Genomic DNA, 109533 nt, shown 5'->3' with positions numbered 1-109533 from the left:
CCACCCGGCCACGGCCGTCTTGCTCAGCCCGGTGAGGGCACCGTAATGCCGCTCGTTGAGGCGCCACGACCGGTCCACCGGCACCCAGCCGCACCCCAGCGCGTCGGTGACGATTTCGGCGGTGACGATCGACCGGCGTAGCAACGACGTGTGCACGCTCGTCGGTCGCACGCCGCACGCGCGCAGGGTCGCGGCGGCGTCCCGGGCCTGCGCGACGCCGAGCGGGCTGAGGCCGGCGTCATGCCAGCCGGTGAAGACGTCGGCCGCGTTGGCCGAGCTCTGCCCGTGCCGCAGCAGAATCAGGGCCCCGCCGGCCAGGGCGGCCATCACGTCGGCGGTGCTGTAGGCCATGTCAGGCCCCCTCCGTCGTCCGGCCGCCCGCCCGCAGTCTGGGGGTCACAAGTGGTGCGCGCCAGGGTCCTTCGGCCCGAGTGCCGCCGGGCGGATGCCGTCAGCATGGAAGGCATGGACCGAACGGTTCCGCCGGGATATCCGCGTGAGTACGAGCGGGATCTGCGCCTGCCGGACGGGCGCACGGTCCGGCTGCGCCCGATCGTTCCCGAGGATGCCGCCCAGCTGGCCGAGGCCATCCGCCGGGCCGACCCGGACACCCTGTACCGCCGGTTCGTGGGCTCGCCGCCTCCGCTGACCGCGGCGCTGCTGACGCGTCTGTGCACCGTGGATTACCGCGGCCGTTTCGCGTTGGTGGCGCTGGACCCCGCGTCCGGGCAAGGCGTCGCCATCGCCCGCTACGAGGCGACGACCGCTGGAGCGGCCGAGGTCGCCGTCGCTGTCGATCCCGGCTGGCGCGGTGCCGGGCTGGCCACGGCGCTGATCGAGCTGCTGGCCGAGGCGGCGCTGGATCGGGGCATCACGACCTTCAGCGCCTACTACCTCGCCGGGAACCGGCCGGTGGCCGCCCTGGTCGACCGGCTCGGCGGCGGACGGCAATTGATCAAGGAGGGTCTGGCCGAGGCGGCGGTCGGGCTCGACCGGCTGCGGGTGGAGGCGGCGCTGCACGAGCTCGGGGCGTGACCGGGGAACCTGCCCGGCCGGGACCAATGGCCGTACCGGGAAAGGTTGTGGCGGCGGACGGTCGGAGGGAGATCGAACGAGGAGGACGACATGGACCAGGACTTCGCGGGCAGAGTGGCGATCGTGACCGGAGGCGGCTCGGGCATCGGGGAAGCGACGGCTCTGCTGCTGGCCGAGCGCGGCGCGCAGGTGTTCGTCGCCGACTGGGACGCCGAGGCGGCCTACCGGGTCGCCAAGCAGATCGGCGAGGCGGCGCAGGCCTACCCGGTCGACGTCTCCGACCCGCAGGGCTGCGACGCGATGGTGCAGGCGGCGGTCGCGGCGTTCGGCCGGCTCGACATCGCCGTGAACAACGCGGGCATCGGCGGGCCCCAGGCGCCCACCGGCGAATACCCGCTGGACGGCTGGGAACGGGTGATCGGGGTCAACCTGAGCGGCGTGTTCTACAGCATGCGGGCCGAGATCCCGGCCATGCTCGCGACCGGCGGCGGGGCGATCGTCAACATGGCGTCGATCCTGGGCTCGGTCGGCTTCGGCATGGCGGTCGCCTACGTCGCGGCCAAGCACGGCGTGGTCGGGATGACCAAGTCGGCGGCGATCGAGTACGCCGAGCAGGGCATCCGGATCAACAGCGTGGGGCCCGGCTTCATCGACACGCCTCTGCTGGCCACGGCCGACCAGGAGGTCATCGCCGGGGTGAGCGCGCTGCACCCGCTCGGCCGGCTGGGCCGGTCCGCGGAGGTCGCCGAGCTCGTCGCGTTCCTGGCCTCGGACCGGGCGTCGAACACCACCGGCTCCTACTTCCTGACCGACGGCGGCTACACCGCCCGGTAGGCAGGTCCCGGCCGGGCAGGACCTTCGGCCCTGATGCCGTGAATCCGCCCGGCCGTACGGTCGGGGCAGGCAACGGACGAAGGAGGAGCGCGGTGAAGAGCTGGAGCGTCGACGATGTGATGACCAAGGCGGTCCGGTCCGTGGACGCGGCCGCCTCCTACCGCGATGTGGTCGATCTGCTGATCGAGAACAGGCTGAGCGCGGCGCCGGTGATCGACGCCTTCCAGCATGTCGTCGGCGTGGTCTCCGAGGCCGACCTGCTTCGCAAGATCGAATACGCGGGCGACGAGGAGCCCCGGCTCTTCGAGAGCCGTAAACGCCGCGGTGAGCGGCGCAAGTCCCGCGCCCTGACCGTCGAAGACCTGATGAGCGCGCCCGCCGTGGTGGCGCTCAGCGGCTCGTCGATCGCCGCCGCCGCGCGGCAGATGGACCAGGAGAACGTCAAACGCCTGCCCGTCGTCGACGACCTCGGCCGGCTGATCGGGATCGTCTCCCGCGCCGACCTGCTGAAGGCGCACCTGCGGCCGGACGACGAGATTCTGGCCGACATCGAGTCGGGTGTCCTGCGCCCGTACGTCGACGACGAGAACACCAACGTGACGGCGGCCGTGACCGATGGCGTGGTCACCCTGTCCGGCCGGGTCGACCGGTGGTCGTCGGCCGACATCGCCGAGCGCATGACCCGGCAGGTGGCGGGGGTCGTCGACGTACGGTCCTCGATCGCCTGGGGATACGACGACCGGCAGATGCGCGGCGTCCACATGGGTACGGGCATCGCCTGAACGGCGATAACAGAGCCGTGGCCCGGGTTCCGGCCCGGGCCACGACTCGTCACTGCCCTCAACGGTGACCCAGCCGGTCCATCTCGGCCCGGATCGCCTCCTCCGACGGGTTCGAGCCGACGTAGACGTCCCAGACGTGGAAGGCGAGTCCGATGCCCCAGCCGAGCAGAGGGAACATCGGCCAATAGAAGCCGCCCGGGGTGGTCAGCAGCCAGATCCCGTTGAGGAACAGGTTGACCAGTACGAACGCCAGCAGGTGGGCCTGCAGGTCGCGCTTCTTGCGCAGCCGGATGACGGCCGCCTCGCGCAGGTCAGTCGGTAGCCGAGTGTCGGTCATGGCCGGCCTCCTTTCTTCTTACGACCCCACGGACACCGGGGGTGTCTGTTGCGGTGCCGGCCCGGTCGGACCGGCGGCCGGCGGCGGTGGGCTGTGCCGGCGGCCGATGCCGGCCCCGCCCAGCACGATCAGGCCGATGGCGAGCAGGCCCAAGACGATTCCGGTCGCGAGCAGGCCGGCGCCGAGGCCGGTCAGGTCGGGGATCTGTACGGCTCCCCGCACATCGGCGGCCACGCCGAGCGTCCCGTCCAGGTTGGCGACGACGACGGCATAGTCCCCGTCGGTCACCTCCCATTGCAGGGTGGCCCCGGAACCGCGGCCGGTGGCGAGCCAGAACGACTGTGCGGCCGGGTCGGCGAGCGTGCGGGTGGCGCCGGAGGCCCGGTCGTACCGGCCCGCGCCGGAGGTGAAACCGGCCAGCTGGTCGTGTGCGGTGCCGGCCAGCCAGGCGTCGACGGCTCGCTGCGGGGCGATGCCGATGAACAGTGGCTTGCCGCTCTGTGAGTCCACGGTCACCCGCAGACCGCCGACGTCGGCGAGGTTGCGGGTCCAGAGTCCGGTGTCAGTGATGCTGAGGTTCTCCGCGGTCACCGCGGCGGTGGCCGTGCTCAACTGCAGCGTCGGCGAGTCGACGTAACCGGCGCGGTCGCGGGCCGAGTCGAGGCCCAGCAGCACGCCGCCGCCGGCCCCGAGCCCGATGGCCGGGAACAGCAGCAGCACGCCGGCCACCAGAGCGACGACCGGTCCGGCGACGGAGCCCTGGTGGGCCGCGGCCGGGGGGCGTACGGCATCGGCCGGGTCGTCCGGCTGCGGGTCCGGTTCCGTCTCGCCCTGGTCCAGCCGGAAGGGCGGGTAGCGGGGAGTGAGCAGGGTCAGATACCCGATCACTCGCAGGTTCCAGCGGGCGATGCCGACCAGCAGATCGTGCAGGCCTTGCGGATAGCGGCCGGTGAACAGCAGCGCCAGGCCGGCGATGAGCACCGCGGCCCCGAGCACGCTGATGCGGGTGTTGTCGTCGCGGGTCCCGGCCGCGGTGAGCGCACCCAGGATGACCAGGTGCGGGATCGCGAACAGCCAGGCCACCAACGGCAGCCAGCGCGGCGGCGGCTCACTGGGTTCGAGGTGCACCCGGGCCGGATGGTCCGGGACGTCGGCGAAGGTGAACGGCGGGTAGGTGTCGGTGCCGAGCGCCTGGTACCCGTAGTACCCGACGCGCCAGCTCCAGCGCAGCACACCGAGGTTGTAGGCGCGCAACGAGGCCGGATAGCGGCCGGTGAACAGGACCGCCAGGTAGGCCACCAGGGTGACCACCACCACGCCGGTCCACAGCACCGCCAGGACGATGTAGTGCGGGACGAGTAGCAACCATTTGACGAGCCACAGCCAGCGGCTCAGCGTCGCGTCGCGGTGTGCCTCGACCCGCAGGGGATAGCGGTTCATGTCACCTCCCAGGAAGGCTTTCCTCTCAGCAGACCGCCGCCCAGCCGCCCGGGGCAGGGCCGGAAGTCGTTGCGTGCCGGGCAGGTCGGGCCCTAAGACTCTGACCACCGGGCCGGGCCCGGCCTACCGTCGAGGCGGAGAGGAGCCGGTCATGGCCACCGTGGACAGGAAAGCTCTGACCCGCTGGATCGAGATGGCGACGCTGGCGCCGTCACTGCACAACAGCCAGCCGTGGCGATTCCGCGTCGACGGCGACACCGTCGAGGTGTACGCCGATCCGGCCCGCCGCCTGGAGGTGCTCGACCCGGAAGGGCGAGAAATGATCATCAGTGTCGGGGCGGCTCTGTTCACGCTGCGCGCGGCGATCCGGGCTGCGGGCCGGATCCCGGCCGTGGCGGCCTTTCCCGATCCCGGCGTGCCGGACCTGGTCGCCCGGGTCCGGCCGGGGCGGATCGCCGAGCCCGGCCCGGACGCACTGGAGCTCGCGGCCGCGATCGACCGGCGGCATACCAGCCGGCGGCCGTTCACCGCGGCCGTCGTCCCGGCCGACGCGGTCGACAAGCTGAAGGAGGCGGCCATTCATGAGGGTGCACGCCTGGCCGTGGCCGGCGGGGCCAGCCGGACGGTGATCGTCAGCCTGGGCCGGGCCGCGGCCGACCGGTTGCGCCGCCGGGGCGGATACTTCGCGGAGCTCAACCGCTGGACGCGTCCGGTGCCGGGGCGCCTGGACGGGATCCCAGCCCACGCCATCGGACCGTGGGACGCACTCGAACGCATCCCGATGCGCGACTTCGGCGTGGTCGACTCCCAGCCGTCGCGGCGGGGCGAGGAGTTCGAGGCGTTCCCCACCATCACGGTGCTGACCACGGTCGGGGACGCGCCCGCCCAGTGGTTGCAGGCGGGTCAGGCATTGCAGCGGATCCTGCTGGTCGCCACCCGTCTGCACCTGGCGACCACGCCCATCAGCCAGCCCGTGGAGATTCCCGCGATCCGCGATGTGCTGTCGGATCCGCGGACCGGCCGGTGGGCGCAGATGGTCATCCGGCTCGGCTACGGGCCACCGGCCGCCGCGACGCCGCGCCGGCCGGTCACCGAGGTGCTGCTCGCCCCGGCTTCTGAGGTTTAGTCCACCGTGCGGACCGGCACCGCGGCGCCGTTGTTCCAGCCCATCGGTTCGCTGATGAGCACGCTACGGCCGTTCAGGGCGGCGACCTCGATCTCGAGCGGGCGCGCCGTGCCGTCGGCGGCCCGGCGGAAGGTGCAGGTGAGGGTCGACGCGCCGCGCAGAGGCGGCGCATCGACCGTCACGCTGTACCAGCGGCCGGTCGGCGACAGGGTGATCGGCGGCCATGAGATGCCGGCCGGGTCCAGCCCGGCATCGCGGGAGAACCCGATTCTGATCCCGGAACCGGAGACGGCCCCAAGACCCTTGGACGTTGTCCGCCGGCCACGACGGGATGAGCAGGGTCGCGTTCCGCAGGACGGACAGAGCGATGTGGCCGTCCGGTATAACCGGTACCGGCCGGGATGTGGTGGCCGGAGGTTCAGACGGCTCGGTACTGACTGTAGGTGTGTGTGATGCCGGGCCGGGGGTCATGGGCGTGGTGCCGTCGTGCACCAGCAGATAGATGGCGACAGGCAGAGCAAGGATGACGGCGACCAGCGTGGCGACAAGAACAACGTGCCGGCCGGCACGGCGCCGACTGGGCGGCCGGAGCGGTGGGAACGGGACAGTCGGTTGATCGGACATGGCACACCTCCGCCGGACCTTGTTCGTGCCGGCCGTACGCTCAGCGTTTCAGACGTAGGTGATGTAGTCGGTGGTCCGCAGGCGGGGAGTCGCGGGCGGGGCGTCGTCGCACGTGCCGGAGGACAGACGGAGAACCAGGTGCGGGTAGCCGTTCCAGCCGAGCAGCCGTCGGATCGTGGCGCGGCTGGCCGTCACCTCTGTGACGATGCTGAGCGGAAGCACGGACACGCACAATGCAGTGGCGGTGAGCCAGCCGGCGGAGAGCCCTTCACCAGCGGCCAGCCAGCCGGACCGGTCGTCCCGGGCGCTGGAGAGAACCGTGAAGGTGGCTGAGTGGTGATGGGTCTCGGCGATGAGCTCGGCGCCGGCCCGCCGCAGGGCCTGGGCCGGCGCGGTCAACAGGAACGGGTCGTCGGGCAGGGCAGCCGGCGGGATCCCGGCCCCCTCGCGGCGTTGCCGGCCCACCCAGTCGGCGACCTCCACCTGCCAGCTTGGATCCTCAGCTTCGACGCCGCGGGCCTTCTCGGCGGCGTCGGCCAGAGCGAACACCTGCCGGGGCACAAGCACGGCCAGATCGGCGCCCTGGCCGTGCACCGCCTGCTGGATGGAGCGCACCAGATGGAGATCCAACGGCGGGCCGGGCGGAGTACGCCGGTCCGTGCGCCGGCGGGAAACCTGCCGGTCGAGCCGGGCCCCGTCGTGGTCGGCCGGCGCCTCCGGACCCAGGGTGATGCGGGCGAGAAGGTCCGGATCGTCATCGTCCGGTAGCCGGCGGATCTCCGTCTGCCAGCCGGTCGCAGCGAGGTGCACCAACGCGTGATGCAGGGCCGCTCCGCAGCTCAGGACGGCCAGGCGGGCGTTCGGATCACTGATGCGCAGGACCCGGCGCGGCTCGAGCCGGAGTTCCAATGTCCGGCCGGCATGGATCCACCGCCAGGGCTGGCTGTTGTGCAGGGACGGTGCCTGCCCGGAGACGACCGCGGCCCGGGCCAGCGGATCGGTTGTCATGGTCGTCTCCCCTCAGGCGACCGGGGCTCGCCCGGCGTATCAGAAGTAGCCGCCCGGATCCTGGAGGGCGAGGTCGCCGGTGAGATACCAGCCGTCGGCGAAGCAGGCCGCGGTGCGCCCGGGATGACACCGGGGTCGGCCGGAACCTTCGGGGAGCCGGAGCGGGTGTCGATCAGCGAGGTGGCCCCGGCCGTCAGAGTTGCGATCACGCTGTACGCGGTGTGGGTCAGTCGTCCCGCGGGGACCGACATCTGCACGGTGTCGTCGTCATGCAGGTCCAGGGCGTACACCGCGGAGGCCAGGTGACCGACGACCGCCTCGTGGGGATGGACGACGCCGGACACCGTGCCCTGAGAGCCTGTCATCGGCAGGGTGGTCAGGACGGCCCCGAAACGCAGGACGGCCAGCCCGGCCACATACGCCTGCGGAACCGCGTCGAGCAGAACGAAGACGCGTTCACCGCGCCGCACCCCGCACCTTTCCAGCAGGTTCGCGAACTGGCTGGTGGCCCGGGCCAGCTCGGTGTAGGTGACTTTGAGCGGCCCGGCGCGTGACCCGGTGAACCGGAGCGCCACACGGTCACGGCGGCTCGACCGTGCATGCCGGTCCACCGTCTCGTACCCGATGTTCAGTCCATCACCGGGCCGGCCGCTGAACCAGGAGCGGGCCTGGTCCCAGGTGAAGTCGTGCCGTGTCCAGACGTGGTTGGTCAGGTTGGCCCGGGCCCGGGTCTCGTCGTCCTTTCGGATGACCGCGCCGTTGTGCATGGCACACCTCCGGTCAGCCCGGCCGGCGGGCAATCTGGACGGGGCAGGCGGCGTGATGCAGCAGCTGGAGCCCGGTTGACCCGATCAGACCGCCGGTGATCAGGCCGTGGCCGTGGCTGCCGATGACGACCAGGCGTGCGTCCCGGGAGGCCTGCACAAGCGCGGCCGCGGCGCTTTCGTGACTGATGACCTCCCGGACGGAGAGCTCCGGGTATTTCGCCCGCCAGGGCGCGAGCCGTGCCTCCAGTCGCGAGCGCTCGGCGTCGTCCTGCGCCGGAATGTCCACGCGGCGGGGAACCGCGGGTGACAGCGACAGCGGGATCATCGGTTCGTAGGCGCGGACGACGACGATCGGACAGCCCTGGTCACTCGCGGCCGCGAACGCCGGCTGCAGGACCAGGTCGGCGTCGGGGGAGTGGTCCACCCCGGCCACGATCGGGCCGCCGGCGGCAGTACGGCGACCCCGGACGACGACAACCGGGCACAGCGCCTGGGTGGCGACACGCCGGCTCACCGAACCGAGGAGCAGGCCGGCGAATCCGCCGCGGCCGCGGTTGCCGACCACCAGCAGCTCCGCGCCCCGGGAGACCTCGAGCAGGCGCGGCACGGCCGGCCCGGTCACGGTGTCGGTCTCGATGGAGATGTCCGGTGCGACCTCGCGGGCCCGGTCGAACGCGTTCGCGGCGACTACTTCGGCGATCTGGCGGCCCGCATCGTCCGATCCGGCCGTCGCGCCGGACGGAAGGTCACCCCATTGCGGGTGGAAAGCATGCACGATCCGCAGGGGCACTCGACGGCGCTGTGCCTCGTGGGCGGACCAGTCGACCGCGGCGGCGCTCGTGCCCGCCCCGTCGGTGCCGACGACTATCTGCCTGTTCACCATCGCCGTCCCCCTCCTCGTCCGCCCATCGTCGGGCCCGGGCACGGCGGCACGACAGGGCGGCACGACCTCTGTGGCCGGGCCGGAAGTCCGCTGCGACGGCGTCAGGTCACGACGGTGACGATGTCGCGCAGCTCACGGCGGGGCGACGGCGGAGCGGGATCGGGGCCGGCCGGGTAGAAGTCGCGGATCGGGACTGTCCGCGGGCCCGGCCCGACCGCCGTCGCGGAAGTGATGCCGTCACCCTGGGAACCGGGCCGGTGAGTCCAGATACGTAGCTCCGAGCGGTAGTCCGGATTGTTCAGCTCGGCTCGGGCCGCGGCGCCGGTGGCGAACGCGAGAGCGGCAACCTGATCACGCCGTACGGTGTGCAGATACGCGCCTTCCGCCTCGACGAGCCGCCGCAGTCTGGTCATCTCGGTGTCGCTGACCATCCGATCGCCGAACGGGCGCCGGTCGGTGTGCCGGTACGGGATGACGCGGGCCATGCGCGCGGCCTCAGAATCCGGGAGCGCCGGTTCGCCCAGCGTCAACCGGGCCAGAAGGCCGGGCCGGTCGGGGTCGGGCCGCCGTTCGACCGACGCCGGCCAGCCGTTCCCGCTCAGCCAGACACGGGCGTGGTGCAAAGCCGCGCCGCAGCTGAGCAACATCAGGCGGCTGTCCCGGTCGACGCCGGTCACCCGGCGACGCGGGTCGTCGTACAGTTCCATGGCCGTGGCGTCCACCCGCCAGAGCCAGGGCTGGGTGTTGAAGATGGACGGCGCGTGCCGGGCGGCTTCGGCGGCCCGTTCGAGCGGTGTCATGGCGCGAACCCCTCTGGTGTGTCCACCAATACCGGGCTCAGCGGGTGCGCGGAAGCACCGCCGGCGTCCGGCCGGGGCGGACGCGACCACGATGCGGACAAGGCAGTGCGAGAGACAACGACGGAGCCGCATCGCGGCCGCTGAGTCCGCCGGCCGGGCCCTCCTCGGGTCCATGGTGGGCTCGTCTCCACCACCCTGGATTGTCACCCAATGTGCCGGCGAACTCCCCTTCATCGTCACGCGTGACGCTTGCCGGGGCCAGGGCCGACCGGCCCGAGAACGGTGAGGGCTCAAGCCACGCCGGTGCGGGGCTGAGGACCCTCAACCATTGCCACCAGCGTCGGCGCGATCGACTCGACCGGGACGACGCAGTCCACGATGTCATCCCGGGCCAGCGTCGCGGCCGGCATCACAAAGACCTTGGAGCTGGTCTGGTCGCTGACGATGACGCGGCCGCCGAGGCGGTGGACCGCGGTGGCGCCGGTCGCGCCGTCGTTGCCGTAACCGGAGAGCACGACGGCGACCGCCCGGGGCCCGGCGGCGAGGGCCATGCTCACAAACAGCAGATCGGCCGACGGCCGGTACGGTGGACGGTCGCCGGACTCGATGAGGATGATGTGCCGGTCCGGGGTTATCAGGGTGTGTTGTCCGCGCGGCGCGATGATCACAGTGCCCGGGACCACCGGCCGGTTGTCGTGGGCGACCGCGCAGGGCAGGGCGCTGCGACGCGACAGCAGCGGAAGCAGCAGATCGCCGCCCGGGTGGGGGCGCTGATGCCGCAGCACGATGACGGTGGCCGGAAAGCCCGCCGGCAGATCGGACACGATTCGGGTCAGCGCGTCGAACCCGCCGGCGGAGCAGGCGAGTCCCACCACGTACGGCATCGGAGTCGCTGAACGCTCCATCACGCCTCCCGCCGGCCGTCATCGGGATCCCCGGTCCCAGGCTTCCGCCGCCCGGGGCCCGGTGTCAGGGTCATCAGCCCCGCCGGCGCCGCGATCGGACATGTCCCGGGCCGCGGCGCCAGACCGCGTAGCGGTGCGCGTGCGCGAGCGCCCGGACGGCCCGGTCCTGCTGCCGGTAGACGGGAATCTCGCGGATGCCCGTCCGGTGGATGTCATCGGCGCTGCCGGCGAGCACGACGGCGGCGGTCAGGTCGGGCCGCTGGTCCAGCACATCGGCGAGAGCATTCATGATCGCAGTGGGACAGTTGGTGTGGGTACCCACGACGACCGCCAGAACGATGTCCACCTCACTGTTCCCGGCCACGGCGTCGACGGCCTCCGCGATCGCGGCCGGTCCGGCTTGCGGGCCGAGATCCACCGGAGCCGGCCCGGCGCCCGGCGGTTCCGTCAGCCCGTAGGCCCGGGCGGTCTCCACGGCGATGGTCATCAGGGCGCCGGCGTTGCCGACCACGGCCAGGCGGTTTCCAGCCGGCAGGGGACGGCCGACCAGAATCCGGGCGGCGTCGACCATCTCGTCCAGACCGGTCGTGAGGATGACGCCCGCGTCGGCCAGGCGCGCGCCGGCGACGACCGAGTCCGCGCTTCCGCCGCCGACCATGAGGATCGGCGTGTGCAGCGACAGCGCACGGGCCTGCTCCGCGAACTGTCCGAGATCGTCGGGCCGGTCGGGGAACAGCGCCACGGCGCGGGTCCGCGGGTCGTGGCGCCAGTAGTCGGCCAGACCGGGGAAGTCGAGGTCCCGGCCCTCTCCGGCCGAGACGAAGCTGGCCACGCCGCAGCCGTTGCGGGAGACGTGCTCGAGCAGCGCCACCCCGACCGCGCCCGACTGCGAGGCCAGAGCCAGACCGCCGCGCGACGGCCGAGTGCGGGCCAGGGTGGCGTTGAGCCGCACCTGCGGATCGGTGTTGAGCAGTCCGATGCTGCCGGGACCGATCAGGTAGACGCCGGATTGCCGCGCGGCCATGACCACCTCCCGGCCCGCGCCGGACAGCACCACAGCACCCCCGACGCCCCGGCGCCCGGCCGCCCGGATCGCCCGCACCGCGTCGTCACCGCCGGCCGCGACGACAAGCAGGTCGGCGGGTGCGGGAAGGTCCGCGATCGTGCGGTAGCCGGGAACGCCGCAGACCGGGCGGCCCGAGTCGTGCACCGGGTACAACCGCCCGCGGAACCGGTAGTCACGCAACGCCCGCACCAGCTCGTGGCCGGCGTTGCCCAGCCGCCGCATCGCTCCCGTCACCGCCACCGACCGCGGGGCCAGCAACGGCCTCAAGCCGCGAGCAGGAGTGTCGAGGCCCGGACCGGGGCGGGCCGTCGAGAGCATCGTGGTCGCCATGGCTGTCACCCGGCTTCTCCGTCGGTGTCAGCCTTCAGACTGCTTACCCCGGACCGGTGCGGACAGGGCCGAAAGTCCCGACGGCGATGGCGGCTCAGGCCGACTGCGGGGATTCACGGGCGTCGAGGACGTCGTCGACCCCGCGACGGGACGCCGGCCCGACCGGTTCACCGAAGCCGATGCGGAGGGTCATCTGCGGGAACCCGGAGCGGCCCAGCGAGCGGCGCAGCTGATCGCGGGCGGCCACGACCTCGACCGGCTGGGACATCATCGAGGCCGAGAGCCCGGCCGATGTGGCCGTGAGCAGCAGCTTCTGCAGGGCCTGACCGGCCGTGAGGTGGTCGATCGGCAGGTCACCGGCGACGCCCAGGATGCCCACGAGCGGTTCGGGTTCGTAGTCCACCCCGGCGGGCCGGGGCCGGTCTCCGAAGATCCGTTGGGGGAGCAGATCGTACGGCTGGGGCAGCGGCGCTCCGGCTTCGGCCGGCACACCGTCGGGTGCGCCGTCGGCATGGGTCCAGGCGGCGAGTTCGGCCTGGTAGCCGGCGTCACGCCGCAGCACCCGTTCCGCGCTGGTGGCGATCTGCGCGAAACCGGTCAGGGCGGTCATGCCGACCAGGAGATCCAGCCAGGCTCCCTCGTCCCGGGCCGCCTCGATCAGCTGTTTCCGGGCCGCGGGCGGCACCGGATCGGGCCGGAAGGGCGACCGGTTGCTGTGCCGATGGGGAATGGCGGCGAACAGCTCACGCTCGGCGGACGCCGGCGGCCGGTCGGGACCGGGGTCGAGCCGGGCCAGGGTCTCCGGCTTGGCTGTGTGCGGCAGCAGGGACACCTCGGCCGGGCGGCCGCGGACGGCCAGCGCGAGACGGGCGTTGAAGGTGGCGGCGCCGCACGCCATCCGGACCGCCCAGCCGCTCCGGTCCGCCGTCCGCAGCCGGCGAGCCGGGTCGGCCAGGATCTCGATGGCCCCGTCCCGCATCCGGAACCGCCACGGTTGGCTGTTGTGCATCGACGGGGCACGTATTCCTGCCTCGGCGGCCGCACGCAGATCAGCGTCGTCGTAGCCGTTCACGTGGGGGAACCTCCGTCGCGGGTCAGTGCCCACGAGGGTGCCCCACCCGCCCGCCGACCGTTAAGGGCCGAAGGTCCTGTTTCATGCGCCGAGTGGAACTCGCCAGGTCAGGACGGTGCCGCCATCGGGCCCGGAAACGACCTCGAAACTGCCGCCGAGGTCGTGGGCGCGCTCGCCCATGTTGACGAGGCCGCCCCGGGCCCGGGACAGGTCGAGGCCGATCCCGTCGTCCTCTACGCAGAGCACGACCTCGCCGGCCGCGACGCGGGCGGAGACCCGTACGGCGGTGGCCTGGGCATGCCGGATGATGTTGGACAGCGCCTCCCGCAGCACCGCCAGCAGCTCCGGTTTCACGTCGTCGGGGATGGCGCTGTCGACCGGACCGGAAGTGTCCAGGACAGGCGGGAAGCCCAGCGCCTCGGCCGCCGCGTCCAGGGCCTCGCGCAGGTCGGTGCGCAGAGACGGGCCGGTGGGTGCCCGCAGCTCGAAGATGGACCGCCGGATGTCACGGATCGTGGCGTCGAGGTCGTCGACGGCGGTGTTGATGCGCTCGGCCACGTCGCGCCGGCCCGCCTGCAGCACGGCCCCCTGCAGATGCATGCCGGTCGCGAACAGCCGTTGGATGACCACGTCGTGCAGGTCGCGGGCGATGCGTTCGCGGTCCTCGAGTACGGCCAGCTGCTGGCGCTCCTCCTGGGCCCGGGCCCGTTCCAGGGCGAGCGCGGCCTGACCGGCGAAGGTCGACAGCTGCACGGCGTCCTCGTCGCTGGGCAGCTCGCCGTCGGGCTGGGTCACGATCAGGACGCCGTGCAGCGTGTCCGCCCCGGCGAGCGGCGCGGCCATCGCCGGGGTCTCGGGCACCGGGCCGGGCCATTCGGTGGCGGCGCGGAGGTTTTCCAGCGCACGGAACTTCTCGCGACCGAACTCGGCCGCCGCTTCGGGATCGACCGCGACGACCTTGCCGGCGAGAGCCGCGTACGACGGATCGGCCCCGTCGGCGACCTCGATCGTGTATCGCGAGTTCTCCTCCTCGTACAACATGACCAGGACCAGTTCCGCGCCGGCCACCTCGCGGGCGCGCCGGGCGATCAGCCGCAGGGCCTCCGTGCGCCGGACGTTACCCAGCAGGACACCGGTGATCTCGGCCGTGGCGGACAGCCAGCGCTCCCGGCGCCTGGTCAGGGCGTACAGTCGGGCGTTGTCGATCGCGACACCGGCCGCAGCCGCGAGGGCGACCACGATCTCCTCGTCGTCTTCGCTGAACTGCGCGGCTCCGTGTTTCTCGGCGAGGTACAGGTTGCCGAAGATCTGGTCGCGGGTGCGCACCGGCACCCCGAGGAAGCTGTGCATCGGCGGGTGGTGGGCCGGGAACCCGTACGAGTCGGGGTGCCGGGTGATGTCGGGCAGCCGCACCGGCCTGGGGTCGGTGATGAGCACGCCCAGCACCCCGCGCCCGCGTGGTAGGTCACCGATCCGGGCGTGGGTCTCGGGATCGATGCCGTGGGTGATGAAGTCGACCAGTTCCGTACGGTCGTTGCCGATCACACCGAGAGCCCCGTAGCGGGCCCCCGCCAGCGCACACGCCGCCTCCACGATGCGGCCGAGAGTGCTGCGCAGGTCGAGGTCGGTGCTGATGCCGACGACGGCGTCGAGCAGCGCCCGCAGCCGTTCCCGGCTCGCCATCACGTCACCGACCCGGTCGAGCATCTCCTGCAGCAGTTCGTCGAGCCGGAGCCGGGACAGCGGACTGAGGCCGAGAGACGGCGGGTCGATGCGATCGTCGGATGGAGGGTTCTCACCCATGGCGTCAGGCTAGCCCTCAGCGCGGATGAGCGGAACCGCTGGATGCGGACCGAGATTCGGGTCGGTGGCCTCACGCCGGCGCCGCATCGCGACGGCCGACGGCCAGCAGATCCAACAGCAGTGCGGACAGGGCCACGACGGCGAGCAGCACCAGGCCGAGTGTGTACGAGTGGTAGCTGCCGTAGACCGCTCCCATGATCAGCGGTGGGACGAAACCGCCCAGGCCACCCGCCGCACCGACCACGCCGGTGACCGATCCGACCTGGCTGGCCGGTGCCTTCTGGGCCACCAGGGCGAAGGTGGCGCCGCTGCCCGTGCCGAGAGCGGCGGCCATGCCGAGGAAGGCGATGGTGCCGATCGGGGACAGACCCGGTGTGAAGGACTGGGCCAGCGCGCCGAGCACGACGACGCCGAGGCTGGCCGCGAGCACGCGGGTGGGCGGCACGCGGTCGGAGAGCCAGCCGCCGACGGGGCGCATGAGCACGGCCAGCAGCACGAAGCCGGCCATCCGGTTGGCGGCGTCGGCCTGGGTCAGCCCGTACGCGTTCCTGAGGTACGCCGGCAGGTAGACGGAGAAGGCGACGTAGCCGCCGAAGGCGACCGCGTACAGGGCGGCGGCCTGCCAGGTGATGCGCAGCTGGACGGTGGAGCGCAGCCGGCTGGTGAACGGCGTGGTCGGCACGACCCGGTCCGGCGCGTCGCGCAGCACCGCCCAGGCGACGACGGCGTAGAGGGCGAGCACGGTGGCGGTGATCAGAAACGGGGTCCGCATGCTGCCGGCGTCGACGAGCTTGACGGTGGTCAGGGCGCTGATCGCGGTGCCGCCCATACCCATGCCGAAGACACCGACGGCGAAGCCGCGCCGCGCCGGCGGGAACCACGCGTTGACGAAGGGCACACCGACCGCGAAGGCGGTTCCGCCGATGCCGAGGAAGAATCCGCCGACCAGGATCGCGGCCAAGGAGTCATGGCCGAACAGACCCAGATAGAGCACCGGGAACACAGTGGACAGCGACACCAGTGGGAACATGATCCGGCCGCCGAACCGGTCGGTGAGAGCGCCGATCGGGATGCGGCCGAGCGAGCCGACGACGACGGGGACCGCAACCAGCAGCGATTGCCGGAACGAGTCGAGATGCAGGATCGCGGTGAACTTCGTGGCCAGCGGGCTGAGCAGGGCCCATGCCCAGAAGTTGACCGCGAATCCGATGGTCGCCAGTGCGAGCATCACGCCGGGGCTGCCGGTTCTGGTCCTGCGAAGCTGGGACGTGCTCATGGCTCCTCCACGGGTCGGTGGGCCGGCCCGCTCGGGCCTCGACGTCAGCGTTGCGTGGTGTCCTGGTCAGGAGTAGGGACCTTCGTCCCGCCCCGGTGGGACCAAAGCGATCAACTCGCTTCGACGACCGCGGTCGGCGTCCCGCACTGCCGCGGGCGCCGGCCGGGGTGCCGGGGCCGGCCCGCGGCGGGCGCGGTAGACGACATACGGGCGCCACAGGTAGGCCAACGGTGCGGACCAGACGTGCACGAGACGGGTGAACGGCCAGATCGCCAGGAAGAGGAAGCCGCCGAGGGCGTGCAACTGATAGACCAGCGGCGCGCCGGTCATCAGCTCGGTGTGGGGCTGGAACCAGAAGATTCCGCGGAACCAGACCGCGATGGTCTCCCGGTAGTCGTAGCCGCCGCCGAGCATGTTCCGGCCGACCGTGGCGGTCATGCCGAGCACGACCATGGCGGTCAGGAAGGCGTACAGGACCTTGTCCATCGTCGTGGTGACGCGCCGGATCCGCCCGTTGACGAAACGGCGGGCGATCAGCAGGGCCAGGCCGGCCACGAGCATGACGCCGGTGACCGAGCCCGCCGACACCGAGACCAGGTGGTAGGCGTGCTCGGACACGCCCAGTCTCCGGGTGAGCGACGCGGGGATGAGCAGACCCAGGGCGTGCCCGCCGATGACGCCGAAGGCGCCGAGGTGGAACAGCGGGGAGCCGAGCCGCAGCAGCTGGTTCTCGAGCAGCTGGCTGGTGTGGGTGGTCCAGCCGAACTGGTCGCGCCGCCAGCGCCAGACGTGCCCGGCGAGGAAGACGGCGAGGCAGGCGTAGGGCAGGACGACCCACAGGACCGTCGTCATCGGGGGGCCTCCACGGGGGTGCAGGTCGGATAGGTGGACAGGCTGGGGCCGGCGCCGATGGTCTCCAGGCCGACGGCCTCGACCGGTGGCCCGTCGACGGCCAGGGCGGCGATGGCGGCCCGGTCGTCGTCGGTGAGTTCGGGCAGCACGGCACCGACGGCGTCGATCAGGTGCCGGTACGGCGTACCCGACTCGGTCAGGGCGGCCCGGAGCAGTTCGAGACCCTGCCGGTGCTGGCGCAGCGGGGCCTCGCCGTCGCCGGGACCCGCCACGGCGGCGAACTCGAGCACGACCGGCAACAGGTCGGGCAGCTCGCCGTCGGTCAGGCGCAGGCCGTGGGCGCGGTAGCGCTGCTTGAGCACGAGCAGCGCCATCCCCCGCTTGCGCGTGTCGCCGTGCAGGTAGTACGTCAGGTACAGCCCGGACCGGCGGCGCAGGTCGAAGGTCTGCACATACTCGCGCTGGGCCTCGATCGGGGCCACGCCGAGCAGCCAGTCGAGAAAGGCGACGACCTTTTCCCGTACGGGGTCAGGCTCGACCGACGCCGCGGCGGCCCGCAGGTCGGCACCGGCGCGCAGCAACTCGTCGTCCGGATAGGTGAGCAGCAGCGACGCCAGCTCGAAGAGGCGTGCTCTCATGACCGCACCCGCAGACTGTCGGCCGGAAAGAACGGGCCGGCGCCGTCAGGGTCGCCGACCGGGCAGTCCCCGTGCGCGGCGGCCTGGGCTTCGAGCACGGCGGCATCCCGGGCGTGCGCGGCCGGAATGACGTACCGCTCGTCGTACTTGGCGATGGCGAGCAGCCGGTACATCGCCTCGACCTGCTCGCCGGTCATGTCGATGCCGTCCAGCAGTTCCTGGGCGACGGTGCCGTCCAGGGTGCGGGCCCGCATGTAGGAACGCATGGCGGCCAGCTTCATCAGCACGCCGCCGGCTGCTTCGGCGTCGCCGGCGGTGAACAGCTCGGCCAGATACTCGACCGGGATGCGCAGGTCGCGGATGGTGTGGAAGATGTCGTCGGCGTCGGTGTCGTCGCGCCCAGCGGCGCCGGCCGCGTCGAGCACGGGTGACAACGGCGGCACGTACCAGACCATCGGCAATGTGCGATATTCCGGGTGCAGCGGCAACGCGATGCGGTACTCACTGATCAGCTTCCAGACCGGCGAGGCCTGCGCCGCCCCGATCCACTCCTCGGGGTGCCCGGCGTCGCGGGCGGCCTGCTGCACGGCCTCGTCGAACGGGTCCAGGAAGACGGCGCGCTGCGCGTCGAGGAGCTCGTCGTCGGGCACCGAGGCGGCGGCGAGCACGGCGTCCTCGTCGTACCAGAGAATGCCCAGATAACGCAGCCGGCCGACACACGTCTCGGAGCAGACGGTGGGCTGGCCGGCCTCGATGCGCGGGAAGCAGAAGGTGCACTTCTCGGCCTTGCCGGTGGCGTGGTTGACGTAGACCTTCTTGTACGGGCAGGCCGACACGCACATCCGCCAGCCCCGGCACCGGTCCTGGTCGACCAGGACGATGCCGTCCTCCTCGCGCTTGTACATGGCGCCCGACGGGCAGGCCGAGACGCAGGCCGGGTTGAGGCAGTGCTCGCAGATGCGCGGCAGGTGGAACATGAACGTCTTCTCGAACTCGAACGTGACCTTGGCCGCCATCCGGGCCAGGTTCGGGTCCTCCCGCCCGGACGCTCCGCCCAGCGAGTCCTCCCAGTTGGCGCCCCACGTGACGGCCATCGGTTCGCCGGTCAGCGCCGAGTACGGCCGCTTGACCGGGGTGTCCGTCCGGCCCGCGGGAGCGTTGACGAGGATGTCCTTGTCGAACGTGGCCGGCTCGTAGTAGTCGTCGATCGAGGGCAGGTCGGGGTTGGCGAAGATCCGGCTGAGCCGCTTGACCCGCCCGCCCGAGCGCAGCACGAGCCGGCCCTTGGCGTCGAGCTTCCAGCCGCCCTTCCAGCGGTCCTGGTCCTCGTAGTGCTTCGGGTAGCCGATGCCCGGCTTGGTCTCGACGTTGTTGAACCAGACGTACTCGGTGCCTTCCCGGTTGGTCCAGGTCTGCTTGCACGTCACCGAGCACGTGTGGCAGCCGATGCACTTGTCGAGGTTCATCACCATGGCGACCTGCGCACGGATCCGCATCAGTACTCCACCTCCTGGGTGCGGCGGCGGATCACGGTGATCTCGTCGCGCTGGCTGCCGATCGGGCCGTAGTAGTTGAAGGCGTACGTGAACTGGGCGTGCCCGCCGGCCAGGTGTGTGGGTTTGATGAGCAGCCGGGTCATCGAGTTGTGGTAGCCGCCCCGGCGCTTGGACTTCTCGGCCTTGGGGACGTTCACGGTGCGTTCGGGTGAGTGGTATTGAAAGACCGTGCCCTCGGGCATGCGGTGACTGACCACGGCGCGCGCGACCACCACGCCGTTGCGGTTATGGGCCTCGATCCAGTCGTTGTCCCGCACACCGATCTTCGCCGCGTCCCGGTCGCTCATCCAGATGACCGGGCCGCCGCGGGACAGGGCCAGCATCAGCTCGTTGTCGTGGTACATCGAGTGGATCGACCACTTCGCGTGCGGGGTCAGGAACCGTACGGTCACACCACCGTCGACGGCGTCACCGGGCCGGCCGAAGTGGCGGGCCATGTTGAGCGGTGGACGGAACGCCGGAAGCTGCTCGCCCAGTTCGGCCACCCAGTCGTGCTCGACGAAGAAGTGCTGCCGGCCGGTGATGGTGTGCCAGGGCTTGGACCGTTCGACGTTGAGGGTGAACGGCGAGTAGCGGCGGCCGCCCTTCTCCGAACCCGACCACTCCGGGCTGGTGAACACGGGCTGCGGCGCGGCCTGGGTCTCGGCGTACGTGATCCGGTCGTTCTCATGCCCTTCGATCAGGTCCCGGAACGGTTGACCGGTGCGCTTCTCGAGCTCGGCGAACCCGGCCGCCGCCACCCGGCCATTGGTGGTGCCGGAGAGCGTCAGGATCGCCTCGCACATCCGGTCGGCGGTCTCGAGAGACGGGCGGCCGTCGATGACGCCGTTCTGGTGCTTGAGGTATTCGATCTCCGGCGTGACGTCGACCGTGACCGCCTTGGTGGTGGTGCCGAGCTTGTCGAGCAGCGGGCCGACGGTGCGCATCTTCCTGCCGATCAGCGTGTAGTCCCGTTCGATCTCGATGAGCTTCGGCATCGTCCGGCCGGGCACCGGCTCGCATTCGCCGGACTTCCAGTCCCGCACCCGGCCGCTGGGCATGGCCAGCTCGTCCGGGGTGTCGTGCTGCAACGGCGCCGCCAGCACGTCGTGCCGCACCCCGAGGTGGCCGACGGCGAGCTCACCGACCTTGTCGGCCAGGGCCAGGAACGCGTCGTAGTCGGTGTGGGCGTCGCCGGGCGGCTCGACGGCCGGGCTGAAGGCGTGCACGAACGGGTGCATGTCGGTGGTGGAGATGTCGTTCTTCTCGTACCAGGTCGCGGCGGGCAGCACCACGTCGGCGTGCAGGCCGGTGTTGGTCATCCGGAAGTCGATCGCGGTGAGCAGGTCGAGCTTGCCGATCGGGGCGTCGTCGCGCCAGGCGAGGTCGCGCGGTCGCCGGCCGGGTTCGCACTCGGCGGCGCTCGCCGAGCCCTCGACGCCGAGGAGGTGGCGCATGAAGTACTCGTTGCCCTTGCCGGACGAGCCGAGCAGATTGCACCGCCACAGCGTCAGGCAGCGGGGGAAGTTGGCCGGGTCGTCCGGGTCCTCGGCGACTGTCCGCAACGAGCCGTCCTTCAGCGACGCGACCACATAGTCCTGGACGCTGAGGCCGGCCTCGGCGGCGGCGGAGGCCAGGTCGAGGGGGTTGCGGTTGAAGAACGGGTGGCCCGGGCTCCAGCCCATCCGCTGGGCGGCGGCGACGGTGTCGGCGAAGGCCATGCCGGCGAACCGGCCGGTGCCCAGCGGCGAGGCCAGCTCGTCGGCCGGGATCCGCTCGTAGCGCCACTGGTCGGTGTGCAGATACCAGAACGGTGTGCTGGCCTGGTGGCGCATCGGGCGCTGCCAGTCGAACGCGAACGACATGTGCTGCTGCCCGGTGACCGGGCGGGCCTTCTCCTGGCCGACGTAGTGGGCCCAGCCGCCGCCGTTGACACCCTGGCAGCCGGTCAGGGTGACCAGCGAGATGAACGCGCGGTAGGTCATGTCGGAGTGGAACCACTGGTTGGCGCCGGCCCCGAGCACGATCATCGAGCGGCCCCGGCTGCGCTCGGCGTTGCGGGCGAACTCGCGTCCGATCCGCGCGGCGACGGCGGCCGGCACGCCGGTGATCCTCTCCTGCCAGGCCGGGGTGTTGGGGGAGTCGGCGTCGTCGTAGCCGGTCGGCCAGTCGCCGGGCAGGTCGCCCCGGCGGACCCCGTACTGGGCCATCAGCAGGTCGAAGACGGTCGTGACCAGGTGGTCACCGATCCTGGTCACCGGGACGCCGCGCCGCACGATCGTGCCGCCCTCGGTGTCGCCGACGTCGAAGCGGGCCAGATCGACGGTGACGGCCTCGCCGCCGCTGATGCCCAGGGCCGGGACCACGTCGCCGAGGTCGAGGTTCCAGCGCCCCTCACCGTCCTCGGCGTAGCGGAAGCCCAGCGAGCCGTTCGGCACGACCGGTCGGCCGGTGCGCTCGTCGATGAGAACCGTCTTGTGCTCCCCACCGGTCTGACCCAGGTCGGCCGCGGTCAGGAAGCGGTCCGCCCGGCCGTCGACGATCGTGACCAGGAACGGCAGGTCGGTGTATTTGCGGGCGTAGTCCCGGAAGTAGGGGACCTCCCGGTCGCGGAAGAACTCGGTGAGCACGACGTGGCCCATCGCCATCGCCAGCGCGCCGTCGGTGCCCGGGTGCGGGGCCAGCCAGTCGTCGGCGAACTTGACGTTGTCGGCGTAGTCGGGGCTGACCGCGACCACCTTCGTGCCCTTGTACCGTGCCTCGGCCAGGAAGTGCGCGTCCGGCGTCCGCGTGACCGGGATGTTGGAGCCCCACATCATCAGGTAGGTGGCGTTCCACCAGTCGCCCGCCTCGGGCACGTCGGTCTGGTCGCCCCAGATCTGCGGCGAGGCGATCGGCAGGTCGGCGTACCAGTCGTAGAAGCTGAGCAGGGTGCCGCCGAGCAGCGCGTGATAGCGGGTGCCGGCCGCGAACGACGCCATCGACATCGCCGGGATCGGCGAGAAACCCACAACCCGGTCCGGCCCGTACGTCTTGGTGGTCCAGACGTGGGCGGCGGCCGTCATCTCGATCGCCTCGTCCCAGCTGGCCCGCACGAAGCCGCCGCGCCCCCGCTGCGCCTTGTAGGCCTGGGCCTTCAGCGGTGTCTCGACGATCTCGGCCCACGCCAGCACCGGGTCGTTCAGCCGCTGCCGGGCCTCTCGGTACATCTCGGCCAGAACCCCGCGCACGTACGGGTGCCGCACGCGCGACGGCGAGTACTCGTACCAGGAGAACGACGCCCCGCGAGGGCAGCCCCGCGGTTCGTAGTCCGGCGCGTCCGGCCCGGTCGTCGGGTAGTCGGTGGCCTGGTGCTCCCAGGTGATCAGCCCGTCCTTGACGAAGACGTTCCACGAGCAGGACCCGGTGCAGTTGACGCCGTGGGTCGACCGCACCACCTTGTCGTAACGCCACCGGTCCCGGTAGAAGGCGTCCCAGGCGCTGTCGTCGAGCTGGTGCAGCGTACGACCGTGGTCGCCGACCGTCTCGCGCTTGAGGAAGCGACGGGCCGCGAGCAGCGGAGCCGTGCCGGGAACGGCATCGGTCGCGGGTTCTGATGACACGGGGCCACTTCCTTCGGCGATGACCGGCGACGGCGGGCGGCCGTCGGCGCCCGCGGGAGCGGGACCTCCTCAGACTCGTCCGAGGTGGTCCGCGGATCAGGGGGACCTGGTCCCGATTCCGGCAGGACCAAAGTCCCGGATCCGGCTACCCGGCACCGCTCACGTTGATCCGGTCGTTCAGCCGGCGGCGGATCGCCACGCCGGTGACGGCGGAGGTCACGGCCGCCATCAGCAGACCACCGGTGACCCCGATGGCCACGGTCAGGGCCAAAGGCTGCCCCGGGTGCCACAGCGGTGTGGCGAAGCCGAGGAAGACGGCCAGACCGGCCAGCCAGGCCAGCGCCGTCGTGACGATCCAGCTCGCCGACCGGTCCATGATGGTTCGCAGGATCAGCCACTGGGCCGTTCCGATCGAGGCGAGCAGGGCGGCGCCCAGCACCGGCGCGGCGACGATCAGCAGCCAGGGCGGCGCGGCCGTGACGGTTGAGGGCAGCATGCCGATTGCGTACGCCGCCATGGCCGCACTTGCGGTTGCCAGCGCCCACCGCCGTACGGGGAAATGGGCCAGGACCCGCCGGAGCACGACGCCCTGTGCCAGCCCGAGCAGGGATCCCTCGACCGCGCCGGCCGCGAGAATTGCCGGGAGCGCGACCGACGGGGACGTGTCCGCGGTCAGGGCGCCGGTGATCGCGGGGAAGCAGAAGCCGGCGCCCTGACCGCGGTCACCGTCAGCATCCATCGGACGAACAGGCCCGGCCCGCTGTCGACCCCGGCGACAACGTCGTGCCGGCTCACAGCGGGGCCTCCTCCCGCTGGTCGACCGGCACCAGCACGACCGGGCAGGCCGCGTCCAGAGCCACCGTCAGCGGCACGTCCCCGGTTCGGAGCCGGCCCATCACACCGCGGCGCTTGTCGCCCAGGACGAGCAGACGGGCGGTGCGCCCGGCGCTGATCAGGCCGTCGGCCACCTCGCCGGCCCGGGGGATGTGGACCGTGCCCAGGGGCAGGTGATGTTCGTCGGCGTAGGCGTACGCGAACTCCAGGGCCATCTCGCCCGCCTCGCTGCCGTCGATGCCGGCCAGCACCTGCTCGGCGGAGGGATCGCCGGCCCGGGCGACGACGACCGGGCAGTGCGCGTTGCGCAGCACCCGCCGCGCGGTCCGGCCGCCCTCGCCGGCGCCGACGACGAGGAGCCGGACCCCGGCCGAGGCGCCGACCAGGACGGCTGACGGCTCACCGGTCCGGATCCGCAGATCGGCGCGGCGGGCCCCGAGCCGCTTCCGGGCGCTGGTCAACGCCCGGGCCAAGGCTCGATCGACGATCTCGACCGCCGCCGGCGCCGGTTCGCCGGTCAGCCTCGCCAGGGGCGAGCCGGGCACGCAGACGTGCAGCAGAACGAGCCGGTCGCCGGACCGTTCGGCCTCGTCCAGCGCCCATGCGAAGGCCTGCCAGCACCCGGCACCGCCGACGCCGACGGCAATTGATCCATGCATGACCCACCACCAGCAAAGAAAAGGACTCGAGGCCTCCACCGTCGGTCCGATGCGGGCGTCGAAGGCAGTGCCGAAAGACCTCCGGATCTTGCCGAACGGCGGAAACAGTGCCGAACGACCCTGGTGACGGGCCGGTCCGACGTTGATCGTTCTGGGTACACCCCGGCGAGATGGCGGGGGAACGATCAGGGAGGCGTCATGACTCGTACCGAACAAGTCATCAGCCCTCAGGTGCACATCCACGGCGAGGTCGCGCAGGAGGCCGCCGCGTATGCCGTGGCCAAGCTCGAGGCCGCGTTGCACCACGCCCCCGGGCCGGTGCTCCGCTCGTCGCTGACGCTCGACTCCGCCGCCCCCGGCGACCGCGTCGACGCCCATGTCGACGTGAACGGGACCGGCCTGCACGTCCACGCCATGGGTGAGACCCTGCAGGAGGCGACCGATCTGATGCAGGAGCGTCTGCGCTCGCGGTTGCGCCGCATCCGGCGTCGCCCGCAGCAGGGACCGCCCGCGCCGCAATGACCGTCCCCCACCGTCACGGCGCCGCGGCTTGCCGGCCGCGGCGCCGTTTCGCTGCGTCATCGCCCAGCCTCGGTGCGCAGCGTGCGCGCGTACAGGGCCGGTCGCATCGCCGGATTCGGGACCATCGGCCCGCCCAGACCGGTCCGTGGGCTGTGTCACCCCCGCCCGGCCGCACCTAGCCTGCGGTTATGGACACCGACGCAGGCATGTACGAGGACCGCCCGGTGGTGGTCGGCGTGGACGGCTCGCGGGCCGCTCCGGCGGTCGTCGACCTGGCGGCGGCCGAGGCGACCCGGCGGCGATCACCGTTGGTGATTGTGCACGTGTGGCCCGGCCGCTACACGGGGTCCTTCCGCGGACGGGGTTCCATCCCGGCACGCGCCGACGCTCAGCGGCTGCTCGACTTGTCCGAGGCCCGGGTCCGGCGCGATCAACCGTGGCTCGAGGTCCGCACACAGCTGCTCGACGGTGGACCCGCCAACCTGCTCGCCGAGACGTCCCGGCACAGCCGTCTGCTCGTGGTCGGGCACCGCGACGCGCTCAAGGCCCGTACGGGGTGGGGGCCGACCACCGCCTACCTGGCGCATCACAGCGCCTGCCCGGTGCTCGTGCACCGGGGGAGGGACCCGGGTCCGGGCCCGGTCGTGGTGGCGACGTCCGCGCGGGCCGGGGCCGGCCCGACTCTCGAGTACGCCTTCGCGTTGGCGTCGGGTCAGGCCGCCCGGCTGGTCGCCCTGCACATGTGGACCCGGCCCGGCGCCGCCGAGGGCGTTCCGCCCGTGGTGGCCGCGGGTGCCTACTCCGCGGAGAGCGCCACGGCCGGACAGGAGCTCGACGGCGCCCTGGCCGAGTGGATCGCACGGTATCCGAGGGTGCGGGTCGAGCGTCTGCTCGTCAACGAGCTCGACATGCCGTACACCGTCGAAGGCGCCATGCGGCGGGGCCGGGTGCTGGTGGCCGGGATCGGCCGCAGTGGCAGCTTCGCCGAGCTGTTGTACGAGTCGTGGCGTCCGGCGGCCCGGCAGCGCGCCGGCTGCCCCGTCGTGCTCGTCCCGCCCGGTTGGCACGAGCCGACCGTCGCGGCGGACGCGTCCGCCGCCGGCTCGGGCTGAGCCGGCTCGGGCTGAGCCGGCTCGGGACCGGGGCCGTTCGCCTCTGCCGCAAGGCCGCGGCCCGGCACAACGTGGATTCGATGCGCCGGCGACCAGAGGCGGCGCCGAACTCCAGGGAGCGTGCACCATGTCGGCCTCGACCGCGAACACAGATGTCCTCGACGTCCTGCGGGAGGCGGTGGCCGGAACCGGCGCGGACCGGGTCTTCGGCGCCCCCGTGACCGGGAACGGCACGGTGATGCTGCCGGTAGCCAAGGTCAGCGGCGGCGCCGGTGGCGGCGGCGGTAACGGCCCGGCCGGCGAGGGGCAGCCCGAAGGAACCGGCGGCGGCTTCGGTACGACGGCGCGCGGCCTCGGGGTGTTCGTGCTCCGGGACGGCAAGGTCACCTGGCATCCGGCGATCGACGTCAACCGGGTCGTGCTCGGCGGCCAGCTCGTGGCGATCATGGCGCTGTTGGTGGCGCGCGAATTGCTGCGGGGGCGGCGTCCCGCCCGTGACAAGACGGTGGGCCGGGCGGCGGCCGCGCCCAGGAACCGCGCCGGCGGGCGGGCGTGCCGTCGTTGACGCGCGAAGCATGGTGATGCGGGAGGCCCGGCGGCCTCCCGCATCGATGTCAGCGCGCCGATCCGCTCAGCTGTATGCCGGGCACTGAGGCCGGTGCGGCGACCGCGGCACCATCGGAGCCGGTCTTGGTGACCTTGTCGAAGTAGCGCAGCAGTTCGACCGGGAAGGGCATCACCAGAGTGCTGTTCTTCTCGGCGGCGACGTCGACGACCGTCTGCAGCAGACGCAACTGCAGCGCGCCCGGTGTCGCTGCCATCGCGTGTGCGGCCTCGGCCAGACGCTTGGAGGCCTGGAACTCGCCGTCGGCCGCGATGACCCGGGCCCGGCGTTCCCGCTCCGCCTCGGCCTGGCGCGACATGGAGCGCTTCATCGTGTCCGGCAGCGCGACGTCCTTGACCTCCACCCGCTCGATCAGCACGCCCCACGGCTTCTCGGTCGGCGCGTCGATCGCGGTCTTCAACTCCGTGTTGATCTTCTCGCGGTCGCTGAGCAGGATGTCCAGGTCGGCCCGGCCGATCACCGACCGCAGCGACGTCTGGGCGACCTGCAGCACGGCGTGCGGGTAGTCACGGACGTTGACCAGCGCCCGCACCGGCTCGATGACCCGGTAGTAGACCACGGCGTCCACCGTGAGGGTGACGTTGTCCCGGGTGATCGCGCCCTGGGCGGGCACCGGCATCACCACGGTCTGCATGGTCACCTTCGCCATCCGGTCCACGAACGGAATGATGAAGCGCAGCCCGGGATCCCGGACCCCGTCCAGCACCCGCCCGAAGCGGAAGACGACTCCTCGCTGGTACTGCTGCACCAGCCGCATGCTGAATCCCAGCAGGATCACTACGCCGAGAGCGGCGACTCCGGCGATCTGCCAAGTCCCCATGGCTCCTCGATTCCTCGCAACGATGGGTACCCGTTCACCGTGCGCCCCGGACGACGCCTCCAGCAGGGTCGATCGGCCCTGGAAGCCGGGCGTTCGGCGCGACCACAGTGGGGAGCGACGGATCGGAGGCCCGGGATGGAGCACCATGTCGATCTGCCGGTCACGAGCCGGGTGACCAACGCCGACCTGGCTTTTCTGGCCATGGACTCGGGAGCGGTCCCCGAGCAGTTCGCCGTCGTCCTCGTGCTCGACGCCGGCTTCGACGTCGCCCGGGGCGCCCGCGTGCTCGGGGAACGGACCGGCCACATCCCGCGCCTTCGCCAACGGCTCGTACGCGGGCCCGGCCGGGGCGCCTGGGAGCCCGACCCGGGCTTCGACGCGGCGCGGCATGTGGTCCAGCTGCGCTCCCACCGGCCCGGCGACGAACGAGCGTTGCTGGAGGCGGTGATGCCGGAGGTGACGCGCAGGCTGCGCCGGGACCGGCCGTTGTGGCGTGCGGTCCTCGTGACCGGTCTCGAGCACGATCGGGCCGCGTTGGTCCTGATCGTTCATCACGCCCTGGTCGACGGGCTCGGTGGTCTGGAGATTCTGCGGGAACTCTGCGACGACGCCGAGCCGGGCGGGGAAGGCAGGTCCGGCGAGGGCGGCTCCGGCCACGGCCGGTGGCGCAGTCTGCGCGACGCCATGTCGGCCGGCGGCGGGTTCTTCCCAGGACGCCTCGCTCCCAGTTCACTGCTGCGACCCACGGGGCGGCGGCGCCGCGCGATCGCCATCCATGCCGACCTCGCCGCGGTGCGCGAGACCGCACACCGCTCGGGCGCGACTGTCAACGCCGCGGTGCTGGTCGCCGTCACCGGGGCGCTGCAGCGCCTGCTCGAGCAGCGGGGCGAGAGGCCGGGCCCGATCCGCGTCAGCGTTCCGGTGGCTGGGCGCCGGACGGGCGGGGGCAACGCCGTCAGCCCGCTGTTGCTGAGCGTGCCGGGGAACGGGTCCAGGGACCACCGGATGGCGCAGGTGGCCGCTGATACGCGGGCGCGGCGGAGCGGGGCGACCGGGCCGGCGCCGATCGCCCTGCTGGGCGGCCTGTTCCGGCTGCTCGCGGCGGCCGGCGGGTACCGCTGGTACATGAACCATCAGCGGCGACTGCACATCGTGGTCAGTTACCTGAGGGGCCCGGCCGGGCCGGTGCACTTCGCCGGAGCGCCGGTGCGCACGATGATCCCGATTGTGCCCGGCGGCGATTCGAACCTCACGCTCTCCTGCCAGGCATTGTCCTATGGGGGCGATCTGACCGTGACGGCCGTCGCCGACCCGGACCGCTGCCCCGACCTCGACATCTTCGCCCGGCAGCTGAAACTCGAACTCGACGCTGTCGCCGGGCCGAACGGGTCCTAGCCAGCTAGTCGGCGGCCAGCAGGATGCCGGCGGCGGACAGCAGGAGCACTACCGCCGCCGCCGGCACCGCGGCGCGGGCCGCCAGAGTTCGCGTGCTGGCCTCACCAGCCTGTCCCAGCCGGCCACGGGCGACCGCCACCGCTGCGCCCACCAGCACGACGCCCACCGTCAGGGTGGCGAGCGCGGCGGTGACCGAGCCCGGGAAATAGGCGTTGGTGACGGCCGGGACCACGAACAAGGTGCCGGCTGCCGCCACTACCAGTACGGCCAGATCGCGCAGCAGCACGGCCACCACCACGAGGGCGGTGATCGTGGCGGCGGCCAGCAGTGCCTCCCAACCTGCGCCGGCCAGCGTGAGCAGCAGCCCCGACCCGCCGATGACGATCAGGCGTCCCGCCGTGCCCAGGTCGGTCCAGTAATGACTACTGAGCACGATCAGGCCGACGGCGACGAGGCCGGCTCCGACATAGCCGATTCCTTCGGCCATCAGTGACCGGTGTCGTCCCTCGGCGGGAAGGCCGGCTCGCATGCGGTCGGCCTGCTCAGCCGTGATCAGTCCGGATTGGGCCCAGCGGTCGATCTCGCGGGTCAGGTCGGCCGTTCTCATCGTGCCCTCCCGGGTGACCGGGCCGGCGTGGCGCGAGGGTCCTCCCCGGCCAGTGCGGCGATGAACTCACCCGGTGAGGCCGCGTGCGTGAGGGCCGTACGTTGACGGTCGGCTCCGGTGCCGAGCTCACGCAGACGGATCAGCAGCTTCTCGGCCCGCTGGTCGTCGCCGCTGGAGCGCAGGGCCGCACCGGCGTGGTCGAGAAGGCGCTCGGTCATCTGCCACGGTGACGTGGTCCGGCCGTTGAACGGATCGATCGCCGGACCGGCCATGCCGTGCCGGGCGGCCGCGTCGAGCGCCGCATCGACGGCCGCTGACGACGGATGCGGCGCCGGTATGCCGATGCGGGCCCGGACACCGGCCGTCATGACCAGAGCGCGGCTGAGGATCGCGACGAGCAGGGCCGTTTCCACGTCCGGACACACGTCGGCGACGCGGATCTCGACCGTGGGCAGGCTCGGCGACAACCGGGCCAGCAGGTAGATGCCTCGCTCGTCCACGGCCCCACCGCGGGCGATCATGGTGCGGACGACGTAGTCGTACTCGTCCGGCCCGGTCAGCAGGCCCGGAGCCCGCGCGGTGGGCCAGCGGGAGATCATCGCGAACCGGCGGCTCGCCCAGCCGCTGTCGCCCCCGTCCTGCACCGGCGAATTCGCGCTGATCGCGAGGAGGGTGGCCAGCCAGGGCCGCAACTCGGCCAGAGCCCGGACGCGGAGCGCACGCGAGGGCACGCCGACGTGCACGTGACAGCCGCAGGTCCCGGAGACCGCCGTGAGAGCGGGAAAGCGACGCGCCATCTCCCGGTATCGCGGATGGTCGGTGAGGAACGCCAGTGTAGGCCGGCCGTACGGCTGAACCCCGCTGGCCACCAGCCGGCACCCACCGGCCCGGGCCGCGTCGGCGCCGAGCCGCCGCTGCCCGGCGAGCTCATGTTCCAGCTCGTCAGCGGTGGTGCACACGCCGGTGGCCAGCTCGAACTGGAAACGCATCAGTTCCGCACGCGGCTCGGGCCGGCCCCGCAGCAGTCCCAGCAGAGTTCCCGCCTGCGGCACGGGGTAGCCGTTGGCCGGATCGAGGAGCAGGAACTCCTCTTCGACACCGAAAGTCAGCGCACGCAACGGAATCCCTCCCGGAGACGAGTCCTTCGTCCACCGTCACGCGGCGGGGCCGGGCTCACCAGGGTCGAACGGCCCAGGCGGACGGCGTGCACCCCGGCGTGAGGCTTTCGGCCCTGCCCCGGCGATGATCCGGCGGGTACGAGTGGGACGAGGAAGGGAGCTGCCATGTCGACCCCGAGCCGAGCCACCGCGCGTCCCGCCCCGCCGAGCGCCGAGGACATCTGGCGCGTGCTGCGCCGCGCGTCGTTCGCCGTCATCAGCCACGTCACGCCCGCCGGGGCGCCCCGTTCGAGCGGAGTCGTGTACGCCGAGGACGGGCATCGTCTGTTCGTGGCCGTCGGCAAGGACAGCTGGAAGGCACGCCACATGGCCGTCGACGGCATCGTCGCGGTGACCGTGCCGATCCGCCGCGGCGGCCTGCTGTCCCTGCTGTTTCCCATCCCACCCGCGACGGTGAGCTTCCCGGCGGTGGCCGTGGTGCATTCCGGCGATCACCTGGCCGGCATGCCCCGGCTGGCCCGGCTCGTCCCGCCGTCGCGCCGGGCCGACTGCGCGATTCTCGAGATCCGTCCGACCGGCCGGTTCGTCACCTACGGCGTCGGTGTGCCCCTGCGGGTCATGCGCGACCCGTCCCGGGCCCGGGCCCGCGTCGCGGTCGGCTGAGCAGAAGGGACGGCCACGGTGCGCAATCGCTACCTGGACCTGCTGCGCGCCGCCGCGATCGCCCGGGTGATCGTCTACCACCTGTACGGCTGGCCGTGGCTGACCGTCCTGCTGCCGGCCATGGGCATCATGTTCGCCCTGGCCGGATCGCTGACGGCGGCCTCGCTGTCCAAGCGGGCGGCACACAAGGTGGTCACTTCACGGCTGCGGCGCCTGCTTCCCCCGCTGTGGCTGCTCGGCCTGATCGCGGTGCCGGTCATGCTGGCCGCGGGCTGGGCCCGGGAGACTGACGGTGAGCACCCGTTCAACCCGTTCACCCTGGTCTACTGGATCCTTCCGATCGGCGATCCGCCCGGCAGCGACCTGGGCGTCGACGTCTGGGAACCGCTCTGGTATCTGCGGGCGTACCTCTGGTTCGTCCTGCTGTCGCCGCTGCTGTTCGCGCTGTGGCGCCGGGCCGGCCTGGCCGTGCTCGGCCTGCCGCTGCTGATCATGGCGGTGCTCGAGGTCACCGGTCTCACGCTGCCGGAGACCGCCGACGCGGCCGTGTGGGACTTCGTCACCTACGGCGGCTGCTGGATCGCCGGGTTCGCTCACCACGACGGTCGCCTGGCCCGGGTCCGCCCGTGGCTGGCCTGTCCGGCCGCGCTGGTCATGGGCGCGGCCGCGATCTGGTGGGCGGCCGCGTCGGGCAGCTGGGACCTCAACGAGTTCCCGGAGGCGCAGGCGCTGTGGTCGCTCGGCTTCGTGCTGGTGGTCCTGCGTTGGCAGCCGCCGATGGGCTGGCTGGCCCGGATCTCCCCGCTGGACAAGACGGTCACGCTGATCAACGGGCGGGCGGTGACGATCTATCTGTGGCACAACATCGCCATCGCCGCGGTCTGGCCACTGCTGACTGTGCTGGCCTGGGACGACCTGGACGAGCGGTTGATCTCGGTGCTCGCTCTCGTGGTCGCCCTGGCGCTGACGGCGGTCGCGGTCCTCGCGTTCGGCTGGGCCGAGGACCTGGCGGCGCGGCGGCGGCCCCGGCTGTGGCCCGGCACGACTGTCCCGGCCGCGGCGCCGGAGACTCGACCGGCGGTGGCGACCGGGACAGCCCCCTACCGGGTCATCGCGCGGGTTCTGATGTCTCGTCCGGGTGCCGATTCTCGATCCGCGCCTCCGCCCCCGGGAAGATGAGGCTGGTCCGTCCGGTGTCGAGCCAGCGCACCTCGTACGGCGGTGTGCCGTCGGCGTGGGCCACCGCGACGACGATGCCGATGCGCCGGGCGTCGCCCAGATGAGTGCCCTCGAGCACGAGCCGGTCGCCGATCTGAGCAATCATGACGGTTCCTCTCGGTCGGAGAACCCATCGGATGCGCCGCGGGTGCGGCCGGCGCGACCGTCTTGGCGACGGTGGGTCTTGCGGCTCGTCGGCCGCCTCTGTCCGGCCCGGCCGTCCCGTCCGGCGTATCCGGTGGGTTCACTGCCAGCATCGTCCCGGGGCGTCGCCGCCGTCAGGGCCGAAGGTCCCGAGAGCCGACCGTCCGGACAACCGGCCGGCCGGCCTCGACGGGACCTTCGGCCCTGGGATCCGGTCTCGGGCCGGCGGTACAAAGGACACATGATCCGCGTCTATCTGCTCGACGACCACGAAGTCGTCCGGCGCGGCCTCGCCGACCTGCTGCAGGCGGGCGGCGACATCGAGGTGGTCGGCGAGTCCGGCTCGGCCGCCGAGGCCGCCCGCCGGATCCCCGCCCTGCGCCCGCATGTGGCGATCCTCGACGCCCGGCTGCCCGACGGCAACGGGATCGACGTGTGCCGCGACGTGCGCGCCGTCGATTCGACCATCAGGGGCCTCATCCTGACCTCGTACGATGATGACGAGGCACTGTTCGCCGCGATCATGGCCGGCGCCTCCGGCTATGTGCTGAAGCAGATCCGCGGCACGGATCTGGTGGATGCGGTGCGCCGCGTGGCTGAGGGCCAGTCGCTGCTCGACCCGGCGGTCACGCAACGGGTGCTCGAGCGCATCCGGCACGGGGTGGAGCAGCCGCGCGAGCTGGCCGCGCTGACCGAGCAGGAACGCCGGATCCTCGAATTCGTGGCCGAGGGGCTGACCAACCGGGAGATCGCCGGGCGGATGTTCCTGGCCGAGAAGACGGTGAAGAACTACGTGTCCAGCGTTCTGTCGAAGCTCGGCCTCGAACGGCGCACCCAGGCGGCCGTCCTGGCCACCCGCATCCTCGGTGAGCACTCCACCTCTGAGGGCCACTGACCGGTCACATCGGCAGGCACATCGTCACGGTCACGCCCGCACCTTCGGGCGAATCGATGGTGACCGTCCCGCCGTGGGCGGTCATCAGCTCCCGTACGACGGCCAGGCCGATACCGGTGCCACTGATCCGGCCCGCGTCCGGGCCACGCCACAGCCGCTCGAAGGCGTGCGGCAGGTCGCCGGGGGCGATCCCGGGACCGGTGTCGGCGACCCGCAGCACGGCGCAGCCGTCGACGACCCGGACGTCGACGTGGACCCGGTCACCGGGGCGGCAGTAACGAGCCGCGTTGGCGAGCAGGTTCGTCACGGCCTGATGCAGCCGATCGGGGTCGCCGCGCACCGGCGCGGGGGAGTCCAGGCCCGCGGTCACGACGAGACCGGCCGCGTCCAGCCGGGGCCGCTGGGCGGCCAGCGCGGCGGTGGCGATCGCGGCCAGGTCGGTGTCGGCGAGGCGCAGGGACAGCGCCGCGGATTCGGCCGCGGACAGGTCGGCCAGATCCTGCACGGTGCGGCCCAGCCGCAACGTCTGATCGTGCAGGGCGGCCAGGCGCTCCGGATCGGCCGGTTGCAGGCCGTCGCGCAACTCCTCGAGGCCGGCCTGCAATCCGGCGAGCGGGGTCCGCAGCTCGTGGGCGATGTCGGCGGCCAGGCGGCGCCGGACAGTGTCGGCCCGGACCACCTCGTCGGCCATGGTGTCGAGGGCGTGGGCGACCTCGCCGAGCTCGCCCGGCGCCCGCAGGCCGGTCCGTGCGGTGCGCTCGCCGGATGCGAAACGGCGAGCCGTCGCCGCCAGCGCGGTCAGCGGGCCGGCCAGGCGCCGCGAGACGTAGACGCTGACCATCAAGGCGGAGAGCAGAGCCGCCCCGGCCGCCCCGAGAACCCACGACCAGGCCACCGCCCGGCCGCTGGTGGAGCCGGCCGGGAAAGTCAGCCGGGCGCCGCCGACCCGCTGTCCGTCCACTGTGACCGCGGACTCGACGACTGGCCCGGCGCCGGTCGCGCCGTGCATGCCGCCCGCGCCGGTCCCCATGCCGTGCCCGGGCCACACCATGGCGCCGGAGCTGTCGGTGATGACCAGCCGGGCGTCGGCCCCGGCGGCGAGCGCCGACGCGGCCGACAAGTCGGCGCCGGGCCAGCCGCCGGAGCGGACGTACGCCGCACCAGCGGCGGCGGCGACCCGGGTGCTGACCCGATCCCGTTGCTGCTGGGCGGCCCCGGCCAGGCCCCGGTCGGTGGCCACCAGCGCGGCCGCGGTGAGGACGGCCACCGAGGAGAACGCGACGAGCAGGAAGGCGGCCAGCAGCCGGCGCCCGAGCGGTCCGGTCAGGGCCGGACGGTCAGCGGTCACGGGACCACCCCAGGCGGTAGCCGACGCCGAGCACGGTCTCCACGATCTCCGCGGACGCGGGTCCGAGCTTGTGCCGCAGGTTCTTCACGTGCGAATCGACGGTGCGCTCATATCCGGGGAACTCGTAGCCCCGGACCTGGTTGATGAGCTCGTAGCGCGAGTAGACCCGGCCCGGTGTGGCGGCCAGGGCGGTCAGCAGGCCCCATTCGGTCGGGGTCAGCTCCAGCCGGCTGTCGTCGAGCCGGGCCTCGTGCCGGGACTCGTCCAGCCGCAGCCGCCCGCCGCCGAAGGTCACGACCAGGGACGGGGTGCCACCTCCGCGCGTCCGGTGCAGCACGGCCTCGACACGCAAGGTGAGCTCGGTCGGCGAGAACGGTTTGGTCACGTAGTCGTCGGCTCCCCGGCGCAGCCCGTCGATCCGGTCGTCCACGCCGCTGCGGGCGGTCAGCACTACCACCGGGACCTCATGCTCCTTCCGGGCCTCGGCCAGCACCTCGAGACCGTCTATGTCGGGCAGGCCCAGGTCGAGCACGACCAGGTCGACCCCGCCCCCGGCGAGCCAGCCGAGGGCCTCGGCCCCGGAGCCGGTCGTCCGCACCCGGTGGCCGGCCCGCTCGAGATAGCGGCGGACCAGATCGCGCAGCTCACGATCGTCCTCGACGACCAGGACGGCACCCGGCACACCTGCGTGGTGCGCACCCCGGCCCACGACCGGGCGGTCAGGCGCCATCGGACCGGCGCCCGCTCGTCCAGCCGGACAGCAGCAGATGCACGACGCGCAGTGCCACCCCGGGGATGGTCGCCACGACGGCGCAGACCGCCAGCTCGGCCCCGGTCAGTGGCTCGGTGCCCAGCAGGGTCTGCAACGGCGGCAGGAGCACCCCGGCGACCTGGAGCAGTCCGGACGTCGCCACCGCGGCGAGCAACGACCAGTTCCGCCGTACGCCCGGGGCTGCTTTGGCCCTGACCGCGAGGGCCACACCCAGCTGGGCCAGACCCAGCGTGACAAACATGATCGACTGCCAGGGTCGGTCCCACCGGGCGGCGACGACCCCGGCGGCCAGCGTCACCGTGGCCAGGCAGAGCCCTCCGGCCAGGACGCTGGCCAGCAGGCCGTCGCCCAGCACGGACTCCTGCGGGGAGCGTGGCCGGCGGTGCAGCACACCAGCTTCGGCCGGCTCGGCGCCCAGGGCCACCCCGGGGATCCCGTGGGTGAGCAGGTTGATCCAGAGCAGCTGGCCCGGCAGCAGGGCGACGGGCATGCCGAGCAGCGGGCCGGTCAGCATCACCAGCAGCTCCGCGATCCCACCGGACAGCGCGTACCGCAGGAACCGGCGGATGTTGTCGTAGATGCGCCGGCCCTCGCCGATCGCCTCCGCCATCGTCTGCAGGTTGTCGTCGACCAGCACCAGTTCGGACGCCTGCCGGGCCACCTCGGTGCCACTGCCCATCGCGACGCCGATGTCGGCGCGGCGCAGCGCGGGCGCGTCGTTGACCCCGTCGCCGGTCATGGCGACCACCTCGCCGCGCTGCTGCAGGCCGGCGATGATGTCGAGCTTCTGATCGGGTTGCGTGCGCGCGTAGATCTGCGACTCCGGCAGGCCGAGCCGGCGTCCGATGGCGGCGGCGGTCGCCGGGTGGTCGCCGGTGATCAGCATCAGCCGTACGCCGGAGGATTGGATCGCCGTCGCCGTGTCGCGGGCCGTCGGCCGCAGAGGATCCCCGATGCCGACCAGGCCCGCGGTCCGCAGTTCCGGCGGGCAGGCCGGGTCCGGTCGCGTGCCCGTGACGGCGGCCGCGACCGCCAGAACCCGCAGCCCGTCGGCGGCCAGCGAGGCGGCCGCTTCGATCAGCGCCGGATCCGACTCCGCGTCCAGCACGGTCTCCGGAGCGCCCTTGGTGACGGTCAAGAAGCGCCCCGGGCCGATCTGGTGCACGGTTGTCATGCGGCGTGTGGCCTGGTCGAACGGACGTTCGTCGACGCGCGGGGCGGCCGTGCGTTCGGCGCCCGGGTCGAGGCCGCAGCGGGCGGCGAAGGCGAGCAGCGCGGCCTCCATCGGATCACCCGCCGCGGCCCAGTGGGGGTGGTCGCCGCCCGGCGGGATCAGATCGGCGTCGTTGCAGAGCAGCCCGTCCACAGCGAGCTGGCGCAGCGCTTCCGAGACATCGGGGGCGACCGTGCCGTCGGGGGCGTACCCGTCGCCGGTGACGATGTGACGAGTGCCGTCCGGGGTCACCGCCAGCTGCACCGACATCCGGTTCTGGGTCAGGGTGCCGGTCTTGTCGGAGGCGATGACGGTGACCGACCCCAGGGTCTCGACCGCGTGCAGCCGCCGCGGGATGGCGCGGGTCCGGGCCATCCGCCGCGCCCCCAGGGCCAGGGCCAGCGTCACCACGGCGGGCAGGCTTTCCGGGACGGCCGCGACGACCAGGCTGACCGCGGTGATGGCCATCCGGGCGATCGGCTGGCCGGCCAGGGCGCCCAGCGCGAAGACGACGGCGGAGACGACGACGGCGGTGACGCCGAGGGCCCGGCCGAGCCCGGCGATGCGCCGTTGCAGGGGAGTGAGGCCCGGCCTGGTGCGCGCGACCAGGGCGGTGATGCGGCCCAGCGCGCTGTCGGGGCCGGTACGCACCACGGTCCCGTCGGCGCGTCCACTGGTCAGCACCGTGCCCGAGGCGGCCTCGTCGCCGGCCACGCGGTGCACAGGCACGGATTCGCCGGTGAGCGCGGACTCGTCGAAGCTCGCCCGCTGGAGGTCGAACAGGATCAGGTCGGCCGGAACGACGTCGCCGGCCTCCAGCCGCACGAGATCCCCGCAGACGAGCTCCGCGGCCGGCACTATGCGGTCCTGCCCGTCCCGGACGACCCGGGCGGTGGGGGCCGCGAGGCGGTCCAGCGCCGCGATGGCCGCGTCCGCGCGTACCTCCTGGACGACGCCGATCACCGTGTTGACGACGACGACCAGCAGGATGACGGCGGTGTCCGGCAGGTCACCGAGCAGGCTGGTGACCACCGAGGCGGCCAGCAGCAGGGCGACCAGGGGATCGGCGAGCTGGTGCCCGATCCGCCCGGCCAGCCGGCGCGGCCGGGGCGCGGCGACGGTGTTCGGGCCGTCCTGAGCCAGCCGCCTCTGCGCCTCGGCGGTGGTCAGACCGTCCTGCATCCGCACTGCGGTGGTGCCCACGTTGACCCCTCCCGTCGATGTCCCCGTCCAGCATCGCGGCCGGTGTCCTCCCGTGATCAGGGCCGAAAGACCCGCGAGGTCGTGCCGTTGAGGTCGGCGCCCGGCTCACGGAAGCAGCACGGCGACGCCGTCGACCCGGTCGGCGGCCAGATCGGTCAGGGCATCGGCCGCGCGGGCCATCGCGCCGGCACACAGCAGCGGCGCCGGCTCGGCGTCGGAGTAACCCTCCGGCAGGGGGTACACGAAGTCGGCCCGTACGGTGGTGCGTCCGCGTAGCCCATGGCCGTCCGGCGCAGTGCCCGGTGGATGTCGGCTCCCGGCTCGACCACCTGCCAGCCGTACATGGCTCGCTCCTCTGCTCCGATCAGCTCGGCATGGTGCGGAACGCCACCCGGACCACGGTGGCCCTGGTGACGGATCCGTTGACGGCGGAGCGCTCGCAGGCGATGACCCAGCCGAGGTCGGTGCTGGGCCGGCGGAAGGTCACCGGCCCGCTGAACGGCCGCATCACGTCGCCGCCGCCGATGACCGTGCCCGTGCCGAGTTGCCGGACGGTGCCGCCGTTCGCCTGGAGCACCCGGACCGCGATGTGGCCCTCGAACGCCAGCGCCGAACCGGAGACCGTCGCCGGCGACGTGATGACCGCCAGGTCGCTGGGGGTGATGGCCGCGGCCGGCTGATCGACCCGGATGGTGGGCGTGGTCGCACCGAGAACGGTGAACGACGTCCGGCTCCGGCCCAGCGTCACGGTGGTGATCGGGCCGTCGGCCGGGTTCACTCCGCGGATGCGGGAGCGGAAGTCGGCGGTGGCGATGAAGTCGCTGCGCCAGCGGGTGGCCACGGACACCGGATCGGGCATGGCGACGACGTCCCGCAGGAAGTCGCGGGCCACGCGGCGTGCCTCGGACAGCGCGGGCAGGCCGGCCTCCGGCGGCTCGAGCTGCAGCCACTCGTAGAATGCGGCGACGTCACCGTCGAGGGAGTAGACGGTCGTGCGCACACTGCGGAACTGTTCGAGGGTGGCGTCCAGTTCGGCCAGCAGCGCCGTGCTGCCGCTGCTCGAGCTCGCGTTCGGGATGACCGTACGCAGGTCGCGGAAATCGGCCCGGCCGACGCCGTCACTGATGCGCAGCGAGCGCAGCATCCCGGCGGTGCGGCGGGAGAACGGCGACCAGTATCCGGCACGGCGCTCATCCCTGGTCGGCCCGGCCAGCAACTGCCGGAGCGAGGCCGTGCCGACCTTGGTCGTCTTCGGCACAGACCGGCGCACCGCGGCCACGCGGCTGGGGTCGGTGTTCCGGCCGCGGTGGAAGAACACGGTGACGGTCGTCGTCGCCGGTTTCGGGGTCGCGGTGGTGCCCGGTTCGGCCGGGGTTCCGGTATCGCTCGAGGCGGGTGGTGCTCCGGAGGGGACCGTCGCGTCGGTTCCGCCCCGGTCACGGGTCACCAGCCAGACTCCGCCCAGGGCCAGCAGGATCGCCAGGAACGCTGCGGCGACGACGGCGTAGCGGCGGTTGCTCGTCCGATACAGCATGGGACGCCTCCTCTCGGTCAGGAGGGTCAGACACCTTCCTCCGTACGACGCTAGGGCCGCGCGCGGCCGGGTGACAGCGACGTCCGGCCCGCGCGCACGGGCCGAACGCCACGGGAAAGGTCACCCGTAGTAGGCGTCGCGCATCAGACGCTGCAGGTCGTCCAGCATCGGCATCCGCGGGTTGGCCGGGGCGCACTGATCCTCGTACGCGTTGAGCGCCTGCTGGGGCAGGGCGGCCAGGAACTCGTCCTCGTCGACGCCCAGCTTGGCGAAGGACGCCTCGATACCCACGGCGTCGCGCAGCCGTTCCACGGCCTCGGCCAGGGAGGCCACGCCTTCGGCCGGGGTCGTGGCCGGCAGCCCGAGCATCTTCGCGATCTCGGCGAAGCGGTCCGGGGCGCGGTAGCACTCGTACTTGGGCCAGCTCGACAGTTTGGCCGGCACGGTGCCGTTGTACCGGATCACGTGTGGCAGCAGCACGGCGTTGGTCCGTCCGTGGGCGATGTGGAAGGTGGCCCCGAGGGTGTGCGACATCGCGTGCACGACGCCGAGAAACGCACTGCCGAAGGCCATGCCCGCGATCGTGCCCGCGTTGTGCATCCGCTCCCGGGCCTGCGGATCGCCGGCCAGGACCGACTGCTGGAGGTTGGCGAAGATCAGCCGGATGGCGTGCAGCGCCAGGCCGTCGGTGAAGTCGTTCGCGTAGACCGACACGTACGTCTCGATGGCGTGGGTCAGAGCGTCGAAGCCACTGTCGGCGGCGATGACGCGCGGCAGGCTGGCGGTCAGCTCCGGATCGACGATGGCCACCGTCGGCGTCAGCGCGTAGTCGGCGAGCGGATACTTCTTGCCGGTCCGGTGGTCGGTGATGACCGCGAACGGCGTCACCTCGGCGCCCGTGCCCGAGGTGGTGGGGACGCACACCAGCCGGGCCAGCTCGCCCAGAGGCGGGAACGCGAAGGCCCGCTTGCGGATGTCGAAGAACTTCTCCCGCATGTCCTCGAAGTCGATCTCGGGGTGCTCGTACTTCAGCCACATCACCTTGGCCGCGTCCATGGCCGATCCGCCGCCGAGCGCGATGATGGTGTCCGGCCGGAACGACCGCATCAGGGCGGCCCCGCGTTCGACCGTGGTGATCTCCGGCTCGGGTTCGACGTCGTCGATGATCTGCAGCGCGATCTGCTCCGGCCGGGTCTGCAGCACCCGGTTGACCCGGTCGACGAAGCCCAGCCTGGTCATGGTCTCGTCGGTCACCACGGTCACCCGTCGCACGCCCGGCATGTCGGCGAGATAGCGGATGGCGTGGGGCTCGAAGAAGATCTTCGACGGCACCTTGAACCACTGCAGATTGTTCGTACGCCGCCCGATCCGCTTGACGTTGATCAGGTTGACGGCCGAGACGTTGTCCGACACCGAGTTGCGCCCGTAGCTGCCGCATCCCAGGGTGAGCGACGGCAGGAACGCGTTGTACATGTCGCCGATGCCGCCCTGCGACGCCGGCGAGTTCCAGATGATCCGGACCGCCTTCATCCGGCGGCCGAACTCCTTGACCAGATCGGGGTCCTCGGTGTGGATGACGGCGCTGTGACCGAGCCCGTGGAACTCCACCATCCGGGCCGCGAGCTCCAGGCCTTCATCGTGTCCGTGGGCGCGCAGCACGGCCAGCACGGGTGCCAGCTTCTCGCGGGTCAGCGGCTCGGCCGGGCCGACCTCGGACACCTCGGCGAGGATCACCGAGGTGTCCGCGGGCACCTCGAAGCCGGCCCGCTCGGCGATCCAGGCCGCCGGCCGTCCGACGATGTCCGGGTTGAGGTGGCCCTCGGCGTCGAACACCAGCTGGTCGAGCTGGGTCTTCTCCGCGGGCGTCGTCCGATACGCATGGAGCCGGGCGAACTCGGCCAGCGCCACCTCGTAGATCGCGTCGTCGAGGATGACGGCCTGCTCGGAGGCGCAGATCATGCCGTTGTCGAACGACTTGGACAGCACGATGTCGTGGACCGCGCGCTGGATCTTCGCGCCGGCTTCCACGTACGCGGGGACGTTGCCCGCGCCGACGCCGAGCGCCGGCTTCCCGGCCGAGTAGGCCGCCCGCACCATGCTGTTGCCGCCGGTGGCCAGGATCGTGGCGATCCCGTCGTGGTGCATGAGCTCCGTGGTCGTCTCCACCGACGGCTGCTCGATCCACTGGATGCAGTGGCGCGGAGCCCCGGCCTTGACGGCGGCGTCACGAACCACGCGGGCCGCCTCGGCACTGCACCGCTGGGCGGCGGGGTGGAAGGCGAAGACGATCGGGTTGCGGGTCTTGAGGGCCAGCAGGGCCTTGAAGATCGTGGTCGAGGTGGGGTTGGTGACCGGCGTGATGCCGGCGACCACGCCCACCGGGTCGGCGATCTCGACGATGCCGCTGATCTCGTCCTCGCTGATGACGCCGACCGTGCGCAGCTTCGCCATGCCGTGCGTCACGTGCTCACAGGCGAAGATGTTCTTGACGGCCTTGTCCTCGAAGACGCCGCGGCCGGTCTCCTCGACGGCGAGGCCGGCCAGCCGGGCGTGCTGGTCGAGGGCCGCGACCGACGCCTTCTTGACGATGCGGTCGATGCGTTCCTGGTCGTAGGCGGCGTATTCGGCGAGCGCGTCCAGTCCGTTGGTGACCAGAAGGTCGACGGTGGAGGTCGGGGTCATCTCTGCTCCTCACATCGTGTTCGATCGCAGCGGCGACGGGCCGAGCGGACTGGCCGAAAGGCAGCCGGGCCCGGGACCTGAGTTACCGGCGACGGTAGGTGCGGCGCCCGGTCGGCAGCAGCACGTCGGTCAGCGGGCGCCGTGGTGTCCGGCCGACGGTCCGGCCGTACCCGATGCGCAGCAGCATCTGCACGGTCAGCCCGGACGCCGGATCGATGAGCAGCCGGCGCACCGACGGCACCTCGATCGGCTGGCTGATCGGCATCGTGGCCAGGCCGTGCCAGGTCGCGGTGAGCAGGACCCGTTGCAGGGCCTGCCCGGCGCGCACCCAGTCGCTGCGCTGGTCGGCGCCGGTGGCCAGGATCAGGATGGTCGGGTTCGGCTCGAAATGGTCGCTCGGAGCCGTCCACATGGCTTCCGATTCGCGGAAGTCCCGGATCGGCAGGGTCTCCCACGCGTCGGCCGGACCGGTCGCGCCCCTCGGCACACCGTCCGGACGGGGGCCGGGCGGGCTCCACCGGGTGCGTTCCTCGCGGTAGCCCGGCCGCTCCTGCACCTGCCGGTCGGCCTGGCGGGCCAGCCGCAACAGCGCGTCGCGGCCGGCCGGAGCTGTGCCGGCCAGCCGGGCACCCTCCCGTCCGGCCGCCTCGCGCAGGCGGTCGAGCACCGCGGCCGGAACCTCGGACCGGGCGAAGGGATAACGGTTGGTGTGGCGGTGCGGAACAGCTGCCGCCAATGCCTCGATCGCCGGAGTCACCGGGGACGGGCAGGTCGCGATCACCCGGGCCACGAGGTCCGGCCGGTCGGGGTCCGGAAAGAGCTCGAAGTCGGAGCGGTGACCGGCCCGCCGGATCGCCAGGCGCAGCGTGAACAGGGCCGCGCCGACGCTGATCAGCTGTTCGCGGCCGTCCGGGTCGAGCACGGGCAGACGGCGGGCCGGGTCGGCGTAGACCTCGAGCCGGGGACCGCGGATCCGGAACTGCCACGGCTGGCTGTTGTGCAGGGAAGGCGCCGCGGTGGCGGTTCGTACGCAGTCGGAAAGGACCTCGCGGGTGGGTGGGCTGATCACGGTGGTCATCGGTCCTCCTCGTCGGTCCTCCCCTTCAGCGTCGCGTCGCCGGTCCCGGCCCTCCAGGGTCCTTCGGCCCGACCTGCGGGACCAGCACCGTGGGACAGGTCGCCGGCGTGCCCAGGTGAGGATCGCGGGCGTTGCAGAGGAGTTCCGCGAAGCTGCCGCCGCGGCCGGTGCCGGCCACCATGAGGCGCCCGCGGCGCAGGGACTGCTCGATCGTGCGGGGCATCTCGCTCGCGCTGACGACCAGAGGCTCGACCGGCACGGCCGGGAACCGGGCGGCGGCGTCCCGCAGCGCTTCCCCCAGTGACTGCTCGGCATCGGCCCGACTGGTCGTCCACATGTGCACCACACTCAACGGGCAGCCCACCAGGGCGGCTCTCTCGAAGGCGAACGCCAGGGTCTCGTCACCGGTTCTCCGCAGCGACACCGCGACCACGACCGGGCCGGCGTCCCGGGCGGGTCCACGGCGGATCAAGAGCGGGCACGCACTGCGGTACGCCAGATAGGCCGTGGTCGAGCCCCAGGCCGAACGGGCGTCGGGCTGGTCCCGGTGTCCCACGATCAGCAGGCGTGCCCCGGCTGAGGCTTCTTCCAGCAGCGCGCCCGCACCGCCGTCGAGAAGCCGGTTCCGGACCCGGAGCCCGGGAACGGCCAGGCAGGCCCGCGCCGCCGCCAGGGAGAGCAGCCGCTGGGCATCCGCCGGTGACGGCATCGCACTGCGACCGCGGAAAGCGCCGGTGTATCGGCCGGGCCACACGTGCACCAGCGTCAGCGGAGCGTCGTAACGGGCGGCCTCGACCGCGGCGAAGTCGACCAGCGCGGTCGCCGTGTCCGAGCCGTTCACACCGGCCAGCACCGGTCGTTCGGCGACGGGCGGCGGGTCGGTCGGCATGACGGGAGGGTAGGAGCCCGATCCGCTCGACCGGTATGGCCGGTGGACACCCGCGAGCCGGGTCCTTGGTCCCGGATGCCGCCGCGTTCCCTGAGGACCCGGGGTCTTCCGGCCCGTCCGGACGGGACCTCGCACCCTGCCCCGGCCGCGACGGCCGCCCGACGATCGACGTGGATCGAAAGGAGAACGGACATGAGGAACCCGAGCGTCGTGGTCGGCACGGACGGAACAGCCTGCGGCACCGCCGCCGTCGAGTGGGCAGCTGGTGAAGCGCGACGGCGCCGGGCCCCGCTCCGCATCGTGCACGCCTACGAATGGGACTGGCACGAGGTCCGCTACGAGATCGGCAACGAATACATCGATGTGGCGCAGGCGATAGCGGAGGCCACCGTCTCCACCGCCCGCGACCGCGCCCGAGCCGTCGCACCCGGCATCGAGATCGAGACGGCCACGATCATCGGGCACGCCGCACCCGGTCTGATCCAGTTCGCCCGTGAGGCGGCTCTGCTGGTGGTCGGCAACCGCGGCCGCGGAGGGTTCGCCGGGCTGCTGCTCGGTTCGGTGAGCCAGCGGACCGCTCTGCACGCCGCCTGTCCCGTCGTGGTCGTGCGGGGCCGGGCCAACCCGAGCGGCCCCGTGGTGGCCGGCCTCGACGAATCGCCGGCGGCCGAGCGGGTGCTCGCGGCGGCCTTCGAGTGCGCCGCCGCCCGGGAGACCTCGTTGACCGTCGTCCGGGCCTACCTGCCGGTGATCCCGCTCTGGCTGGCCAATGTCCGACCGGCCGAGGTGGACACCCCGGCCGAGGACGCGACCCAGCGCACCGCGGTCGACGACTTGCTCGGGCCGTGGACCGAGAAATTCCCTCAGGTTCCCGTACGCGTCGTGGTCACCCATGACAGCGCCGCCGCCGCACTGGTCAGCGCCTCGGCCGAGGGGCAGCTGGTGGTCGTGGGAAGTCACGGGCACGGCGTCGTCAGCGGCGCGCTGCTCGGCTCGGCCGGCCAGCAGCTGCTGCATCACGCCGAGTGCCCTGTGCTGATCGTCCGGCCGCCCGCCACGCCGGCGTCCTGACCGGCGTCGTCGCGGAGGACCGGCCATGTCCGTTCGCATGATCGTTGTCGGCGTCGACGCGTCGCCGAGGGCCCGGGCCGCTGTGCGGTGGGCCCTCGACGAGGCCGCCCGGACCGGCGCGGCGGTCGACTTCGTTCATGCAGCCGACCGGCTGGCCCCCGCGACCGTGCCCGCTCCGGGCACCGGGCCGTCGGAGGCGACCGACCGGGCCGTCCAAGCCCTGATGGACGACGTGGCCGCCGGTGCGCGGACCACCCATCCCGATGTCCGCACGCGGACGTCGATCGTCCACGCCGGCGCGGCGCCGACCCTGATCGAGCGCTCCGCCGAGGCCGGTCTGATCGTGGTCGGCGGCCGTGGCACGAGCGGCATCGCCGGGCTGATCGGCTCGGTGAGTGTCGCGGTCACCGCCCACGCACACTGCCCGGTGGTGGTCGCGCGGGCCGGCACACGGACGGACGGTCCGGTGGTCGTCGGTGTGGACGACTCCGCGTCGTCGTATGCCGCGCTGGCTTTCGCGGTGGACCAGGCCGTCTCGCGGGGGACCAGCCTGCGTGTCGTCCGGGCCTGGCCGCCGGTCACCGGGCTGTGGGAGGACGCCGACCTGTTTCCGAGGGTCGTGCCGGACGACGAGCGTGTGGTCTTCGAGGAGCTGATCGCCGTGTGGCGGGGCAAGCATCCCGGCTTGACGATCATCTCCGAGGCCGTCGTGAGCCAGCCGGAGGCGGTTCTGTCCCAGGCCGGCCTGACCGCCCAGCTGCTGGTGGTGGGCACCCGTGGGCGAGGACCGGTCCGGGGGCTGCTGCTCGGCTCGGTGAGCCGGCACGTGCTGCGCCGGTCGGGCTGCCCGGTGGCGGTCGTGCACGAGGGCGACGTCGTCTGAGACGACCCGGCCGGTCGGGACCAACGGCACTGCCGTACGGATGCCCGGACTCGGAGGCTGACGCCATGGCCACCATCGCGGTTCATGAGCTGACCCGGGCCTACGGTCCCGTCCTGGCGGTCGACCGGGTGAGCTTCACGGTCGGCGACGGCGAGATCTTCGCCCTGCTCGGCCCGAACGGGGCCGGGAAGACCACCATCGTGGAGATCCTCGAGGGTTACCGGACGCGGGACTCGGGTGTCGTCGAGGTGCTGGGCTGCGACCCGGCGTCCGGCGGCTCCGCATACCGCGCGCGGATCGGCGTGGTGCTGCAGTCCGCCGGGTTCGAGGAGGAGTTCACCGTCCGCGAGCTGGTTCGTCTGCAGTGCGCTCTGTACCCGCGCCGGCATGACGCCGACGAGCTCATCGATCTCGTGGGGCTCGCCGACAAGCGCACGACGCGGGTCAAGGGGCTCTCCGGCGGGCAACGTCGCCGTCTCGACCTCGCGCTGGGCCTGGCTGGTGCGCCGGAACTGCTGTTCCTGGACGAACCGACCACCGGCTTCGACCCGGCCGCAAGGCGCCACGCCTGGGAACTGGTGGCGCGGCTGCGGGGCCTGGGTACAACCATTCTGCTGACGACGCACTACCTCGAGGAAGCGCAGCACCTCGCCGACCGGGTGGGAGTGCTGCGGTCGGGCCGGCTGCTGACTGTCGGCACGCCCGACGAGCTGCGGGCCGGTAGCCGTCTGCCCACCGTCATCAGCTTTTCGGTGCCGTCCGCTCGGGACCTGGCCGGGCTGCCGCCGCTGAGCGCGCCGCCGCAGATCGACGGGGATCACGTACGCCTCGTCTCGCACGATCCGTTGCCGGACACCCGCCGCCTCACCCAGTGGGCGTCGCGATGCGGCACCGACCTGCCGGATTTCGCGGTGTCGCCGCCGACGTTGGAGGACGCCTACCTCGCCCTGACCGAGGAGGCGGCCGATGTCCGTTGACCGCCAGGAACGTCTGCGACCCGCAGGTGCGCACCACGCGGTCGTGCTGCCCAGGCTGACCGGGCACGCGATCCACGCCTTCCTGCGGAACCCGCTCGCCGCCTTCTTCACCCTGGCGTTCCCGCTCGCCTTCCTCGTCATCGTGTCGACGATCATCGGGGATCAGACGACCGGGGACGGCGTTGCCGTCACCCAGTTCCTGGTCGCGCCGTTCGCCGTGTTCGGCGTGGCCCAGGCGTCGTTCACCCTGGTCGCCACGGATACCGCGGTCTTGCGGGAGCGTGGCGTCCTGCTGCGCCTGCGGGCGACGCCGGTGAGCCCGCGGACCGTGCTCGCGGCCCGGATCGGCGCCTCCGCCGTGGTCGCGGGCCTCGGCGTCGTGGTCCTGACGGCCGTCGGCGTCGCGGCCTACGACGTCGATCTGGTCGGGAACAAGGTGCCCGCCGCCCTGGTGACACTGCTGTTCGGCATCGCCTGCGGCACCGCCCTGGGACTTGCCCTGGCCGCGTCGATCAGAACCGTGACGGCCACCCAGGCGCTGGCCCAGGGGCTGCTGATCCCGCTGGCGTTCATCTCCGACGTCTTCATCGTGGGTGCGGACCTGCCGCGCCCGCTGGCCTGGCTCGGTTCCGCCCTGCCGCTCAAGCACCTGGCCCAGGCCATGGAGGCGACCTTCGAGCCGGGCCCCGGCGCCGGCTTCTCGCCCGGGCACCTCGCGATACTGGCGGCGTGGACGGTGGCCGGTGCGCTCATCGCGCGGAGGCGCTTCGGATGGGAACCCCGGGAGCGGGCAGCCACCCGGCCCGCTGCGGTGACGGTTACCCGACCCGTACGGGAAAGTCTCTCCCCGCCCCGGCCTGCCGGCCGTGCCTCATCGCTCGGCATGCTGCGCGGACAGATCTCGTACGCGCTGCTGGGCCTGCGCCGCGACCCGCTGTCGGTGTTCTTCGCGATCGTGTTTCCCGCGCTGCTGCTGGCGTTGTTCCCGAGCGTGTTCGGTGACGCCCGGGTGCACGGTCTGACGATGGCCCAGTACCTGTTCGCCGGTCTGGCCGCCTACACGGTCGCGGTCACCGCCTTCGTCGACATGACCGAGGGCGTGGTGGGGGCCCGCTCGGCCGGGGTGCTCAAGCGGCTGCTCGGCACGCCGCTGCCCTTCCGGTGGTACGTCGCCGGACGGGTGTGCGCCGCTCTCGTGGTGGGAGCGCTCGGTGTCGCTGTGCTCGCCGGCTTGGGTACGGGTTTCCTCGGCGTACGGTTCAGTCCCGGGCGGCTGCCGGCTCTGATCGTCGCCGTCCTCCTGGGCTCCCTGTGCTTCTCGGCTCTCGGGCTGGCCGTGGCCGCTCTCGTGCCGGGCGCACGCTCCCTGGTCGCGGTGACGCTCGGCACGCTGCTGCCGCTGTGCTTCCTCTCGGAGATCTTCGTCGTCGGTGACCGGCCCCTGCCCGGAACGATCACCACCGTCGCCGACGTGTTCCCGCTGTGGCATCTGTTGCAGGCACTGCTCGAGGCGACCCGGCCGGGCGCGGGCGGGGCCGGCTTCGCGTGGGCTCATCTCGCGGTGGTGACCGCGTGGGCGGCGCTCGGGCTGACGGTGGCGCGATGGCGCCGGGCCCGGCTGACGTGATCCGGAGGCGACCATGGAAGCGCTGGTTCTGCTGGCCGTCGCGCTGGTTCTGCGCGTGGTCGGCGCGGTCGTCACCGTCCTGGTCAGACGTCTGGCGCACCGCACGGCTCAGCCGCCGCGAGTTCCTGATCCCTGCCTGGCGTCCCTGTGGGGGCTGCCGCCGACAGCGTCGCCCGACCCCGAGCGGGCGCTGCTCGACCACCTGCTGTCCGGCCGATTGGACCGCGAGCAGTACCGGGCCGCGATGGCGGAGCTGGCCCGCCGCGACGAAAGCGCCCACCCACTGCGTGAGTAGGAGCTCATCGCGACTGCCTCCTGGGCGCTGTCGTTCGCCTGACCCGCCACCGGGGACGGCTCGCCGGCGATGGTGTGCTGGGTCGCCGTCGCGCTCTGGCGGTATGCCTGCGCGGGCAGTTCCTCACGCGGCCCGCGGTGACGGCAGGGACATCTCTCCGGTGCGGCGCAGCTTCTGCCACCGCAACCGCTTGCCGGACAGGGCGGTCAGTGCCGAATGCAGCAACACCAGATACATGAGCTGGCGGTAGAAGATCTGCTGCAACGGCAGCGACCACAGGGGGCGCAGCGGCTCGTGGTCCAGGCGGAAGGCGACCGCCGACGTCACGGCCTGGATGACCATCATCGACAGCCACCCGATCATCGCCGCCCAGCGGTCGAGGAAGACCAGCCCGTACACCGCCATGATGTCGAGCAGCGGCGCCAGCAGCGGCAGCAGCACGCTGAACAGTGTGACCAGCAGCAGCCCGCGCCGGCCGAACCGGCCCGACGGTCCCCGGTCGACCAAGGCCCGGCGGTGCTTCCAGAGCGCCTGCATGGTGCCGAAGCTCCACCGGTACCGCTGACGCCACAGCTGCCGCAGCCCGGTCGGGGCCTCGGTCCAGGCCCGCGCCGATTCCTCGAACACCACCCGCCAGCCGGCCCGGTGCACGGCGATGGTGAGGTCGGTGTCTTCGGCGAGCGTGTCGACCCGCAGGCCACCCGCGTCGGTGACGGCCCGGCGGCGGAAGGCTCCGAGCGCGCCGGGGATGGTGGGGATGCAGCCCAGCGTGTCGTACAGCCGGCGGTCGAGGTTGAAACCGACGACGTACTCGATGTGCTGCCAGACTCCCAGCAGGCCGCGCCGGTTGCCGACCTTGACGTTGCCCGACACCGCCCCGATCCGGGGGTCGGCGAGCGGCTGCACAAGGCGGTGCACGGCATCCGGCTCGACAACGGTGTCGGCGTCCACCATCACGATCAGGTCGTGGCGGGCGAAGGCCACGCCGGTGTTGAGGGCCCCGGCCTTGCCGCCGGACGGGGTGCGGATCACCCGCACGTTCGGCAGTCGCAGGCTGTCGACCACGGCTCCGGTGCCGTCCGTCGACGCGTCGTCCACGACGATCACCTCGACGCCCGGATGCTGCGACCCGGCCAGCGACCGGACGGCCGGCGCGATGGTCGTGGCCTCGTTGAACGCCGGAACGACGATGCTGACCGGGTCGGACACCGGAGGTCCCCAGCTCCACCCGGGTGAGCGTCGCCGGCGGGCGTGACGCAGAGCGGCGGCCACGACCAGGACGGTGCGACCGAGGAACAGCAGACCGGCGGCGAACAGCAGCAGCCAGAGGGCTTCGAGCGTGAAGTCGGCCGTGCGGACCATCCACACCAGGGCCCACCCACGCGACCGCTGGGTGAAGCCGGCCGGTGGGTTGGCCGACGGGATGCGCCCGGACAGCGCGGCGGAGACGGTGGTGAACCGGTAGCCGCGCGCCTGCAGACGAGGGATGAGCCGATCCAGCGAGGCCACGGTCTGCGAGCGGTCGCCGCCGGCGTCGTGCAGCAGAACGATCGCACCCGCGGTACCGACCGGCGTGGCGTTACGGACGATCGCCTCGACGCCGGGCCGTTGCCAGTCCTCGCCGTCGAGGTCGTTGAGGACCGTGCGGTAGCCCTGCCGTGAGGTCTCGCGCAACGTCGGCATGTCGCTGTTGTCGAGGGCGTCGACGGCCGACGAGTACGGCGGGCGGTACAGCGTGCTGCCCCGCCCGGTGGTGTAGGCGATGGCCCCCCGGGTTGCCGCGTGCTCGAGCCCGCGCAGCCAGGGGGACAGCGCCGAGACCCGGGGATGGGTGAAGGTGTGTACGCCGATGTCGTGGCCCTCGGCGACGATGCGCCGGGCGATGTCAGGGTGCCGGACGACCAGTGAGCCGAGCACGAAGAAGGTGCCCTGGGCCCGATGCCGGTGCAGCACGTCGAGTATCTGTGGAGTCCAGCGGGGGTCTGGTCCGTCGTCGAACGTCAGGGCGATGGTGCGGGGCGGCATCCGGTAGGTGTGCGGCTGAGCGCCGGAGACGTCGATGACCGGACCTCCGGTCGTGACGGCCGCCGGCACGGCATCGGCCGGCTGCCCTTCGCCGGGTTCGCTGTCGGGCGCGAAGTCATTGCGGAGGTAGGCCTCCACGAGCAACATGTTCGTGAGCAGGGCGAGCAGCGCGAGCGCCAGCAACGCGAGCAGGTGCGGCCCGCGCCGGCCCGGCCGCCCGACAGAGCCCGTGGCCGGTTGCGTTCTGGCGGGTCGCCTGCCCTCATAGACGCTCATCGCAGGGCACCGGTGAGCTGGCTGATCCAGAAGGCGATCAGCACGGTCAGCAGTAGCGCGCCGACCGCGTAGGTGACCCTCCGCAGGCGGCGGTGCCGAATGCCGGACGTGTCCGCGAAAACCGGCTTCGGCAGTTCCTCGAAATGCGCAATCTCGGTGTGGGCCTGCTCGATCGGCGGCACGCGGCCGACGACCGGACCGAGGTGTACCCGTCCCGTGACGCGTCCCACCGCGCGCGGTGGCCTGTTCTCCGAACGTCGTCTTTGCCGCATGATTCGACGCTATGCGGCGTCCGGGTGGCCACACATGTATCGGAAGTCCCGAATGGTTGTGGCAAAGGATGTCAATGACGGCGCTGTCGTGCGGCCGGCCGGCCCGTACCGGGTGTGTCCTACGGCCCTGATGTGTCGCTGCGGCCGGTGGCACCGTGAGGTGCGAACCGCCCGTCCGGGGCGGGCACCCCGGACGGGCGGGAGAGGCGGTGGATGACAATGCCGAGGCTAGTCCGACTGACCGAGCTTGATCAGAGGACGCTCCTCGGTGGAGCCGGCCGGTTCCTCCTTCAGGATGCCGAGATCCGGCTCTTCGACCTTGACGATCGGACCTTCGATGGAGCCGAGCATGTCGTAGTTCACCGCGCTGCTGATCTTGGCGTCGAGGAACACGGTCACCACGATCTTGTAGACACCCGACTCGGCCTGGCCGTTCGAGTAGGCCGAGTGCAGCTGGAAGGCCGGGACGGTGATCGTCGCCTCGTACGGCTCGTCCAGCGTGAACTTCGGTCCACCAACCGGCACCTCGGTCTTGGCCAGCACTTTCTCGGCCCCGGGCCCCTGCGACTCGACGAAGGCGGTGACCATCCACCTCTTCGTCTCCTTCGACAGCGCGGTCAGCCACAGCGGCACCAAGTTGCCGAACACGTGCCACTTGACCGTGATGTCGAACGGCTTCGTCCGGTCGATGACAAGGTTGCCCTTGCCCAGCTGATCCCTATCGTATGTACGGTGCGTTTCGGCAAGCATGACGGTCATTGCGTGACGTTCCGAAAGTGTCTTTTCAGGGTGTTAGGGCGACGGTGAACCGGCGACCCGGAGCCGCAAGACGGCACCAGCCGACTCGGTCTCCTCGATCCAGGCCGGCGCGCCGGTCAGAGCGTCCCGCAGGCGGGGATTCGGCGATGTTCGAGCGCTCGCAGCCTGCGCCGGGTGAGGTCGGTTCCCGGCCGCTGCGGCGTGGTTTGCAGCCTCGCCCACGGCCCGCACCGGCCAGCACCGGGCCGCCGCGTGCTGGGCGTGACGAAAGGTCGCCGACGGCCCGTTCCGGATAGCGCAGGTGATTACAGGAGGTCCTTCTTGAGCACCTTGCCGGTGCCGGTCAGGGGGAGCGTGTCGCGGAACTCGACCAGTCGGGGGTACTTGTAGGCGGCGACCCGCTCGCGGCAGTACTCCACGAGCTCCGCCACCGTGAGGGTGTGGCCCGGCCGGGGCACGACGATGGCCTTCACCTCCTGGCCCAGCCGCTCGTCGGGCACTCCGATGACGGCGGCCTCCCGCACACCCGGGTGGTGGTAGAGCACCTCTTCCACCTCGCGGGGGTAGACGTTGTAGCCGCCCCGGATGATCAGCTCCTTCTTGCGGTCGACGAGGAACAGGAAACCGTCGGAGTCGGCGTAACCGAGGTCGCCGGTGTGGAACCAGCCGCTCGCGAAGGCCTCGGCGGTTGCTTCCGGGTGCCCGTGGTAGCCGCGCATCGTCTGGTAGCCGCGGGTGACCAGTTCCCCCACGTGGGAGCGGCCGGGCGGCATCCGCCGGCCGTCCTCGTCCCAGATCTGTACCTCCACGCCCCAGACCGGCTTGCCCACGCTGTAGGCGCGACGGTCGTCCGGGGAGGGGTTGAACGTGATCGTGGAGGCGGTCTCGGTCATGCCGTAGCCCTCGAGGATCGGCACCCCGAACCGTTTCTCGAAGGCGTCGAACACCTGGGCCGGGATGGCGTCCCCGCCCGAGACGCACACCCGTAGCGACGAGGTGTCGCAGGGGTGGTCCTCGGCGTAGGCCAGGAGAGCACCGAACATGGTGGGCACGCCGTCGAAGATGGTCGCCCGGTCGCGCTCGATCGCCGTCAGCACCTTCTCGGGGGTGAAGCGGGGCACCAGCGACAGCGCGCAGCCGAAGCGGATGCCGAGGTTCATCGCGCTCGACATGCCGTACACGTGGAACAGCGGCAGGACGGTGAGCACGACATCCTCCGCCTTGATCTCGAACAGGCGGCCGGGGATGTCGGCGTTCATGTACATCTGGAAGTGGGTGAGCTCGGCGCCCTTGGGCAGCCCGGTGGTGCCCGAGGTGTAGACGATCGCGGCGACGTCGCCGGGGGCGCGCTCGGCGAGCGGAACGGGGTCGGACACGGGTGTGGTGAGTTCGTGGAAGGGGCGTCCGGGGCTGTCCGCGACGGCGTTGATGACGAACACGTCGGGCACGTCGGCCTTGGCCGCGGCCCGGGCCGCCTCGTCGGCCACACCCACCCACGTGATGAGCGTCCGGGCCTCCGAGTCGCGCAGCTGATGGGCCACCTCGGGCGCGCGCAACAGGACGTTGAGCGGCACCACCACCGCGCCGGTCTTGAGGATGCCGTAGTAGGCCACCGGGAAGTCGGGAATGTTGGGTGCCTGCAGCGCCACCGGGTCTCCCGGTCCGACACCGCGCGCGAGCAACGCCGCCGCGACGGCGTCCGAGCGGGCGTCGAGTTCGGCGTACGTCATCATGCCGCCGTCGTGCAGCAGGGCTGGTGCCTGGGGCCGGCGCGTCGCCGATTCGCGCAGTATCGCGGCAAGGTTCAGCATGGCCGTTCACCTCTTCCGATAACGGTGCTTCAGGTGGGTCCGGCGACCCGGGTGGTCGCCGCGACGCGCTTGCGGGGCCGGGCCGCCGGTGCGGGCGCCAACTTCCGGATCTCGTCCACGATCGCGCAGGCGACCTCGCCGGCCTCCGGCACCGAGGCGAAGTCGGTGGTCACGCCGAACGCGGCCTGACCGGCGAACGTCATGACGGCGACGCCGATGCGCAGGCGCTCGGCGATCGGCACGTACGGCAGGATTTCGCGGATCGGCCGGCCCAGGATGTAGAGCGGCGCCGGCGGACCGGGAACGTTGGTGGTGACCGTGGCCAGTCCCCGCTGCGAGAGCCGGAGCGCACCGCGGACGAGCAGCGAGACCGCCGCGAACGGCTCCCGGTCGGCCAGGGCGACCAGCGCCACGCCGGCCTCGACCTCGTGCCGGGCCCGCAACTCGCCGATCCGCTCGTGCACGGCCGCCAGCCGGCCGGGGCCGTCCTCCACCTCGACCGGCAGCTCGACCAGCAGCGACGCCACCCGGTTGTCGAAGACGTGCTGAGCCGTCTCAGCGCGCACGTTCACCGGCACGAGAGTCCGGACCGCGCCCGCGTGCGGCTCCTCGCCCCGCCGGAGCATCAGCCGGCGCAGCGCCCCGGCCACGGCGGCCAGGTAGACATCGTTGATCGTCACGGAGTGGAACCCGGCCGCCGCCCCGATCTCGTCCAGCGGCATCCGCGCCACGGCATAGCGCCGGGCCCGGCCCAGCGGCCCGGCCAGCGAGGTCTCCGGCGCCGGGACGAACGACCCGGCCAGAGCGGCGGCGCCGCGGGTCAGGGCACCGATCCGCCGGGCCGCGCGGACCGGCTCGCGCAGGGCGCCGGCGAACCAGCGGGCCTGATCGAACGGGACGCGGGCGAGCTGGCCGAGCGCGTCCAGGGTGAGGTCGACGTCGTCGACGGGCACTCCAGGTTGCCACCGGTCAGGCACCGCCCGGCGTGGCTTGGGGGTGCTGTCGCAGATCAGGCGGTACAGCTCGTTGCCGGTGACGCCGTCGAGCATGCAGTGATGCACCTTGGACACGAGCGCCCACCGCCCCTCCGGCAGGCCCTCGACGAGCCAGTCCTCCCACAGCGGCCGGTCACGGTCGAGCCGCTGCGACATGATGCGGCCGATCAGCCGTTCCAGCGCGAGGTCGCCGCCGGGCTCGGCCAGCGCCGTGCGCCGCAAGTGGAAGTCCAGGTCGAAGTCGGGATCGTCGATCCACACCGGCCGCCCCAGATTGAAGGGGATCCGGCGTACCTTCTGCCGGTATCGCGGCACGAGCGGCAGCCGCCCGCGGATGGCCGCCGCGAACTCGGCCGGGCCGGGGGCGGGGCCGTCGAGGACGGCGACCGAGGCGATGGCCAGCGAGGCGTGCGGGTCCTCGTCCTCGGCGTCCAGGAACGACGTGTCCAGCGGGCTCAGATAGTCCACCTTGGCCTCCTTCTGACGGGGACGTGTCCCTTTACCGTCGCCACGGCGCCGTCCTGGTCGCCAGGGTCGAACGGCCCGTGCGGCGCACACCCGGGCCGGATCACGCTCGGGGCATGACGATGGGACGAGCCCGGCACGGGGCGGTGGAGATCGCGTACGAGGTGGAGGGCCCGGAGGACGGGCGCCCGCTCCTGCTGATCATGGGGCTGGGGTTGCAGCGGTTGTTCTGGCCGAGTCGGTTCCGGGACTTGCTGACCGGGCGCGGGTTCCGTGTGGCCACCTTCGACAACCGCGATGTCGGGCAGTCCACCCACCTGACCGGTCTGGGACTGGCATCCCCGCTGGCCTGGCTGTCGCGGCGTCCCGGTTACGGACTGCCGGACATGGCCGAGGACGCGCTTGCCGTTCTGGACGACCTGGGCTGGCCGAGCGCTCACGTGGCGGGGGTCTCGCTCGGCGGCATGATCGCGCAGCTCGTGGCCGGCACCCACCCGCAGCGGGTGCGTTCTCTGACATCGCTGTCGTCCACCCCGTCGCCGCGCATCGGCCGCCCGCACCCGCGGGTGCTGGCCACCCTGCTGGCCGGTTCGGCCGGGAACCGGGACCAGGCCGCAGATCAACTGGTGCGGATCTTCCGGGTGATCGGATCGCCCGGTTATCCGCTCGAGGAGGAATTCATCCGGGACGCGGCAGCCCGCAGCTTCGACCGGGCCCACGATCCGGCCGGCGTGAAGCGGCAGTTGACCGCGGTTGCTCTCGCCACGGACCGCCGTGCGGTGCTCCGGCGGTTGCGGCTGCCGGCCCTGGTGATCCACGGCGACGCCGACCCGCTGGTGCGGCTCTCGGGTGGACGGGCCACCGCCCGGGCGATCCTCGGGTCCAAACTGGTGGTATATCCGGGTATGGGGCACGATCTGCCGCACGACCTGCAACCGGCCATCGCCGGTGAGATCGACCGTCTGGCGGGAGAGTGGTCGCCGGGCCGGTGATCGTGGCACCATGTGCCTTGGATCACAGGGACGGTGAACACGTGAGCGGTAAACGCGTGGGCCTGGTGCTGGGCGGCGGGGGAATCCTCGGGGCGGCCTGGATGATCGGCGGACTGGCGGCGCTGCAGGAACGCATCGGACGGCCGCTGGGCGACTGCGACGTCATCGTCGGCACGAGCGCGGGCAGCATTGTCGCGGCCGCCCTGCGGCTCGGACTCAGCCCCGACCAACTGGTGGCACACCAACTGGGAGAGGGCGAGGAGCACCTGCCGGGCGCCCACGAGTTCCAGCACGACTCCGGCCGTCTCCCGCCACCACCACGAGCCCGCTTCGGGTCGGTGCGCATGGTCGCGACCGCGGCCCTTGCGCCGCACAGCGTGCATCCACGCGCGCTGGCCAGCGCGTTCGTGCCGCAGGGGCGGGCCCAGCACCACGCCCTGCGCCGCTATCTGGAGACCATGGTGCGGCACCAGCCGGACCACTGGCCCGAGCGGGACACGTGGATCGTCGGGGTCGACTACGAGCGCGGCCGACGGGTGGTCTTCGGCCGGCCCGGCGGCCCGCCGGCGTCGCTGCCCGACGCCGTGGTGGCCTCGTGCTCCATTCCGGGCTGGCATGCGCCGACGACGATCGGGGACCGCCGCTACGTCGACGGAGGGGTGCGGTCGGTCGTCTCGCTCGACCTCCTGCACGATCAGCGCCTCGACGACGTGTACGTGCTCGCCCCGATGGCCAGCTATGCGACCGACCGGCCGTGCCGGCCATCCTGGCGTGCGGAGCGGGCCCTGCGGCAGGCGTTCGCGGCCCAGGTCAGTCTCGAGCGGCGCAAGGTGGAGCGGGCGGGCACCCGGGTCACGGTGATCACGCCCGGTCCGGACGACCTGCCGACGCTCGGTATCAACCTGATGGACGGCCGCCGCCGCGACGACGTCCTGCGGACCGCGCAGGTGACCATCCCGGCCACCCTGAGCCGATCCGGCGGACGATGAGCGTTCCGCCGAGCCTCGGCGAGATCATCCGGCGCCGGCGCGAACTCGCCGAGCTGCCCATCCGGCAGTTCGCGGCGATGGTCGGCATCTCCGGACCGTACCTGTCGCAGATCGAGCGCGGGCTCCGAGCGCCGTCGGACCGGGTGCTGCGCGCCATCGCCGGTTCGCTGCGCACGACCGCCGACGCGTTGCGCATAGAGGCCGGGCCCGAGTGGGACGCGCCCCCGCCGGTGCTGACCGCGATCGCCGCCGATCCGCGGCTGACCGCGCGCCAGCGGCAGGCACTGACCGAGGTCTACCTGGCGTTCGTGGCGACCGGGAACGAGTAGCGGCCCGGGGGTCGACCCCGGGCCGCGGCCCACTGCGTCACCGCAGAACCTGACGCGCCGTCTTGACGTAAGCGGCGCCGACATCCTCGACGAGTCCCGCCGTCATGGTCAGCGCGTTCCTGGCCCACGGGTACGGCGCGATCTTCGCAGCGTCCTTCTCCAGCGCCACGATGTCGGCGACGCCGCGCTCATAGGCGTTGACGGCCAGGATGCCGATCTCGCGCCCGATGCGACGGGTGCGTTCACGGCGTTCCTCGACCTTCAGGGCCGGCTTGGCCGGCGCGGGTTCACGGACAGACTTCGTGCTGGTGGTCGTCATTCTTCTCGCCTCCTCCCGATCGACCTTCACTTAGCACGTTAGCTGCGCTCAGCTAACACCGTCAGGGCCGAACGACCCCTCATGGCACGGGCCACGATGACCGGCCGAGCGGGCCCCGGGACCGATCCGGGCGGCCACCGGCCTCCGCGACGACCACCGCGCGGCGGAGGTCGCCCGAGGTGAGCACCCCGCACGGCCGCCCGCCGTCGAGAACCACGATGATGCCCAGCGGCGCCATCGGGATGATCGGCCCATCACGCACAGGCGCATCGCGCGCAGCGGTCCGCACCTGTGCCACCGGCACCATCACCTCGCCGAGCCGGACCTCCGGGCGCCGTGCGGGCGGCACGCGGCCGAGACCGCGGGTCATGACCAGCCCGGCCAGGTGCCCGTCCAGGTCGACGACGGGATAGCGGTGGTGCGGGTGCGTCACGCCGACCTCGGCGATGAAGGCGTCGACGGTCTGGCCCAAGTGGCCGCAGACCGCGGGGGCCGACATCAACTGCTCCGCACGGAGATCACCGATCCGCTCCAGGACTCCCGAAGCCGAGCCCTCGGTGCGGGCCACCACGGTCAGGTACCAGCCCACGAGCAGAAGCCACAAGCCGCCGGCTGGCGCGACGGTGAACATCGACACCAGACCCACCGACATCAACAGCAGGCCGGCCGCGACACCCGTGTGGGTCGCGGCCCTTCGTGCGGCGCTGCGATCGCCGCGTATCCGCCACAGCACCGCCTCCAGCACCCGGCCCCCATCCAGCGGAGCGGCGGGCAGCAGGTTGAACACGGCTATGGTGGCGTTGAAGATCGCGAGCCAGGCGAATCCCGCCTCCAGCAGCGTGGAGCCGAGAGCGCCGAGCGGTTTCACCGCGGCGAGGAAAGCACCGGCCAGGGCCAGACTGGTCGCCGGTCCGGCCAGCGCGATGTGCAGCAGAGTCCGGGGGCGCCGCGGTTCCCCTTCGAGCTCGGAGACGCCACCGAGCATCCACAACGTGATCGACCGCACGGAGATGCCGTGATGCTGGGCGACACGCGCGTGTGCGTACTCGTGCGCGAGCAACGCTGCCAGGAACAATGCCGCGAATCCGAAGCCGGCCAGCCAGTAACCGGCCCAGCTGTAGCCCGGGGCCGCCGACGGCAGCACCGTGGTGGCGAGCACTTCGGCCAGCAGGCCGAGGAGTAGCAGGGCGGACCAGTGCAATCCCAGCGCTATGCCGTGCAGGTGGCCGAGCCGGACGGTCTGGCGCATCGTAGACGCCTCCCTCCCGGACCACGGTCTCTCGCGGCCAACGGCTTGGTCAGGGCCGCTCGCCCCGGCGGGGATGGCCGGTCGGCACTGCCGGGCCCGCGTGGGCGGCGTTGTACTTGGCCCCTGACCGCTTCGCCGAGCTGGCGGCGGCCGTCACGAATGAGCACGAACAGGGAGGTGTCCGATGTCGGTCGTGCGGCTGAGTCATCTGACGAAGGTCTTCTCTCACGACACCAAGGCGGTCGACGATCTGAGCCTGACGATCGGTGACGGTGAGTTCCTGGTGCTGGTGGGGCCGTCGGGCTGCGGCAAGTCCACGGTCCTGCGGATGATCGCCGGCCTCGAGGAGGTGAGCGGCGGCGACGTGCTCATTGACGGCGAGGACGTGACGAACTGGGCGCCCAAGGAACGCGACATCGCGATGGTGTTTCAGAACTACGCGCTCTACCCGCACATGACCGTCCGCGAGAACATGGGCTTCGCCCTGAGGCTGCGGCATACCGACAAGGCCGAACTGCGGGACAAGGTGGACGCCACGGCTGACCTGCTCGGCCTGTCCGGTCTGCTCGACCGCAGGCCCGCGGCCCTGTCGGGCGGGCAGCGGCAGCGTGTCGCGATGGGCCGGGCCATGGTCCGCCAGCCCCGGGTCTTCCTGCTCGACGAACCGCTGTCCAACCTCGACGCCAAGCTCCGGGTCTCGATGCGCGCCGAACTCGCGCGGCTGCACCAGCGGTACGGCATCACCACGGTCTACGTCACCCACGACCAGGTGGAGGCGATGACCCTGGGCGATCGGATCGCGGTGCTCGACAAGGGCCGCCTGCAACAAGTCGGCACGCCCGAGGAGCTGTACCAGGCACCGGCCAACCGCTTCGTGGCGGGCTTCATGGGCTCACCCAGCATGAACTTCGCGACGGTCGAGCTGCGCGGGGATGCGGACCGGGCGGCGGTGACGCTCGCCGGACGGGAGTTCGCCGTGCACCATCGCCCGGAGCTGGCCCGCTATCTGGGTTCGACCGTCGTCATGGGGCTGCGTCCGGCCGCCTTCGCGCTGGCCGTGGCGTCCGGGCCGGAGACGTTGCCGGTGGTGCCGCTGGGCGTCGAATCGCTCGGCGACGAGAAGCACGTGCTCTTCCGGTTGCCGTCCGGGGGCCCGGACGAGGCCGGGCCGGAAGAGACCGGGCCGGACGATGTGCCGGTCGCCGTGGACGAGGCCGCCGCCACCGAGCTCTGGACGGCGAAGGTCGGGCAGCGCGCGGCATTGACCATCGGCAAGCGGGTGCCGCTGACGGTCGACCTCGACCAGGCCTACTTCTTCGATCCGGCCACGGGCGACGCCGTTGCGGCCGCTGAACAAGCCGTGCTGACAGGCTGAAGCGTCGGTGTGACGACGGGAGGGGAGTGGCGCCATGGGAACCACCTTGCTCGACTGCGTCGAGGCCGCCACCTGCGCGCCCTCGGTGCACAACAGTCAGCCGTGGCTCTTCCGGATCAGTGACACCGGCGTCGAGGTGCATGCCGACCCCGATCGCCGGTTGACGGTCGTCGACCCGTACGGCCGGGAACAACGGATCAGTCTGGGCGCGGCGGTCTTCACCCTCCGCCTGGCGATGCGCCGGGCCGGGCACCGTACGAGCGTGACCCTGTTCCCGGATCGCCGCCGGCCGGAGCTGGTGGCCCGGGTGACCGTGACCGGTGCGCAGCCACCGCCCCCGGCGAGCGAGGCGTTGGCGGCCGCGATCGTCCACCGGCACACCAACCGGTGGCCGTTCGCCCACATTCCGGTCGGCCCGAAAGTGACCGACCGGCTGCGCGACGCCGCTCGACGCGAGGGTGCGGTGCTGCTCACCGCCGGCCCACGCAGCCGTGACATGGTGCTCGAACTGGCCCGCTCGGCCGACAAGTGGCTCCGCGAGCGCCCGGAGTACCAGGCCGAGCTCACGCGTTGGAGCGCGGGCCGGGGCCGCCGGGACGGCGTGCCCGCCTGGGCCGCGGGACCCTGGGACTCGCTGGAGGTGGTACCGACCCGGGAGTTCACCGACTTCTCGCCCCCGGCGCGCCCGGTCGAACCGTTCGAGCCCTACCCGGCCGTGCTGGTGCTGGCCACCGAAGGCGATGCCCAGGAGGACTGGGTGCGGGCGGGGCAGGCACTGCAACGGGTGCTGCTCACCGCGACCTGGCAGAACCTCGCCACCATGCCGATCAGCCAGCCCGTCGAGGTGCCCGTCGTCCGCCGGCTGCTCACCGACGACGAGTCCGGCCTCGCCGCGCAGATCGTGCTGCGCGTCGGTTACGGACGGACCGTGGGGCGTACGCCCCGGCGGCCGGTCACCGATGTCCTGCTGGCCTGAGCTGTTCGCGGGTCCTTCGGCCACCCGTTCCGGGACCTGACGCCCTGCCGCCTCACGCCGAACCGGCCGACGCTGAGGAAAACGGCGAGAGGAAGGCGTCATGAGGACTCAACCGATCATCGTCGCCGCCGACGGCACCGAGCCGAGCAAGGGCGCGGTGCGCTGGGCGGCCCGGGAGGCATTCCGGCGGGGGCTTCCCCTGCGGGTCACGAACGTCTTCGACTGGCAGTGGGGCGCGGCCCGGTACGACATCAGCAACCAGTACTTCGACCAGGAGCGCAAGCGGGCCGAGGGGCTGACCGCCAACTGTGTGCACGAGGCCCGTGTGGCCGCGCTCGACGTGGACGTGGAGGGTGACCAGCTGGTCGGCCAGACGGTGCCGCGCCTGCTCGCCGAGTCCGAGTTCGCGGAACTGATGGTTCTGGGCTGCCGTGGCCGCGGCGGCTTCGCCGGCCTGCTGCTGGGTTCGGTGAGTCAGCGGGTGGCCACGCACGCACCCTGCTCGGTCGTCGTGGTCCGTGGCCGCGGGGGCGATCTGACCGACGGGCCCGTCGCGGCGGGGATCGACGACTCGGCGGCGGCCGAACGGGTGCTGGAGGTCGCGTTCGACGAGGCGGCCGGCCGGGGGACCGGCTTGACCGTGGTTCGTGCCCTGGTGCCGGTGGAGTCCCGGGATTCCGTACGCGAACAGGTCGAGGCCCAGCTCGCTCCGTGGCGTGACAAATTCCCGGCCGTAGCGGTCCAGGTGATGATCAGCCCGGACGGCGCCGCCGCGGAACTGGTCGCGCTGTCGCGCGGTGCTCAGGTCGTCGTGGTGGGAAGCCGCGGCCACGGTGTCGTCGCCGGGACCGCCCTGGGCTCGGTCGGGCTGCAGTTGCTGCATCACGCCGACTGCCCCGTCTACATCGTGCGGGAACCCCGGAGGCGATGATGCTGCTCACCGATGCCATGCGCCGCCGGCTGTACCTTGGCGGGCGTCCGAACGGCCTGGCCCGGGCTCTCAACCGTATATCGGCATTTCAGTTCGGCCGGGCCCTTCTCGCCCCGCCGGACTGGGTGACCCTGGAGGTCGTGGGCCGTCGCAGCGGCAACGTTGTCGCGCTTCCCCTGGTGGTCACGCGCTACCGGGGCGAGCATTACCTCGTCTCCATGCTCGGCGACGGGGCGAACTGGGTGGCCAACGTGCGTGCGGCCGGCGGCGCGGCGGTCCTGCGCCACGGCCGGCGGCGGCCGGTCCGGCTCGTCGAGGTGGACGCGGATCAGCGGGCGCCGATCCTGCAGCGCTATCTCGCGGTCGCGCCCGGGGCCCGTCCCCACATCCCGGTCGACCGGCGCGCACCGCTGAGCGAGTTCGACCGGATAGCCGCCGGCTTCCCGGTCTTCCGGATCACGGCTCGCGAGTGAGGAGTCCGCGATGACTCAGCCGTTCGTGCCGAGGGTGATGCTGGCCTACGACGGCTCGCCCGCCTCCGGCGCCACCTTCGAGGTCGCGGCGGCCCTGCTGCCCCGGGCCCACGCCACCGTGGTGCACCTGTGGACGCCCCCGTTCGCCAGCGAGACGCTGCGCCGCCGCCTGTGGCACGGCACGCGTCGCGTCGATGACTTCGTGGTGGCGATCGAGCGGGAAGGCGCGGCGGAGGCCGCCCGGCTGGCGGCCATGGGCGTCACGCTCGCCCGCGCCGTGGGCTGGCCGGCCGAGCCGATGGTGGAGCGGGCCTACGGCGGCGAGGGACTGCAGCTCGCCGAGCTGGCCGAGAAGCTTGGCCCGGACGTCGTGGTGCTGGGATCACGCGGGCTGACCGGGGCGCGCGCGGTCCTCGGCAGTGTGTCGGACATGGCTGTGCACTATCTGCCCCAGCCGGCCCTGGTGATTCCCTGTCCGCTGCTGACGGCCGAGCGCGTTGCCCTCGCGACCGGCCCGGTGCTGGTGGGCTGGGACGGCTCCCCGGGCGCCCGAGCGGCCGCACAGGCCGCGGAGCGGATATTCGCCGGGCGCCGCATAGCGCTGGTCGCCGTCCGGGACGGATCCCCGGCGCCGGCAGCCCCGCCGGGCCGGCCGCGGATCGTGGCCGACGTGCCGGCCGGGCACGCCGCGACCTCCCGGGCGGTGGCCGAGGCGCTCGCGACCACGGCCGCCGAGCAGCACGCGGCCGTGGTCGTGGTCGGTTCACGCGGCCGATCGGCCTTGCGGGAGATCGTGCTCGGGAGCGTGGCGATGGCAACTCTGCATCAGAGTGTGCGCCCGGTGCTCGTGGTTCCGGACGCGGCCGCCGAACATAGTGCGGCTCGGGACGGGGCGTCCGACCACTGACGGGACAGGTCCCGCAGTCGGCGGGACGAGTCCTTCGGCCCTGCCCGCTCCCGTTGCCGCGCGGTCGGATGGAAGCGGACGAAGGACGGAAGGAGAAGAAGATGGCTGGACTGCTGCCCCGGCTCTTCGGAGACATGACCGACTGGCTGGAGGTCGACTTCCCCCGGCCGCTGCCGGCGATCCGCTTCGAGGACCGGATGACCGACGAGGAGTACCTGCTGCGCGCGGAGCTGCCCGGGCTCGACCCTGACAAGGATCTGCACATCACCGCGCTGCACGGTGTGCTGACGGTGAAGGCCGAGCGCCGCGAGGAGGAGAAGGGGCTCAACCGCAGCGAGTTCCACTACGGATCGATGCAACGGTCGGTGCGTCTGCCGGCCAACGCGGACGAGGGCAAGATCGTGGCCTCCTACCGCAAGGGAATCCTCGAGATCAAGGTGCCGCTCTCGGCGCCGCAGCCGGCGGGTCGCTCGATCGCGATCACCGCTGAGTGAATCCCACGCCCCGACCGGTGGCCCCGCCAGGCCGCCGGTCGGCCTGTGCGGCCGGGACCTCCGACTCTGCCCCGCGCAGCCGGACGGCGGGACGCTGGATCCGGAGGCCGGGATCCCGGAGGACAGCGATGACCACTTTCCCGTACGACGTGAGCACACCGACCGTGGATAACCCGGTGCTGGCCGGGCTGTTCTCCCCGGCGTCAGCCGACGACGTCCTGCGCGCCGCCTTCGCCGAGGCAGATCGCCGGCGGGCGCCCCTCACCGTGCTGATCGCCGCGCCGGCCGCGGTCGACACCGGCCTCCCGGACGCCATCGAGCGGTGGGCAGAGAAGTATCCGGCGGTGGCCCTCACGGTCTCGAAGTCCTCCGCCGTGGATCCCGCCATCTTCGTGACCGCCGCGACCGGCGGGTGCTGTCTCGCCGTGTTGCCCGCCCCCGTCACCACTCTTGAGTCGGCGCTGGTGAGCGCGGTGACCCGTCGTTCACGCTGCCCCGTGCTGACCGCGGGCCGGTGAGGAGAAGCCATGTGGGCGATGATCGTCAAGGAGTTCCGGCAGATGCGCCGGGACCGGCGCACCCTGGCCATGATGGTCGTGATGCCGCTGCTGCTGCTGATCGTGTTCGGCTACGCGGCCAGTTTCGACGTCACCTCCATCCCGGTCCGGGTGGTCGGCACCGGTGCCGCCGAGGTCGCGGCCCGGCTTCCCGCGCCGTTCGACGTGCGCGCCGTCGCACCGGCCGAGGACCGGCAGGACGCGGTGCGGGCCTTGCGCGACGGCGACGTCCCGGTCGCCGTGGTCGCCGATCCGGGCGCGATCACCGTTCTCCTCGACGGCTCCGAGCTGTTCACCGCCAACGCCGCCCGCGCGGCCCTGGCCCGGGTCGGCGGCAGCCCGCGGGTCGACGTGTTGTTCAACCCCGATCTCCGGACCTCGGCGGTCATGGTTCCGGGGCTGGCCGGGATGATCCTGCTGTTCGTCGGCACGGTCATCACCAGCCTCGGCGTGGTGCGGGAACGGCAGAGCGGCACCCTGGAACAGCTGGCGGTGATGCCGCTGCGGCCGTGGGACGTGTTCGTCGGCAAGATCGCACCCTACTTCCTGGTGGCGGCAGTCGATCTGACCGTCGTGGTCGCGGCCGGCACGCTGCTGTTCGGTGTGCCGTTCCACGGGTCGCTGCTGGTGCTGGCGCTCGGCGCGCTGCTGTTCCTGTTCGTGACGCTGGGCACCGGCGTGCTGATCAGCAGCGTGTCGCAGAACCAGGGCCAGGCCATCCAGCTGGCCATCATGACGCTGCTGCCGCAGGTGCTGCTGTCCGGCCTCATCTTCCCGCTGCGCTCGATGCCCCTCGGGGTGCGCTGGATCGGCTACGTGCTGCCACTGACCTACTTCACCCAGATCTCGCGGGGCGTCATGCTGCGCGGCTCACCCCTCACCGCCCTGTGGCAGCCCTTCCTCTACCTGGCCCTGCTGGGCGCGGCCGTGGTGACGTTCGCGACGCTGCGCTTCCGGGCGTTCCTGCTCCCGCGCGGCGCTGGGCGTGCCGGTCGCCGGTCGGCGCCCCGGACCACGGCCGGGGCGAAGCCGTGACCTGGGGCCTGACCGGTGTGTCGGTGACCCGCGGTGGCCGGCTTGTCCTGGACGGCGCGACGCTCGATGTGGCGCCGGGCGGCATCGTCGCGGTGGTCGGCGGCGACGGGTCGGGCAAGTCGTCGCTGCTCGCGGTGCTCGCCGGTCTCCTCGCGCCCACCGCCGGCCAGGTGGGCACGGCGACGAGGTCCAGGCTCGGTTTCCTTCCGGCCTCCTCCGGTGTCTACCCCGACCTGACCGCGGCCGAGAATCTTCGCTTCGCCGCGACCGTGCACCGGATGGGCTCCGCGGCCGCCGACGAGCGGATTCGCGCCCTGCTCGCGATCACCGGCCTGACCGCTGCCGCCGGGCGGCTGGGGGCGCGGCTGTCGGGCGGCATGCGGCAGAAGCTCGGGGTGGCCATGGCCCTGGTACACCAACCGGACCTGCTGATCCTCGACGAGCCCACGACCGGCGTGGACCCGGTCAGCCGGGCCGACCTGTGGTGGCTCATCGCCCGCGAGGCCGCCCGGTGCGCCGCGGTCGTGCTCAGCACCACCTATCTGGACGAGGCCGAGCGGGCCGGCGAGGTGGTCGTGCTCGACCACGGCCGCACGGTGCTGCAGGGCGCTCCGGCCGGGATCGTGGCGGCGGTGCCCGGGCAGATCCGGGCCGCGGACTCCCGCCCGTCCGGCCCGTACGCCTGGCGCCGGGGCCGCTCCTGGCGGGTCTGGCATCCGGCGGGCGGCGACGGCGAGGTCATCCGGCCGGATCTGCAGGACGCGGTCGTCGTGGCCGCACTCCGCGAGGCCGAGGAGGCGGGCGATGAGTGAGCTGCCGGCACAGTGCGAGATCGAGGCCGAGGGGGCGGGCGATGAGTGAGCTGCTGGCACAGTGCGAAGGCGTGTCCTACCGCTACGGCGCCCTGACCGTTCTGCGGAACGTCGGCCTGCAAGTGCACCAGGGGGAGGTCGTCGGTCTGCTCGGTGCCAACGGTGCCGGCAAGACCACCCTGATCAGGCTTCTGCTCGGTCTGCTGGTGCCGTCCGCGGGCCGGGTCAGCCTGTTCGGCGAGGTCCCGTCGCGGCGTTCCCGCCGGCGCATCGGGTACGTTCCCCAGGGCTTCGGTCTGTACGAGGATCTCACCGCGGCCGAGAACCTGGATTTCGTCGATGCGGCCTTCGGCGTGCGCCCCCCGGTCCTGCCGGCCGCCCTGGCGGTGCCACCCGGGGCGCTCGCGGGTGCGCTCTCCCTCGGCCTGCGGCGCCGGTTGGCTTTCGCCGCCGCGTTCAGCCACGCGCCGGGCCTGTACGTGCTGGACGAGCCGACTTCCGGGGTCGACGCGCTGGGCCGGACCCGGCTGTGGGACGTGATCCATGAGGTGACGGACGGGGGCGCGGCCGCGCTGGTCTCCACGCACAGCATGGAGGAGGCCGAGGAATGTGATCGGCTGGTCATGCTGGCCGCGGGGCGGCGGGTGGCCGACGGCACGGTGACCGGCATCGTGGGCGATTCCCAGGTCGTGGTGGTGGAAGGTGCCGACTGGCCGCGGGCCCTGCGCGCCCTGGAACAAGCTGGGCTGCGCGCGGCCCTGGTCGGCCGGACACTGCGGGTGCCAGGCGCGAGCCTGGAATCGGTCCGATCGGCCCTGTCCGGGACGGGAGCGGTGGTCCGGCTCGCCCGCGCCACCCTCGAGGAGCGCTTCGTGGAGCTCACGGCGGTGACGGGCGGGCCGGACGCCTAGGGTCTGACCACGGCGACGGGGCAGTCGGCGTGGTGGAGCAGGTGCTGAACGACCGAACCGAGCAGCAGCCCCGTGAAACCGCCGTGCCCGCGGCTGCCGACCACGATCAGCTGGGCGGTCGTCGACCACCGGGTCAGGTGAGCGCGCGCCGAGCCGTCGACCACCTCACGCCGTACGGGAAGGTCGGGGTATTTCTCGGCCAGCCCGGCCAGAGCCTCGGCGAGCACCCGGCGCTCCTCGTCCTCGCCCGACCAGGTGCTGTAGCTCATCGGCAGGTGCGCGTTGAGTTCCGTGCCGTCCCCGCCGTTCCACGCGTGCACGGCGACGAGCTCGGCGCCCCGCAGGGCGGCTTCCTCCGCCGCGAACCGGAGAGCTTCGGCGGAGACGGGGGAACCGTCGACACCCACCACCACCGGGCCGTCCGAGCGGGGCGTGCCGCGAGCCACAAGCACGGGACCGGCCCCGTGCGTGGCCGTCTGGAGCGCCACCGACCCGATGAGCTCCTCGGTGTTGCCGAACATCGATTCGTACACGACCAGGGCCTTCATGGTGCGGCTCCGTTCAGGGCGTGGGGTACTTGGCGAGGATCTGCCGCAGCCGGTCCACGAACTTCAGGGACTCCTCGTGGTCGCGCTGCCAGACGTTGCGGCCGAAGATCAGCCCGGTGGCGCCGGCGGACATGGACTCGTGAGCCTTCTCGAACATGACCTCGTCGCTGGCCCGGCTGCCGCCGGACACCAGCACCATCGTCCGGTTGGCCGCGCGGACCACCGCGTCGATGGCGTCCTGACTGCTGAATTCGCCCGCGTAGTCGGCCGGCACCGCGGTGTGCTTCTCGGGGTGCGGGAAATTCACCTTGACCACGTCGGCGCCCAGCTCGCTGGCGACCCGGGCGGCGTAGTGCACCGCATAGAAGGAGTCCTTGCCGCCCTTGTGCTCGATGGCCTCACCGCGCGGGTAGGCCCACACGATCAGCGGCATACCGAGCCGCTGGGCCTCCTGGCGCACGACCCGGTACTGGGCGAAGTCGTCCTCCTGGGCGGGACTTCCGACGTACAGCGTGTAGCCGACCGCGTCCGCCCCCAGCCGTACGGCGTCCTCGACCGAAGCGTGCAGCGGGGACAGGGCCCGCGCGTCGCTGGGGATGTCGGTCTTGCCGTTGAGCTTCAGGATCAGCGGCACCTCGCCCGCGTAGTCCCAGTAGAACTTCTCGGCCAGGCCGATCTGGATGGCGATGCCGTTGAAGCCACCCTCCAGGGCCAGGCGCACGATGTAACGCGGATCCCCGGCGACCGGATCGGCGAAGAAGTCCCGGGGCCCGTGTTCGAGTCCCTGGTCGTACGGCAGGAACAGCGCCGTGCCGTTGCCGAGTCCGTGTTTGTAGAGAATCCGGTGCAGCCGAGCCCGCTTGCCCGCGCTCAGACCGCAGCTCGACAGTCGTAGCCGCGCACTCATGGGGGTCTCCTTTCCCTCGATCCCACCGTGCGTCCGCGTCGCGGCCCCGGGCAGGGCCGGACGTCCCGGCGGCGCCGCCTACCGGCCCGGTTCGATGACGTTCAGCGCGTGTTCGAGGGATTCGCCGTCATCACCGCCGTCTCGGGCCAGGGCGCGGCGGCGTCCGCCATGGCGTCGGCGATCGCGGCGTCGGCGTCGGACATGCTTCCCGTACGGTGGGCCAGGCGCCGGACGACAGTGGGCCGGTCGGCCGTGCACCGCAGCTGACAAAGGTCGCTGTGCGTCTCGACGGCCACCTGCCGGGCCGCCGCCCGATGCCGGGCCGCGATCCAGGACGCGTCGAGCACCACCGTCTCGCCGCGCCGGAGCAGGTCGCCCGCCCGCAGCAGCAGTTCCCGGTAGGTCCGGTCGGTCCACTCGCGGGTGTAGATGCCGTTCTGACAGGCGGCCGCGGCGCTCAGGCCGGGGGAGAGGCCGGCCATTTCCTTACGGACGCGGTCGCTGCTCAGCACGACAGCGCCGAGACGATCGGCGATCCCGCCGGCCAGGGTGGTCTTGCCGGTGGCCGGGCCACCACCGACGAGGATCAGGCGCACCGTGCCCGCGCGCAGGTGCCGCACGGTCAGATCGGTGTACGCCCGCACGTCCGCCCCGGCCGACGGGTCGCCCTGCGCGTGCCGCAGACAGGCCACCTTGGCCCGCACGAACGCCCGGTAGGCGATGTAGTGGTGCCGCAGCGGCGTCGTAGGGGGCAACGAACCACCCCGGCGGGACCTTAGGCACTGGTGACGTGATGTGCCGGGCGCTGCGATGGAGGCATCGGAACCGTAGGAGGTGTCGTCATGATGCACACCCGGACCTGGACGGTCGAGGTCACCATCAGCGAGTACGAGGACGAGCGCCGCACCCGGGCCGCGGCCGTGCTGCACACCGACTCCCGCACGCCGTTGCGTGGCGAGGGCGAGGCGCGCCGCCGCCCGGCCGACACGGAGGTGCCCGAGATCGGTGACGAGCTGGCCACCGCGCGGGCCCTGGCCGACCTGGCCTACAAGCTGCTCGACGTCACGGCCGGTGACATCGAGCAGTTCACCCATCGACCGGCCCATCTGTCGTCCTGACGCGACCGGCTCGGAGGTGATGACGATGCGTCGCCTGGTCGTTCTGGGCGCCGGGACCGCGGGCACGATGGTGGTCGACAAGCTGCGCCGCCGGCTGGCCCGCGCGGACTGGCTGATCACCGTGGTCGAGCCCCGGGACCAGCACTACTACCAGCCGGGCTTCCTGTTCCTGCCCTTCGGCGAGTACACCCCGGACCAGCTCACCCGGCCGGTGGCTCCGCTGATCAGTCCCGGCGTCGAACTGGTGCACGCCGAGGTCGACCGGGTCGTCACGACCGACGACCAGGTCGTGCTGGCCGACGGCCGGCGGGTGGACTACGACTACCTGGTGATCGCCACGGGCGTGTGCCCACGGCCGGAGCAGACCCCGGGTCTGCTCGACGGTGGGCATTGGCGCCGGACGATCTTCGACTTCTACACCTACGAGGGCGCGCTGGCCCTCGCGGAGGCCCTGGACCGCTTTGACGGCGGGCGCCTGGTCGTGCACATCACCGAGATGCCGATCAAGTGCCCGGTCGCCCCGCTCGAGTTCGCCTTCCTGGCCGACGAGTTCCTGCGCGGCCGCGGCATCCGGGACCGGACCGAGCTGGTGTACGCGACACCGTTGCCGGGCGCCTTCACCAAGCCGGTCGCCGCCGCCCGGCTGGGTTCGATGCTGGACGAGCGCAAGATCGCGATCGAGCCCGACTTCCTGGTGGAACGGATCGAGGACCGGTCGCTCGTCTCCTACGACGAACGCCGGATCCCCTTCGACCTGCTGGTCACCGTGCCCCTGAACATGGGTGCGGACTTCGTGGCCCGGTCGGGGCTGGGCGACGAGCTCAATCTCGTCCCGGTCGACCGGCACACGTTCCTGGCCAAGGGCCACGACAACATCTTCGCCATCGGCGACGCCAACGACATCCCGACGTCCAAGGCCGGTTCCGTGGCGCACTTCTCGGTCGACGTGTTCGCCCGCAACTTCACCGACCTCGCCGCCGGCAAGCCCATGACCGGACGGTTCGACGGGCACGCGAACTGCTTCGTCGAGTCGGGCCGGGGCCGGGGCCTGCTGATCGACTTCAACTACGACACCGAGCCGCTGCCCGGGACGTATCCCGTGCCCGGCGTCGGACCTTTCCGGCTGCTCGGCGAGTCGCCGGTCAACCATTGGGGGAAGCGGGCGTTCCGGTGGATGTACTGGAACCTGCTCCTGCCCGGACGGCCGCTACCCCTGCCGGCGCACATGTCGATGGCCGGCAAACACCAGCCCAGCACGAAGGAGTGAGCATCATGCCCGTCACCACGATCGCCGGGCGCGACATCCACGTCGATGACGAGGGATTCCTGACCGCGTACGAGGAATGGGACCCCGAGCTGGCCCGGAGTCTCGCCGGACGCATCGGCATCGAGCTGACGGACGCGCATTGGAAGGCGCTGACGTTCCTGCGCGAGGACTATGCCGCCCAGGGCGAGACCGCCACCCTGCGTCGCGTGTCCGTCGTCGGCGGCATCCCCACCAAGGAACTGTTCACGCTCTTCCCGAAGAAGCCGGCGAAGAAGATGGCCTACGTCGCCGGTCTGCCCAAGCCGCACGGCTGCGTCTGAACGGAGCACCACCATGTCCACGGATTTCGTACCGGAGCTCGTGCCGGATTTCGGCGCCGAGACGACCACGGACCGCAAGCTGGCCATCATCTGCTCGAAGGGCAACCTCGACATGGCCTACCCCGGGCTGGTGCTGGCCAACGCGGCTCTCGGTGAGGGCGTCGAGACCCACCTGTTCTTCACGTTCTGGGGCTTCGACATGATCACCAGGTCGCGGATGGCCCAGCTCAAGTTCACCATGCTCGGCAACACCGCCACCCACCTGCCGCAGGGGCTGGGCGGCCTGCCCGGCATGACGGCCGTGGCGACCCACCAGATGAAGAAGCAGATCTCCGGGATCGGGGTGCCGGAGGTTCCCGAGTTCCTCGACCAGATCGTCGCCTCGGGTGGCCACCTGTGGGCCTGCCGGATGTCGGCCGACATGATGCACCTGACCGAGGACGACCTCTACGAGGGCGTGGAGGACATCATCAGCGCCGCCGACTTCATCGAGAAGACCGACGGCGCCCAGTTGCTGTTCATCTGAGCGATGGACCGGGTGTGGGCCCGGCCGGTCCCGGGACCGGCCGGGCCCACGGCTCATCCGTGCGGAACCGGCTCGCTCTCTCCGGCCGGCGCGGCGACCGGCACCGGGATCACGACGACCGGGCACGCCGCCTTGCGGATGGCCTTCTCGCTGACCGAGCCCAGCACGGTGTGCCGCACCGCGCCGTGCCCGTGGCTGCCCAGCACGAGCAGGTCGGCGGACCGGCTGCACGTGCCGAGCACCTGCGCGGGTTCACCCTCGATCACTTCGGCGGCAACGGGGATATGCGAGCCGTACTTGGGGAGCATCGCCGCGATCTCGGTGTCGAGCAGCCGGGCGGCCGCCTCCTTGGCCTGCTGCGGGCTCGTCGCGAGAACCGGGCCGAACTCGACCCCGTCCCACGACCAGGCGATGACGGCCTGGACCGCACTGCCGCGTTCGCCCGCCTCGTGAACGGCCCATTCCAGGGCGCGGCGGCCACCTTCCGAGCCGTCCACGCCGACGACGATCAGATGACGAGTGGGCATGGTTTCACCTCCGTCGAGTTTCCTCCCACCGTGCTCCGGCGGAACCGGCCGGGAGCAGAGTCCAAAGTCCCCCGTCACGGTTCCCAGGGCCCTGCCCGTCGCGCCCGGCCGCGTCAACGCTGGAGACATGGAGCAAGCACTGGCGCCACCGGAACCGGTCGACGGCCGGCTGCCACCACCGGAGCTCTTCCGCGACCTGCGCACTTCGGCCGGGGGTCTCGGCGCGCGCGAGGCGGCACGCCGGCTCACCGTGTACGGCCCGAACCAGCTCACCCGGCGATCGCGGCCGCGCTGGCCGTCCCAGTTGCTCGCCCAGTTCACCCAGCCGCTGGCGCTGCTGCTCATGGTGGCCGCCGGGCTGGCCTGGCTGGGCGGCACGCCCTCGCTGGCGGTCGCGGTCGTGGCGGTCATCCTGCTCAACGCCGTGTTCGCGTTCGTCCAGGAGATGCAGGCCGAACGCGCTGTCGAGGCGCTGGCCGCCTATCTGCCCGCCACGGCGCGGGTGCTGCGCGACGGCGCGCCGGCCGAGATCGCCGCCGGGGATCTGGTGCCCGGCGACATCGTGGTGGTCGGCGAGGGAGACCGGATCTGTGCCGACGGCCGGCTGATCGACGGCAGCGTCACGGTGGACATGTCGGCGCTCAACGGCGAGTCCGTGCCGGCCTTCCGCTCGGCCGACGCCGAGGTGGTGGCCGGCCCGCTGCTGGAAGCGGGGGAGCTGGTCTTCAGCGGCACCGCCTGCGTCGCCGGCCAGGCTCACGCCCTGGTCACCCGGACCGGAATGCACACCGAGATCGGCCGGATCGCCGCGCTGTCGCAGCGCGGCCGCACCGAACCGAGCCCCCTCGAACGTCAGGTCCGCCGGGCCACGTGGGTCATCGCCGCGGTCGCGGTGGCGGCCGGGGCGGCCTTTCTCCCCATCGGCATCGTCGCCGGGCTCGGCTGGGCGGCCGCGATCAGCTTCGCCATCGGGCTGCTGGTCGCCAACGTGCCCGAGGGGCTGTTGCCGACCATCACCCTGGCCCTGGCGGCCGGCGTGCGTGACCTGGCCCGCGGCGGGGCGGTCGTCAAACGGCTGTCGGCGGTGGAGACACTGGGCTCCACCACGGTGATCTGCACCGACAAGACGGGCACACTGACCTGCAACCGGATGCAGGTGACCCGGCTCTGGCTGGCCGGGACCGAGTTCGCCGTCTCCGAGGCGTCGGGTGACCCTCGCGCGATGCGGCTGGCCCGCACCGCGGCGCTGTGCACCACGGCCGGCAACGGCGGCGCGCAGGACCCGACCGAGGTGGCTCTGCTGCGGCTGGCGGAGACCTTGGACGATCCCGTACGACCTCCGGACCGTGACCGGGAGCGGCGCGCGTTGTTCCCGTTCGACGCCCGGCTCAAGCGCATGTCCACCATCGACGGGGATGAGTTGCACGTCAAGGGCGCGGTCGAGTCGGTGCTGCCCCTGTGCGCCGACGTGCTCGGGCTCACGGGCGTCCTGGCCCTGTCGCCGGAGATCCGGAACGACCTCGCGGCGACGGTGGACCGGTACGCGTCAGCCGGCCTGCGGGTGCTGGCCCTGGCCGTCCGGCCCGTCGGACCGGGGCAACCGGCCGGCCGGGACGAGGCGGAGTCCGGACTGACCCTGCTCGGGCTGGTCGCGATGGCCGATCCGCCGCGTCCCCAGGTGGCCGAGGCGGTGGCGGCCGCGCACCGGGCCGGCATCCGGATCCACGTCATCACCGGTGACTACGGGCCGACCGCGGCCGAGATCGCGCGTCAGGTCGGCCTGCCCGGGCGCCGGATCGTCACCGGCGCCGAGGTGGAGCGGCTCAGCGACGCCGGCCTGGACCGGTTGCTCGCCGGTGACGACGAGATCGTCTTCGCGCGGTCCTCCCCGGAGGGCAAGCTGCGCATCTGCGAGGCCCTGCGCGCGGGCGGGCAGATCGTGGCCATGACCGGTGACGGGGTCAACGACGCGCCCGCGCTGCGACACGCGGACATCGGTGTCGCCATGGGCCGCTCCGGCACCGATGTCGCCCGCGAGGCCGCCACCATGGTCCTGACCGACGACAACTTCGCGACGATCGTGCGGGCCGTCGACTCGGGCCGCCGGGTGTTCGACAATCTGCGCAAGTTCGTGCTGTACATCTTCGCGCACGCCGTGCCGGAGGTCGTACCGTTCCTGATCTTCGCGCTGTCCGGCGGTGCGGTTCCGCTGCCGCTGACGGTGCTGCAGATCCTCGCGATCGACCTGGGCACCGAGACGGTGCCGGCGCTGGCGCTGGGCCGCGAACGGGCCGAGCCGGGAACCATGGAGCGGCCGCCACGCCCGCCCCGTGCCGGCGTCATCGACCGGCGTCTGCTGTGGCGGGCATGGGGCCTGCTCGGCGTCGTCTCGGCGGTGCTCGTGACGGGCGGGTTCTTCGCCGTTCTGTGGCGGGCCGGGTGGCATCCGGGTGACCCGGTCGGGCCCGGCTCGGCGCTGCATCACGCGTACCGCCAGGCGACCACGATGACCTTCGCCGGCATCGTCGCGTGCCAGCTGGGCACGGCGTTCGCGGCCCGCACCGACCACGCCTCCCTGCGCTCGATCGGCCTGTGGACCAACCGGCTGCTGCTGGCCGGTATCGCGTTCGAGCTGGTCTTCGCGGCCGCTCTGATCTTTGTGCCGCCGGTGCAGGCCGTTTTCGGCACGGCCGCCCTGGCCCTGTGGCAGGTGCTGCTCCTGCTGCCGATGCCCGTTGTCGTCTGGTCGGTGGACGAGCTCTCCCGGTGGCGCCGCCGCCGGGCGGCTCAGGACCCGCGGGACCGGGTCCTTCGGCCCTGCCGGGACCGGACCGGCGGCGAAACGCTGAGGGTATCGACGACAACAGGAGGACCACGATGACCTACCGCATCGCGATCAACGGTTTCGGCCGCATCGGGCGCAACTATCTGCGGCGGCTGACCGAGGAGAAGTTCCACGGATCCGGCCTCGAGGTGGTGGCGATCAACGACCTGTACGACGCGCCCACGCTCGCGCATCTGGTGGAGTACGACTCGACGTTCGGTCGCCTCGGCGCCGAGGTCGGTGTCGCCGACGACGACTTGATCGTCGGCCGGCAACGGATCCCGACGTTCCGGCGGCGTAGCCCGGAGGAACTGCCCTGGTCCGAGCTCGGCGTCGACCTGGTGATCGAGTCGACCGGCAAGCTGCGCTCGCGCGACGACGCGGCCCTGCATCTCAAGGCGGGCGCCGCACGTGTGCTCATCTCGGCCCCCGGCAAGGGCGTCGACGCGACTCTGGTGCCCGGTGTCAATGCCGACACCTACGACCCGGTGCGCCACCAGATCGTCTCCGCGGCCTCGTGCACCACCAACTGTGTGGCGCCGCTGGTCAAGGTGCTGCACGAGGCGTTCGGCATCGAGCGCGGCTATCTGACCACGGTGCACGCCTACACCAACGACCAGAACGTGCTGGACGCGCCGCACAAGGACCCGCGCCGGGCCCGCGCGGCCGCGGTCAACATCATCCCGACCAGCACCGGGGCGGCCAAGGCGGTCGGCCTCGTGCTGCCCGAACTGGCCGGACGTCTCGACGGCGTCGCCCTGCGGGTGCCGGTGGTGGACGGGTCGGTCAGCGACCTGACCCTCGAGTTCGTCACCGAGGTCACCGCCGAGCGGATCAACGAGGCGGTTGCCTCGGCCGCGGCGGGCCCGGGGCTGCGCGACATCATCCGGTACACCGACGCGCCGCTGGTCTCCTCCGACATCGTCGGCGATCCCGCCTCGTGCGTCTTCGACGCCCGGCTGACCCAGGCCCAGGGCCGGCTGGCCAAGGTGTTCGGCTGGTACGACAACGAGTGGGGCTACACCAGCCGCCTCGTCGACCTGACCCTGCAGATGGCCGGGCGGTGACGTCATGCGAGCCAAGGACATCATGTCGAGTCCCGTGCACACCGTCTCCCAGACGGCTCCGGTCGAGGCCGCGGCCGCCCTGATGACCGCCAAGTCGGTGACCGCCCTGCCGGTGGTCGACGACGACGGTCGTCTCGTCGGGATGGTCAGCGAGAGCGATCTGCTGTGGCACCGGGTGCCGTCCGACCCGACGGCGCAGCTGCGGCCCCGGCCCGACACCGATCCGGCCGACCGGCCGGGCATGGTCATGGAGGTGATGGCGACCTATCCGCTGGCCACCCGGCCCGACATGGACGTGGCCGACGTCGCCGAGGCCATGCTGGAGCACGACGTGCGCAGCCTGCCGGTGCTGGACGACGGAGCCGTGGTTGGCATCGTCAGCCGCCGTGACATCCTGCGGGCGATGGTGCGGACCGACGCGGCGCTGGCGGCGGAGGTGCAGCACCGGCTCGACGAGTACAGCGACGGCGGATCACGCTGGACGGTGGCTGTCGAAGCAGGAGTCGTCACCGTCACCGGGGACTACGACGACGAGACCGAGCAGGCGGTCGTCATGGTGCTGGCACGGACGGTGCCCGGCGTCGCCGCGGTGCGCACCGGCCAGCCGTCGGCTTCGTGAGCACATACGAACGGGGGTGGCGCCGAGCGGCGCCACCCCCGTTCGCGTGGTCACCGGTGCCGGGTGATCAGCACCGGGCAGGCGGCAAGCCGGAGCAGGTGCAGGCCGGTCGATCCCAGCAACGCGGCCCGGACCGGGCCGCGGCCGCGGCTGCCCACCACCATCAGCCGGGCACCGGCGGAGGCGTCGACCAGAGCCGGCGCCGCGTCGTCATCCACCAGGCGCACCTCGACGGCCACCTGCGGATACTTCTCGCTCCAGGGCGCGACGTCGCGTTCAAGCCGGGCCCGCCCGGCCGGGTCCGCTCCGCCGGCCCGCACCACGACCAGACGACTGCCGCGGCCGGCCGCCGTCTCGAAGGCGTCGGCCAGCACGGGCCCGGCCGCGGGGGAGTCGTCGACGCCCACCACGACCGGCCCGTCGGCGGCGGCGCGGCCCCGCACGACGGCGACCGGACACGACGCGTGACCGGCGACGCGCTCGCTGACCGAGCCCAGGAGCATGCCTGCGAACCCCCCTCGGCCGCGGTGTCCGAGCACCACGAGCTGGGCATCGCGGGCGGCGTTCGTCAGGCACTCCGCCGGACGCCCGAGCAGGGTGTCCGACCGGACGGAGAGTTGCGGCGCGATCTCCGCGGCCCGGCGCGCCGCGGCCGCGACCAGGGCGTTGCCCGAGGCCCAGACCACCTCGACGTAGGTGTGGCCGGGGAGCTCGCTGGAATCGACCGGATGCCACTCGAGGACGTGGACGATGCGCAGCGGTGCGTGGCGGCGCTGGGCCTCGTCGACCGCCCACACCAGGGCGGAGGCGGCGGGATCGGCGCCGTCGAGGCCGACGAGAACGGGACGGGAGGTCATGACCGGCTCCGTCCGTCAGCGCGCGGTCTCGTGCGCGACCACGACCGGGCAGGTGGCGTGGCGCAGCAGATGCTGACTCACCGAGCCGAGCAGCAGACCCCGCAGCGAGCCGCGTCCGTGGGTGCCCACCACGAGCAGTCCCGCGGTGCGGCTCTCGTCGGTGAGCATCGCCGCCGGGTGCTCGACCACCGCATGGGTGACGACGTGCACCTGCGGATACTTCTCGCGCCAGCCGGCGACCAGCTCGTCGAACGAGCGGCGCGCGCCGGCGCGAACGCGTCCCGCCGAGAACGGCGTGGCATCCCACATCCCGACGACCGGTGGCCAGGCCCGGATCACCCGCAGCTTCTGGCCGTGAGCCGCCGCGTGGTCGAAGGCGAACGCGAGGACGGCGTGCGACGAGGCCGACTCGTCGATGCCGGCGACCACGGGACCATGCGCGTCCGGGCGTCCGCGGACCACCACGACGGGGCAGCGCGCGTGGGCGCTGACCGCGACGCTGACCGAACCGAGCAGACCGGATACGGCGCTGTATCCGTGGGAACCCACGACGATCAGGTCGGCGCCGGTGGAGCGGTCGATCAAGGTCAGGGCGGCGCCGGCGTCCACCGTCGTGGCGGTCACGGTGACCTCGGGATGGGTCTCGGCGGCCGACGCCAGGGCCTTGGTCAGGGCGTCGTCGATCCCGTGCCGGATCTGCTCCTCGGGCAGGATGACGGGCGACGGAATCATCGAGGCCGCCGGCGCCCAGGCCGGCCACTCGTAGGCGTACAGGAACTGCACCGACGCCCCGGTCCGGGCCGCCTCGTCCAGGGCCCATCCGGCGGCGAGCCGCGCTTGCGGTGAACGGTCGTACCCGACGAGGATCTTCTTTCTGGTCATGACGGCCTCCTTCCGAGGCGTTACGCGGCGCGAAGGGCGCGCAGCGTGGGGTCCGGTTCGGTGCCGGTCGGCGCGAGGCGCAGCTTGGCGTCCACCGCGACGACGCCACCCGGGCCGGCGAGCACGGGGTTGAGATCGAGTTCGGCGATCGCGGGAAAGTCCTCGGCCAGCCGGCCGACGCGCAGCAGCAGGTCCTCCAGCGCCGCCGTGTCGACCGGCTCCGCGCCGCGGTACCCGGTGAGCAGGGGCGCCCCCCTGAGACTGCGCCACATCCGGCCGGCGTCCAGATCGGTCATCGGCACCAGACGCAGCGCGTGGTCGCCGAGCAGGTCGGTCTGGACACCGCCGAGGCCCAGCAGAACCACCGAGCCGAACAACGCGTCGTGCGTGACTCCGGCGACCAGTTCCACCGGCTCGGTCCGCTGCCGCTGCACCAGCGCCCCGGTTCCCGGCCGCCCGGCGGCGCACACCGTGCCGTACGCGCGGCGGACCTGATCCGGATTGCTCAGGCCGAGACACACACCCTGGACGTCGGTCTTGTGCACCAGGTCGGGATCGGCTGACTTGAGGACCACCGGGTAACCGATGCGGTCGGCCGCGATCACCGCCTGGTCGGCCGACAAAGCCGGCCACGCCGGTTCCAGGCTGATGCCGTAGGCGGCGAGGATCTGGCTCGTGAGTTCGTAACTCTGCCAGCCGCCACCGGCCGCCAGCGCGGACTCGACCAGCGCCCGGGCCGGCCCGGTACGGATGTCCGGCAGGTCCGCTCGGCCACCCAGCGGCTGCCGGCGCCACTCCGCGTACCGGGACGCGTGGGCCAGCGCGCGGACGGCCTTTTCCGGCAGGTCGTACACGGGCGCCTTCCGCCGGCCGAGGCCGAAGGTGGGTTCCGGGAGGCCGATCGCGGCGACGGCGACACTCAGGTCCGGGTGGCGGTCGGCCACCGAGCCGAGTGCGGCGAGGATCCCGGCCGCGTCGTTGGCGCGGGTGCCGATCACCACCAGCAGAAGCATGTCGGCCTCACCGGAGCCGGCCACCGTCGCGACCGCCTCGGCGAACGCGGCCGGGGACGCTCCCGCGCCCAGGTCGACCGGGTTGTCCGGGCCCGCGGCCGCGCCGGCCACCGAGGCCACCTGGTCACGCACCGCGGCGCTCAAGGGCGGCACCGTGAGACCGGCCGCCTCGGCGGCGTCGGCGGCCAGCACGTTCAGGCCACCCGCGTTGCCGACGACGGCGAGCCGGGGGCCGGTCGGCAAGGGCTGGTCGGTCAGCATGCGGGCGGCGTCCATGAGTTCGCCCAGGCCGTCCGGGCGGACGACACCGGCCTGGGCGAACAGGGCGTCCACGGTCGCAGCCGGAGCCGCGGCGGCCGCGGTGTGCGACGCGCCCGCGCGCCGCCCCGAGTCCGACCGGCCGCTCTTGATGGCGAGCACCGGCTTGCGGCGGCTCAGGGCACGCACCGTCCGGGCGAACTTGCGGGGATTGCCGAACGACTCGAGATAGAGGGCGACCGCCCGGGTGGCGGGGTCGTCGTACCAGTAGGCGATGAGGTCGTTGCCGCTGACGTCCGCCTTGTTGCCCAGGGAGACGAAGCTGGAGACTCCGTGACCGGAGCGCCGGGCATCCTCCATGACCGCGATGCCGACGGCGCCCGACTGGGCGGCCACGGCCAGACCACCGGCGCCCGGGGCGGCCGGCGCGAAACTGGCGTTCAACCGGACCTGGGGATCGGTGTTGACGACACCCAGGCAGTTGGGGCCGACCACGCGGATCCCGTTGCGGCGCGCGAGCTCGACCAGTTCGTGCTGCCGCTCGCGGCCGTCCGGTCCGGTCTCCGCGAACCCCGCGCTGAGCACGACGGCCGCCCGCACCCCGACCGCGGCGCCGTCGGCGAGAACCCCGGGGACGTCAGCCGCCGGCACGGCCACGACCAGCAGGTCGACCGGTGGCGGAAGCCGGCGCACCGAGCGGCAGGCGGCGATCCCGGCGACGTCGCGTCCGCTGCGGTTGACGACGTGGAGCCGGCCGCTGAAGCCGTACTCGCGCAACGCGCGTGCGGTCTCGTGGCCGACACCCCCGGCCCGGTGACCGGCCCCCACGACGGCAACGGAGCGGGGCGACAGCAGCGCACTCAGGGAAGCCCGTTCGGCCGTGCGGTCGCGCATGTCCACGGCGGACGACGGCTCGCCGGTGCCGACGTCGAACCCGACGTCGACGATGCCGTCGTCGAACCGCGACCAGGCGTGTGCGTCCAGGTCCCGCGCGACGCGCAGCATGGCCATGTTGCCCGGCAGCACCTCTCCGACCAACTGACGGATGCCTTCCTGGCGGGCCAGCGCGGTGAGGTGTTCCAGCAGCAGCGTGGCGATGCCGCGGCCGTGGTGGACGTCGGCGACGAAGACCGCGAACTCGGCCTGATGGCCGGTGTCGTCGGTGCGGTCGCACGCCGCCACACCGATCACGTCGTCGCCGTCGAGGGCGAGGACGGCGAGGTGCCGGGTGCTCTGCGGCCGGCAGAGCCGGTCGACCTCGACGTCCAGGGAGGGCCCGCTCGGCGCGGCGAAGAACCGGAGCCGAAGACTTTCCGGGCTGCCCGCGCGATAGAGGGCGCTGAGCCCCGGGCGGTCGTCCGGCCGCACCGGCCGGACCGCGATGATCCCGCCGTCCGAGGTCAGGACGTCGGTGGCGGTGCCGGTGTCGCTGCGGTACATGACCTTCTCCGTTCAGGAAGGCGGGGCCGGCCAGGGCCGGCGCTTCTCACTTGCGCGAGCGGCGGGGAGTTCCTTCCACGACGAGCGGGTGCGCCCCCAGCAGGCGGGCCCACCACGGCCGGGGCGCCCCGGGCCGCACCCGGGGGCGGCCCGCGCCCCGCACGCTGACCCAGCCGCCGGGGCCCATGGTGACCGGGCCGACCGCCGGCCGGCGCGCGGTCACCGCCGCGGTGGCCGCCGCCACGACGACGGCGGCCGACAGGGTCAGCAGCGCGCCGCCCAGCCGGGTCAGGTCGACCACGGGGCGGTACACCACGCCGTCGTGGGTGACGATCCAGGCACCCACGGCACGTTCGCCGTCCAGGACAGGTACGACCGTGGCCGCCGGCGGGACAGGCGCCGGCACCGGCCGGGTCGCGACTGTTGTGCTCATTGCCGTACCCCCTTCATCGGCTGTCGGACGTGGACGCGTCCCCAGCCGCTCGGCCGGCTTCCAGGCGGGCGATCGGCACCCGGAACGGGGAGCAGGACACGTAGTCGAGGCCGGCGTCGTGGAAGAAGCGGACCGAGGCCGGATCGCCGCCGTGCTCGCCGCAGACGCCGACGGTCAGCCCGGGGCGGGCGGCCCGGCCGCGGGTCACCGCGATACGGACCAGCTCGCCGACGCCCTCGGAGTCGATCGTCTCGAACGGCGAGACGCCGAAGACACCCAGCTCGAGGTAGCGGCCGAAGAACGCGCCCTCCACGTCGTCGCGGGAGAAACCCCACGTCATCTGGGTCAGGTCGTTGGTCCCGAACGAGAAGAACTCGGCGGCACCGGCGATCTGCCCGGCGATCAGGGCGGCCCGGGGGACCTCGATCATCGTGCCGATCCGGATCGGCGGCGCGCCGGGCACGCCGGCCAGTACGGCCTCGGCCTCCGCCCGTACGGTCTCCAGCTCCTGCACGGCACCGACCAGCGGCACCATGACCTCCGGCCGCGGGTCACCGCCGGTCGCGACCCGGGCCGCCGCCGCCTCGGCGATCGCCCGGACCTGCATGGCGAACAGGCCGGGGATGACCAGCCCGAGCCGCACGCCGCGCAGACCCAGCATCGGGTTGGCCTCGTGCATGCGACGGACGGCGGCCAGCAGCACACCGTCGCGCCCGGCGTCCCGGCCGAGGGCCTCGGCGCGGGCGACCCGGGCGGTCAGTTCCTCCAGGGGAGGCAGGAACTCGTGCAGCGGCGGGTCGATGAGCCGGATCGTGACGGGCAGGCCGTCCATCGCGGCGAACAGCTCCTCGAAGTCCGCGCGTTGCAGCGGCAGCAACGCCGCCAGCGCCTGCGCGCGACCGGCGTCGTCCTCGGCCAGGATCAGCCGTTCGACCAGCACCCGCCGGTCGCCCAGGAACATGTGCTCGGTGCGGCACAACCCGACGCCGGTCGCGCCGAAGCGGCGGGCGCGGGCCGCATCCGGGCCGGTGTCGGCGTTGGCGTGCACCCCGAGCGTCGCCGTGTGATCAGCGTGGATCATGAGCCGTTCGACCGCGGACAGCAGCGGGTCGCCGTGCGCCGTCACCTCCCGCTCGAAGTAGCGCACCACCTTGGACGCCCGCACCGGAACGGCGCCGGCGTAGACGCGGCCGGTGGACCCGTCGATGGAGATGGTGTCGCCGGCCGACAGCGTCCGGCCGTTGATGCTCACCACGCCGTCGCCGATGCGCAGCTCGTCGGCGCCGCACACGCAGGTCTTGCCCATACCCCGGGCGACCACCGCGGCGTGTGAGGTCTTGCCGCCCCGGCTGGTCAGGATGCCCTGGGCGGCGATCATGCCGGGCAGGTCGTCCGGGTTGGTCTCGCGCCGCACCAGGATGACCGGCCCGATGGCCGCGGCGGCCTGGGCCGAGTCGAAGACGATCGCGCCCACGGCCGCGCCCGGCGAGGCCGGCACGCCGGTCGTCAGCGGCGTCCCGGCCGCCTCCTCGTCGAAGCTCGGGAACATCAGCTGAGCCAGTTGCTCACCGCTGACCCGTTGCAGTGCCTCGTCGAGGGTGATGGTGCCCTCGTCGACCAGTTGTGCGGCGATGACGAAGGCGGCCGCGGGCGTGCGCTTGCCGACCCGGGTCTGCAGCATCCACAGCTTGCCGTTCTCGATGGTGAACTCGATGTCGCACAGGTCCCGGTAGCGCTGCTCGAGACGTTCCATGATCGACAGTAGTTGCCGGTAGCTCGCGGGATCGATCGTGCCCAGTTCGGCCAGCCCGACGGTGTTGCGGATGCCGGCGACGACGTCCTCGCCCTGGGCGTTGCTCAGGTAGTCGCCGTAGACGCCGCGCCGGCCGGTGGCCGGGTCGCGGGTGAAGGCCACGCCGGTGCCGGAATCCGGTCCGCGGTTGCCGAAGACCATCGCCATGACGTTGACCGCGGTCCCCAGCTCCTGCGGGATGCGCTCCTTGCGCCGGTAGACCCGGGCACGTTCGGCGTTCCACGACCGGAACACCGCCGTGATGGCGAGGAAGAGCTGTTCGTGCACCGACTGCGGGAAGTCGCGCCCGGTGTGGCCGTGGAAGACCTTCTTGTACGCGGTCACGAGCTCGCGTAGTTGCGGGGCGCTCAACTCGGCGTCGGAATGCACCCCGGCGGCGTCACGGGCGTGCGCCAGTTCGGTCTCGAAGTCGCCGCCCGGCACGTCGAACACGGTGCGGCCGAACATCTGGATCAGGCGGCGGTACGAGTCCCAGGCGAACCGCTCGTCCGACGTGCGCCGCGCCAGCCCGGCCACGGTGGCGTCGTTCAGTCCGATGTCGAGGATCGTCTCCATCATGCCCGGCATGGAGAACTTCGCGCCCGAGCGTACCGACAGCAGCAGCGGGTCGCCCGGGTCCCCGAAGGATTTGCCGATCTTGCCCTCCACCAGCCGCAGATGGTGCTCCACCTCGGCCGGCAGGGCCTCGGGCATCGATCCGGTGTGCAGATACTCGCGGCAGGCGTCGGTGGTGACGGTGAAGCCGGGCGGCACCGGCAGTCCCATCCGGGTCATCTCGGCCAGGTTGGCGCCCTTGCCACCGAGCAGGTCCTTGAGGTCCTTGTTGCCCTCGACGAAGTCGTACACGTATCTGCTCATCACGGGTCGCACCCCTCTCGTTTCTCCAGTGGTAGCCCGGCTGAGGGCCTGCCCTGTAGGGCCGGACGTCCCTACTCGACGGGCCGGGCCACGACGAGGGTGAGCAGCGAGACCCCTGACAAGGAGGACAGCCATGAAGGGACTTGTGTACGGCGGCCCGGGTGCGCGGGAGTGGGCGGAGATCCCCGACCCCGTGATCGCCGATCCCCGTGACGCGATCATCCGCGTGGACGCGGTGACCATCTGCGGGACGGATCTGCACATCCTCGGCGGGGACGTGCCCGAGGTCGCGGCCGGGCGGGTGCTGGGGCACGAGGCCGTCGGCACCGTCGTCGAGACGGGCGGCGGCGTGGCGGCCCTGGCCGAGGGCGACCGGGTGCTCGCCTCCTGCATCTCGGCGTGCGGTGTCTGCCGTTACTGCCGGCAGGGTGCGTACGGGCAGTGCCTGGGCGGCGGGGGCTGGATCCTCGGCCACCTCGTCGACGGCGTGCAGTCGGAGTACGCCCGGATCCCGTACGCGGATCTGTCGACGTACAAGCTGCCGGACCAGGTCACCGACGAGGCGGCCGTGCTGCTGGCCGACATCCTGCCCACCTCGTACGAGGTCGGGGTGCTCAACGGCCAGGTCCGCCCGGGTGACACCGTCGCGATCGTGGGCGCGGGCCCGATCGGTCTCGCGGCGGTCCTGACCGCGCGGCTCTACTCACCGGCGCACATCGTCGTGATCGACAAGGCCGAGACCCGTCTGCAGGCGGCCAAGCTGTTCGGCGCCGACACCACGGTGACCGCCGGAACCCAGGATCCCCTCGCGGCCGTGCAGGCCCTCACCGGCGGGCTCGGCGCGGACGTGGTGATCGAGGCGGTCGGCGTCCCCGACACCTTCGAGCTGTGCACCACGCTCGTGCGTCCCGGCGGCCGGGTCGCCAACATCGGGGTGCACGGCAAGCCGGCCACCCTGCACCTCGAGGACCTGTGGATCCGCAACGTGACCATCACGACCGGGCTGGTCGACACGTTCTCCACCCCGCGGCTGCTCGACATGCTGGTCGCCGGTCAGCTCGACGCCGGACCGATGATCACGCACCGGTTCGGCTTCGGTGACTTCATGCACGCGTACGACGTCTTCGCCGACGCCGCGCACACCGGCGCTCTCAAGGTCGTGGTGTCGCGATGAAGCCCTGGACGCTGGTCGCCGCCGCTGTCGGAGTGGCGGCGGCCGTGGCCACCTCGCCGCCGGTCCGGCGGTACTGCCTGACCTGGGGCGCGTCGGCCGAGGAGGCATCCGCGGCACTGCCCGGCGACGACCTGCTCCCGGTCGCCGCCGTGCAATCCACCCGGGCGATCGCCATCGGCGCCGAACCGTGGGCCGTGTGGCCGTGGCTCGTGCAGATGGGCAGCGGTCGTGGTGGGGCGTACACGTACGACTGGATCGAGAACCTGTTCGGCCTGGACATGCACAGCGCCGACGAGATCCGGCCCGAGTTCCAGAAGCTGGCCGTCGGCGACACGCTGCCGTTGAGCCCGGACCAGCCGCCCATGCGGGTGGAGATCTGCGAGGAGAACCAGACGCTGGTCTTCCGGTCGGCCGACGGCGTGTGGGTCTGGGCTTTCGTGCTGCGTGCCCGGGACGGCGGGACCCGCCTCATCAGCCGGAACCGGATCAGCCCACCGGACCGCCGCTTCTTCTACGACCTGCTGATGGCGCAGGGGAGTCTGGTCATGGAACGCAAGATGCTGCTCGGCATCCGGCAGCGGGCCGAAAAACTTCAGGTGGCGGGTCTTTCGGCCCTGACCCGTGCGGTCGTGAGTTCCTAACGTCGTCGGCAGAGCGAGGAGGGACTGGGATGAGGACCTGGATCGTGGACGACGTGATGACGACCGAGGTGGTCACCGCCGGGCCGTCCGCCTCCTACCGGGAGCTGGTCGACCTGCTGGCCGGCCACCGCGTCAGCGCCGTTCCGGTGACCGACGAAGGGCATCACGTCATCGGTGTGGTGTCCGAGACCGACCTGCTGCGCAAGATCGAGTACGGGGGTGACGAGGACCCCCGGCTGTTCGAGGGACGTCGCCGGCGCGGCGGGCGGGCCAGAGCGCTCGCCGACACGGCCGACGGTCTCATGAGCAGCCCGCCGGTCGTCGTCATGTTGGGTACGCCGATCGCGACCGTGGCCCGCATGATGGACGCCGAGGAGGTGAAGCGGCTTCCGGTCGTCGACGACGCCGACCGGCTCGCCGGCATCGTCACCCGCGGCGATCTGCTGCGCGTGCACCTGCGTCCGGACAGTGAGATCGGTGCGGACGTCCGGTCCGAAGTGTTCCAGGCCCTCCTCGCCGGCCGCCTCGAGGCCGTGAGCATCGACGTGCAGAAGGGTGTGGTGACCGTGGCCGGCCACGCCGACCGGTGGTCGACCACCGATCTGGTCGAACGCATGACCCGTCAGGTGCCGGGCGTGGTCCGGGTCGTCGACGAACTGGACTTCGATTACGACGATCGCCAGATCCTCGTGCCGGCCCGGCTCTACGGCGAGGCGTGAGCCGCCGCCATGACGTCGTTGAGTGTTTTCGACCTGCTGAGCCTGCACAGCTTCGTCGCCGACCTGCCCAGCGGCTGGCTGCACCGGTTGGCGACGGCGGGCCGGCCGGTTCTGCACCCGGCCGGCACGCGGCTGTTCCGGGAGGACGCCGTCGCCGACCGCTTCTGGCTGCTGACCGGCGGAGTGGTCGCGATCGACTTTCACGTTCCCGGCCGCGGCGACATCGTGGTCGAGAGGGTCGGCGCGGGCGACGTGCTCGGCTGGTCGTGGTCGCGGCCCCCGCACCGCTGGCGTTTCGGCGCGATGATCGCCGAGGACATGCGCGCCGTCGAGCTGGACGCGCGTGTGGTGCGCGAGCTGATGGTCGAGACGCCCGATCTGGGCCTGGAGTTCGGTGGCCGGCTCCTGGACGTGGTGGCCCGGCGGCTGCAGGCGGCCCGCCACCGCCTGGTCGAGCTGTACGCCTACCCGTCCGGCCCGCACTGACAGGACACAGGTCTCTGTCCCGGTCCGGCGACCCGGCGCACGCTGGCCTCATCGACCGTCGTCCGTCCTCCTCGGAGGTCACCATGTCCCTCAACGCCGTCCAGCAACGCGAAACTCCGGGCGCGCAGCGCACCGGGTACGCCGTCGCGGCCGTTGTCAACGGCGCCCTGCTGCTGCTGGTCAACTGGTGGCCCGGTTGGCAGGCCGTGCCGTTCCTGACCGTCGAGACCGAGCGTGTGCTGACGCTGGTCAACCTCTCGCTGCTGGCCGGCGTCGTCGCGAACCTGCTTTACCTGCTCCGCCCGGCGTCGTGGGTGGTGCCGGCGGGCGGGCTCGTCACCACCGGCATCGGCCTGGTCGTCCTGGTCCGGATGTGGCAGGTCTTCCCGTTCGACCTCGGCGCCGGCTCGTGGTGGAACGTAGTGGTGCGCGTGCTGCTGGTGGTGGCCATGGCCGGGTCGGTCATCGCCCTTCCCGTGCAGCTCGTCTCACTGGCCGGTCGTCTCCGCCTGCGGTGAGGCCGGCGACCGGTCCAGAAGAGTGCGGGTCCACTCGCCGATCGCGGCCCAGTCCCGCAGGTCCCGGCGCTCCGACCGGCCCCGCCGCCGGGGGTCGGCCCCGCCGAACAGGCCGACCGCGACCGGCGTCAGCCACGGCACGGCGGCCAGGGCCCGATGCAGTTGCTCCCAGCTGCGGTGCCAGGCCTCCTCGTCGTCGCGGCGGGGGCCCAGGGCGAAGACGGCGACCGGAACCGTGCCCAGGTCCGTTCGGTGCCGCTTGAGGAAACGGCGCGCGTCACGATGCCAGCGTCCCGAATACAGGGGTGCGCCCAGCACGATCAGACCGTAGCCGTGCAGGCGGCCGGCCACGGCATGCGCGGGCACGACTTCGATCGGACGACCGGCGTCGTGGGCCAGCGTGCCGATGAGGTCGGCCACCTCCCGCGTCGAGCCGTTCTTGGTGGCATAGGCGACGAGGACGCGGGTGGGGAGCGTGGACATGATCATCCTCTCGGTCCGTTCACCGTGCGTACGCCTGCAGCGCCGTGAGCAGCGCGGTGAGCCCGGCTTTGGCGTCGGCGAAGAGCATCGCCGTCCGGGGTTCGGTGTAGAGCTCGTTGTCGATCCCGGCGTATCCGTGCCCGAGGGATCGCTTGATGACGATGACGCTTTTGGCCTTGTCGACGTCGAGGATCGGCATGCCGGAGACGGGGTTGCCGGGTCGTCGGGCGGCGGGGTTGGTCACGTCGTTGGCGCCGATGACGAGGGCCACGTCCGTACGGGGGAATGCGGGGTTGCTCTCTTCGAGGTCTTGAAGTTGCTCGTAGGGGGCGTTGGCCTCGGCCAGCAGCACGTTCATGTGCCCTGGCATGCGTCCGGCGACCGGGTGGATCGCGTAGGTCACTTCGACGCCGTGGGAGGTGAGGGCCTGGGCGAGGGCGACTGCTTCGTGCTGGGCTTGGGCGGCGGCGAGTCCGTAGCCGGGGACGATCATGACCTTTGCCGCGTACGCGAGTTGGATCGCGGCGTCGTCGGCGGTGATCTCGCGTACGGCTGCGGACCCGGCCCCCACCGCGACCGTGACGGCGTCGCCCGTGCCGTAGCCACCCGCGATGATCGCGCTGATGGGCCGGTTCATGGCGTCGGCCATGAGCTTGGTCAGGATCGCGCCGGCCGCTCCGACCAGGGCGCCGGCGATGATCAATGGCGTGCTCTCCAGGACGAAGCCGGCCATCGCCACTGCCGTGCCGGTGCAGGCGTTGAGCAGGGAGATGACGACGGGCATGTCGGCTCCGCCGATCGGCAGGGTGAGCAGCACCCCGGCCGCCAGGGCGCAGGCCGCGACGCCGTAGAGGGCGGTGACCGGCGCGTCGAGGCCGATGACCAGCACCCCCAGGCCGGCGGCGACCACAGCGAGTCCGGACACGGCGGCGCGGCCCAGCGGGACCGTGATCGGGCGGCCCGGCACCCGGCCGGCGAGTTTGCCCGAGGCGATCAGGGAGCCGCTGAACGTGAGCGCCCCGATCAGCACGTCGAGTACGCCGGTGACTTCGGCCTGGGTGGAGGCCGGGCGGTCGCCGAGTGCGATCAGGGCGGCCGCGCCGCCGCCGACGGCGTTGAACAGGCTGACGAGTTGGGGCATGGCGGTCATCCGGACGACGCGCGCTGCGATCAGACCGGCCGCGGTGCCGCCGGCCGCACCGAGGCCCAGGGCCCAGGCCGCCCACGCGTCGACCTGTCCGCCTTTGATCAGTACGGCGAGGGTGGTCAGGATCGCGACGCCCATGCCGGCGGCGGAGACCTGGTTGCCGCGGCGGGCGGTGGCGGGCGCGTTCATCAGGTGCAGCCCGATCACGAAGGCGGTCGCGCAGAGCAGGTAGATCAGGTGGACGACGGTGTCGAAGCCGCTCATGACCGGCTCCGGAACATGGCGAGCATGCGGTCGGTCACCACATAGCCGCCGGCCACGTTCATCGCGGCGAAGAACGCGGCTACGGCCAGCAGCGCATAACCGGCCGGGGTGGAGATCGAGGCGGCCAGCAGCATGACCCCGACCAGCACGACGCCGTGGATCGCGTTGGCGCCGGACATCAGCGGCGTGTGCAGGGTGGCCGGCACCTTGCTGATCACCTCGAAGCCGACGAGCAGGCCGAGCGTGAAGACGGTCAGATCGGCCAGCAGCAGCGGGCTCATGAGGGGGCTCCCGCCCGGTCGGCGAGCGCGGCGAGCACCCGCGGATGAATCACCTGTCCGCCCTCGCTGACGACGACGGCCCGGAGGATTTCGTCGTCGCGACCGGGATCCGGCACGCCGTCCGGCATCAGCAGTCCGAGGAGGGCGAGCACGTTCCGCGCGTACGCGGTCGAGGCCGCCGCCGGCACGGTCGCCGCGAGCTCCGGGGCCGTGATCACGGTGACGTCACCGACGAGACGACGGGTGGCCGCCGGCACGCCTTCGACGTTGCCGCCGAGGTCGACCACCACCGATCCCGGTCTCATGGCGTACAGGGCCGCCTCGGTGACGAGCAGCGGCGACCGCCCGCCGGGAACCCTCGCCGTCGTGATCACCACGTCGAACCGGGGGACGACGCCGGTCAGCGCGTCCCGTTGCCGGTCGGCCTCGTCGTGGAGCAGCGTCCGGGCGTACCCGTCGTCGGTGCTCTGCGCCTGGCCGAGGTCGAGAACGGTGGCCCCGGTCGAGGCGATGTCCGCCTGCGCGGCCGCCCGCACGTCGTATCCGGTCACCCGCGCGCCGAGGCGCCGCGCGGTGGCGATGGCCTGGAGCCCGGCGACCCCGGCCCCGACGACCAGCACCTGTGCGGGGCGGGTGGTGCCGGCGGCCGTGGTCAGCATCGGGAAGAACCCCGGGTACGTCTCGGCGGCCAGCACCGCCGCCTTGTAACCGGCCACGTTGGCCTGCGAGGTGAGCGCGTCCATCGGCTGGGCGCGGCTGAGGGTGCGGGGGAGCAGGTCGAGACTGACCGCGGTGACACCGGCGGCGGCGAGCTGGTGCACCGGTCCGGGGTCGTCGAGCGGGTCGAGCTGCCCGACCAGCACCTGACCGGGCCGGCACCGGGCGGCGGCATCCGGCGGGAGGCGCAGGCAGAGCAGCACCTCGCTGTCGTCGTACACCCGCTCGCGGGAGACGACCGAGGCGGCGGTGTACGCGTCGTCGGCGAAGAAGGCCGCCTGGCCCGCCCCGGCCTCGACCAGCACGCGGGCGTCGCGGCCGGCGAGGGTCCGGGCGGTGTCCGGCGTGAACGCCACCCGGCGTTCGTCGTCCGCGGTCTCGCGCAGCACTCCGACCGATGTCATCGTCGTCTCCCGTCCGGTCGCGGAGCCGCCCGGCCGGTCGGGCCGGGCGGCTCGGTGCGGTTCGCCGTGTCAGATGAGCCAGCGGTTCTTCTGCACGATTGGCAGGGCGGCCCACCATTTGCCCAGGCCCCATGTGTGCCCGGCGTAGGTGAGGGCCAGCACGACCGCCGCGACCCCGTAGATGAAGTGGTAGTCGGTGATCGGGTTGGTCGACATGCTCGGCTCGCCGCCGGTGGTCGTCTTGTCCAGCGGCCACTCGGCCGCCCACATCAGGGCCATCATGAGCACCGCGGCGCCCGCGGCCAGGCGCAGCCCGATGCCGAGAACGAGCGCGAGACCGATGCCGAGCAGGCCCAGCATGAACAGCCAGTCCGCCCAGGCGTCGCCGGCGATGTTGTGGAAGAAGCCGTCGAACGGGCCGACGTCCACACCGGACAGGAAGCCCTTGGTCGGCGATCCGCCGTTGATCCAGGCGCGCGCCGACGGGGTCGCGAAGCCCCAGCCGAATGTCTTGTCGAAGAAGGCCCACAGGAACACGAACCCCGTGGAGATGCGCAGGAAGGCCAGCGCACGAGCAGCGGTGTGGGTGAGCATGGAGCCGGGTGCCTCGACCTTTTCGAGGTGGGCGGCCGGGCCCCGGCCGGTGGTGGTCATGGTGTCCTCCTCAATGGATTTCGTACCTTCGACCCTGCCGGACCGGCGCGCTCAGCACCTGAGCCCAAGCGCCTGAGTCGCACAGGTCCAAAGTCCCTAACCCCGGCCCGGACGGGCATCGGCCGGGAAGCGTTCCGGCCCGCGGGTGGCCATCTCCTCGTACACCTGCCAGCGCTGGTCGACGGCCTCCTGCGCCAGCGCCGCCAGCCGGTCCGCCTCGGCCGGGTCGGTGTCGCGCAGCCGGCGGAACCGCAGCTCCCGCTCCGTGTAGTCGGACAGGGGAGTCCGCGGCCGCGGGGAATCGAGCAGGAAGGGGTTGCGCCCGGCCGCGCGCAGCACCGGGTCGTAGCGCATCAGCGGCCAGTAGCCGCAGCGCACCGCCCGGTGCTGCTGGTCGAGCCCGGTGCGCATGTCGATGCCGTGCGCGATGCAGTGCGCGTACGCGATGATCAGCGACGGCCCGTCGTAGGCTTCGGCCTCGCGCAGTGCGCGCAGGGTCTGCTGCGGGTCGGCGCCCATCGCCACCCGGGCCACGTACACGTTGCCGTAGGCGATGGCCTGCAGGGCCAGGTCCTTCTTGGGCGTGGTCTTGCCGGCCGCGGCGAACCGGGCGACCGCCGACAGCGGGGTGGCCTTGGACATCTGGCCGCCCGTGTTCGAGTAGACCTCGGTGTCGAGCACGAGGACGTTGACGTCCCGCCCGCCGGCCAGCACGTGATCGAGCCCGGCCGAGCCGATGTCGTACGCCCAGCCGTCTCCGCCGACGATCCACACGCTGCGCCGGATCAGATGCTCCAGGACGCTGCGCAGATCGGCGACGTCGGGATCGCCGGGCGCGACCGCGTCCAGCCGGCGGCGGAGTTCGTCGAGGCGCTCCCGCTGGGCGGCGAAGTCGGATTCGCGTCGCTGCGGCGCGCTCAGCACGGCGTCGACGAGTTCGGCGCCGAGCCGGTGGCGCAGCCGGCCGAGGCGGTCGGCGGCGAGCCGGTGGTGCAGGTCGGCGGCGAGCCGGAAACCCAGGCCGAACTCGGCGTCATCCTCGAACAGCGAGTTCGACCAGGCCGGGCCGCGGCCCTGGGCGTTGCGGGTCCACGGGGTGGTGGGCAGGTTGCCGCCATAGATGGAGGAGCAGCCGGTGGCGTTGGCGACCATCAGCCGGTCGCCGAACAGCTGGGACAACAGCTTCAGGTACGGCGTCTCGCCGCAGCCCGCGCAGGCCAGCGAGAACTCGAACAGCGGTTGCAGGAACTGGGCGCCCCGGACGGTGCCGAAGTCGACCCGGGAGCGGTCGGCCTCGGGCAGCCGCTCGAAGAAGGCGATGTCGGCCCGGCCGACGGCCAGCCGTGGCTCGCGGGGCTCGAGGTTGATCGCCTTGTGGGGCGGGGTGCCGATCGGGCAGGCCTCGACGCACAGCCCGCAGCCGGTGCAGTCCTCCAGGTAGACCTCGAGGGTGAAGGCGCTGTCGGGCAGACCGCGGGCGTTGAGCGGGGCGGACGGGAAGCAGTCGGGCGCCCCGGCCAGCTCCTTGACGTCGTACAGCTTGGAGCGGATGACGCTGTGCGGGCAGACGAACGAGCAGGTTCCACATTGGATGCAGGTCTGCGGGTCCCACACGGCCACCAGGTCGGCGATGTTGCGCTTCTCGTAGGCGGTGGTGCCGCCGGGATAGGTGCCGTCCACGGGCAGGGCGCTGACCGGCAGCCGGTCGCCCTGTCCGGCCAGCATGACGCCGGTGACCTCCCGTACGAACGGCGGCGCGTCCGGGGGCACCGGGGGCGGGCGGTGTCGGGTGGAGGTGACCCGGCCGGGTGTCTCGACCCGGCGCAGCGCGGCCAGGGTGGCGTCGACCGCGGCGTGGTTGCGCGCCACCACCTCGGGCCCGCGTTTGGCGTACGTCCGGTTGATCGCTTCTTTGATCCTGTCGATGGCCGCCGCCCGGGGCAGCACCTCGGAGATCGCGAAGAAGCACGTCTGCAGGACGGTGTTGGTCCGCCCGGGCAGCCCGTTGTCGGTGGCGATGCGGTCGGCGTCGATCGCCCAGACGGTGAGCCCGCGCCGGAGGATCTGCTCCTGCACCTCGCGGGAGAGCTCGTCCCAGACCCGCTCGGGGCGCGGGCAGTTGAGCAGCAGCGTCCCGCCCGGCGCGGCGCGGTCGAGCACGTCGACCCGGTCCAGCAGTCCCAGGTGATGGCAGCCGACAAAGTCCGCCTCGGCGATCAGGTAGGGCGCGCGGATGGGCCGGGGCCCGAAGCGCAGGTGCGACACCGTCATCGAGCCCGACTTCTTGGAGTCGATGACAAAATAGCCCTGGGCGTGCACCCGGGGATCCGCCCCCAGGATCTTGATCGTGTTCTTGTTCGCGCCGACCGTGCCGTCCGAGCCGAGCCCGTAGAAGAGCGCGCGGACCGTGCCCGGCGGCTCGATGTCGAGACGCTGGTAGGCCAGGCTGGTGCCGCCGACATCATCGTGGATCCCGACCGTGAACCGGGCCCGGGGCGTCTCGCGGTCCAGCTCGGCGAACACGCCGGCGACCATGCCGGGCGTGAACTCCTTGGAGCCCAGGCCGTAGCGGCCCCCGATCACCCGCGGCGCGGTGCCGCCGCGACTCTCGGCCAGCGCGGCCAGCACGTCCAGGAAGAGCGGTTCGCCGTGCGATCCGGGCTCCTTGGTGCGGTCGAGCACGGCGACCCGGGTCGCCGTGGCCGGGATGGCGGCGGCCACCGCCGCCGCCGGGAACGGCCGGAACAGGCGGATCTGCAGGACGCCGACCCGTTCTCCGGCCTCGGTCAGATGCGCGACGGTCTCCCGGGCGGTCTGCCCGCCCGAGCCCATCAGCACGACCACGCGCTCGGCGTCCGGCGCCCCGGTGTAGTCCACGATGTCGTACCGGCGGCCGGTGCGGTCGCCCAGCTCGGTCATGGCGGCGCGGACCGCCTCGGGCACGCGGGCGTAGAACGGGTTCACGGTCTCGCGACCCTGGAAGTAGACGTCCGGGTTCTGCGCCGTGCCCCGGACGACCGGGTGCTCCGGCGAGAGCGCGCGGGCCCGGTGCTCGCGGACCAGTTCACCCGGCACCAGCGCCCGCAGGTCGTCGTCGTCCAGGGTCTCGATGGTGTTGATCTCGTGGGAGGTCCGGAAGCCGTCGAAGAAGTGCACGAACGGCACCCGGGTCCGCAGCGTGGCCGCCTGCGCCACGAGGGCCAGGTCGTGGGCCTCCTGCACCGAGGCGGCGGCGAGCATGGCGAAACCCGTGGTCCGCGCGGCCATCACGTCGGAGTGGTCGCCGAAGATGGACAGGCCCTGCGCGGCGAGCGAGCGGGCGGCCACGTGCAGCACGGCCGGAGTCAGCTCACCGGCGATCTTGTACATGTTCGGGATCATCAGCAGCAGGCCCTGCGAGGCCGTGAACGTGGTGGTCAGCGCGCCGCTCTGCAAGGCGCCGTGCAGAGCCCCCGCGGCGCCGCCCTCGCTCTGCATCTCGGCCACGGTGGGCACCGAGCCCCAGATGTTGGGCCGTCCGGCGGCGGACCACTCGTCGGCCAGTTCGGCCATCGCCGAGGACGGCGTGATCGGATAGATGCAGCACACCTCGTTGAGCCGGTAGGCCACGCTCACGCAGGCCTCGTTGCCGTCCACCGTCGCGCGGGTCACGGCGTCACCTCCGGGATCAGCGAGATGGCGTGCACGGGACACTGCTCGAAGCAGGTGCCGCAGCCGGTGCACCGGTCGTAGTCGAACCGGTACCGCAGGCCCGGACCGAGCTTGATCACGGCGTCCTCCGGGCACGCGCCGAGGCAGCCGTCGCACTCGAAGCAGGTGCCGCAGGACAGGCAGCGGGCCGCCTCGTAGCCGGCGGCCGCCGCGTCGAGCCCGCCGACGACTTCGGTGAAATCACCGGCGCGGGTGCGGGGATCGCGTTCGGCCTGCACCCGGCGGCCGGCGTCGGCGAAGTACCAGGGATGCAGGTCGGCGAAGCCGGCCACCGGCGCCGGAACAGACCCGGCCGCGGTCTGCCGGCGCAGGAACGCGTCGATGTGGGTGGCCGCGGTCCGGCCGTGGCCGACGGCGACCGTGACGGTCCGTTCGGCGGGCACCATGTCACCGCCGGCGAACACCCCCGGGCAACCGGTCATCAGCTGGGGCGAGACCACGACGGTGCCGCCCGCGGCGAACTCGATGCCGTCGACGTCCTGCAGGAAGGCGGTGTCCGCGCGCTGGCCGAGGGCGAGCACGACGGTGTCGGCGGCCAGCACCTCGGTGCGCCCGGTGGGCACCGGCCGGCCCTCGTCGTCCAGCTCCATGACCTCCACGGTCAGCTCCGGACCGTCGAATGCCTGGATGGTGCGCAACCAGTTGATTTTGACGCCCTCCCGTTCGGCCTCGCCGGCCTCCTCGGTATGCGCGGGCATCTGGGCCCGGGTGCGGCGGTAGACGATCAGCGCCTCCTCGGCGCCCAGCCGCTTGGCGACCCGGGCCGCGTCCATGGCGGTGTTCCCGCCGCCGTAGACGGCCACCCGACGGCCGATGGCGGGCCGTTCACCGGCCGCGACCCGATGCAGCAGACCCACCGCGTCGACGATCCGGCCGGCCTCGCGGGCGGGGATGTCGACCCGCTTGGACAGATGGGCGCCCACCGCGACGAAGACGGCGTCGAACCGGCCGTCACGTCGCTCCGCGGTCAGATCCCGTACGGGCCGGGAAGTCTCGATCTCGACGCCGAGCGCGGCGATCCGGTCGATCTCGGCCGCCAGCACCTCGCGCGGCAGCCGGTAGGCGGGAATGCCGTAGCGCATCATGCCGCCCGGCTCGGCCTCGGCGTCCCGGATCACGACGTGATGCCCGCGCCGGGCCAGGTGGTAGGCCGCCGACAGACCGCTGGGACCGGCCCCGACGACCAGCACGCGCTTGCCGGTGTCCGGCGCCGGCGGGTCGAGGCGCCAGCCCCGCTCGAGTGCGAGGTCGCCCAGGAAGCGTTCCACCGCGTGGATCGAGACCGGGCTGTCGAGGTCGGCGCGGTTGCACACGTTTTCGCACGGGTGGTAACAGACCCGGCCGTGGACGGCCGGCAGCGGATTGGCCGTGACCAGGCAACGCCAGGCCCGCTCGTGCTCACCGGAGCGGGTCAGGGCCAGCCACTGCTGGATGTTCTCGCCCGCGGGGCAGCCCGCGTTGCACGGCGGCGTCAGATCGAGGTAGACCGGCCGCCGGCTGCGTGCGGGCCCGCCCCGGGCCTCGTCGGCGCGCAGGTCGGGCGGTGCGGTCAGATCGTCCGGGGACCGGCTCATGGCTCCTCCCGCGTCGGGGTAGACCTCCATGCAACAGGTGGGGTGCGGCCACCGGGCAGGGCCGAAGGTCGCCGGCGGTGGTCCTCGTGGCCCGGGCCCAAGGCCGTCGGCGCACAGGACGAAGGTCCCTGTCGATCAATGAGGGCGCCGTCGAGCATGAGCCTGGGAGGTGTTCAAGATGCTGGCTCCGATGGCGATCGTGGTGGTCATCAGCGTGATCTGCATACTGGCCGGCCTGTTCGGGCCCGACCTGGTCGTCAAGGCGCGGCGGCGCAGACCCGTCCGGGTCGAGACCAGGCCCGTCGTGGCGGGCAGCGAGCCGGGAACCCTGGAGGGTGTGCTCGTGGCCGAGCTGATCTCCGGCGAGATAACCGCGACGCAGTACCGCCGGCTGGTCGAGGGGCTCGCCGTCCGCGACGACGACCGTAACCCGCTGTCGGTCCCGCCCGACCTGGGTTCCGCGGACGCCTGACCGCGGGTCAGCCCGCGTGCACATGCGGGCGGGCGCCCGGATCGGGTTCGTGGCGGCGCAGGATCTCCCGTGTCACCGGGGCCAGTTCGCCCTGGCCGGACAACAGGTAGCGCAGGTAGTTGAGGGCCGGGTTGCCCTCGCTCCAGCGGAAGTAGATGTGCGGACGGTGCCCGGTCCGGTCCCGGATGTTCAGCAACAACGCTGCCAGCGCGTTGGGCACGGCCGGGCTCCGCAGCGTCAGCACCCGGTAGCGGTGATGCCGCACCAGGCCGTGCACCAGCAGATCACCCTCGAAGTCGGACGGATCGGTGATCGTGACCTCGATGAACGTGACGTCGGCGTCACCGGGCAGGTCGTTGTCGGCCGACGTCCTGGTCAACGCGCCGTGATATTCCGGCTCGTCACCCGTGACCGGCTCGTGCGCGATCAGTCGCAGGGTGCGGCGCGAGCAGTCCCGCACGAAGCGTTCGGGGCGCCGAGCAGCGTGACCGCCACGAGCACCGCAGTCGCCAGCGGTGACAGCGCGCCCGCGGCCAGGGCCGCTATGCCAGGTTGGTAGCCCAGCGTGGAGAAGTAGTCCACGCCGGTCAGGCACATCACTTTCCACCAGGGCCGGCCCGTCGGCGCGGGCTCGCCGTCACCCGTGCCCGCCGGGTCCGACATCAGCCAGTCGCGCAGCGCACCGGGTCGGCGCCCGCCCAGGATGGTCATGCCGTCTCCTCTGTCGCCTCTCCTCGCAGCGTGGCCGCGCAAGGGGCCGGCGGTCAGGGGCCGGAGGTCCCGACCCGGCGGGCGCAACGTCCGGCCTGGGACCTTCGGCCCTGTCCGGGCGGACGGGGCGCGGGCGAGTCTGGGGCGATGGTGCTGCCCGGGCTCGCACCCCTGCGCAACTATCAGCGACAGTGGTGGCGTGGTGACCTCCTGGCCGGCGCGACCGTGGCGGCCTACCTGGTGCCTCAGGTGCTGGCGTACGCCACGCTGGCCGGCCTGCCGCCGGTGACCGGTCTGTGGGCGAGCCTGCCCGCGCTCGCGGCGTACGCCCTGCTCGGCACGTCGCGGTTGCTGTCGGCCGGGCCCGAGTCGACCACCGCGATCATGACGGCTGCGGTGGTCGGCCCGATGGCCGCCGGTGATCCGCGCCGCTACGCCGGGCTGGCCGCCGCCCTGGCTCTCGTCGTCGGGGTGCTGTGCCTGCTGAGCCGGTTGCTGCGGCTCGGCTTCGTGGCCGACCTGCTGTCACGGCCCGTTCTGGTCGGCTACCTGGCCGGGGTCGCCCTGATCATGATGGTGAGCCAGCTCGGCAAACTCACCGGGGTCGGCGTGCACGGGGAGACGTTCGCCGCCCAGCTGTTCTCCTTCGGCGCCGGGCTCGCGTCGGCCGACCTGCCCACGACCGTCCTGGCCGCGGCCGTGCTCGTTTTCCTGTTCGTCCTGCGACGTTGGGTGCCACAGGCGCCCGGGCCGTTGCTGGCCGTGCTCGCGGCCACCGCCGTGACGGCGTTCGCCGGCCTGCAGGAGCACGGCATCCAAGTCGCCGGGGAGATCCCCTCCGGTTTCCCAGCTCCCGTCCTGCCGGACCCGGAGCTGCTGCCCGGCCTGGTCTGGCCGGCCCTCGGCGTCCTGCTGGTGGGATACACCGACACCATCCTGACCGCCCGGTCGTTCGCCGGCCGCACCGGTGAGCGGATCGACCCCAACCAGGAACTGGTCGCGCTCGGTGTGGCCAACCTCGGCGCCGGGCTGCTGCGCGGGCTGCCGGTCAGCAGCAGCGGCAGCCGGACCGCCCTGGCCGACGCCGCCGGCGGGCGCACCCAGCTGTCCTCGCTGATCACGCTGGTCACCGTGGCCGCGACCCTGGTGTTCCTCGGACCAGTGCTGGCGCTGTTCCCGGCGGCGGCGCTCGGCGCGCTCGTCGTGTACGCCGCCGTCCGGCTGATCGACGTGGCGGGCTTCCGGCGCCTCGCCCGTTTCCGTCGCAGCGAGCTGACGCTGGCCCTGGCCGCGATGGGCGGGGTGCTGGTGCTGGACATCCTCTACGGCGTCCTGCTCGCGGTCGGCCTGTCGGTGGCCGAGATGCTGACCCGGGTGGCCCGGCCCCACGACGCGGTCGAGGGGCTGGTCCCCGGGCTGGCCGGCATGCACGACGTCGACGACTATCCCCAGGCGCACACCGTCCCCGGCCTGGTCGTCTACCGCTACGACTCGCCGCTGTTCTTCGCCAACGCGGACGACTTCCACCGTCGTGCTCTGGCCGCGCTGGAGTCGCAGCCCGCGCCGGTGCGCTGGTTCGTGCTCAACACCGAGGCCAACGTCGAGGTCGACATCACCGCCCTGGACGCCGTGGAGAAGCTGCGTCAGGACCTCGTACGGCGTGGCGTCGTGCCGGCGCTGGCCCGGGTCAAGCAGGACCTGCTGGTCGACCTGGAGGCGTTCGGCCTGGTCGACCGGATCGGCGCCGACCGCATCTTCCCGACGTTGCCCACCGCCGTGGCCGCCTACGAGAAGTGGCTGGACGGCCGGGGCGAGGCCCCGGCCCGGTGACGCCGTCACTCCTCGATGCGGATGACCTGGTCCGGCGTACGCCGGGGGGACGGCGGGACGGTTTCGGCCGACTCGACGTAGCCCAGCCGGACGATCAGATATGGCTCGCCGACGCCGGAAAGGATGCGGCCCAGCAGGGTGCGGGGCCACGCCACTTCCACCGCCTCACTGATCGGCGCGGTGGACAAGCCCTCGACGGTGGCCCGCAGGAGCAGGGCGGACATGGCCTCGCCGCCGCGCAGCAGATCGACCGGCCGGTCCGTGGTGCCGAAAATGACGACGTAGGCGGCGCCCTCGTCGTGGTCGGCCCCGGCGAGCAGTCCGGGCGAGCCGTCGGGCAGGAAGTTGCGGGCGGGCACGCGGCGCAGGCTGGGCTCGACCGCCGTGTTCGGCGGCACGCCGTCGCCGGTCCAGGCCGGCCGGTGGGTCCACGCGGTCAGTTCGGTGCGGTGGGCCGGGTCGAAGTAGTTGGCGTCGGCGGCCAGGTCGACCGAGATCGCCAGTTCGGGCACCCGGTCGTCCGGCACCACGTGCAGATAGGCGCCCTCGGCCTCGACGAGCCGGCGCAGCACGATCAGGGTCTGCTCGTCGACCGGCCGGTCGCCGAAGGCACGCCGGTCGGTGCGGCGCCGGCTGATCGCGTCGGCCAGCGCCCGGACGTCGGGGTCGGCGTCGGCGTGGCCGGCGATGCGGATCCGGGCCAGCAGGTCCGGGCGCTTGTCGTCCGGCAACCGCCGCACCTCGGCGTGCCAGCCGGCGGCGGCCAGCGCGACCCGGGCGTGGTGCAGGGCCCCGCCACAGCTGAGCAGCAGCAGACGGCCTTCGGCGTCGGTGACACCGAGCCGGCGGCTGGGGTCGGACCACAGTTCCAGCACGTCCCCGGCGAGACGCCAGCTCCAGGGCTGGCTGTTGAACACCGACGGGGCCCGGAGCGAGACCCGGGCCGCCAGTTCCAGAGCGTCGCGCGCCTCGGCGCGGGTCACGTCGTGTGCGGGCTGGGTCATCGGTACCACCTCCGGAGTCCTCGGATCCTCACGGTCGCAGGACGCCGAGGTGCCGGGTCAGGGCCGAAAGACCCGATCCGGGCGGGACTCACCGCAGCGTGTACCGGGTCTTCTCGGTCTCGTGGCAGCGGCGGCACCGGTGGATCTGCGGCGCGTCGAACTCGGTGTTCGCATAGAGCCACGGCCCCCAGACGTGCTGGGTGCGGGTCTGCGTGGTGCCGCAGCGCGTACAGCGCCGCATCTGCTCGCACCGGTCGGGCGCGAGGTAGGCGAACGCGCCCCACGTGTGCTGGACGACCTCGTCGTTCCTCCCGCATCCGGTGCAGACCCGCGTGCTCTCGCACCGGGCGCCCGGGTGCGACCACGGCCCCGAGTGGAGCCCGGCCGCGCACAACGACCTCCGGAGCACATTCACAACGGCTCCTCACGTTCGCGACGGCGGGCCAGGATGTCGGCGGCGACACCCCGGGCCCACCCACGGACCCTCTCCGGGTTGCGGAAGTCTCCGGCGTGACCCTCGCGGGCCATCAGCCGGGCGAGATGGCCCAGCCAGCCGTGCGCCTCGGAGGTCATCCGTCCGCCGAAGGTGACGTGTTCTCGGGCGGGCAGGTCCCGCAGGGCGGCCGCCGCGTGCGGGACCGGATCCAGCGGGCCCTCGTCGGCCGAACGGTCGAGCGGCCCGCTGCTGAACAGCCACACCGGGCGGTCGGTGAACCGGCCCGCGAAGCGCTGGACGAACCGGCGCGCGTCGAGATGCCAGCCGTACGCGTACAGGGACGAACCGAGCACGACGGCGTCGTAGATGGCCACGTCGCCGACCTCGCGTATCGGCGTCAGATGCACCCGCAGGCCCGCGTCGCGCAACTCCTCGGCGATCCACTGGGCGATCTCGGCCGTGCCGCCGCCGGTCGTCCCGTACGCCACCAGCACATCCATGATCTCTCCCGGGTATCAGCCGACCAGGAACACCGGGCAGTGCGCGTGCTGGACCACGGAGCGGCTCACCGAGCCGAGCGGTCCGGCGGGCAGGCCGCCGGGCCCACGCCGGCCGATGACCAGGGCGGCGGCGCCGCTGGACGCCTCGACCAGGGCCTGGGCGGGATCTTCGGCGACGTAACGCCAGCGCATCCGTACGCCGTCCGATGCCTCGACCCGGTCGGGGCGTGGCGTGCGGCACGCGTGCAGCAGCACCAGGTCGCTACCGCGCAGGCGGGCCTCGCGGTGGGCGAACCCCACGGTCTCGCTGTCGTCGCCGTCGACCCCGGCGACGACCGGCCGCGCGGCGACGCCCGGTCCCGGCGGCCAGCCGGGCACCCGCACCACCAGCACGGCCCCGGTGTGATCGGCCGCGACCCGGTCACCGACGCTGATCCCGAACACCGCGCCCGGGGTGCCGTGCCGGTGACCCACCACGACCAGACCGGCGTCGCGCGCCGCCACCAGCAGCAGAGGCGCGGGCGAGCCGGTGACCAGCCGGCTGGTGACCGCGACCGCGGGTGCGCAGGCGTGCACGCGCTCGATCATCCGCTCCATCAGGCGTGCGCCGGCCTCCCGGCCGGACGCGCGAAGGCCGGTCGGGCGCTGAGCGTGCACCAGCCGCAGGTCCCAGCCGCGCAGCTGGGCCTCGATGGCCGCATGGTCGACGGCGATGTAGCTCGCCGGGCTGTCGTCCACCCCGGCGATGACCAGCCCGGTGCGGGACGCGACCGGCTTGGCCGCGGGGCCCGCCGTCCGCTCCGGGCTGTAGCTGGCCATGCTCAGATAGCGGTCGACCATGTCGCTGTAGCGGGTGCCGCCGGCGCCGGACGTGTGCGGTCGGCGGGCTTCCTGTTCCGTACGCAGCTTGTCGAGATCACTCATGGCGGCCTCCCCGGACCGATCTCCTCCTCCCATCACAGCCCACACCGGCGTGGGCGGACAGGGCCGTTGGTCCCGACGCCGTGCCGTCAGGGCTTTCGCCCCTGTCGCACGCGGCGCCGCAGCGCTTGGCTGGACGAGAGCGGATCGGTGGACGTACGCGAGGGGTGCCACCATGAGCCTGGTCGTGACACGTTCCGACAAGCCAGTCGACGAGAACGGCGTCGAGGCGTTGCTGATCGAGCTGGCCGGGCAGGCGCCCGGCGGGTCCGGCCACGACGAGGTACGCCGCCGTGCGATCGAACTCGCGTTGCCCCTCGCCGCTCGTGTTGCCGCGCGATACCGGTTCCGCGGCGTGCCCGACGAGGACCTGCGGCAGGTGGCTGCCCTGGGCCTGGTCCAGGCGATCGACGGTTACCGGCCCGGCGCCGGGCCCGGGTTCGTCGCCTATGCCGTGCCGACCATGCTGGGTTCCCTCCGGCATTACTTCCGCGACCTGGCCTGGGGTGTCCGGCCGCCGCGGACGCTGCTCGACCTTCGGCCGACCGTGGCCGTGGCTGAGGAGATGCTCACGCAACGGCTGCGCCGGGCCCCGGGCGACACCGACATCGCGGCAGAGCTCGGTGTCGCCGCGTCCGACGTCGGTGCGGTGACCCAGGCCGAGATCGCGCGGACGGTCGGCCTGTCGCAGATGCACGTCTCCCGCCTGCTCGGCGAGGCTCTGTGCCTTCTGCGCCGGTACGTCGCGCGACCCGGCCCGGCCGGGTCCGGCGGTACAGAGAAGGGATGGGCCGTGCCATGGGCGAGCTGAAGCCGTGGCCGCGAACGATCAGCGGCCGAAGAGATCATCCGGTTGCCACTCTGCAGCATCTGCTCCAGGCTCGAGGCTGCGCTGTGGTCGTGGACGGCATCTTCGGCCCCGCAACCGAGTCGGCGCTCCGTCGCTTTCAGCGGGCCCACGGCCTCTTGGCCGACGGCGTCGCTGGTCCCCGGACGTGGCGCGCGTTGATCGTCACGGTCCGCCGGGGTGACCGGGGCGACGCGGTGCGCGCCGTCCAGGAGGAATTCCAGTGCCGCAGTCTGTGTGGTGGCGCCTCCGAATGTGGAACGGTCGACGGTGTGTTCGGTCCGTGCACCGAGGAGGCCGTCCGCAGGTTCCAGACCGCAGTTCGCGTGGATGTGCCGTCCGTCGCCGTCGACGGCGTCTCGGGCCCGATCACCTGGCAGGCACTGGTCGGCGGCATGGCGTCCCCGTGACGATGGGTCGTCACGCCTTGCCGGCGTCGCGGCCGGTCTCGGGCGGCACCCGCAGCGGGTGGCGGTCGTTGTCGTCGGCGGCCAGGCGTTCCATAGTGGCCCGGTACTGCGCGGAGCTGATCTGCCGCTGGAACAGGCCGGTGACGACGCTGCCCTCCAGAGTGCTCGGTTCAGCGGCCGGCGCGGCCATGGTCGCGGCCGTCCTTTCGTGCGCCTTGCGCCGCACCCGCGCGTCCCAGCTGTCGCGGACGACGGGCCACAGGCCGAGCAACACGAGCCCGATGAATACGGAACTGACCAGAATCATCGCCATCATCGCCGGCACCTCCTCGGCTGGTTGAACGCTATCGACGCTCGCTGCGTCGCGACAGGACCGATGGACCGTTGCCGGTGGGCCGTCCGGCCCTGCCCGGGCCGGACGGCCGTAACGACCCTGGTGTCAGGAGATCAGCCGAGACGAGGGGTGGGTCATGGGCGAGTCACGCTACGAGGGCCGGGTGGCACTGGTGACCGGGGCCGGGTCGGGCATCGGGCAGGCGGTGGCCGTGCGGCTGGCGGGCGAGGGCGCCTTCGTGGTGGCCTGTGACCTCGACGCCGACGGCCTGTCGGCCACCCAGAAGGCGATCGCCGAGGCGGGCGGTCAGGCGAGCACGGTCGTCGGTGATGTGTGCATGCCGGCTGACGTCGAGCGGATGGTGGCGGCCCGGCCCGGCGAACGGATCGACCTGCTGGCCAACGTCGCCGGGGTGATGGACCACTTCCGGCCGGTGACCGAGCTCGACGACGACATGTGGCACCACGTGATGGCCGTCAACGTCACCGGACCGATGCGCCTGTGCCGGGCGGTTCTGCCCCTGATGCGGGCGGCTGGGCGCGGCGCGATCGTCAACGTCTCGTCCATCGGCGGGCTGACCGGCGCGGTTGCCGGCACCGCGTACGTGAGCTCCAAGCACGCCCTGATCGGCCTGACCCGTTCGACCGCTGTGCTGTACGCCGACGACGGCGTCCGGTCCAACGTCGTGTGCCCGGGCGGCGTGGCAACCAACATCGGGCGTACCGCCACCCCCGAGGTGCCGTGGGCGTTCGAGCGTCTGCAGAAGTCGTTCGCCCGCACCACCAGGACGGCCGAGCCGGACGAGATTGCCGCCCTCGTCGCGTGGCTCGGCTCCGATGAGGCGGTCAACGTCAACGGGGCAGTCGTCACGTCGGACGGCGGTTTCACCGCCTGAGGGTCGTAGCGGGACGAGGAGATGCCATGAGCGAGGCCATCACAGCGGCGGGACTGGTCAAGAGGTTCGGCCGGGTACACGCGCTCGACGGGCTCGACCTGAGCGTGCGTACCGCGGAGGTGCACGGCTTCCTCGGGCCCAACGGCGCCGGCAAGACCACCACCATCCGCTGGGCTGGGTGATCGGCATGGCGACGGCCGGTCTGACCATGGGCGGCGCCGTGCAGGGCATCAGCGACGCCGGCGATCTCAGCCCCCGCATGCTCGAGCAGCCCCATCAAGGCGATGCCCGCGCTGACGTGCCGCTGCGAGACGCCGTCCCGGCGCAGCCGCTCCGGCACGGGCAGCGCCGCCGGTAGCCGCGGCAGCAGGTAGCGGCTGCTGCTCCGCATCGTCCACAGCTCCTCGAGGTCGCTGAGCGCCCAGGTCCCGAACAGCCCGGCGGCCACCTTCGTCATCCGTGTCGTCATGGTGGCAGTCTGTGCCGACCGGACGCGGCGGGCCAGGGTCGCAGGACCCGTCCCTGACCACCCGGTGTACCGCACGCAAGCGAACAGGCGACGTCCCCTGCCGTCGCGAGGCGACCTTCCGGACCTGTTGTCGATACAGAGGTGTGGGGAGGCGCTCATGCCAGACTGTTCGCCACCGACTTGGTCCGGGCGTATGGGACGCCGTTTCAGAAGGCTCCTTATCCCGGAGGCCTACTGGTAGACGACGCGGAATACCGGATAGCGGTCCACGATTGCTTCTATGTCGTCGCGGGCGGGGTCCTCGCCGTGCCAATGAGTTCGCAGGAGAGGCACCCGGCGCGCCTTCCCGGAGGTACGCCCGCGGACCGCCAGCGTCACGGCATCCCGCGGAGCCAGACCCATCGAGGTCAAGGGCACACCGAGCCGGTTGAGACGCCGGTACCACGCCGCGGGCGGCCGGTAATCTGTGTGAGCGGAGTAGTCCTGGGGTTTCACGGCTCGCCTCCATGACCGCGGCCACCCGATTCAGTCCTCACGCTCTCATCGGCGAGTACGCCCCGCGCAGAGGCGAAGATCCTGCCAACTACCCGACCCAGGATTTCCCGGACGGACTCGCTGACGATTTGCTGGAGTCAGCCTGCCCTCGTTGCGTCCCGGCCGGGTGGAGGCTCGCGATGTGTTTTGATGTGCCGTGCGTTTGAGCGAATGGATCGTCCGGCTGGGTCACCACCGATGGTTCGCCGCCACCGGGCGGTTCCTGATGCCCCTCGACCGGCGGTTGATCCGGCTCACCAAGGGGCGGCTCTCGGTCACCGGATGGCGGACGGCGCCGCCGACGCTGCTGCTGACGACGCGTGGGCGCCGCAGCGGCCGGCTTCGTGAGCGGCCGCTGCTGTACGCGCGCGACGGGGACGCGTACATCGTGATGGGGTCGAACTGGGGCCAGGCCCAGCACCCGGCCTGGTCGGGCAACCTGCTGGCCGACCCCGCGGGGCAGGTCACGGTCGCCGGTGAGACCTTCGCCGTGCACGCCGCGCTGGTGGAGGGCCCGGAACGGGACCGGCTGTGGCCCCTGCTGCTGCGGGTGTGGCCCGCCTACCGCGAGTACGACGCCCGGTCCGGCCGTGAGCTGCGGGTCTTCCGGCTCACGCGCCGGTCGCTCTGACTCCGGGCAGCACCCTCGATCACATCCACCGGGCCGGACGACCGGCTCGATCGGTGGTGTCGGACGGCCTCGAGGCCGCCCCGCGGCACGGCGTTTCGCGCCTTTACAGGAGCGTCGCCCCGGACCTTCAGCGTCCTTCACGCCGGCGGAGTCGCTCGTACCGACCTGGAAGCGCGCCGGTACCGCATGAAGGCAAGATAGCTCTGGGCCTGTCGCTCGTTCTTCTCCTGCGACCGGCGCAGCGATTGGGCCTCGCCGGTGAGCCGCCATCGCCACAGGGCCGTCTTCTCGAGATCGCGGTCCGTCATCCTGCGGTACCGCGGGTCTTTGGCGCCGGCCAGTACCCGTACGCGGCGAAGCTCGCGGTCCAGTCCCGCCTGCCACCGCGCCTGCGCGCGCTCGGCCTTGTCCAGGCCCGACCGCGCACGTTCGTTCCACGTCACGTCGCAGTGCCGGTAGCCGAGGGGGATCGGCAGGGGCCAGTACTCGGGATCAGCTCCGGCCGGCGCGACCAGGAAACCGGCACACGGCACGACGCCGTCCGGCCCGGCCAGGGGACAAGCGCCGGCCGCCGACGGCCCGCGACATACGCGGACGAGCAGGCCGGTGTCCGGGTCCAGTATGTGAATGGTCCTGGTCATGGCGCGGCCCTCCTCGACGTCGAAGACTCCTGTCCCCAGTTGGCCATCGCCGCGTTTGGTCCGCCAGGTGCGAGATGCCTCCCTCGACGGGCTTTGAGACCCGGAACGCCGTCGGCTGCAGCAGGCGCTCACCCTGCGCGCCTCATGAAGGATGCTCCCGCGACCGTACGTCGTGCGCGATGGCGGTCAGCGCTGCCTGGACGGCCGGGCCGCTGTCGCGCACACATGCGCAGGAGTCGCCGTGGGTGTCGCGATGCCAGGCGATCAGGTACTGCAGGGCGAGCTGATTGACCTGGTAGTCGTGTTCGGCCTTGACCCGGTCGGTGTCGGCCTGCCGGTTCTGGCTGAGCAGGATCAGCGGTGCCGCATACGCGGCCTGGGTCGAGAACAACAGGTTGAGCAGGATGAACGGGTAAGGATCCCAATGCCGGAAGAAGGCGACGGCATTGAGGAGGATCCAGGACGAGACGATGGCTGTCTGGACGACGATGAAGTTCCAGGAACCGAACGCCGCGGTGACCGAATCGGCCAGGCGCTGACCGAAGCTGCGACGGTCGTGCCGGAACTGATTGGCCGGGTGCAGGCTGTGGCCGTAGCGGTCGCGCACCGGCCCGCCCGGCACGGAAGCGTTCATCCCGTCAGCATCGCGGGGTGGCCGGGGCCGCGCGCAGAGCCGGTGGGCCGGCCCGGACGGGACCTCCGGCCCGCCCGGTGACCTGAGGGCAGCCACCACACTGGAGGCGACTGCCACGATGAGGAGTCGGCCATGAAGGATTCGGCGACCTGCGTCATCGACCCGTCGCGCCCGTGCGGGGCCTGTCTTGCCGCCGGGCCATGGCAATGCCCGTACCTCTATCTGCTCGACCCCAGCGAACTCGCTCTCGTCGGCGGGCACGCCGGCACGGAGCTGCCAGACGTAAGGGAGGAGACGGGCGTGGCACTCAGCGAACCGGGGGTAGCGGTCACCCACAACCCCAAACAGGAGGCTTGAAGCCCG

Annotated in this window: 112 protein-coding genes and 1 pseudogene (1 of these 113 cut by a window edge); 50 read left to right on the top strand and 63 right to left on the bottom strand. The window is 72.3% G+C overall.

The window, feature by feature from the left end; all coding sequences use genetic code 11:
* Window positions 1-351, bottom strand: partial view of a 2,3-bisphosphoglycerate-dependent phosphoglycerate mutase gene (locus JIG36_RS12625; protein ID WP_236046672.1) — the start only. It extends 447 nt beyond the left edge of the window; 351 of the gene's 798 nt are visible here — the first part of the coding sequence; its start codon is at window positions 349-351; its stop codon lies off the left edge, out of view.
* 114 nt (window positions 352-465) lie between these two features.
* Between JIG36_RS12625 and JIG36_RS12620 the strand changes: the two genes are divergently transcribed.
* The 3 genes from JIG36_RS12620 (at window position 466) to JIG36_RS12610 (ending at window position 2651) form a co-directional block, all read left to right on the top strand.
* Complete coding sequence (locus JIG36_RS12620; RefSeq protein ID WP_203376295.1) at window positions 466-1035, top strand: GNAT family N-acetyltransferase; 570 nt, start codon at window positions 466-468, stop codon at window positions 1033-1035.
* Window positions 1036-1125: 90 nt separating this feature from the next.
* Window positions 1126-1869 carry an SDR family NAD(P)-dependent oxidoreductase gene (locus JIG36_RS12615; RefSeq protein WP_203376294.1) on the top strand — a complete coding sequence of 248 codons (744 nt, stop codon included), beginning with the start codon at window positions 1126-1128 and terminating at the stop codon, window positions 1867-1869.
* Between the two features lie 92 nt (window positions 1870-1961).
* Complete coding sequence (locus tag JIG36_RS12610) at window positions 1962-2651, top strand: CBS domain-containing protein (RefSeq protein ID WP_307872683.1); 690 nt, start codon at window positions 1962-1964, stop codon at window positions 2649-2651.
* Between the two features lie 58 nt (window positions 2652-2709).
* On the opposite strand, the gene JIG36_RS12605 is transcribed toward JIG36_RS12610, so the two are convergent.
* Together JIG36_RS12605 and JIG36_RS12600 are read right to left on the bottom strand one after the other, a co-directional pair.
* Window positions 2710-2988: a 2TM domain-containing protein gene (locus tag JIG36_RS12605; RefSeq protein WP_203376293.1), complete on the bottom strand. Its 279-nt coding sequence runs from the start codon at window positions 2986-2988 to the stop codon at window positions 2710-2712.
* 18 nt (window positions 2989-3006) lie between these two features.
* Window positions 3007-4428 (bottom strand): DUF4389 domain-containing protein, encoded by a 1422-nt coding sequence (locus tag JIG36_RS12600; protein WP_203376292.1) that lies wholly within the window; start codon window positions 4426-4428, stop codon window positions 3007-3009.
* A 151-nt stretch (window positions 4429-4579) separates the two neighbouring features.
* On the opposite strand from JIG36_RS12600, the gene JIG36_RS12595 reads away from it, so the two are divergent.
* Window positions 4580-5554, top strand: coding sequence for an Acg family FMN-binding oxidoreductase (locus tag JIG36_RS12595; RefSeq protein WP_203376291.1), 975 nt, complete (start codon window positions 4580-4582; stop codon window positions 5552-5554).
* Here JIG36_RS12595 and JIG36_RS12590 read toward each other — a convergent pair.
* From JIG36_RS12590 to JIG36_RS12515, 16 genes are all read right to left on the bottom strand, one after another.
* Window positions 5551-5736, bottom strand: coding sequence for a hypothetical protein (locus tag JIG36_RS12590; protein ID WP_203376290.1), 186 nt, complete (start codon window positions 5734-5736; stop codon window positions 5551-5553). The two genes, JIG36_RS12595 and JIG36_RS12590, sit on opposite strands and share 4 nt — an antisense overlap.
* A gap of 490 nt (window positions 5737-6226) precedes the next feature.
* Window positions 6227-7186: an Acg family FMN-binding oxidoreductase gene (locus JIG36_RS12585; RefSeq protein ID WP_203376289.1), complete on the bottom strand. Its 960-nt coding sequence runs from the start codon at window positions 7184-7186 to the stop codon at window positions 6227-6229.
* Window positions 7183-7953 carry an AMP-binding protein gene (locus tag JIG36_RS12580; RefSeq protein WP_203376288.1) on the bottom strand — a complete coding sequence of 257 codons (771 nt, stop codon included), beginning with the start codon at window positions 7951-7953 and terminating at the stop codon, window positions 7183-7185. Before JIG36_RS12580 ends, JIG36_RS12585 begins: the two co-directional genes overlap by 4 nt.
* A gap of 13 nt (window positions 7954-7966) precedes the next feature.
* Entirely contained in the window at window positions 7967-8836 is an 870-nt protein-coding gene (locus tag JIG36_RS12575) for a universal stress protein (protein WP_203376287.1), read from the bottom strand.
* A gap of 101 nt (window positions 8837-8937) precedes the next feature.
* Window positions 8938-9636, bottom strand: a complete 699-nt coding sequence (locus JIG36_RS12570; protein WP_203376286.1) for a hypothetical protein — start codon at window positions 9634-9636, stop codon at window positions 8938-8940.
* A gap of 290 nt (window positions 9637-9926) precedes the next feature.
* Complete coding sequence (locus JIG36_RS12565; RefSeq protein WP_203376285.1) at window positions 9927-10541, bottom strand: chemotaxis protein CheB; 615 nt, start codon at window positions 10539-10541, stop codon at window positions 9927-9929.
* A gap of 73 nt (window positions 10542-10614) precedes the next feature.
* Entirely contained in the window at window positions 10615-11937 is a 1323-nt protein-coding gene (locus tag JIG36_RS12560; protein ID WP_236046913.1) for a CoA-binding protein, read from the bottom strand.
* A 94-nt stretch (window positions 11938-12031) separates the two neighbouring features.
* Window positions 12032-13009, bottom strand: coding sequence for an Acg family FMN-binding oxidoreductase (locus JIG36_RS12555; protein WP_203376283.1), 978 nt, complete (start codon window positions 13007-13009; stop codon window positions 12032-12034).
* Between the two features lie 81 nt (window positions 13010-13090).
* The gene (locus JIG36_RS12550; RefSeq protein ID WP_236046669.1) at window positions 13091-14812 is read right to left on the bottom strand and encodes a GAF domain-containing sensor histidine kinase; all 1722 of its coding nucleotides are present in this window, start codon (window positions 14810-14812) and stop codon (window positions 13091-13093) included.
* Window positions 14813-14882: 70 nt separating this feature from the next.
* Window positions 14883-16088, bottom strand: coding sequence for an MFS transporter (locus JIG36_RS12545; protein ID WP_203376282.1), 1206 nt, complete (start codon window positions 16086-16088; stop codon window positions 14883-14885).
* A gap of 66 nt (window positions 16089-16154) precedes the next feature.
* Complete coding sequence (narI, locus tag JIG36_RS12540; RefSeq protein WP_203376281.1) at window positions 16155-16940, bottom strand: respiratory nitrate reductase subunit gamma; 786 nt, start codon at window positions 16938-16940, stop codon at window positions 16155-16157.
* Window positions 16937-17578, bottom strand: coding sequence for a nitrate reductase molybdenum cofactor assembly chaperone (narJ, locus tag JIG36_RS12535; RefSeq protein ID WP_203376280.1), 642 nt, complete (start codon window positions 17576-17578; stop codon window positions 16937-16939). The genes narI and narJ overlap by 4 nt, the downstream gene beginning before the upstream one ends.
* On the bottom strand, window positions 17575-19074 hold the full coding sequence (narH, locus tag JIG36_RS12530) for a nitrate reductase subunit beta (RefSeq protein WP_268919584.1): 1500 nt from the start codon (window positions 19072-19074) through the stop codon (window positions 17575-17577). Before narH ends, narJ begins: the two co-directional genes overlap by 4 nt.
* Window positions 19074-22670 carry a nitrate reductase subunit alpha gene (locus tag JIG36_RS12525; protein ID WP_203376687.1) on the bottom strand — a complete coding sequence of 1199 codons (3597 nt, stop codon included), beginning with the start codon at window positions 22668-22670 and terminating at the stop codon, window positions 19074-19076. The genes narH and JIG36_RS12525 overlap by 1 nt, the downstream gene beginning before the upstream one ends.
* Before the next feature lie 190 nt (window positions 22671-22860).
* Entirely contained in the window at window positions 22861-23454 is a 594-nt protein-coding gene (locus tag JIG36_RS12520; RefSeq protein ID WP_203376279.1) for a hypothetical protein, read from the bottom strand.
* 52 nt (window positions 23455-23506) lie between these two features.
* Window positions 23507-24208: a universal stress protein gene (locus tag JIG36_RS12515; protein WP_203376278.1), complete on the bottom strand. Its 702-nt coding sequence runs from the start codon at window positions 24206-24208 to the stop codon at window positions 23507-23509.
* Between the two features lie 198 nt (window positions 24209-24406).
* Here JIG36_RS12515 and JIG36_RS12510 point away from each other — a divergent pair, with 198 nt between their 5' ends.
* The 3 genes from JIG36_RS12510 to JIG36_RS12500 all read left to right on the top strand — a co-directional run bounded on the left by JIG36_RS12510 (window position 24407) and on the right by JIG36_RS12500 (window position 26407).
* Entirely contained in the window at window positions 24407-24730 is a 324-nt protein-coding gene (locus JIG36_RS12510) for an HPF/RaiA family ribosome-associated protein (RefSeq protein WP_203376277.1), read from the top strand.
* A 188-nt stretch (window positions 24731-24918) separates the two neighbouring features.
* Complete coding sequence (locus tag JIG36_RS12505; protein WP_203376276.1) at window positions 24919-25842, top strand: universal stress protein; 924 nt, start codon at window positions 24919-24921, stop codon at window positions 25840-25842.
* Window positions 25843-25969: 127 nt separating this feature from the next.
* Complete coding sequence (locus tag JIG36_RS12500; protein ID WP_203376275.1) at window positions 25970-26407, top strand: spore germination protein GerW family protein; 438 nt, start codon at window positions 25970-25972, stop codon at window positions 26405-26407.
* A 49-nt stretch (window positions 26408-26456) separates the two neighbouring features.
* On the opposite strand, the gene JIG36_RS12495 is transcribed toward JIG36_RS12500, so the two are convergent.
* Window positions 26457-27287, bottom strand: a complete 831-nt coding sequence (locus tag JIG36_RS12495; protein WP_203376274.1) for an SPFH domain-containing protein — start codon at window positions 27285-27287, stop codon at window positions 26457-26459.
* A 135-nt stretch (window positions 27288-27422) separates the two neighbouring features.
* On the opposite strand from JIG36_RS12495, the gene JIG36_RS12490 reads away from it, so the two are divergent.
* Window positions 27423-28682 (top strand): wax ester/triacylglycerol synthase domain-containing protein, encoded by a 1260-nt coding sequence (locus JIG36_RS12490; protein WP_203376273.1) that lies wholly within the window; start codon window positions 27423-27425, stop codon window positions 28680-28682.
* 4 nt (window positions 28683-28686) lie between these two features.
* On the opposite strand, the gene JIG36_RS12485 is transcribed toward JIG36_RS12490, so the two are convergent.
* Window positions 28687-29289, bottom strand: coding sequence for a hypothetical protein (locus JIG36_RS12485; protein WP_203376272.1), 603 nt, complete (start codon window positions 29287-29289; stop codon window positions 28687-28689).
* Window positions 29286-30407, bottom strand: a complete 1122-nt coding sequence (locus tag JIG36_RS12480) for a carboxylate-amine ligase (RefSeq protein ID WP_203376271.1) — start codon at window positions 30405-30407, stop codon at window positions 29286-29288. Before JIG36_RS12480 ends, JIG36_RS12485 begins: the two co-directional genes overlap by 4 nt.
* 165 nt (window positions 30408-30572) lie before the next feature.
* On the opposite strand from JIG36_RS12480, the gene JIG36_RS12475 reads away from it, so the two are divergent.
* Window positions 30573-31070, top strand: a complete 498-nt coding sequence (locus JIG36_RS12475) for a pyridoxamine 5'-phosphate oxidase family protein (protein ID WP_203376270.1) — start codon at window positions 30573-30575, stop codon at window positions 31068-31070.
* An 18-nt stretch (window positions 31071-31088) separates the two neighbouring features.
* Window positions 31089-32249, top strand: coding sequence for an acyltransferase family protein (locus JIG36_RS12470; RefSeq protein WP_203376269.1), 1161 nt, complete (start codon window positions 31089-31091; stop codon window positions 32247-32249).
* On the opposite strand, the gene JIG36_RS12465 is transcribed toward JIG36_RS12470, so the two are convergent.
* A complete protein-coding gene (locus JIG36_RS12465; protein ID WP_203376268.1) occupies window positions 32179-32394 on the bottom strand; it encodes a DUF1918 domain-containing protein in 216 nt (71 codons plus the stop codon). The two genes, JIG36_RS12470 and JIG36_RS12465, sit on opposite strands and share 71 nt — an antisense overlap.
* Window positions 32395-32673: 279 nt before the next feature.
* Here JIG36_RS12465 and JIG36_RS12460 point away from each other — a divergent pair, with 279 nt between their 5' ends.
* Window positions 32674-33327: a response regulator gene (locus tag JIG36_RS12460; RefSeq protein WP_203376267.1), complete on the top strand. Its 654-nt coding sequence runs from the start codon at window positions 32674-32676 to the stop codon at window positions 33325-33327.
* Window positions 33328-33331: 4 nt separating this feature from the next.
* On the opposite strand, the gene JIG36_RS12455 is transcribed toward JIG36_RS12460, so the two are convergent.
* The 8 genes from JIG36_RS12455 to JIG36_RS12420 form a co-directional block, all read right to left on the bottom strand.
* On the bottom strand, window positions 33332-34675 hold the full coding sequence (locus tag JIG36_RS12455) for a HAMP domain-containing sensor histidine kinase (protein WP_203376266.1): 1344 nt from the start codon (window positions 34673-34675) through the stop codon (window positions 33332-33334).
* The gene (locus JIG36_RS12450) at window positions 34665-35405 is read right to left on the bottom strand and encodes a response regulator transcription factor (protein WP_203376265.1); all 741 of its coding nucleotides are present in this window, start codon (window positions 35403-35405) and stop codon (window positions 34665-34667) included. The genes JIG36_RS12455 and JIG36_RS12450 overlap by 11 nt, the downstream gene beginning before the upstream one ends.
* Window positions 35395-37842: a cation-translocating P-type ATPase gene (locus JIG36_RS12445; RefSeq protein WP_203376685.1), complete on the bottom strand. Its 2448-nt coding sequence runs from the start codon at window positions 37840-37842 to the stop codon at window positions 35395-35397. The genes JIG36_RS12450 and JIG36_RS12445 overlap by 11 nt, the downstream gene beginning before the upstream one ends.
* 126 nt (window positions 37843-37968) lie before the next feature.
* Window positions 37969-38106: a hypothetical protein gene (locus JIG36_RS12440; protein WP_203376264.1), complete on the bottom strand. Its 138-nt coding sequence runs from the start codon at window positions 38104-38106 to the stop codon at window positions 37969-37971.
* Window positions 38107-38227: 121 nt separating this feature from the next.
* On the bottom strand, window positions 38228-39397 hold the full coding sequence (locus JIG36_RS12435) for a Gmad2 immunoglobulin-like domain-containing protein (protein ID WP_203376263.1): 1170 nt from the start codon (window positions 39395-39397) through the stop codon (window positions 38228-38230).
* 120 nt (window positions 39398-39517) lie between these two features.
* Window positions 39518-42079, bottom strand: coding sequence for a bifunctional acetaldehyde-CoA/alcohol dehydrogenase (gene adhE / locus JIG36_RS12430; RefSeq protein WP_203376262.1), 2562 nt, complete (start codon window positions 42077-42079; stop codon window positions 39518-39520).
* A gap of 82 nt (window positions 42080-42161) precedes the next feature.
* On the bottom strand, window positions 42162-43157 hold the full coding sequence (locus tag JIG36_RS12425) for an Acg family FMN-binding oxidoreductase (RefSeq protein WP_203376261.1): 996 nt from the start codon (window positions 43155-43157) through the stop codon (window positions 42162-42164).
* A 25-nt stretch (window positions 43158-43182) separates the two neighbouring features.
* A complete protein-coding gene (locus tag JIG36_RS12420; protein ID WP_203376260.1) occupies window positions 43183-44046 on the bottom strand; it encodes a universal stress protein in 864 nt (287 codons plus the stop codon).
* 192 nt (window positions 44047-44238) lie between these two features.
* Between JIG36_RS12420 and JIG36_RS12415 the strand changes: the two genes are divergently transcribed.
* The 5 genes from JIG36_RS12415 (at window position 44239) to JIG36_RS12395 (ending at window position 48899) form a co-directional block, all read left to right on the top strand.
* On the top strand, window positions 44239-45117 hold the full coding sequence (locus JIG36_RS12415; protein WP_203376259.1) for a universal stress protein: 879 nt from the start codon (window positions 44239-44241) through the stop codon (window positions 45115-45117).
* Between the two features lie 25 nt (window positions 45118-45142).
* Window positions 45143-46000 (top strand): universal stress protein, encoded by an 858-nt coding sequence (locus tag JIG36_RS12410; protein WP_203376258.1) that lies wholly within the window; start codon window positions 45143-45145, stop codon window positions 45998-46000.
* Window positions 46001-46065: 65 nt separating this feature from the next.
* Complete coding sequence (locus JIG36_RS12405) at window positions 46066-46977, top strand: ABC transporter ATP-binding protein (protein WP_203376257.1); 912 nt, start codon at window positions 46066-46068, stop codon at window positions 46975-46977.
* A complete protein-coding gene (locus JIG36_RS12400; RefSeq protein ID WP_203376256.1) occupies window positions 46967-48604 on the top strand; it encodes an ABC transporter permease in 1638 nt (545 codons plus the stop codon). The genes JIG36_RS12405 and JIG36_RS12400 overlap by 11 nt, the downstream gene beginning before the upstream one ends.
* A gap of 13 nt (window positions 48605-48617) precedes the next feature.
* Window positions 48618-48899 carry a hypothetical protein gene (locus JIG36_RS12395; protein WP_203376255.1) on the top strand — a complete coding sequence of 94 codons (282 nt, stop codon included), beginning with the start codon at window positions 48618-48620 and terminating at the stop codon, window positions 48897-48899.
* A 123-nt stretch (window positions 48900-49022) separates the two neighbouring features.
* Here the strand turns inward: JIG36_RS12395 and JIG36_RS12390 are convergent, their stop codons facing one another.
* From JIG36_RS12390 to JIG36_RS12370, 5 genes are all read right to left on the bottom strand, one after another.
* On the bottom strand, window positions 49023-51200 hold the full coding sequence (locus JIG36_RS12390) for a bifunctional polysaccharide deacetylase/glycosyltransferase family 2 protein (protein WP_203376254.1): 2178 nt from the start codon (window positions 51198-51200) through the stop codon (window positions 49023-49025).
* Entirely contained in the window at window positions 51197-51382 is a 186-nt protein-coding gene (locus tag JIG36_RS12385) for a hypothetical protein (RefSeq protein WP_203376253.1), read from the bottom strand. Before JIG36_RS12385 ends, JIG36_RS12390 begins: the two co-directional genes overlap by 4 nt.
* A 318-nt stretch (window positions 51383-51700) precedes the next feature.
* Entirely contained in the window at window positions 51701-52231 is a 531-nt protein-coding gene (locus JIG36_RS12380) for a hypothetical protein (protein ID WP_203376252.1), read from the bottom strand.
* 305 nt (window positions 52232-52536) lie between these two features.
* Window positions 52537-54042, bottom strand: a complete 1506-nt coding sequence (locus JIG36_RS12375) for a long-chain-fatty-acid--CoA ligase (protein ID WP_203376251.1) — start codon at window positions 54040-54042, stop codon at window positions 52537-52539.
* A gap of 29 nt (window positions 54043-54071) precedes the next feature.
* Entirely contained in the window at window positions 54072-55505 is a 1434-nt protein-coding gene (locus tag JIG36_RS12370; RefSeq protein ID WP_203376250.1) for a wax ester/triacylglycerol synthase family O-acyltransferase, read from the bottom strand.
* A 113-nt stretch (window positions 55506-55618) separates the two neighbouring features.
* Between JIG36_RS12370 and JIG36_RS12365 the strand changes: the two genes are divergently transcribed.
* Genes JIG36_RS12365 through JIG36_RS12355 form a run of 3 tightly spaced genes read left to right on the top strand, consistent with a single transcriptional unit; the run spans window position 55619 to window position 57812 of the window.
* Window positions 55619-56494, top strand: a complete 876-nt coding sequence (locus JIG36_RS12365) for an alpha/beta fold hydrolase (protein WP_236046667.1) — start codon at window positions 55619-55621, stop codon at window positions 56492-56494.
* Between the two features lie 41 nt (window positions 56495-56535).
* Entirely contained in the window at window positions 56536-57483 is a 948-nt protein-coding gene (locus JIG36_RS12360; protein ID WP_203376249.1) for a patatin-like phospholipase family protein, read from the top strand.
* Window positions 57480-57812, top strand: coding sequence for a helix-turn-helix domain-containing protein (locus tag JIG36_RS12355; RefSeq protein ID WP_203376248.1), 333 nt, complete (start codon window positions 57480-57482; stop codon window positions 57810-57812). Before JIG36_RS12360 ends, JIG36_RS12355 begins: the two co-directional genes overlap by 4 nt.
* Window positions 57813-57849: 37 nt before the next feature.
* Here the strand turns inward: JIG36_RS12355 and JIG36_RS12350 are convergent, their stop codons facing one another.
* Both JIG36_RS12350 and JIG36_RS12345 read right to left on the bottom strand, forming a co-directional pair.
* Entirely contained in the window at window positions 57850-58131 is a 282-nt protein-coding gene (locus JIG36_RS12350) for a hypothetical protein (RefSeq protein WP_203376247.1), read from the bottom strand.
* A 79-nt stretch (window positions 58132-58210) separates the two neighbouring features.
* Entirely contained in the window at window positions 58211-59380 is a 1170-nt protein-coding gene (locus JIG36_RS12345; RefSeq protein WP_203376246.1) for a site-2 protease family protein, read from the bottom strand.
* Window positions 59381-59564: 184 nt separating this feature from the next.
* Between JIG36_RS12345 and JIG36_RS12340 the strand changes: the two genes are divergently transcribed.
* The 10 genes from JIG36_RS12340 (at window position 59565) to JIG36_RS12295 (ending at window position 67851) form a co-directional block, all read left to right on the top strand.
* A complete protein-coding gene (locus tag JIG36_RS12340; RefSeq protein ID WP_203376245.1) occupies window positions 59565-60755 on the top strand; it encodes an ABC transporter ATP-binding protein in 1191 nt (396 codons plus the stop codon).
* Window positions 60756-60789: 34 nt separating this feature from the next.
* On the top strand, window positions 60790-61731 hold the full coding sequence (locus JIG36_RS12335; RefSeq protein WP_203376244.1) for an Acg family FMN-binding oxidoreductase: 942 nt from the start codon (window positions 60790-60792) through the stop codon (window positions 61729-61731).
* A 100-nt stretch (window positions 61732-61831) separates the two neighbouring features.
* Complete coding sequence (locus JIG36_RS12330; protein ID WP_203376243.1) at window positions 61832-62662, top strand: universal stress protein; 831 nt, start codon at window positions 61832-61834, stop codon at window positions 62660-62662.
* Window positions 62662-63135, top strand: coding sequence for a nitroreductase/quinone reductase family protein (locus JIG36_RS12325; RefSeq protein WP_236046665.1), 474 nt, complete (start codon window positions 62662-62664; stop codon window positions 63133-63135). The genes JIG36_RS12330 and JIG36_RS12325 overlap by 1 nt, the downstream gene beginning before the upstream one ends.
* A gap of 10 nt (window positions 63136-63145) precedes the next feature.
* A complete protein-coding gene (locus JIG36_RS12320; protein WP_203376241.1) occupies window positions 63146-64042 on the top strand; it encodes a universal stress protein in 897 nt (298 codons plus the stop codon).
* 101 nt (window positions 64043-64143) lie between these two features.
* Window positions 64144-64536 carry an Hsp20/alpha crystallin family protein gene (locus JIG36_RS12315; protein WP_203376240.1) on the top strand — a complete coding sequence of 131 codons (393 nt, stop codon included), beginning with the start codon at window positions 64144-64146 and terminating at the stop codon, window positions 64534-64536.
* Between the two features lie 128 nt (window positions 64537-64664).
* Window positions 64665-65054 carry a hypothetical protein gene (locus tag JIG36_RS12310; protein ID WP_203376239.1) on the top strand — a complete coding sequence of 130 codons (390 nt, stop codon included), beginning with the start codon at window positions 64665-64667 and terminating at the stop codon, window positions 65052-65054.
* A 9-nt stretch (window positions 65055-65063) separates the two neighbouring features.
* A complete protein-coding gene (locus JIG36_RS12305; protein WP_203376238.1) occupies window positions 65064-66128 on the top strand; it encodes an ABC transporter permease in 1065 nt (354 codons plus the stop codon).
* Window positions 66125-66940 (top strand): ABC transporter ATP-binding protein, encoded by an 816-nt coding sequence (locus JIG36_RS12300; protein ID WP_203376237.1) that lies wholly within the window; start codon window positions 66125-66127, stop codon window positions 66938-66940. Before JIG36_RS12305 ends, JIG36_RS12300 begins: the two co-directional genes overlap by 4 nt.
* A gap of 41 nt (window positions 66941-66981) precedes the next feature.
* Complete coding sequence (locus tag JIG36_RS12295; protein WP_203376236.1) at window positions 66982-67851, top strand: ABC transporter ATP-binding protein; 870 nt, start codon at window positions 66982-66984, stop codon at window positions 67849-67851.
* On the opposite strand, the gene JIG36_RS12290 is transcribed toward JIG36_RS12295, so the two are convergent.
* From JIG36_RS12290 to JIG36_RS12280, 3 genes are all read right to left on the bottom strand, one after another.
* Window positions 67848-68399 carry a universal stress protein gene (locus JIG36_RS12290; protein ID WP_203376235.1) on the bottom strand — a complete coding sequence of 184 codons (552 nt, stop codon included), beginning with the start codon at window positions 68397-68399 and terminating at the stop codon, window positions 67848-67850. The two genes, JIG36_RS12295 and JIG36_RS12290, sit on opposite strands and share 4 nt — an antisense overlap.
* Before the next feature lie 13 nt (window positions 68400-68412).
* Window positions 68413-69306, bottom strand: coding sequence for a class I fructose-bisphosphate aldolase (locus JIG36_RS12285; RefSeq protein WP_203376234.1), 894 nt, complete (start codon window positions 69304-69306; stop codon window positions 68413-68415).
* 101 nt (window positions 69307-69407) lie between these two features.
* Window positions 69408-70061, bottom strand: a complete 654-nt coding sequence (locus tag JIG36_RS12280; RefSeq protein ID WP_203376233.1) for a P-loop nucleotide/nucleoside kinase family protein — start codon at window positions 70059-70061, stop codon at window positions 69408-69410.
* Between the two features lie 87 nt (window positions 70062-70148).
* Here JIG36_RS12280 and JIG36_RS12275 point away from each other — a divergent pair, with 87 nt between their 5' ends.
* From JIG36_RS12275 to JIG36_RS12260, 4 genes are read left to right on the top strand one after another with little or no spacing between them, the layout of a single operon-like run.
* A complete protein-coding gene (locus JIG36_RS12275; protein WP_203376232.1) occupies window positions 70149-70424 on the top strand; it encodes a DUF1876 domain-containing protein in 276 nt (91 codons plus the stop codon).
* A 25-nt stretch (window positions 70425-70449) separates the two neighbouring features.
* Window positions 70450-71691 carry a type III sulfide quinone reductase, selenoprotein subtype gene (gene sqr, locus JIG36_RS12270; RefSeq protein WP_203376231.1) on the top strand — a complete coding sequence of 414 codons (1242 nt, stop codon included), beginning with the start codon at window positions 70450-70452 and terminating at the stop codon, window positions 71689-71691.
* A 5-nt stretch (window positions 71692-71696) separates the two neighbouring features.
* The gene (locus JIG36_RS12265; protein ID WP_203376230.1) at window positions 71697-72011 is read left to right on the top strand and encodes a TusE/DsrC/DsvC family sulfur relay protein; all 315 of its coding nucleotides are present in this window, start codon (window positions 71697-71699) and stop codon (window positions 72009-72011) included.
* A gap of 13 nt (window positions 72012-72024) precedes the next feature.
* Window positions 72025-72537, top strand: a complete 513-nt coding sequence (locus tag JIG36_RS12260; RefSeq protein WP_203376229.1) for a DsrE/DsrF/DrsH-like family protein — start codon at window positions 72025-72027, stop codon at window positions 72535-72537.
* 53 nt (window positions 72538-72590) lie between these two features.
* Here the strand turns inward: JIG36_RS12260 and JIG36_RS12255 are convergent, their stop codons facing one another.
* Window positions 72591-73064 (bottom strand): universal stress protein, encoded by a 474-nt coding sequence (locus JIG36_RS12255; RefSeq protein ID WP_203376228.1) that lies wholly within the window; start codon window positions 73062-73064, stop codon window positions 72591-72593.
* Window positions 73065-73191: 127 nt separating this feature from the next.
* Here JIG36_RS12255 and JIG36_RS12250 point away from each other — a divergent pair, with 127 nt between their 5' ends.
* The 3 genes from JIG36_RS12250 to JIG36_RS12240 are packed head-to-tail and all read left to right on the top strand — an operon-like array spanning window position 73192 to window position 77574.
* Window positions 73192-75945, top strand: coding sequence for a cation-translocating P-type ATPase (locus JIG36_RS12250; RefSeq protein ID WP_203376227.1), 2754 nt, complete (start codon window positions 73192-73194; stop codon window positions 75943-75945).
* A complete protein-coding gene (gap, locus tag JIG36_RS12245; RefSeq protein WP_203376226.1) occupies window positions 75942-76955 on the top strand; it encodes a type I glyceraldehyde-3-phosphate dehydrogenase in 1014 nt (337 codons plus the stop codon). The genes JIG36_RS12250 and gap overlap by 4 nt, the downstream gene beginning before the upstream one ends.
* A 4-nt stretch (window positions 76956-76959) precedes the next feature.
* The gene (locus JIG36_RS12240; protein WP_203376225.1) at window positions 76960-77574 is read left to right on the top strand and encodes a CBS domain-containing protein; all 615 of its coding nucleotides are present in this window, start codon (window positions 76960-76962) and stop codon (window positions 77572-77574) included.
* Window positions 77575-77624: 50 nt separating this feature from the next.
* On the opposite strand, the gene JIG36_RS12235 is transcribed toward JIG36_RS12240, so the two are convergent.
* From JIG36_RS12235 to ppdK, 5 genes are read right to left on the bottom strand one after another with little or no spacing between them, the layout of a single operon-like run.
* The gene (locus JIG36_RS12235) at window positions 77625-78431 is read right to left on the bottom strand and encodes a universal stress protein (protein WP_203376224.1); all 807 of its coding nucleotides are present in this window, start codon (window positions 78429-78431) and stop codon (window positions 77625-77627) included.
* Window positions 78432-78446: 15 nt separating this feature from the next.
* Window positions 78447-79313 carry a universal stress protein gene (locus tag JIG36_RS12230; RefSeq protein WP_203376223.1) on the bottom strand — a complete coding sequence of 289 codons (867 nt, stop codon included), beginning with the start codon at window positions 79311-79313 and terminating at the stop codon, window positions 78447-78449.
* 20 nt (window positions 79314-79333) lie between these two features.
* Window positions 79334-82024, bottom strand: coding sequence for a bifunctional acetate--CoA ligase family protein/GNAT family N-acetyltransferase (locus JIG36_RS12225; protein WP_203376222.1), 2691 nt, complete (start codon window positions 82022-82024; stop codon window positions 79334-79336).
* A gap of 46 nt (window positions 82025-82070) precedes the next feature.
* Window positions 82071-82457 carry a hypothetical protein gene (locus JIG36_RS12220; protein WP_203376221.1) on the bottom strand — a complete coding sequence of 129 codons (387 nt, stop codon included), beginning with the start codon at window positions 82455-82457 and terminating at the stop codon, window positions 82071-82073.
* A 13-nt stretch (window positions 82458-82470) separates the two neighbouring features.
* Entirely contained in the window at window positions 82471-85128 is a 2658-nt protein-coding gene (gene ppdK / locus JIG36_RS12215) for a pyruvate, phosphate dikinase (protein ID WP_203376220.1), read from the bottom strand.
* Window positions 85129-85261: 133 nt separating this feature from the next.
* On the opposite strand from ppdK, the gene JIG36_RS12210 reads away from it, so the two are divergent.
* The 5 genes from JIG36_RS12210 to JIG36_RS12190 all read left to right on the top strand — a co-directional run bounded on the left by JIG36_RS12210 (window position 85262) and on the right by JIG36_RS12190 (window position 88666).
* A complete protein-coding gene (locus JIG36_RS12210) occupies window positions 85262-86302 on the top strand; it encodes a zinc-dependent alcohol dehydrogenase family protein (protein WP_203376219.1) in 1041 nt (346 codons plus the stop codon).
* On the top strand, window positions 86299-86943 hold the full coding sequence (locus tag JIG36_RS12205) for an SRPBCC family protein (protein ID WP_203376218.1): 645 nt from the start codon (window positions 86299-86301) through the stop codon (window positions 86941-86943). Before JIG36_RS12210 ends, JIG36_RS12205 begins: the two co-directional genes overlap by 4 nt.
* Before the next feature lie 29 nt (window positions 86944-86972).
* Window positions 86973-87662 (top strand): CBS domain-containing protein, encoded by a 690-nt coding sequence (locus tag JIG36_RS12200; RefSeq protein WP_203376217.1) that lies wholly within the window; start codon window positions 86973-86975, stop codon window positions 87660-87662.
* A 9-nt stretch (window positions 87663-87671) separates the two neighbouring features.
* Window positions 87672-88148, top strand: a complete 477-nt coding sequence (locus JIG36_RS12195; protein ID WP_203376216.1) for a Crp/Fnr family transcriptional regulator — start codon at window positions 87672-87674, stop codon at window positions 88146-88148.
* An 83-nt stretch (window positions 88149-88231) separates the two neighbouring features.
* The gene (locus JIG36_RS12190) at window positions 88232-88666 is read left to right on the top strand and encodes a hypothetical protein (RefSeq protein WP_203376215.1); all 435 of its coding nucleotides are present in this window, start codon (window positions 88232-88234) and stop codon (window positions 88664-88666) included.
* Here the strand turns inward: JIG36_RS12190 and JIG36_RS12185 are convergent.
* The 7 genes from JIG36_RS12185 to JIG36_RS12155 all read right to left on the bottom strand — a co-directional run bounded on the left by JIG36_RS12185 (window position 88637) and on the right by JIG36_RS12155 (window position 97901).
* Window positions 88637-89149, bottom strand: coding sequence for a flavodoxin domain-containing protein (locus JIG36_RS12185; RefSeq protein ID WP_203376214.1), 513 nt, complete (start codon window positions 89147-89149; stop codon window positions 88637-88639). The genes JIG36_RS12190 and JIG36_RS12185 overlap by 30 nt on opposite strands.
* 19 nt (window positions 89150-89168) lie before the next feature.
* Window positions 89169-90560 carry an NAD(P)(+) transhydrogenase (Re/Si-specific) subunit beta gene (locus JIG36_RS12180; RefSeq protein WP_203376213.1) on the bottom strand — a complete coding sequence of 464 codons (1392 nt, stop codon included), beginning with the start codon at window positions 90558-90560 and terminating at the stop codon, window positions 89169-89171.
* Window positions 90557-90841, bottom strand: a complete 285-nt coding sequence (locus tag JIG36_RS12175; protein WP_203376212.1) for an NAD(P) transhydrogenase subunit alpha part 2 — start codon at window positions 90839-90841, stop codon at window positions 90557-90559. The genes JIG36_RS12180 and JIG36_RS12175 overlap by 4 nt, the downstream gene beginning before the upstream one ends.
* On the bottom strand, window positions 90838-91962 hold the full coding sequence (locus tag JIG36_RS12170; RefSeq protein ID WP_203376211.1) for a Rossmann-fold NAD(P)-binding domain-containing protein: 1125 nt from the start codon (window positions 91960-91962) through the stop codon (window positions 90838-90840). Before JIG36_RS12170 ends, JIG36_RS12175 begins: the two co-directional genes overlap by 4 nt.
* 69 nt (window positions 91963-92031) lie before the next feature.
* Window positions 92032-92616, bottom strand: coding sequence for a DoxX family membrane protein (locus tag JIG36_RS12165; protein ID WP_203376210.1), 585 nt, complete (start codon window positions 92614-92616; stop codon window positions 92032-92034).
* A gap of 96 nt (window positions 92617-92712) precedes the next feature.
* On the bottom strand, window positions 92713-96267 hold the full coding sequence (nifJ, locus tag JIG36_RS12160; protein WP_203376209.1) for a pyruvate:ferredoxin (flavodoxin) oxidoreductase: 3555 nt from the start codon (window positions 96265-96267) through the stop codon (window positions 92713-92715).
* Window positions 96264-97901: an NAD(P)-binding protein gene (locus tag JIG36_RS12155; RefSeq protein WP_203376208.1), complete on the bottom strand. Its 1638-nt coding sequence runs from the start codon at window positions 97899-97901 to the stop codon at window positions 96264-96266. The genes nifJ and JIG36_RS12155 overlap by 4 nt, the downstream gene beginning before the upstream one ends.
* Window positions 97902-98079: 178 nt before the next feature.
* On the opposite strand from JIG36_RS12155, the gene JIG36_RS12150 reads away from it, so the two are divergent.
* Window positions 98080-98373 (top strand): hypothetical protein, encoded by a 294-nt coding sequence (locus JIG36_RS12150; protein ID WP_203376207.1) that lies wholly within the window; start codon window positions 98080-98082, stop codon window positions 98371-98373.
* A 7-nt stretch (window positions 98374-98380) separates the two neighbouring features.
* Here JIG36_RS12150 and JIG36_RS12145 read toward each other — a convergent pair whose 3' ends face one another.
* Both JIG36_RS12145 and JIG36_RS12140 read right to left on the bottom strand, forming a co-directional pair.
* A complete protein-coding gene (locus JIG36_RS12145; RefSeq protein ID WP_203376206.1) occupies window positions 98381-98833 on the bottom strand; it encodes a hypothetical protein in 453 nt (150 codons plus the stop codon).
* Window positions 98800-99084: a hypothetical protein gene (locus tag JIG36_RS12140; RefSeq protein WP_203376205.1), complete on the bottom strand. Its 285-nt coding sequence runs from the start codon at window positions 99082-99084 to the stop codon at window positions 98800-98802. Before JIG36_RS12140 ends, JIG36_RS12145 begins: the two co-directional genes overlap by 34 nt.
* 147 nt (window positions 99085-99231) lie before the next feature.
* Between JIG36_RS12140 and JIG36_RS12135 the strand changes: the two genes are divergently transcribed.
* Window positions 99232-100914 carry a SulP family inorganic anion transporter gene (locus JIG36_RS12135; RefSeq protein WP_203376204.1) on the top strand — a complete coding sequence of 561 codons (1683 nt, stop codon included), beginning with the start codon at window positions 99232-99234 and terminating at the stop codon, window positions 100912-100914.
* Window positions 100915-100919: 5 nt separating this feature from the next.
* Here JIG36_RS12135 and JIG36_RS12130 read toward each other — a convergent pair whose 3' ends face one another.
* The 4 genes from JIG36_RS12130 to JIG36_RS12115 all read right to left on the bottom strand — a co-directional run bounded on the left by JIG36_RS12130 (window position 100920) and on the right by JIG36_RS12115 (window position 103778).
* Window positions 100920-101918, bottom strand: coding sequence for an Acg family FMN-binding oxidoreductase (locus tag JIG36_RS12130; RefSeq protein ID WP_203376203.1), 999 nt, complete (start codon window positions 101916-101918; stop codon window positions 100920-100922).
* 88 nt (window positions 101919-102006) lie between these two features.
* On the bottom strand, window positions 102007-102333 hold the full coding sequence (locus JIG36_RS12125) for a hypothetical protein (RefSeq protein WP_203376202.1): 327 nt from the start codon (window positions 102331-102333) through the stop codon (window positions 102007-102009).
* Window positions 102330-102854: a flavodoxin domain-containing protein gene (locus JIG36_RS12120; RefSeq protein WP_203376201.1), complete on the bottom strand. Its 525-nt coding sequence runs from the start codon at window positions 102852-102854 to the stop codon at window positions 102330-102332. Before JIG36_RS12120 ends, JIG36_RS12125 begins: the two co-directional genes overlap by 4 nt.
* 15 nt (window positions 102855-102869) lie before the next feature.
* On the bottom strand, window positions 102870-103778 hold the full coding sequence (locus tag JIG36_RS12115; RefSeq protein WP_203376200.1) for a universal stress protein: 909 nt from the start codon (window positions 103776-103778) through the stop codon (window positions 102870-102872).
* A 172-nt stretch (window positions 103779-103950) separates the two neighbouring features.
* Here JIG36_RS12115 and JIG36_RS12110 point away from each other — a divergent pair, with 172 nt between their 5' ends.
* Together JIG36_RS12110 and JIG36_RS12105 are read left to right on the top strand one after the other, a co-directional pair.
* Window positions 103951-104586, top strand: coding sequence for a sigma-70 family RNA polymerase sigma factor (locus JIG36_RS12110; protein ID WP_203376199.1), 636 nt, complete (start codon window positions 103951-103953; stop codon window positions 104584-104586).
* On the top strand, window positions 104562-105032 hold the full coding sequence (locus JIG36_RS12105; protein ID WP_307872682.1) for a peptidoglycan-binding domain-containing protein: 471 nt from the start codon (window positions 104562-104564) through the stop codon (window positions 105030-105032). Before JIG36_RS12110 ends, JIG36_RS12105 begins: the two co-directional genes overlap by 25 nt.
* A 10-nt stretch (window positions 105033-105042) precedes the next feature.
* On the opposite strand, the gene JIG36_RS12100 is transcribed toward JIG36_RS12105, so the two are convergent.
* Window positions 105043-105348, bottom strand: coding sequence for a hypothetical protein (locus JIG36_RS12100; RefSeq protein ID WP_203376197.1), 306 nt, complete (start codon window positions 105346-105348; stop codon window positions 105043-105045).
* 154 nt (window positions 105349-105502) lie between these two features.
* Here JIG36_RS12100 and JIG36_RS12095 point away from each other — a divergent pair, with 154 nt between their 5' ends.
* The 4 genes and pseudogenes from JIG36_RS12095 to JIG36_RS12080 all read left to right on the top strand — a co-directional run bounded on the left by JIG36_RS12095 (window position 105503) and on the right by JIG36_RS12080 (window position 107895).
* Window positions 105503-106261, top strand: coding sequence for an SDR family oxidoreductase (locus JIG36_RS12095; RefSeq protein ID WP_203376196.1), 759 nt, complete (start codon window positions 105503-105505; stop codon window positions 106259-106261).
* 26 nt (window positions 106262-106287) lie between these two features.
* Window positions 106288-106431: pseudogene (locus JIG36_RS12090) on the top strand (ATP-binding cassette domain-containing protein); the annotation flags it as partial.
* A gap of 17 nt (window positions 106432-106448) precedes the next feature.
* Window positions 106449-106619, top strand: coding sequence for a hypothetical protein (locus tag JIG36_RS12085; protein WP_203376195.1), 171 nt, complete (start codon window positions 106449-106451; stop codon window positions 106617-106619).
* A gap of 802 nt (window positions 106620-107421) precedes the next feature.
* A complete protein-coding gene (locus JIG36_RS12080; RefSeq protein ID WP_307872681.1) occupies window positions 107422-107895 on the top strand; it encodes a nitroreductase family deazaflavin-dependent oxidoreductase in 474 nt (157 codons plus the stop codon).
* A gap of 137 nt (window positions 107896-108032) precedes the next feature.
* Here JIG36_RS12080 and JIG36_RS12075 read toward each other — a convergent pair whose 3' ends face one another.
* Entirely contained in the window at window positions 108033-108536 is a 504-nt protein-coding gene (locus JIG36_RS12075; protein ID WP_203376194.1) for a hypothetical protein, read from the bottom strand.
* Between the two features lie 142 nt (window positions 108537-108678).
* Window positions 108679-109170 (bottom strand): DUF1003 domain-containing protein, encoded by a 492-nt coding sequence (locus JIG36_RS12070; protein ID WP_203376193.1) that lies wholly within the window; start codon window positions 109168-109170, stop codon window positions 108679-108681.
* 132 nt (window positions 109171-109302) lie between these two features.
* Here JIG36_RS12070 and JIG36_RS12065 point away from each other — a divergent pair, with 132 nt between their 5' ends.
* Window positions 109303-109527 carry a hypothetical protein gene (locus JIG36_RS12065; RefSeq protein ID WP_203376192.1) on the top strand — a complete coding sequence of 75 codons (225 nt, stop codon included), beginning with the start codon at window positions 109303-109305 and terminating at the stop codon, window positions 109525-109527.
* The last annotated feature ends 6 nt before the right edge of the window (window positions 109528-109533 follow it).

The sequence above is a fragment of the Paractinoplanes ovalisporus genome (assembly GCF_016834655.1).
GTDB classification, from domain to species: Bacteria; Actinomycetota; Actinomycetes; order Mycobacteriales; family Micromonosporaceae; genus Actinoplanes; species Actinoplanes ovalisporus.
The sequence above is the reverse complement of the archived record's forward strand: the minus strand, read 5'-3'. Positions and strand labels throughout refer to the sequence as shown.

Excerpts from the sequence above, each read along its gene's own strand:
- JIG36_RS12620 (WP_203376295.1), top strand. The coding sequence starts at position 466 with ATGGACCGAACGGTTCCGCCGGGATATCCGCGTGAGTACGAGCGGGAT.
- JIG36_RS12615 (WP_203376294.1), top strand. The coding sequence starts at position 1,126 with ATGGACCAGGACTTCGCGGGCAGAGTGGCGATCGTGACCGGAGGCGGC.
- JIG36_RS12605 (WP_203376293.1), bottom strand. The coding sequence starts at position 2,988 with ATGACCGACACTCGGCTACCGACTGACCTGCGCGAGGCGGCCGTCATC.
- JIG36_RS12600 (WP_203376292.1), bottom strand. The coding sequence starts at position 4,428 with ATGAACCGCTATCCCCTGCGGGTCGAGGCACACCGCGACGCGACGCTG.
- JIG36_RS12595 (WP_203376291.1), top strand. The coding sequence starts at position 4,580 with ATGGCCACCGTGGACAGGAAAGCTCTGACCCGCTGGATCGAGATGGCG.
- JIG36_RS12585 (WP_203376289.1), bottom strand. The coding sequence starts at position 7,186 with ATGACAACCGATCCGCTGGCCCGGGCCGCGGTCGTCTCCGGGCAGGCA.
- JIG36_RS12580 (WP_203376288.1), bottom strand. The coding sequence starts at position 7,953 with ATGCACAACGGCGCGGTCATCCGAAAGGACGACGAGACCCGGGCCCGG.
- JIG36_RS12575 (WP_203376287.1), bottom strand. The coding sequence starts at position 8,836 with ATGGTGAACAGGCAGATAGTCGTCGGCACCGACGGGGCGGGCACGAGC.
- JIG36_RS12570 (WP_203376286.1), bottom strand. The coding sequence starts at position 9,636 with ATGACACCGCTCGAACGGGCCGCCGAAGCCGCCCGGCACGCGCCGTCC.
- JIG36_RS12565 (WP_203376285.1), bottom strand. The coding sequence starts at position 10,541 with ATGGAGCGTTCAGCGACTCCGATGCCGTACGTGGTGGGACTCGCCTGC.
- JIG36_RS12560 (WP_236046913.1), bottom strand. The coding sequence starts at position 11,937 with ATGGCGACCACGATGCTCTCGACGGCCCGCCCCGGTCCGGGCCTCGAC.
- JIG36_RS12550 (WP_236046669.1), bottom strand. The coding sequence starts at position 14,812 with ATGGGTGAGAACCCTCCATCCGACGATCGCATCGACCCGCCGTCTCTC.
- JIG36_RS12545 (WP_203376282.1), bottom strand. The coding sequence starts at position 16,088 with ATGAGCACGTCCCAGCTTCGCAGGACCAGAACCGGCAGCCCCGGCGTG.
- narI (WP_203376281.1), bottom strand. The coding sequence starts at position 16,940 with ATGACGACGGTCCTGTGGGTCGTCCTGCCCTACGCCTGCCTCGCCGTC.
- narJ (WP_203376280.1), bottom strand. The coding sequence starts at position 17,578 with ATGAGAGCACGCCTCTTCGAGCTGGCGTCGCTGCTGCTCACCTATCCG.
- narH (WP_268919584.1), bottom strand. The coding sequence starts at position 19,074 with ATGCGGATCCGTGCGCAGGTCGCCATGGTGATGAACCTCGACAAGTGC.
- JIG36_RS12520 (WP_203376279.1), bottom strand. The coding sequence starts at position 23,454 with ATGGATGCTGACGGTGACCGCGGTCAGGGCGCCGGCTTCTGCTTCCCC.
- JIG36_RS12515 (WP_203376278.1), bottom strand. The coding sequence starts at position 24,208 with ATGCATGGATCAATTGCCGTCGGCGTCGGCGGTGCCGGGTGCTGGCAG.
- JIG36_RS12510 (WP_203376277.1), top strand. The coding sequence starts at position 24,407 with ATGACTCGTACCGAACAAGTCATCAGCCCTCAGGTGCACATCCACGGC.
- JIG36_RS12505 (WP_203376276.1), top strand. The coding sequence starts at position 24,919 with ATGGACACCGACGCAGGCATGTACGAGGACCGCCCGGTGGTGGTCGGC.
- JIG36_RS12500 (WP_203376275.1), top strand. The coding sequence starts at position 25,970 with ATGTCGGCCTCGACCGCGAACACAGATGTCCTCGACGTCCTGCGGGAG.
- JIG36_RS12495 (WP_203376274.1), bottom strand. The coding sequence starts at position 27,287 with ATGGGGACTTGGCAGATCGCCGGAGTCGCCGCTCTCGGCGTAGTGATC.
- JIG36_RS12490 (WP_203376273.1), top strand. The coding sequence starts at position 27,423 with ATGGAGCACCATGTCGATCTGCCGGTCACGAGCCGGGTGACCAACGCC.
- JIG36_RS12485 (WP_203376272.1), bottom strand. The coding sequence starts at position 29,289 with ATGAGAACGGCCGACCTGACCCGCGAGATCGACCGCTGGGCCCAATCC.
- JIG36_RS12475 (WP_203376270.1), top strand. The coding sequence starts at position 30,573 with ATGTCGACCCCGAGCCGAGCCACCGCGCGTCCCGCCCCGCCGAGCGCC.
- JIG36_RS12465 (WP_203376268.1), bottom strand. The coding sequence starts at position 32,394 with ATGATTGCTCAGATCGGCGACCGGCTCGTGCTCGAGGGCACTCATCTG.
- JIG36_RS12460 (WP_203376267.1), top strand. The coding sequence starts at position 32,674 with ATGATCCGCGTCTATCTGCTCGACGACCACGAAGTCGTCCGGCGCGGC.
- JIG36_RS12450 (WP_203376265.1), bottom strand. The coding sequence starts at position 35,405 with ATGGCGCCTGACCGCCCGGTCGTGGGCCGGGGTGCGCACCACGCAGGT.
- JIG36_RS12445 (WP_203376685.1), bottom strand. The coding sequence starts at position 37,842 with ATGCAGGACGGTCTGACCACCGCCGAGGCGCAGAGGCGGCTGGCTCAG.
- JIG36_RS12435 (WP_203376263.1), bottom strand. The coding sequence starts at position 39,397 with ATGCTGTATCGGACGAGCAACCGCCGCTACGCCGTCGTCGCCGCAGCG.
- adhE (WP_203376262.1), bottom strand. The coding sequence starts at position 42,079 with ATGACCCCGACCTCCACCGTCGACCTTCTGGTCACCAACGGACTGGAC.
- JIG36_RS12425 (WP_203376261.1), bottom strand. The coding sequence starts at position 43,157 with ATGACCACCGTGATCAGCCCACCCACCCGCGAGGTCCTTTCCGACTGC.
- JIG36_RS12420 (WP_203376260.1), bottom strand. The coding sequence starts at position 44,046 with ATGCCGACCGACCCGCCGCCCGTCGCCGAACGACCGGTGCTGGCCGGT.
- JIG36_RS12415 (WP_203376259.1), top strand. The coding sequence starts at position 44,239 with ATGAGGAACCCGAGCGTCGTGGTCGGCACGGACGGAACAGCCTGCGGC.
- JIG36_RS12410 (WP_203376258.1), top strand. The coding sequence starts at position 45,143 with ATGTCCGTTCGCATGATCGTTGTCGGCGTCGACGCGTCGCCGAGGGCC.
- JIG36_RS12405 (WP_203376257.1), top strand. The coding sequence starts at position 46,066 with ATGGCCACCATCGCGGTTCATGAGCTGACCCGGGCCTACGGTCCCGTC.
- JIG36_RS12400 (WP_203376256.1), top strand. The coding sequence starts at position 46,967 with ATGTCCGTTGACCGCCAGGAACGTCTGCGACCCGCAGGTGCGCACCAC.
- JIG36_RS12395 (WP_203376255.1), top strand. The coding sequence starts at position 48,618 with ATGGAAGCGCTGGTTCTGCTGGCCGTCGCGCTGGTTCTGCGCGTGGTC.
- JIG36_RS12390 (WP_203376254.1), bottom strand. The coding sequence starts at position 51,200 with ATGAGCGTCTATGAGGGCAGGCGACCCGCCAGAACGCAACCGGCCACG.
- JIG36_RS12380 (WP_203376252.1), bottom strand. The coding sequence starts at position 52,231 with ATGACCGTCATGCTTGCCGAAACGCACCGTACATACGATAGGGATCAG.
- JIG36_RS12375 (WP_203376251.1), bottom strand. The coding sequence starts at position 54,042 with ATGCTGAACCTTGCCGCGATACTGCGCGAATCGGCGACGCGCCGGCCC.
- JIG36_RS12365 (WP_236046667.1), top strand. The coding sequence starts at position 55,619 with ATGACGATGGGACGAGCCCGGCACGGGGCGGTGGAGATCGCGTACGAG.
- JIG36_RS12355 (WP_203376248.1), top strand. The coding sequence starts at position 57,480 with ATGAGCGTTCCGCCGAGCCTCGGCGAGATCATCCGGCGCCGGCGCGAA.
- JIG36_RS12350 (WP_203376247.1), bottom strand. The coding sequence starts at position 58,131 with ATGACGACCACCAGCACGAAGTCTGTCCGTGAACCCGCGCCGGCCAAG.
- JIG36_RS12345 (WP_203376246.1), bottom strand. The coding sequence starts at position 59,380 with ATGCGCCAGACCGTCCGGCTCGGCCACCTGCACGGCATAGCGCTGGGA.
- JIG36_RS12340 (WP_203376245.1), top strand. The coding sequence starts at position 59,565 with ATGTCGGTCGTGCGGCTGAGTCATCTGACGAAGGTCTTCTCTCACGAC.
- JIG36_RS12335 (WP_203376244.1), top strand. The coding sequence starts at position 60,790 with ATGGGAACCACCTTGCTCGACTGCGTCGAGGCCGCCACCTGCGCGCCC.
- JIG36_RS12330 (WP_203376243.1), top strand. The coding sequence starts at position 61,832 with ATGAGGACTCAACCGATCATCGTCGCCGCCGACGGCACCGAGCCGAGC.
- JIG36_RS12325 (WP_236046665.1), top strand. The coding sequence starts at position 62,662 with ATGCTGCTCACCGATGCCATGCGCCGCCGGCTGTACCTTGGCGGGCGT.
- JIG36_RS12320 (WP_203376241.1), top strand. The coding sequence starts at position 63,146 with ATGACTCAGCCGTTCGTGCCGAGGGTGATGCTGGCCTACGACGGCTCG.
- JIG36_RS12315 (WP_203376240.1), top strand. The coding sequence starts at position 64,144 with ATGGCTGGACTGCTGCCCCGGCTCTTCGGAGACATGACCGACTGGCTG.
- JIG36_RS12310 (WP_203376239.1), top strand. The coding sequence starts at position 64,665 with ATGACCACTTTCCCGTACGACGTGAGCACACCGACCGTGGATAACCCG.
- JIG36_RS12305 (WP_203376238.1), top strand. The coding sequence starts at position 65,064 with ATGTGGGCGATGATCGTCAAGGAGTTCCGGCAGATGCGCCGGGACCGG.
- JIG36_RS12295 (WP_203376236.1), top strand. The coding sequence starts at position 66,982 with ATGAGTGAGCTGCTGGCACAGTGCGAAGGCGTGTCCTACCGCTACGGC.
- JIG36_RS12290 (WP_203376235.1), bottom strand. The coding sequence starts at position 68,399 with ATGAAGGCCCTGGTCGTGTACGAATCGATGTTCGGCAACACCGAGGAG.
- JIG36_RS12285 (WP_203376234.1), bottom strand. The coding sequence starts at position 69,306 with ATGAGTGCGCGGCTACGACTGTCGAGCTGCGGTCTGAGCGCGGGCAAG.
- JIG36_RS12275 (WP_203376232.1), top strand. The coding sequence starts at position 70,149 with ATGATGCACACCCGGACCTGGACGGTCGAGGTCACCATCAGCGAGTAC.
- sqr (WP_203376231.1), top strand. The coding sequence starts at position 70,450 with ATGCGTCGCCTGGTCGTTCTGGGCGCCGGGACCGCGGGCACGATGGTG.
- JIG36_RS12265 (WP_203376230.1), top strand. The coding sequence starts at position 71,697 with ATGCCCGTCACCACGATCGCCGGGCGCGACATCCACGTCGATGACGAG.
- JIG36_RS12260 (WP_203376229.1), top strand. The coding sequence starts at position 72,025 with ATGTCCACGGATTTCGTACCGGAGCTCGTGCCGGATTTCGGCGCCGAG.
- JIG36_RS12255 (WP_203376228.1), bottom strand. The coding sequence starts at position 73,064 with ATGCCCACTCGTCATCTGATCGTCGTCGGCGTGGACGGCTCGGAAGGT.
- JIG36_RS12250 (WP_203376227.1), top strand. The coding sequence starts at position 73,192 with ATGGAGCAAGCACTGGCGCCACCGGAACCGGTCGACGGCCGGCTGCCA.
- gap (WP_203376226.1), top strand. The coding sequence starts at position 75,942 with ATGACCTACCGCATCGCGATCAACGGTTTCGGCCGCATCGGGCGCAAC.
- JIG36_RS12240 (WP_203376225.1), top strand. The coding sequence starts at position 76,960 with ATGCGAGCCAAGGACATCATGTCGAGTCCCGTGCACACCGTCTCCCAG.
- JIG36_RS12235 (WP_203376224.1), bottom strand. The coding sequence starts at position 78,431 with ATGACCTCCCGTCCCGTTCTCGTCGGCCTCGACGGCGCCGATCCCGCC.
- JIG36_RS12230 (WP_203376223.1), bottom strand. The coding sequence starts at position 79,313 with ATGACCAGAAAGAAGATCCTCGTCGGGTACGACCGTTCACCGCAAGCG.
- JIG36_RS12225 (WP_203376222.1), bottom strand. The coding sequence starts at position 82,024 with ATGTACCGCAGCGACACCGGCACCGCCACCGACGTCCTGACCTCGGAC.
- JIG36_RS12220 (WP_203376221.1), bottom strand. The coding sequence starts at position 82,457 with ATGAGCACAACAGTCGCGACCCGGCCGGTGCCGGCGCCTGTCCCGCCG.
- ppdK (WP_203376220.1), bottom strand. The coding sequence starts at position 85,128 with ATGAGCAGATACGTGTACGACTTCGTCGAGGGCAACAAGGACCTCAAG.
- JIG36_RS12210 (WP_203376219.1), top strand. The coding sequence starts at position 85,262 with ATGAAGGGACTTGTGTACGGCGGCCCGGGTGCGCGGGAGTGGGCGGAG.
- JIG36_RS12205 (WP_203376218.1), top strand. The coding sequence starts at position 86,299 with ATGAAGCCCTGGACGCTGGTCGCCGCCGCTGTCGGAGTGGCGGCGGCC.
- JIG36_RS12200 (WP_203376217.1), top strand. The coding sequence starts at position 86,973 with ATGAGGACCTGGATCGTGGACGACGTGATGACGACCGAGGTGGTCACC.
- JIG36_RS12195 (WP_203376216.1), top strand. The coding sequence starts at position 87,672 with ATGACGTCGTTGAGTGTTTTCGACCTGCTGAGCCTGCACAGCTTCGTC.
- JIG36_RS12190 (WP_203376215.1), top strand. The coding sequence starts at position 88,232 with ATGTCCCTCAACGCCGTCCAGCAACGCGAAACTCCGGGCGCGCAGCGC.
- JIG36_RS12185 (WP_203376214.1), bottom strand. The coding sequence starts at position 89,149 with ATGTCCACGCTCCCCACCCGCGTCCTCGTCGCCTATGCCACCAAGAAC.
- JIG36_RS12180 (WP_203376213.1), bottom strand. The coding sequence starts at position 90,560 with ATGAGCGGCTTCGACACCGTCGTCCACCTGATCTACCTGCTCTGCGCG.
- JIG36_RS12175 (WP_203376212.1), bottom strand. The coding sequence starts at position 90,841 with ATGAGCCCGCTGCTGCTGGCCGATCTGACCGTCTTCACGCTCGGCCTG.
- JIG36_RS12170 (WP_203376211.1), bottom strand. The coding sequence starts at position 91,962 with ATGACATCGGTCGGAGTGCTGCGCGAGACCGCGGACGACGAACGCCGG.
- JIG36_RS12165 (WP_203376210.1), bottom strand. The coding sequence starts at position 92,616 with ATGACCACCACCGGCCGGGGCCCGGCCGCCCACCTCGAAAAGGTCGAG.
- JIG36_RS12155 (WP_203376208.1), bottom strand. The coding sequence starts at position 97,901 with ATGAGCCGGTCCCCGGACGATCTGACCGCACCGCCCGACCTGCGCGCC.
- JIG36_RS12150 (WP_203376207.1), top strand. The coding sequence starts at position 98,080 with ATGCTGGCTCCGATGGCGATCGTGGTGGTCATCAGCGTGATCTGCATA.
- JIG36_RS12140 (WP_203376205.1), bottom strand. The coding sequence starts at position 99,084 with ATGACCATCCTGGGCGGGCGCCGACCCGGTGCGCTGCGCGACTGGCTG.
- JIG36_RS12135 (WP_203376204.1), top strand. The coding sequence starts at position 99,232 with ATGGTGCTGCCCGGGCTCGCACCCCTGCGCAACTATCAGCGACAGTGG.
- JIG36_RS12130 (WP_203376203.1), bottom strand. The coding sequence starts at position 101,918 with ATGACCCAGCCCGCACACGACGTGACCCGCGCCGAGGCGCGCGACGCT.
- JIG36_RS12120 (WP_203376201.1), bottom strand. The coding sequence starts at position 102,854 with ATGGATGTGCTGGTGGCGTACGGGACGACCGGCGGCGGCACGGCCGAG.
- JIG36_RS12115 (WP_203376200.1), bottom strand. The coding sequence starts at position 103,778 with ATGAGTGATCTCGACAAGCTGCGTACGGAACAGGAAGCCCGCCGACCG.
- JIG36_RS12110 (WP_203376199.1), top strand. The coding sequence starts at position 103,951 with ATGAGCCTGGTCGTGACACGTTCCGACAAGCCAGTCGACGAGAACGGC.
- JIG36_RS12105 (WP_307872682.1), top strand. The coding sequence starts at position 104,562 with ATGGGCCGTGCCATGGGCGAGCTGAAGCCGTGGCCGCGAACGATCAGC.
- JIG36_RS12100 (WP_203376197.1), bottom strand. The coding sequence starts at position 105,348 with ATGATGGCGATGATTCTGGTCAGTTCCGTATTCATCGGGCTCGTGTTG.
- JIG36_RS12095 (WP_203376196.1), top strand. The coding sequence starts at position 105,503 with ATGGGCGAGTCACGCTACGAGGGCCGGGTGGCACTGGTGACCGGGGCC.
- JIG36_RS12085 (WP_203376195.1), top strand. The coding sequence starts at position 106,449 with ATGGCGACGGCCGGTCTGACCATGGGCGGCGCCGTGCAGGGCATCAGC.
- JIG36_RS12075 (WP_203376194.1), bottom strand. The coding sequence starts at position 108,536 with ATGACCAGGACCATTCACATACTGGACCCGGACACCGGCCTGCTCGTC.
- JIG36_RS12070 (WP_203376193.1), bottom strand. The coding sequence starts at position 109,170 with ATGAACGCTTCCGTGCCGGGCGGGCCGGTGCGCGACCGCTACGGCCAC.
- JIG36_RS12065 (WP_203376192.1), top strand. The coding sequence starts at position 109,303 with ATGAAGGATTCGGCGACCTGCGTCATCGACCCGTCGCGCCCGTGCGGG.